At 36.9% G+C, this 115343-nt stretch carries 91 protein-coding genes, 1 tRNA gene, 3 rRNA genes and 21 pseudogenes (2 of these 116 running past the window's edge); 50 read left to right on the top strand and 66 right to left on the bottom strand.

What is annotated here, in order from left to right:
- A pseudogene (gene tviB, locus L3081_RS09025) lies at positions 1 to 1267 on the bottom strand (Vi polysaccharide biosynthesis UDP-N-acetylglucosamine C-6 dehydrogenase TviB) (it extends 13 nt beyond the left edge of the window).
- 24 nt (positions 1268 to 1291) lie between these two features.
- Positions 1292 to 4036: an SLBB domain-containing protein gene (locus L3081_RS09020; RefSeq protein ID WP_242285030.1), complete on the bottom strand. Its 2745-nt coding sequence runs from the start codon at positions 4034 to 4036 to the stop codon at positions 1292 to 1294.
- A gap of 729 nt (positions 4037 to 4765) precedes the next feature.
- On the opposite strand from L3081_RS09020, the pseudogene L3081_RS09015 reads away from it, so the two are divergent.
- Positions 4766 to 6150, top strand: a pseudogene (locus tag L3081_RS09015) (peptide MFS transporter).
- 175 nt (positions 6151 to 6325) lie between these two features.
- Here the strand turns inward: L3081_RS09015 and L3081_RS09010 are convergent.
- From L3081_RS09010 to L3081_RS08990, 5 genes and pseudogenes are all read right to left on the bottom strand, one after another.
- Positions 6326 to 9490: pseudogene (locus L3081_RS09010) on the bottom strand (efflux RND transporter permease subunit).
- A gap of 2 nt (positions 9491 to 9492) precedes the next feature.
- Complete coding sequence (locus L3081_RS09005) at positions 9493 to 11061, bottom strand: efflux RND transporter periplasmic adaptor subunit (protein ID WP_242285028.1); 1569 nt, start codon at positions 11059 to 11061, stop codon at positions 9493 to 9495.
- Positions 11061 to 12548 carry a TolC family protein gene (locus tag L3081_RS09000; protein WP_242285026.1) on the bottom strand — a complete coding sequence of 496 codons (1488 nt, stop codon included), beginning with the start codon at positions 12546 to 12548 and terminating at the stop codon, positions 11061 to 11063. The genes L3081_RS09005 and L3081_RS09000 overlap by 1 nt, the downstream gene beginning before the upstream one ends.
- Positions 12545 to 13066 (bottom strand): DUF411 domain-containing protein, encoded by a 522-nt coding sequence (locus L3081_RS08995; RefSeq protein WP_242285024.1) that lies wholly within the window; start codon positions 13064 to 13066, stop codon positions 12545 to 12547. The genes L3081_RS09000 and L3081_RS08995 overlap by 4 nt, the downstream gene beginning before the upstream one ends.
- A gap of 174 nt (positions 13067 to 13240) precedes the next feature.
- The gene (locus L3081_RS08990; protein WP_242285022.1) at positions 13241 to 13597 is read right to left on the bottom strand and encodes a CopL family metal-binding regulatory protein; all 357 of its coding nucleotides are present in this window, start codon (positions 13595 to 13597) and stop codon (positions 13241 to 13243) included.
- A 419-nt stretch (positions 13598 to 14016) separates the two neighbouring features.
- Here L3081_RS08990 and L3081_RS08985 point away from each other — a divergent pair, with 419 nt between their 5' ends.
- From L3081_RS08985 to serA, 3 genes are all read left to right on the top strand, one after another.
- Positions 14017 to 14595 carry a 5-formyltetrahydrofolate cyclo-ligase gene (locus tag L3081_RS08985; protein ID WP_242285021.1) on the top strand — a complete coding sequence of 193 codons (579 nt, stop codon included), beginning with the start codon at positions 14017 to 14019 and terminating at the stop codon, positions 14593 to 14595.
- A 190-nt stretch (positions 14596 to 14785) separates the two neighbouring features.
- Entirely contained in the window at positions 14786 to 15442 is a 657-nt protein-coding gene (rpiA, locus tag L3081_RS08980) for a ribose-5-phosphate isomerase RpiA (RefSeq protein ID WP_242285020.1), read from the top strand.
- Between the two features lie 229 nt (positions 15443 to 15671).
- Positions 15672 to 16922: a phosphoglycerate dehydrogenase gene (gene serA / locus L3081_RS08975; protein ID WP_242285018.1), complete on the top strand. Its 1251-nt coding sequence runs from the start codon at positions 15672 to 15674 to the stop codon at positions 16920 to 16922.
- Between the two features lie 312 nt (positions 16923 to 17234).
- Here serA and maiA read toward each other — a convergent pair whose 3' ends face one another.
- The 5 genes and pseudogenes from maiA to L3081_RS08950 all read right to left on the bottom strand — a co-directional run bounded on the left by maiA (position 17235) and on the right by L3081_RS08950 (position 22255).
- Positions 17235 to 17873, bottom strand: a complete 639-nt coding sequence (maiA, locus tag L3081_RS08970) for a maleylacetoacetate isomerase (RefSeq protein ID WP_242285017.1) — start codon at positions 17871 to 17873, stop codon at positions 17235 to 17237.
- Between the two features lie 385 nt (positions 17874 to 18258).
- Positions 18259 to 19821: pseudogene (gene tyrR, locus L3081_RS08965) on the bottom strand (transcriptional regulator TyrR).
- Positions 19822 to 19983: 162 nt separating this feature from the next.
- Positions 19984 to 20322 (bottom strand): 4a-hydroxytetrahydrobiopterin dehydratase, encoded by a 339-nt coding sequence (locus L3081_RS08960; protein ID WP_242285015.1) that lies wholly within the window; start codon positions 20320 to 20322, stop codon positions 19984 to 19986.
- A gap of 37 nt (positions 20323 to 20359) precedes the next feature.
- Positions 20360 to 21171 (bottom strand): annotated as a pseudogene (phhA, locus tag L3081_RS08955) (phenylalanine 4-monooxygenase).
- A gap of 229 nt (positions 21172 to 21400) precedes the next feature.
- Positions 21401 to 22255, bottom strand: a complete 855-nt coding sequence (locus L3081_RS08950; protein ID WP_338027288.1) for a YcjF family protein — start codon at positions 22253 to 22255, stop codon at positions 21401 to 21403.
- On the opposite strand from L3081_RS08950, the gene L3081_RS08945 reads away from it, so the two are divergent.
- Entirely contained in the window at positions 22249 to 22425 is a 177-nt protein-coding gene (locus tag L3081_RS08945) for a hypothetical protein (RefSeq protein ID WP_242285012.1), read from the top strand. The genes L3081_RS08950 and L3081_RS08945 overlap by 7 nt on opposite strands.
- 137 nt (positions 22426 to 22562) lie before the next feature.
- Here L3081_RS08945 and L3081_RS08940 read toward each other — a convergent pair whose 3' ends face one another.
- The 4 genes from L3081_RS08940 to L3081_RS28145 all read right to left on the bottom strand — a co-directional run bounded on the left by L3081_RS08940 (position 22563) and on the right by L3081_RS28145 (position 27182).
- Positions 22563 to 24011: a YcjX family GTP-binding protein gene (locus tag L3081_RS08940; RefSeq protein ID WP_338027287.1), complete on the bottom strand. Its 1449-nt coding sequence runs from the start codon at positions 24009 to 24011 to the stop codon at positions 22563 to 22565.
- A 153-nt stretch (positions 24012 to 24164) separates the two neighbouring features.
- Positions 24165 to 24659 carry a hypothetical protein gene (locus L3081_RS28155; RefSeq protein WP_338027203.1) on the bottom strand — a complete coding sequence of 165 codons (495 nt, stop codon included), beginning with the start codon at positions 24657 to 24659 and terminating at the stop codon, positions 24165 to 24167.
- A complete protein-coding gene (locus L3081_RS28150; RefSeq protein ID WP_338027202.1) occupies positions 24659 to 25477 on the bottom strand; it encodes an outer membrane beta-barrel protein in 819 nt (272 codons plus the stop codon). The genes L3081_RS28155 and L3081_RS28150 overlap by 1 nt, the downstream gene beginning before the upstream one ends.
- Positions 25449 to 27182, bottom strand: a complete 1734-nt coding sequence (locus L3081_RS28145) for a TonB-dependent receptor (protein ID WP_338027201.1) — start codon at positions 27180 to 27182, stop codon at positions 25449 to 25451. Before L3081_RS28145 ends, L3081_RS28150 begins: the two co-directional genes overlap by 29 nt.
- Before the next feature lie 658 nt (positions 27183 to 27840).
- On the opposite strand from L3081_RS28145, the gene L3081_RS08930 reads away from it, so the two are divergent.
- The gene (locus L3081_RS08930) at positions 27841 to 28473 is read left to right on the top strand and encodes a primosomal replication protein (RefSeq protein WP_242285008.1); all 633 of its coding nucleotides are present in this window, start codon (positions 27841 to 27843) and stop codon (positions 28471 to 28473) included.
- A 102-nt stretch (positions 28474 to 28575) separates the two neighbouring features.
- On the top strand, positions 28576 to 28848 hold the full coding sequence (locus L3081_RS08925; RefSeq protein WP_242285006.1) for a late competence development ComFB family protein: 273 nt from the start codon (positions 28576 to 28578) through the stop codon (positions 28846 to 28848).
- Between the two features lie 154 nt (positions 28849 to 29002).
- On the opposite strand, the pseudogene rplS reads toward L3081_RS08925, so the two are convergent.
- From rplS to ffh, 5 genes and pseudogenes are all read right to left on the bottom strand, one after another.
- A pseudogene (gene rplS / locus L3081_RS08920) lies at positions 29003 to 29357 on the bottom strand (50S ribosomal protein L19).
- A gap of 26 nt (positions 29358 to 29383) precedes the next feature.
- On the bottom strand, positions 29384 to 30157 hold the full coding sequence (gene trmD / locus L3081_RS08915) for a tRNA (guanosine(37)-N1)-methyltransferase TrmD (RefSeq protein ID WP_242285704.1): 774 nt from the start codon (positions 30155 to 30157) through the stop codon (positions 29384 to 29386).
- A gap of 54 nt (positions 30158 to 30211) precedes the next feature.
- Positions 30212 to 30739 (bottom strand): ribosome maturation factor RimM, encoded by a 528-nt coding sequence (gene rimM, locus L3081_RS08910; protein ID WP_242285005.1) that lies wholly within the window; start codon positions 30737 to 30739, stop codon positions 30212 to 30214.
- A 49-nt stretch (positions 30740 to 30788) separates the two neighbouring features.
- A pseudogene (rpsP, locus tag L3081_RS08905) lies at positions 30789 to 31039 on the bottom strand (30S ribosomal protein S16).
- Between the two features lie 198 nt (positions 31040 to 31237).
- The gene (ffh, locus tag L3081_RS08900) at positions 31238 to 32620 is read right to left on the bottom strand and encodes a signal recognition particle protein (protein ID WP_242285003.1); all 1383 of its coding nucleotides are present in this window, start codon (positions 32618 to 32620) and stop codon (positions 31238 to 31240) included.
- A gap of 328 nt (positions 32621 to 32948) precedes the next feature.
- Between ffh and L3081_RS08895 the strand changes: the two genes are divergently transcribed.
- The 5 genes from L3081_RS08895 (at position 32949) to L3081_RS08875 (ending at position 36327) form a co-directional block, all read left to right on the top strand.
- Positions 32949 to 33818, top strand: coding sequence for a permease (locus tag L3081_RS08895; protein ID WP_242285001.1), 870 nt, complete (start codon positions 32949 to 32951; stop codon positions 33816 to 33818).
- Positions 33815 to 34084 (top strand): hypothetical protein, encoded by a 270-nt coding sequence (locus L3081_RS08890; protein WP_242285000.1) that lies wholly within the window; start codon positions 33815 to 33817, stop codon positions 34082 to 34084. Before L3081_RS08895 ends, L3081_RS08890 begins: the two co-directional genes overlap by 4 nt.
- A gap of 93 nt (positions 34085 to 34177) precedes the next feature.
- Positions 34178 to 34390, top strand: a complete 213-nt coding sequence (locus tag L3081_RS08885) for a hypothetical protein (RefSeq protein WP_242284999.1) — start codon at positions 34178 to 34180, stop codon at positions 34388 to 34390.
- Positions 34391 to 34395: 5 nt separating this feature from the next.
- Entirely contained in the window at positions 34396 to 34983 is a 588-nt protein-coding gene (locus tag L3081_RS08880; protein WP_242284997.1) for a cytochrome C assembly family protein, read from the top strand.
- 39 nt (positions 34984 to 35022) lie between these two features.
- A complete protein-coding gene (locus tag L3081_RS08875) occupies positions 35023 to 36327 on the top strand; it encodes an HlyC/CorC family transporter (RefSeq protein WP_242284995.1) in 1305 nt (434 codons plus the stop codon).
- A gap of 324 nt (positions 36328 to 36651) precedes the next feature.
- Here L3081_RS08875 and L3081_RS08870 read toward each other — a convergent pair.
- The 6 genes and pseudogenes from L3081_RS08870 to L3081_RS26680 form a co-directional block, all read right to left on the bottom strand.
- A pseudogene (locus L3081_RS08870) lies at positions 36652 to 37271 on the bottom strand (transglycosylase SLT domain-containing protein).
- Between the two features lie 382 nt (positions 37272 to 37653).
- Positions 37654 to 39243: a glutamate--cysteine ligase gene (gshA, locus tag L3081_RS08865; RefSeq protein WP_242284987.1), complete on the bottom strand. Its 1590-nt coding sequence runs from the start codon at positions 39241 to 39243 to the stop codon at positions 37654 to 37656.
- Between the two features lie 143 nt (positions 39244 to 39386).
- The gene (locus L3081_RS08860) at positions 39387 to 39575 is read right to left on the bottom strand and encodes a hypothetical protein (RefSeq protein ID WP_242284986.1); all 189 of its coding nucleotides are present in this window, start codon (positions 39573 to 39575) and stop codon (positions 39387 to 39389) included.
- A gap of 20 nt (positions 39576 to 39595) precedes the next feature.
- Positions 39596 to 40687, bottom strand: a complete 1092-nt coding sequence (locus tag L3081_RS08855) for a M16 family metallopeptidase (protein ID WP_242284985.1) — start codon at positions 40685 to 40687, stop codon at positions 39596 to 39598.
- Positions 40639 to 41496: a M16 family metallopeptidase gene (locus tag L3081_RS26685; RefSeq protein WP_274620386.1), complete on the bottom strand. Its 858-nt coding sequence runs from the start codon at positions 41494 to 41496 to the stop codon at positions 40639 to 40641. The genes L3081_RS08855 and L3081_RS26685 overlap by 49 nt, the downstream gene beginning before the upstream one ends.
- Positions 41429 to 42190, bottom strand: coding sequence for a M16 family metallopeptidase (locus tag L3081_RS26680; RefSeq protein WP_274620385.1), 762 nt, complete (start codon positions 42188 to 42190; stop codon positions 41429 to 41431). The genes L3081_RS26685 and L3081_RS26680 overlap by 68 nt, the downstream gene beginning before the upstream one ends.
- A 216-nt stretch (positions 42191 to 42406) precedes the next feature.
- Here L3081_RS26680 and L3081_RS08845 point away from each other — a divergent pair, with 216 nt between their 5' ends.
- A complete protein-coding gene (locus L3081_RS08845; RefSeq protein ID WP_242284983.1) occupies positions 42407 to 43030 on the top strand; it encodes a TIGR01621 family pseudouridine synthase in 624 nt (207 codons plus the stop codon).
- Between the two features lie 30 nt (positions 43031 to 43060).
- On the opposite strand, the pseudogene L3081_RS08840 reads toward L3081_RS08845, so the two are convergent.
- Positions 43061 to 44405: pseudogene (locus L3081_RS08840) on the bottom strand (sodium-dependent transporter).
- 345 nt (positions 44406 to 44750) lie between these two features.
- On the opposite strand from L3081_RS08840, the gene L3081_RS08835 reads away from it, so the two are divergent.
- On the top strand, positions 44751 to 47765 hold the full coding sequence (locus tag L3081_RS08835) for a ligand-binding sensor domain-containing protein (RefSeq protein WP_242284975.1): 3015 nt from the start codon (positions 44751 to 44753) through the stop codon (positions 47763 to 47765).
- Between the two features lie 35 nt (positions 47766 to 47800).
- On the opposite strand, the gene lysS is transcribed toward L3081_RS08835, so the two are convergent.
- From lysS to dsbC, 4 genes and pseudogenes are all read right to left on the bottom strand, one after another.
- The gene (gene lysS / locus L3081_RS08830) at positions 47801 to 49369 is read right to left on the bottom strand and encodes a lysine--tRNA ligase (protein ID WP_242284973.1); all 1569 of its coding nucleotides are present in this window, start codon (positions 49367 to 49369) and stop codon (positions 47801 to 47803) included.
- Positions 49370 to 49417: 48 nt separating this feature from the next.
- Positions 49418 to 50515: a peptide chain release factor 2 gene (gene prfB / locus L3081_RS08825; RefSeq protein ID WP_242284971.1), complete on the bottom strand. Its 1098-nt coding sequence runs from the start codon at positions 50513 to 50515 to the stop codon at positions 49418 to 49420.
- A gap of 124 nt (positions 50516 to 50639) precedes the next feature.
- Positions 50640 to 52390 (bottom strand): annotated as a pseudogene (gene recJ / locus L3081_RS08820) (single-stranded-DNA-specific exonuclease RecJ).
- Between the two features lie 25 nt (positions 52391 to 52415).
- On the bottom strand, positions 52416 to 53207 hold the full coding sequence (gene dsbC, locus L3081_RS08815) for a bifunctional protein-disulfide isomerase/oxidoreductase DsbC (RefSeq protein ID WP_242284969.1): 792 nt from the start codon (positions 53205 to 53207) through the stop codon (positions 52416 to 52418).
- 174 nt (positions 53208 to 53381) lie between these two features.
- Here dsbC and fldB point away from each other — a divergent pair, with 174 nt between their 5' ends.
- On the top strand, positions 53382 to 53897 hold the full coding sequence (gene fldB, locus L3081_RS08810; protein WP_242284961.1) for a flavodoxin FldB: 516 nt from the start codon (positions 53382 to 53384) through the stop codon (positions 53895 to 53897).
- A gap of 109 nt (positions 53898 to 54006) precedes the next feature.
- Positions 54007 to 55246, top strand: a pseudogene (srmB, locus tag L3081_RS08805) (ATP-dependent RNA helicase SrmB).
- 123 nt (positions 55247 to 55369) lie between these two features.
- Here the strand turns inward: srmB and L3081_RS08800 are convergent.
- Positions 55370 to 56595: pseudogene (locus L3081_RS08800) on the bottom strand (DEAD/DEAH box helicase).
- A 532-nt stretch (positions 56596 to 57127) separates the two neighbouring features.
- On the opposite strand from L3081_RS08800, the gene tnpA reads away from it, so the two are divergent.
- The 3 genes and pseudogenes from tnpA to tnpC all read left to right on the top strand — a co-directional run.
- Positions 57128 to 57424 (top strand): IS66 family insertion sequence element accessory protein TnpA, encoded by a 297-nt coding sequence (gene tnpA / locus L3081_RS08795; RefSeq protein ID WP_242284959.1) that lies wholly within the window; start codon positions 57128 to 57130, stop codon positions 57422 to 57424.
- Positions 57421 to 57750 carry an IS66 family insertion sequence element accessory protein TnpB gene (gene tnpB / locus L3081_RS08790; protein ID WP_242284957.1) on the top strand — a complete coding sequence of 110 codons (330 nt, stop codon included), beginning with the start codon at positions 57421 to 57423 and terminating at the stop codon, positions 57748 to 57750. The genes tnpA and tnpB overlap by 4 nt, the downstream gene beginning before the upstream one ends.
- Before the next feature lie 108 nt (positions 57751 to 57858).
- A pseudogene (gene tnpC / locus L3081_RS08785) lies at positions 57859 to 58931 on the top strand (IS66 family transposase); the annotation flags it as partial.
- Between the two features lie 272 nt (positions 58932 to 59203).
- Here tnpC and L3081_RS08780 read toward each other — a convergent pair.
- Both L3081_RS08780 and L3081_RS08775 read right to left on the bottom strand, forming a co-directional pair.
- Entirely contained in the window at positions 59204 to 60262 is a 1059-nt protein-coding gene (locus L3081_RS08780) for an IS91 family transposase (protein ID WP_242284955.1), read from the bottom strand.
- Positions 60259 to 61145: pseudogene (locus L3081_RS08775) on the bottom strand (site-specific integrase). Before L3081_RS08775 ends, L3081_RS08780 begins: the two are co-directional and overlap by 4 nt.
- Before the next feature lie 106 nt (positions 61146 to 61251).
- On the opposite strand from L3081_RS08775, the pseudogene L3081_RS08770 reads away from it, so the two are divergent.
- Positions 61252 to 61656, top strand: a pseudogene (locus L3081_RS08770) (IS66 family transposase); the annotation flags it as partial.
- A 203-nt stretch (positions 61657 to 61859) separates the two neighbouring features.
- Here the strand turns inward: L3081_RS08770 and rrf are convergent.
- The 4 genes from rrf to L3081_RS08750 form a co-directional block, all read right to left on the bottom strand.
- A 5S ribosomal RNA gene (rrf, locus tag L3081_RS08765) occupies positions 61860 to 61974 on the bottom strand.
- Positions 61975 to 62152: 178 nt separating this feature from the next.
- Positions 62153 to 65047 (bottom strand): 23S ribosomal RNA (locus L3081_RS08760).
- A gap of 657 nt (positions 65048 to 65704) precedes the next feature.
- Positions 65705 to 65780: transfer RNA gene (locus L3081_RS08755), tRNA-Ala, on the bottom strand.
- An 86-nt stretch (positions 65781 to 65866) separates the two neighbouring features.
- Positions 65867 to 67404 (bottom strand): 16S ribosomal RNA (locus L3081_RS08750).
- Together the 16S, 23S and 5S rRNA genes with 1 tRNA gene alongside form the textbook arrangement of a ribosomal RNA operon.
- Before the next feature lie 776 nt (positions 67405 to 68180).
- Between L3081_RS08750 and L3081_RS08745 the strand changes: the two genes are divergently transcribed.
- Positions 68181 to 68720, top strand: coding sequence for a hypothetical protein (locus L3081_RS08745; protein WP_242284953.1), 540 nt, complete (start codon positions 68181 to 68183; stop codon positions 68718 to 68720).
- A gap of 231 nt (positions 68721 to 68951) precedes the next feature.
- Here L3081_RS08745 and yaaA read toward each other — a convergent pair.
- Positions 68952 to 69723: pseudogene (gene yaaA, locus L3081_RS08740) on the bottom strand (peroxide stress protein YaaA).
- Positions 69724 to 69923: 200 nt separating this feature from the next.
- On the opposite strand from yaaA, the pseudogene tal reads away from it, so the two are divergent.
- The 4 genes and pseudogenes from tal (at position 69924) to L3081_RS08720 (ending at position 72901) form a co-directional block, all read left to right on the top strand.
- A pseudogene (tal, locus tag L3081_RS08735) lies at positions 69924 to 70892 on the top strand (transaldolase).
- 157 nt (positions 70893 to 71049) lie between these two features.
- Positions 71050 to 71223 carry a DUF3545 family protein gene (locus L3081_RS08730; RefSeq protein ID WP_242284951.1) on the top strand — a complete coding sequence of 58 codons (174 nt, stop codon included), beginning with the start codon at positions 71050 to 71052 and terminating at the stop codon, positions 71221 to 71223.
- A gap of 260 nt (positions 71224 to 71483) precedes the next feature.
- Entirely contained in the window at positions 71484 to 71759 is a 276-nt protein-coding gene (locus tag L3081_RS08725; RefSeq protein ID WP_242285702.1) for an alpha/beta fold hydrolase, read from the top strand.
- 689 nt (positions 71760 to 72448) lie between these two features.
- Entirely contained in the window at positions 72449 to 72901 is a 453-nt protein-coding gene (locus L3081_RS08720; RefSeq protein ID WP_242284949.1) for a hypothetical protein, read from the top strand.
- A gap of 102 nt (positions 72902 to 73003) precedes the next feature.
- Here the strand turns inward: L3081_RS08720 and L3081_RS26670 are convergent, their stop codons facing one another.
- Together L3081_RS26670 and L3081_RS26665 are read right to left on the bottom strand one after the other, a co-directional pair.
- Entirely contained in the window at positions 73004 to 73447 is a 444-nt protein-coding gene (locus L3081_RS26670) for a pseudouridine synthase (protein ID WP_338027286.1), read from the bottom strand.
- A 74-nt stretch (positions 73448 to 73521) separates the two neighbouring features.
- Positions 73522 to 73848, bottom strand: a complete 327-nt coding sequence (locus L3081_RS26665; protein ID WP_274620382.1) for a pseudouridine synthase — start codon at positions 73846 to 73848, stop codon at positions 73522 to 73524.
- A gap of 92 nt (positions 73849 to 73940) precedes the next feature.
- On the opposite strand from L3081_RS26665, the gene L3081_RS08710 reads away from it, so the two are divergent.
- The 3 genes from L3081_RS08710 to L3081_RS08700 all read left to right on the top strand — a co-directional run bounded on the left by L3081_RS08710 (position 73941) and on the right by L3081_RS08700 (position 76567).
- The gene (locus L3081_RS08710) at positions 73941 to 74993 is read left to right on the top strand and encodes a DUF3549 family protein (RefSeq protein WP_242284947.1); all 1053 of its coding nucleotides are present in this window, start codon (positions 73941 to 73943) and stop codon (positions 74991 to 74993) included.
- 57 nt (positions 74994 to 75050) lie between these two features.
- Positions 75051 to 75353, top strand: a complete 303-nt coding sequence (locus L3081_RS08705) for a DUF3301 domain-containing protein (protein WP_242284945.1) — start codon at positions 75051 to 75053, stop codon at positions 75351 to 75353.
- Between the two features lie 662 nt (positions 75354 to 76015).
- The gene (locus L3081_RS08700) at positions 76016 to 76567 is read left to right on the top strand and encodes a hypothetical protein (protein WP_242284943.1); all 552 of its coding nucleotides are present in this window, start codon (positions 76016 to 76018) and stop codon (positions 76565 to 76567) included.
- Positions 76568 to 76655: 88 nt separating this feature from the next.
- On the opposite strand, the gene L3081_RS08695 is transcribed toward L3081_RS08700, so the two are convergent.
- From L3081_RS08695 to L3081_RS08645, 12 genes and pseudogenes are all read right to left on the bottom strand, one after another.
- Complete coding sequence (locus L3081_RS08695; RefSeq protein ID WP_242284941.1) at positions 76656 to 77072, bottom strand: putative zinc-binding protein; 417 nt, start codon at positions 77070 to 77072, stop codon at positions 76656 to 76658.
- 501 nt (positions 77073 to 77573) lie between these two features.
- On the bottom strand, positions 77574 to 77993 hold the full coding sequence (locus L3081_RS28140) for a DUF1456 family protein (protein WP_338027200.1): 420 nt from the start codon (positions 77991 to 77993) through the stop codon (positions 77574 to 77576).
- A gap of 172 nt (positions 77994 to 78165) precedes the next feature.
- On the bottom strand, positions 78166 to 78252 hold the full coding sequence (locus L3081_RS28135) for a hypothetical protein (protein WP_338027285.1): 87 nt from the start codon (positions 78250 to 78252) through the stop codon (positions 78166 to 78168).
- Positions 78253 to 78466: 214 nt separating this feature from the next.
- Positions 78467 to 78877 (bottom strand): HvfA family oxazolone/thioamide-modified RiPP metallophore, encoded by a 411-nt coding sequence (locus L3081_RS08685; protein WP_242284939.1) that lies wholly within the window; start codon positions 78875 to 78877, stop codon positions 78467 to 78469.
- A 216-nt stretch (positions 78878 to 79093) separates the two neighbouring features.
- Positions 79094 to 79249 carry a hypothetical protein gene (locus L3081_RS08680; protein ID WP_242284937.1) on the bottom strand — a complete coding sequence of 52 codons (156 nt, stop codon included), beginning with the start codon at positions 79247 to 79249 and terminating at the stop codon, positions 79094 to 79096.
- Positions 79250 to 79262: 13 nt separating this feature from the next.
- A complete protein-coding gene (locus L3081_RS08675; RefSeq protein WP_242284936.1) occupies positions 79263 to 80381 on the bottom strand; it encodes a tetratricopeptide repeat protein in 1119 nt (372 codons plus the stop codon).
- Between the two features lie 2 nt (positions 80382 to 80383).
- Positions 80384 to 81000: pseudogene (locus L3081_RS08670) on the bottom strand (energy transducer TonB).
- 3 nt (positions 81001 to 81003) lie between these two features.
- A complete protein-coding gene (locus L3081_RS08665) occupies positions 81004 to 81408 on the bottom strand; it encodes an ExbD/TolR family protein (protein ID WP_242284935.1) in 405 nt (134 codons plus the stop codon).
- Between the two features lie 12 nt (positions 81409 to 81420).
- Positions 81421 to 81946: pseudogene (locus tag L3081_RS08660) on the bottom strand (MotA/TolQ/ExbB proton channel family protein).
- Positions 81946 to 83293 (bottom strand): annotated as a pseudogene (locus L3081_RS08655) (MotA/TolQ/ExbB proton channel family protein). The pseudogenes L3081_RS08660 and L3081_RS08655 overlap by 1 nt, the downstream one beginning before the upstream one ends.
- Positions 83293 to 84072 (bottom strand): DUF3450 domain-containing protein, encoded by a 780-nt coding sequence (locus L3081_RS08650; protein WP_242284934.1) that lies wholly within the window; start codon positions 84070 to 84072, stop codon positions 83293 to 83295. The pseudogene L3081_RS08655 and the gene L3081_RS08650 overlap by 1 nt, the downstream one beginning before the upstream one ends.
- A 446-nt stretch (positions 84073 to 84518) precedes the next feature.
- A complete protein-coding gene (locus L3081_RS08645) occupies positions 84519 to 84884 on the bottom strand; it encodes an MGMT family protein (RefSeq protein WP_242284931.1) in 366 nt (121 codons plus the stop codon).
- Positions 84885 to 84981: 97 nt separating this feature from the next.
- On the opposite strand from L3081_RS08645, the gene L3081_RS08640 reads away from it, so the two are divergent.
- Positions 84982 to 85437: a YaiI/YqxD family protein gene (locus tag L3081_RS08640; RefSeq protein WP_242284930.1), complete on the top strand. Its 456-nt coding sequence runs from the start codon at positions 84982 to 84984 to the stop codon at positions 85435 to 85437.
- Between the two features lie 8 nt (positions 85438 to 85445).
- Here the strand turns inward: L3081_RS08640 and L3081_RS08635 are convergent, their stop codons facing one another.
- Both L3081_RS08635 and L3081_RS08630 read right to left on the bottom strand, forming a co-directional pair.
- Positions 85446 to 86225 (bottom strand): ion transporter, encoded by a 780-nt coding sequence (locus L3081_RS08635; protein WP_338027284.1) that lies wholly within the window; start codon positions 86223 to 86225, stop codon positions 85446 to 85448.
- A 42-nt stretch (positions 86226 to 86267) separates the two neighbouring features.
- A complete protein-coding gene (locus tag L3081_RS08630; protein WP_242284926.1) occupies positions 86268 to 86924 on the bottom strand; it encodes an MBL fold metallo-hydrolase in 657 nt (218 codons plus the stop codon).
- A gap of 180 nt (positions 86925 to 87104) precedes the next feature.
- Here L3081_RS08630 and L3081_RS08625 point away from each other — a divergent pair, with 180 nt between their 5' ends.
- Together L3081_RS08625 and L3081_RS08620 are read left to right on the top strand one after the other, a co-directional pair.
- A complete protein-coding gene (locus L3081_RS08625) occupies positions 87105 to 87614 on the top strand; it encodes an SLC5/6 family protein (RefSeq protein WP_242284925.1) in 510 nt (169 codons plus the stop codon).
- Positions 87601 to 88446, top strand: coding sequence for a sodium-dependent transporter (locus L3081_RS08620; protein WP_242284923.1), 846 nt, complete (start codon positions 87601 to 87603; stop codon positions 88444 to 88446). Before L3081_RS08625 ends, L3081_RS08620 begins: the two co-directional genes overlap by 14 nt.
- Positions 88447 to 88489: 43 nt before the next feature.
- Here L3081_RS08620 and L3081_RS08615 read toward each other — a convergent pair whose 3' ends face one another.
- Positions 88490 to 89806, bottom strand: a complete 1317-nt coding sequence (locus L3081_RS08615) for a DNA recombination protein RmuC (protein ID WP_242284921.1) — start codon at positions 89804 to 89806, stop codon at positions 88490 to 88492.
- A 208-nt stretch (positions 89807 to 90014) separates the two neighbouring features.
- On the opposite strand from L3081_RS08615, the gene ybeD reads away from it, so the two are divergent.
- The 5 genes from ybeD to L3081_RS08590 all read left to right on the top strand — a co-directional run bounded on the left by ybeD (position 90015) and on the right by L3081_RS08590 (position 95906).
- On the top strand, positions 90015 to 90278 hold the full coding sequence (ybeD, locus tag L3081_RS08610; RefSeq protein ID WP_242284920.1) for a DUF493 family protein YbeD: 264 nt from the start codon (positions 90015 to 90017) through the stop codon (positions 90276 to 90278).
- Positions 90279 to 90376: 98 nt separating this feature from the next.
- The gene (lipB, locus tag L3081_RS08605; protein ID WP_242285700.1) at positions 90377 to 90997 is read left to right on the top strand and encodes a lipoyl(octanoyl) transferase LipB; all 621 of its coding nucleotides are present in this window, start codon (positions 90377 to 90379) and stop codon (positions 90995 to 90997) included.
- Between the two features lie 79 nt (positions 90998 to 91076).
- Entirely contained in the window at positions 91077 to 92024 is a 948-nt protein-coding gene (lipA, locus tag L3081_RS08600) for a lipoyl synthase (protein WP_242285698.1), read from the top strand.
- A gap of 558 nt (positions 92025 to 92582) precedes the next feature.
- A complete protein-coding gene (locus L3081_RS08595; protein WP_242284918.1) occupies positions 92583 to 95114 on the top strand; it encodes a serine/threonine-protein kinase in 2532 nt (843 codons plus the stop codon).
- Positions 95115 to 95144: 30 nt separating this feature from the next.
- The gene (locus L3081_RS08590; RefSeq protein ID WP_242284916.1) at positions 95145 to 95906 is read left to right on the top strand and encodes a hypothetical protein; all 762 of its coding nucleotides are present in this window, start codon (positions 95145 to 95147) and stop codon (positions 95904 to 95906) included.
- A gap of 116 nt (positions 95907 to 96022) precedes the next feature.
- On the opposite strand, the gene L3081_RS08585 is transcribed toward L3081_RS08590, so the two are convergent.
- The 9 genes from L3081_RS08585 to L3081_RS26660 form a co-directional block, all read right to left on the bottom strand.
- Positions 96023 to 96412: a DUF4280 domain-containing protein gene (locus L3081_RS08585; RefSeq protein ID WP_242284914.1), complete on the bottom strand. Its 390-nt coding sequence runs from the start codon at positions 96410 to 96412 to the stop codon at positions 96023 to 96025.
- Positions 96413 to 96553: 141 nt separating this feature from the next.
- Positions 96554 to 97063 (bottom strand): DUF3592 domain-containing protein, encoded by a 510-nt coding sequence (locus tag L3081_RS08580; protein WP_242284913.1) that lies wholly within the window; start codon positions 97061 to 97063, stop codon positions 96554 to 96556.
- Between the two features lie 7 nt (positions 97064 to 97070).
- The gene (locus L3081_RS08575; protein ID WP_242284911.1) at positions 97071 to 97832 is read right to left on the bottom strand and encodes a hypothetical protein; all 762 of its coding nucleotides are present in this window, start codon (positions 97830 to 97832) and stop codon (positions 97071 to 97073) included.
- Positions 97833 to 97846: 14 nt separating this feature from the next.
- Positions 97847 to 99100 (bottom strand): hypothetical protein, encoded by a 1254-nt coding sequence (locus L3081_RS08570; RefSeq protein WP_242284906.1) that lies wholly within the window; start codon positions 99098 to 99100, stop codon positions 97847 to 97849.
- Positions 99101 to 99118: 18 nt separating this feature from the next.
- Complete coding sequence (locus tag L3081_RS08565; protein ID WP_242284904.1) at positions 99119 to 99457, bottom strand: hypothetical protein; 339 nt, start codon at positions 99455 to 99457, stop codon at positions 99119 to 99121.
- Between the two features lie 14 nt (positions 99458 to 99471).
- Positions 99472 to 99987, bottom strand: a complete 516-nt coding sequence (locus L3081_RS08560) for a DUF4123 domain-containing protein (protein ID WP_242284903.1) — start codon at positions 99985 to 99987, stop codon at positions 99472 to 99474.
- 46 nt (positions 99988 to 100033) lie between these two features.
- Positions 100034 to 100975 carry a type VI secretion system Vgr family protein gene (locus tag L3081_RS08555; protein ID WP_242284901.1) on the bottom strand — a complete coding sequence of 314 codons (942 nt, stop codon included), beginning with the start codon at positions 100973 to 100975 and terminating at the stop codon, positions 100034 to 100036.
- A gap of 351 nt (positions 100976 to 101326) precedes the next feature.
- Positions 101327 to 101956 carry a type VI secretion system tip protein TssI/VgrG gene (gene tssI / locus L3081_RS08550; protein WP_338027283.1) on the bottom strand — a complete coding sequence of 210 codons (630 nt, stop codon included), beginning with the start codon at positions 101954 to 101956 and terminating at the stop codon, positions 101327 to 101329.
- On the bottom strand, positions 101932 to 102231 hold the full coding sequence (locus tag L3081_RS26660; protein WP_274620380.1) for a contractile injection system protein, VgrG/Pvc8 family: 300 nt from the start codon (positions 102229 to 102231) through the stop codon (positions 101932 to 101934). Before L3081_RS26660 ends, tssI begins: the two co-directional genes overlap by 25 nt.
- Before the next feature lie 236 nt (positions 102232 to 102467).
- On the opposite strand from L3081_RS26660, the gene tssA reads away from it, so the two are divergent.
- The 14 genes and pseudogenes from tssA to L3081_RS08480 all read left to right on the top strand — a co-directional run.
- Complete coding sequence (gene tssA, locus L3081_RS08545; RefSeq protein ID WP_242284900.1) at positions 102468 to 103589, top strand: type VI secretion system protein TssA; 1122 nt, start codon at positions 102468 to 102470, stop codon at positions 103587 to 103589.
- Between the two features lie 91 nt (positions 103590 to 103680).
- Positions 103681 to 104190, top strand: a complete 510-nt coding sequence (gene tssB, locus L3081_RS08540) for a type VI secretion system contractile sheath small subunit (RefSeq protein WP_242284899.1) — start codon at positions 103681 to 103683, stop codon at positions 104188 to 104190.
- Between the two features lie 2 nt (positions 104191 to 104192).
- Entirely contained in the window at positions 104193 to 105680 is a 1488-nt protein-coding gene (tssC, locus tag L3081_RS08535; RefSeq protein WP_242284898.1) for a type VI secretion system contractile sheath large subunit, read from the top strand.
- Between the two features lie 51 nt (positions 105681 to 105731).
- On the top strand, positions 105732 to 106217 hold the full coding sequence (locus L3081_RS08530) for an Hcp family type VI secretion system effector (protein ID WP_242284896.1): 486 nt from the start codon (positions 105732 to 105734) through the stop codon (positions 106215 to 106217).
- 91 nt (positions 106218 to 106308) lie between these two features.
- Complete coding sequence (locus L3081_RS08525; RefSeq protein WP_242284894.1) at positions 106309 to 107097, top strand: type VI secretion system accessory protein TagJ; 789 nt, start codon at positions 106309 to 106311, stop codon at positions 107095 to 107097.
- Positions 107097 to 107597, top strand: coding sequence for a type VI secretion system baseplate subunit TssE (gene tssE / locus L3081_RS08520; protein WP_242284892.1), 501 nt, complete (start codon positions 107097 to 107099; stop codon positions 107595 to 107597). Before L3081_RS08525 ends, tssE begins: the two co-directional genes overlap by 1 nt.
- Before the next feature lie 7 nt (positions 107598 to 107604).
- A complete protein-coding gene (gene tssF / locus L3081_RS08515; protein ID WP_274620379.1) occupies positions 107605 to 108951 on the top strand; it encodes a type VI secretion system baseplate subunit TssF in 1347 nt (448 codons plus the stop codon).
- Positions 108915 to 109298 carry a type VI secretion system baseplate subunit TssF gene (locus L3081_RS26655; protein ID WP_338027282.1) on the top strand — a complete coding sequence of 128 codons (384 nt, stop codon included), beginning with the start codon at positions 108915 to 108917 and terminating at the stop codon, positions 109296 to 109298. The genes tssF and L3081_RS26655 overlap by 37 nt, the downstream gene beginning before the upstream one ends.
- Positions 109271 to 109480: a type VI secretion system baseplate subunit TssF gene (locus tag L3081_RS26650; RefSeq protein ID WP_338027280.1), complete on the top strand. Its 210-nt coding sequence runs from the start codon at positions 109271 to 109273 to the stop codon at positions 109478 to 109480. Before L3081_RS26655 ends, L3081_RS26650 begins: the two co-directional genes overlap by 28 nt.
- Positions 109444 to 110460, top strand: coding sequence for a type VI secretion system baseplate subunit TssG (gene tssG, locus L3081_RS08510; protein WP_242284891.1), 1017 nt, complete (start codon positions 109444 to 109446; stop codon positions 110458 to 110460). The genes L3081_RS26650 and tssG overlap by 37 nt, the downstream gene beginning before the upstream one ends.
- A 27-nt stretch (positions 110461 to 110487) precedes the next feature.
- Positions 110488 to 113219: pseudogene (tssH, locus tag L3081_RS29345) on the top strand (type VI secretion system ATPase TssH).
- Between the two features lie 107 nt (positions 113220 to 113326).
- Positions 113327 to 114538 (top strand): phage tail family protein, encoded by a 1212-nt coding sequence (locus L3081_RS08490; protein ID WP_242284882.1) that lies wholly within the window; start codon positions 113327 to 113329, stop codon positions 114536 to 114538.
- Between the two features lie 51 nt (positions 114539 to 114589).
- On the top strand, positions 114590 to 115135 hold the full coding sequence (locus L3081_RS08485) for a transthyretin-like family protein (RefSeq protein ID WP_242284881.1): 546 nt from the start codon (positions 114590 to 114592) through the stop codon (positions 115133 to 115135).
- Positions 115136 to 115150: 15 nt separating this feature from the next.
- Positions 115151 to 115343, top strand: the 5' end (the start) of a protein-coding gene (locus L3081_RS08480) for an alpha/beta hydrolase family protein (RefSeq protein WP_242284873.1). It continues 224 nt past the right edge of the window; only the first 193 of its 417 coding nucleotides appear in the window; the start codon lies at positions 115151 to 115153; the stop codon falls past the right edge of the window.

Below are 115343 nucleotides of genomic sequence, written 5' to 3'. Positions count from 1 at the left end.
TCCGCTAACTGAGGATCAAGCATATATTTTAAATCGTAAATAACGTGTTCAGGGTGCATTAACCCTTTAATATCTTCATTTGACAATGCTTTGAACTGCTTGTGTGCTACAGCAAAAATAACCGCATCATAATGTGCCGTTTTAGGTTCTTCGATCAAATCAACACCGTATTCATGTTTTGCTTCTTTCGGATTAACCCAAGGATCATAAACATCAACATTAGTATTAAACTCAGCAAGCTCAGCTAGAATATCAACAATTTTAGTATTACGTACATCAGGGCAATTTTCTTTAAAGGTCAATCCCATCACTAAAACATTGGCACCATTAACGGCAATATTTCGCTTTATCATGGTTTTAATAAGTTGTGATACGACATAAGCTCCCATGCCGTCGTTAATACGACGACCAGCTAAAATAACTTCTGGGTTGTAACCAATAGATTGTGCTTTGTGCGTTAGATAATAAGGATCAACACCAATACAATGACCCCCTACTAAGCCTGGACGAAACGGTAAAAAGTTCCATTTGGTACCTGCGGCTTTAAGTACTTCTTCGGTATCAATATTGAGTTTATTGAAAATTACAGCTAATTCGTTGATTAAGGCGATATTCAAGTCACGTTGGGTATTTTCAATGACTTTTGCCGCTTCAGCTACTTGTATACTTGAGGCTTTATAAGTGCCGCCTGTAATAATAGAACTATATAGACTATCAATAAACGCCGCTATTTCAGGAGTTGAGCCTGAGGTCACTTTTAAAATATTAGTGACTCTGTGCTCTTTGTCGCCAGGATTAATTCGTTCTGGCGAATAACCGGCAAAAAAGTCTTTGTTAAATACCAAACCAGAGTTTTTTTCAATTTGTGGAATACAAACATCTTCAGTAGCACCTGGGTAAACAGTTGATTCATAGATAACTATATCACCCTTGCTAATCACGTTAGCCAACATCTGGCTAGCTTTGATTAATGGTGTTAAATCAGGCTGTTTGTGTTCATCAATAGGCGTTGGAACAGTGACAATATAGACATTACTGGCTTTTAATGCCTCAACATCACAAGCATATGAAATAAAGGCTGAGTCAGCCAATTCGTCTTTAGATACTTCCGCGTAAAATCGTGTCCTTGCTCTAACTCTTGTACACGTTGGCTATTAATATCAAAGCCTATCGTAGGGTATTTTTTACCAAATTCGACTGCCAGGGGTAAACCAACATAACCCAAACCTATTATTGCTATTTTTACTTCACTTAATGTGTGTGTCATTACACTCTTCCGTTTTAAATTTTATTAGATACCACTAATAGCGGCAACCGCTACAGCAGTGTTATACATAATTGTTGTTGCACTTGTCCATAAACTAATATTGTCCATATACTCGGTATCTAGTGGCACTACAACTGTATCACCCGGTTTTACAACATTATTACCTTCGCTTGAAAACCAATTGCCACCTTCCATAAGCTTAATACTGCCATTGGCGGAGATGATATAAATTCTTTCGTCGTCAGCACGTTTTTTGCTGCCTCCACTTTGAGCTAAATAATCCTCAGCTCGTAAACTACTATCATAAATATGTGATGAAGCAACTTGTACTTGCCCTATTACATTCACTGAGTTTTTCATTGTAGGAACATAAAGTACATCACCATTTTCTAATAGCACATCATAGTTATTCTCTTTCACCACTTTGGGTAGATCTAGAATTAAACGTCCTATTGGTTGTAATTTCGTTATATCTTGCAACATCTTCTGAACTTCAGTGTATGACTGTGAAAAGTTCTTATCTGATAATGATTTTGATGCCATTTCAATTCGTAAATCACCGGCTAACTTAATTAAGTTTTGCTGCTCTAACTCTTTAAGTTTAACACGAGTAAACACAGAACCTTCTTGGTGAGCAAACGAGGTAAAACCGCCTGCTTTATCAATAAGATCAGATAATTTTTCACCTCGGCGAATAGTGTATTTCCCTGGAAAAACAAACTCGCCCCGAAGTTCAACTACATGGTTTTCACTCCACGCAGGAATTTGATGAATATTAATTCTATCTTTACTTTGTAATAATAAATTAGCTTTATTGTCACCATTTAACGCTGCCGACAAATCGATGGAAAGTGACTTTTTCGTTACACCCCGGCTGTTTAATTGGCTTCTCGTTACATCAGCCCTTACCAAATATGCAGATTCATCTAAACCACCTGCTGCGGCAACTAAATCATCAATTCTACCATTGATTGCAAGCGGATACACTCCAGGAAACTTAACCGCTCCATCAACTTCAACTAACTGAATGGGCTGTCCTGCAGCGCCTTGACGTTTTAATTTCTGAATTATGGGGAGTAATAACCGTTGGCGGGAAAAAAGCGCGAGTTCTTTAATATCAACAATTTCTTTTACCTGTCCACCTGACATTTGTTCAATAGATTGATTAATTAATTCTGCAGCATTACTTTCTTCTTCATCAAGCTCTGATAATTTTTCTTGATCGCCGTACTCCAACCAAAACTGCTTCGTTTTAAATTTTTTCTTAGCGAGTTTTTGCTCTTGTATAAATAGCTCTTCTTGAGTAAATGCTAATGCATCAAGGCCAATAGCATTTTCACTTAATTTTTCAACTTGCGAAAAAATTAATACTTTATCATGTGGTTGTAACTGAATATTATCATCTGATTCTGGTGAACTAATCGCTTTTGCTAACGAAAATTGCAGCACTTCTATATTTCGCGCAATATCAATTTCACGGATAACTAAACTATAGTTTAAATCGGCATTAGCTAACAAATGAGAGTTAACCTTGGGGAGTAAGTCCGTAATTTTTTGTGCTTGATGCCATTGATATTTACCCGGGCGAGTAATAGCACCAATAAGTGTGACCGTTTTTGAAAACATATCAGCTGCTTTCATCACACGAATTTCGTCACCACCTTGAACTTTTTGTGCCATTTGTTTTGGGTTGGTGAAATCTAAATTGATAACACTGCGCAGGTTATTTTGGTTATAACGTTCAACAATAGTAGATTTGGCATACGCACTTGGGAGTAATCCCCCTGCCATCGTTGTTACATCGAAGAAATCATCCCCCTCTTTTAATTCATAAATGGTCAAGCGACGTACTTCACCATCAATAGAAACTGTTTTACCTACGGCATTAATAAAAACCACATCACCCGATTGTAGTAACACATCACCACTAGAGTCACCATGAATAAGTAAATCGTATAAGTCGAGTGTTTTTATTGTTTTACCCGCACGTTTTAGTTGAATATTTCGTAAACTACCAATATCACTAATGCCACCTGCGGCAAAAATAGCATGCGTTATGCTTGATAGTGAACTTAACGTGTATTGACCTGGTTTGTAGGCATCACCCAAAACAAATATCCGCATTGATCTTAATGAAGCTATGCCGATAACAACATCCACCCCAATAATTTTTTCTTTAATTTTGGCGCTTAGCAATTGTTTCATTTCACGAAATGATAAGCCTGAAACAGTAAAAGGACCGAGCTTAGGAAAAACTATTTGTCCTTCTCTATTGACTTCTAGCTCTAATTCACTAACTTCTTTACCAAAAATTTGAATTGATATTCGATCCCCTGGCGCCATCGTATAATCATTAGGAATAGCAATATCCATTGTGGGTGCAAAGGTTTGTGGCGCATTTGCAAAAACGTCATAGCCAAACGGAGCTAACTCTTCTACTTCTTCAAAATCATCCTTATCTTCTTGTTCGTCTCTTTCTATCACTTGATTGCCTTGGCTATCAAATTGAGTTCCCCGAGGATAATTTATGCTATTGGTTTGTTGTTCTGGTAGTTCCGAATTGAGACCTGACAATTGCCCCTTAATTTGAGTTATGTCAATTCCCATGCTTTGTGCTAATGCTTGTTGTTGGGCGACAGGTAATTTTTGAAATTGCTCAATTTGAGCCTGGCTTACTTGCGCTGCAATACTTGTAGAAACAGGGGTAATAAAAACAACTGAGACGAAAGCAAATAAGATAAATATACATTTTTTTATGAGGGACATCATTAGTGCAAAGAAATTCCTGTTATGCGTTTAAAACGCTTAAAATAACAACGTGAAAGTTTAACAGTATATATACTGTCTAACAACTTCAAAATAAGCCATTATAAATTAATATTAAACACATAACCCCTTATTTAGAAATGACTTGGGTATCTATTGAATGTTCTCTATGTAAGACTAAAAGCACTGTATAGCATGGAAGTAAATACTTAAAAAACAAACTTCGCTGTGATACTGATGTAGAAATTTTTGAGTTAATAGGAAAGATTTCGCTACACCATACAAACTCATTTACACTTTGTAAGTCGGTGAAACTTGCCTTTGAACAAAGACACAGGTATAAATGCACATTGTATACACTTTATTTGATATACATTTTATTTACCATTTGTTTACTTTTATGTAAATTAACCTGAACTTGGTTTAAGATGTGTTTAATCAGTTGAAATAATGAATAATATGATTTCAACTGATACTCTAGCTTGGGAGTTTTTGTTAATTCAAGGTGAATTTCGCGTCAATGGGTAGCCTATTGCAAGTAGATTTAACGATGAACTAATGAAACATAACAACTAGAAAAACATATATTAAGCCTTACTCAAGTTGAATTAGTGCTGAAATGTTTACTAACGCAAATATCTCTATTTAATATAATAATGAAAATTAGGACAATTTTATGACTCAACCTAATGCTTTGGTACTCTTTTTGGTCACCCAAAAGGACTTTTTCTATTGTTTGGTACTGAAATGTGGGAACGTTTCGGCTATTACGGTATGCGTGCCCTGTTGGTGCTCTATTTGGTGGCTAGTGTACAAGATGGAGGTTTCGGTCGACTCCTGCTGAAGCATTAAGCTTATATGGTACTTTTACAATGGCTGTGTACTTAACCCCTGTTTTAGGTGGTTGGCTTGCAGATAATTACATTGGTCAACGTAAAGCAATTCTCTTTGGCGGGTTAATATTTTCCTTAGGATATTTTACTTTAGGTATTCCCAAATCAATGATTGTTGGTATGGAAGAAACCGTATTCTATATTGGTTTAACGCTAATTATTATTGGTAATGGGTTATTTAAAGCTAACGTTTCCAGTTTAGTTGGTGATCTTTATGAAGAAGGAGATCATCGTCGTGATGGTGCATTTACCATTTTTTATATGGGTATTAATTTAGGTGCCTTTTTAGCTCCAATTTCTGTTGGTGTTATAGGAGAGCAAATTAACTGGCATTATGGATTTATTTTAGCCGGTTGCGGCATGATTATAGGTTTAATCTTACAACTCACCTTAGCAAATAAATATTTGGGCGATATTGGTGTACAGCCTTCAGCTAAACGCACCAAAGGTACTCAACAAGCAAAAGCACCGTTGACTTCTCAAGATATTGATAGAATGAAAGTAATACTAATTATGAGTATGTTTTCTGTTATTTTCTGGGCGGGCTTTGAACAAGCCGGTGGCTTATTTACCATTTATGCCTCTGATTTTACTGACCGCACTATGTTTGGTTTTGAAATTGCGGCTTCTTCATTCCAATCGTTAAATGCCATGTTCATTATATTACTCGCACCTGTTGTTGCATCTGTTTGGGTAAAAATGGGTTCTAATGAACCAACATCACCTAAAAAGTTTGCTTTAGCCATGTTATTTCTCGCCCTAGGCTTTTTTGTAATGCTTTGGGCTACTATGGTTCAAGGTGGTGATGTTACTGTTAAAGTGAGTATGCTGTTTTTAGTGTTTGCTTACCTTTTCCATACATTAGGTGAGTTATGCTTATCTCCTATTGGTTTGTCTATGGTAACTAAATTAGCACCGCTTAAATTTACGTCTGTATTGATGGGTATTTGGTTCTTATTTACAGCGCTTTCAAATAAATTAGCCGGTTTCATTGGCTCATTTGTTGGTGAAGGACAAGAAATGGTAGATAATGCCGCTAATATTTTCATGGGTGTTGGCCTTGCCGCTTTAATTACCAGTGTTATTATTTTCTTATCTGCAGGCAAACTAGTTGCATGGATGCATGGCGCCGAAGGACACCATACAGCCAATATTGAAGAGAGTTTAGAAGAAGAAATTGGTGTTACTGGTGTGCATGAAGGAATTTCTGAAACTCGTAATTAATGTAAGTTGGAATTTATTCTAACAGTATTATCATTATACATTTCACGCATAAAAAGTCGGCAGGTAACTCTTCCGCCTTTTTTAATACTAATTAAAAATTGTGAAAGCCTAAATAAAGCGCTATCACAAAATACATTTTTTCATCATAACGATATTGCTTTTGACTACTTTGTGTTCAACAGCTTTGTATATCTACACCATTTCTTTGGGTATTCTTTATCGATGACGAGCGCCATAAATAAAACAATGAAGGCAATACTAATAACGTCAAAATAACCGCACTTGCCATACCCCCAACCATTGGTGCGGCAATACGACTCATCACTTCAGAGCCCGTGCCTGTGCCATATAAAATAGGTAAAAGACCAACAATGATCGCTGCTGCAGTCATCATCACTGGGCGAACCCGCATACCTGCACCATGCAGTACCGCCTGAAGTACATGGTCTTTTGTGGTGGTGATTTCTTGGGTATTATGATCCTTAAGCATTTCTTGATAGGCTTGATTTAAATAAACCAACATGATTACTCCTATTTCTACCGCTACCCCGGCAAGGGCAATAAAACCGACACCAACAGCAACAGAAAAATTAAAGCCTTGTAGATACATTAGCCAGATACTTCCCACCATCGCCGGCGGTAAAGTGCCCATGATCATGGCCACTTCAATCACATTTCTGAAATTTAAGTAAAGTAAGATAATAATGATAAATAACGTTAATGGTACAACGTAAGTTAACTTAGCTTTTGCTCTCTGCATATATTCATACTGACCTGCCCAAGCAATTGAATAACCAAAGAGGCAATATTAGGTTGTTCTCAACCACTTTTTGCGCGGCTTCAACATAGGTGCCAACATCAACCCCCTCAATATCAACAAATGCCCAACCATTTAAACGGGCATTTTCTGATTTAATCCCCGGAGGACCGTCCTCAATGAAAACATTTGCAACATCACCTAATGAAATACGTTGACCATTAGGTGTCACAATAGGCAATAAGGATAATGTCTCTGGCGAGTCGCGATAATCTTGCGGATAACGCAAACTCACCGGATATCGCTCTAATCCTTCAACCGTTTTAGTAACATTCATGCCACCAATAGCCGTGGCAACAACTTGTTGAATTTCAGAGATATTTAAGCCGTAACGAGCCGCTTTTGCTCGTTGAATATCAACTTTAACATAACGACCACCGACACGTTCAGAGTAGACCGATGCGGTACCGAGCACATCTTTTAGAATAACTTCCAATTGCTTGCCAATATCTTGAATAACCGATAAATCAGCACCTGCAATCTTGATACCTACCGGTGTTTTGATACCGGTTGCTAACATATCGATACGGGTTTTAATTGGCATAACCCAAGCGTTTGTTACGCCCGGCAGTTTCACCAAAGCATCTAGCTCTTTTTTCAAGCTTTCCGTAGTAACGCCTTCTCGCCATTGGTCATGAGGCTTTAATTGAATAAAGGTTTCAATCATCGTTAGCGGCGCAGGATCAGTGGCCGTTTCAGCTCGTCCTACTTTACCAAAGACGGTTTGAACTTCAGGTATTGTCTTGATCAATTTATCAGTTTGTTGCAATAACTGCCTTGCCTTTCCAATTGATATCCCCGGATAAGTGGTTGGCATATACATTATATCGCCTTCATCAAGGGGCGGAATAAACTCACTACCAATTTTATCTAGCGGATAAAGACCAACGGCAAGTACAGCGAGGGCTGCTACTAAAGTCATTTTAGGAAAACGTAAAACTGTCTTCAACGCCGGTAAGTAGATGAAGGTTAAAAATCTATTCACCGGATTTTTATGCTCAGGTAATATTTTACCGCGAATAAAATAGCCCATTAGAACCGGCACTAAGGTAATCGCCAATGCCGCAGAAGCCGCCATAGCATAGGTTTTGGTAAATGCTAACGGCGCGAACATACGCCCTTCTTGCGCTTCTAAAGTAAAGACAGGCACAAAACTAACGGTGATAATCAGTAAACTAAAAAATAATGCCGGACCAACCTCACTGGCAGATTCCACCACAACTTGCCGATTTTCGTTAGTTAAGGTTTTTCCTTGCGAAGTGAGCCGCTCAATGTGCTTGTGCATGTTTTCTATCATGACAATAGCACCATCTATCATGGCGCCAATCGCAATCGCGATACCGCCAAGCGACATGATGTTCGCATTTAACCCCTGCATATGCATAATGATAAAAGCCGTTAAAATCCCCACAGGTAAACTAACAATTGCCACCAAAGACGAGCGCACGTGAAATAGAAAAACAATACACACCGCCACCACACCAAACTCTTCTAACAATTTATAGGCTAAGTTATCTACAGCTCGCTCGATTAACGCAGAACGATCATACACGGGGATAATTTCAACCCCTTCAGGCAAGCCCTTCTTAAGCTGTTCAAGCTTTTCTTTTACGCCATTAATCACTTGTTGGGCATTTTCACCAAAACGCATAACAACGATACCGCCTACCGTTTCCCCCTCGCCATTAAGCTCAGCAACACCTCGTCTCATTTGTGGTCCTGTGCCAATATCTGCGACATCCTTTAACAATAACGGCGTACCATTTTCATTAACCCCTAACGGAATATTTTCCAAATCTTCAACACTTTTTAGGTAACCAGTTGCGCGAACCATATACTCGGCTTCTGCCATTTCAATAACCGAAGCACCAATTTCTTGATTACCTTCTTTAATTGCCATTTGAATATGCGAAAGAGGAATGCCAAAAGCACGTAACTTGTCTGGATTAATGACTACTTGATATTGTTTAACCATGCCACCAAGCACAGAAACTTCAGAAACACCGGGCACGGTTTGCAGTTCATACTTCAAGAACCAATCTTGAATACTGCGCAGTTGGCTTAAGTCATGTTGACCCGTTTTATCAACTATTGCATATAAATATACCCAACCAACCCCAGTGGCATCAGGCCCTAATTGTGGCCTTGCATCGGCCGGGCAAGTTAGGTGCTACTTGGCTTAAATACTCAAGTACACGCGAGCGCGCCCAATACAAGTCAGTATCTTCATCGAAGATGACATAAACGTAGGAATCACCAAAAAAGGAATAACCACGCACGGTAACTGCTCCTGGAACTGACAACATCGCCGTAGTTAAAGGATAAGTAACTTGTTCTTCAACCACTTGGGGTGCTTGACCGGGATAGTCGGGTTTTTATGATCACTTGCACGTCAGACAAGTCTGGCAAGGCATCAATCGGCGTTTTATTAACCGAATATAAACCGACACCTACCAACAAAACGGTTGCCAGTAATACCAAGAACCGGTTACCGACTGACCAACGAATAATAGCGCTAATCATGACTATTCTCCCTCGCCATCAGCTTTATCCATCGCCATAGCACTAACAATAAAATAATTGCCATCACGAATTTCAAAGGTAAACATCACATAAGCACCAACGGAGAATAAGGACATATCAACACTATCGTCAACGATAAAATCAACAGTTTGTGCTTCACGATCCCATTCAACAATTGCCTCTCTATCAATAGTCACCATGCGATGTTCAACCATGACTGACACCACAGTGCCATTAACCCTAGCTGAAGGCACAGTGTCACTCATGTCCATTTTTTCGGTTGATTCAGCTGAATCAACCATGGCTTGAGCGTCACTCATCTCTTCAATGACACTCATACGCTTAAAATCCGACGATTTACTTGATTCTGAATCCAATAAAAATTGCGCAGAGCTCACGATTTTTTCACCTTCGCTTAGTCCTTCAAGTATCTCAACACTTTCACTATCATAACGTCCGACGCTAACGGCCACTGATTTAAAGCTGCCTTCACCTAAAGCCAAAACCACGCGATCTTGATTACCGGTTCTGATCAGGGCTTCTTTAGGGATCAGTAAAGCACTTTCATCACCCGTAGTATGAATAACAATTTGTGCAAACATATTAGGTTTAAAATATCCCTTTTCATTTTTAAAACGCAGTCTTAATTTTACGGTACGGGTTTTTGCATCCAAGGTTGGATAGATATAATCCACTTGTCCTTGCCATGTCTTACCCGGTAAATAGTCAAGGGTCATGGTAACTGGTGTACCGGTTTTTACTTGACCTGCTTGGCGCTCAAAAACTTCTGCTTCAACCCAAACTTCAGATAAATCGCCAATAGACATTATGGTTGAACCGGGCTTAACAAAGAAACCTTCTCTAATTTTTAAATTTTCCACTACCCCGTTTTGCGGTGCATAAAAGGTAATACGCTGTTGCACTTTTCTTGATTGCTTCAGCTCAGTGATAGCTGATTTTGGCAACTGCAAAGCGGTTAGGCGATTTTGCGCAGCAGTGATTAATCGGCTGTTATTTCTATCTAACGCAAGTAAAAACTCTTCCTGTGCGTTCACTAATTCGGGAGAATATATTTCATACAAGGGCTGATCTTTTTTTACTGGATCACCCGTAGCAGTGACATGAAGTTTTTCAATCCAACCTTGAACCCGTGGATGAATATGTACCAACCTATCTTCATCATAAGTGACATAGCCAACAGTATTAATTTCTGTTTGTAGCGATTTAAAGCTAACTGTACTGGTACGTACACCTAAATTATTGACGACATCAGGTGATATTCGAATGGTGCCTGCGCCTTCATCAGGCCCTTTGCCACCATCGTCGTACACGGCAACTAAATCCATGCCCATTGGCGACTTACCGGGTTTATCACTTTTATAGTTGGCATCCATAGGGGCAACCCAATACAAAGGCTGCTTTTCTGCCGGCGCCATGCTTGTAGCTTCTTTACTACCCGTAGGCGTTAACACATTGTAGGCTCCAAAAGTAACAAGGCTCCCAATAACTGCGCCAAGCACTATACCCACGATGATAGGTTTACTATTTTTTCCTGAGTTGTTAGTACTCATTACTTCTCTCCCACAATAGCAATATATTGGCTACTATTGGTGTCATTGTGTTTATCCATTGTTACTGGCTTAAAGCTGCCATTATTGCTGCCTTTGATACTACCTTTCACGCTACCTAGGAAAAGGTAATTTAATTCAAGGTGTAATTTTTGCTCTTCAACGTCGAGCGCCAATTCATCTATTTCGGCATTTAACACCGCGATACGCGCACGTACGACTTCGGCAAAATCACCATCATCATTAGTATAGGCCGTTAGTGATGCTTCAGCTTGATCATGTATTTGCGGTAATAACTTCGCTTTGTACAATGCTTGTCTTGCTTTTAAACGTTGCAATCGTCCCTTAGCACTTGAATACGAGCCGAGCAATTGTCTAAGTAATAATAACTTTTCAGTTTTAACTGCTTCCGTTTGAAAAATGGCAGATTGCACTTCTTGATCTTGTTTATTTTCAGTAAAAAGTGGAAGATCAAAAGTAACGCCAACAGAGAATAAATCAGCTCGACTTCTCCCCATCGGATCATCAGCACGATAGCCATAACTCGCACTTACGCCCCATTCTGGCTGATACTTTTGCTCGGCGAGTTGAATACCGGCTTTTGTGGCACTCACTTTCTTATCAATAGCGAGTACAGATGGATGCTTGCTAAAGTAATGCACTAATTGTTCTGCTTTTAACCAATGTTGGCTATCAATAACCTTAGTAGCGAATAAGCCTATTTGTGGCAGCTGTTGACTTAACACCATGTCATGCAAATAAATATCTTTAAGCAGAATATCTTCGGCTGACTCATCACTTGTGGCAAATTTAGTTAACCATTGCGATAACATGCCTTGATATTGATTTTGTTGTTGAGCTAATTTTTCTAATCTATCTTCTAATCGAGTCAATTCCGCCTGCGCTCTAACAATATCTTGTTGGCGGGTTTTTCCTAATGCTGAGGAATAACTCGCTTGGGCAACATCGGCTAGTTGTTCAAACAGTGATCTGTTTTTTTCAATGAGGGCAATACTCTGTTGTACTCTATAGGCATCTAACCACAAACTACCGACAGTCACCGCAACCTTTGCTTCTCGATTTTTTCGTTGAAAAGGAAAGGCTTCACTTTCAATGCTCAGCTGCCGGCTTTTAATTGCTAAGGTATCGCCACGAGGGAACATTTGTGCGATACCAATCTTAGCTTGTGTCATCCCCTCTTGAGCAAAATCAAAACCATTGGTGGGTAAATTGGCTAGGCTTATAGTCACTTTAGGATCAGGTAAGGTATTAGCCACACTGCTCATCGATTCAATAGCGCTTTGCTGATGAATATTACCCGTAGCCCATGGGTCATTTTTTTGTGCTGACTTTATTGCTTGTTCAAACGATAAAACACGCTCAACACTAGAAAGAGCTTGCTGCGCAGCAAGAGAGGGAGTTAATAAAACGGCTAATATACCTATCCCGCACTTTAGGTGAAATTTACTTTTAATATGATGTTCCATCATTCGAACTGCTCCTGTGATGTTTGAACGCTCGCATAAACCTCATCACTACCATCAGTCTTCAAAGATAACACTTTATAGGGGTGAAACTTATCATCTACTTCCATTCCTAGGCTACCTAAAGACATGGTCAGTACTGACAGCCCAATAACATCGTCACTGTGTTGTTCTTGCAAAAATTGTTGAATAATTTTTGCAAGAACATGACCTTCAAAAGCGTAACCATCGTTAGAAATGGCGGTATGACAAGAACGATAACACGGTTCAATGCCATGCTTTTCTTTAATGATTGAAATGTCATTTTGGTTATGCGCCTTGGATTGAAAGCTATTGTCATCAATATGGCTGTTCCATTCTTTACAACAGCCACACGTAGGACTCTTATACACGTCTAACATTATCGCTTGCGCCTTCGCAGTTGCTTTTTCAGCTATGACTGCTTCATTGTCTGAACAGTCAAGGATCAAGGTAACTAGCGTCACAGTCGCTAGTATTTTTACAAAATATTTAGTTAATAACATAAGCCCCCCAAAGGGATATCAGTAAATTAATTTAGGTATTAATTAGTTGAGTTAATAAGTAAATTGGCAATTTTTTTTATGGTGTTTAAAATGCGCTTCAATAACGCAAGGATCAAAAAGCCTAATACAGAGATTATTTAAATGAACCAAATTTTGGACACATTTATGCTGTATTTAGCTTAGTATTGGAGGTCTATACAGAGATGTAGGTTGTTGACTTTGTCTTAGGGTTATATAAGAGGGTATTTTTGATGATAAATCTATAATTGCTTTACTGCCAAAGTCTTTCGTTAATGTTGCAAGACTAGAACAACCGCCAGTAAAACAGTTACATGTTTTAACACAACAATCTTCTGTAGAGTCTACTGAACTTGAAGAGTCCATCATCATGCTATGATTACTGTGATCCATCATGGGCATATCGTGTGATTGCTCCTGATCATTCATAACTTTCATACTCATCATCTGATAAGGCATAATAATAGACGCCATTGCCTGACCAACAAAGGTCAAACATAGTAGCAATACCATAAATTTTTTAGAAAAGTTAAAAATCACAAGCAATCAACAGAATATCTCAATTACAGAAAATGATGTCATAGAAGTTAGGGACTTTCAATACACTTTTTGATAAGCACAAAAAGAAGGTAGTGTTATTTTCTTTGTTTTACATGCATTCAGGTTCTCCCTCAAAGATTTATTTTATCGAAATCACATTAGATGACCACATAAATGACATACTGAAACAAGAACTTATCTTATGTAAAGATCAAATATCAAGCAGTTAAAATAACTCGTCGATTAATCAATATTAATATACAATGGAATGACACCAAACTCATGTTTGGGGTTTAAAACGCCAAGCCAAAATAACAAAAAGACTAGGGGCAAAAGCTTCTGGCCTTCCAATAAAATCGTAATCTTATGTCAAAACAAGGCAGTCCAATTCTATGAATTCAAGAGCGGCCCTAAGAACCCTGGTCAGAACACGTAGACAAACACTTTCTTTAGAAGAGCAACAACAGGCAAGTGATCGCCTGATTCAACACTTATCAACTCACCCTAAAGTAAACTCTGCACAAACTATTGCGCTATATTTAGCCAATGATGGCGAACTTAATCCCACGCCTTTTATTGAATGGTGTTGGCAACACAATAAACGCGTTTACTTACCTGTTCTACACCCTTTTTGTTCAGGTCATTTACTGTTTCTTTTATTTGAACGTAACACTCCTATGGTAAAAAATATTTATGGTATTGAAGAACCAACCTTGAATGTAACTAAAGTGTGCCCTTTAGCGCAACTTGATGTGTTATGCACACCATTAGTTGCTTTTGATGCCGCAGGTGCAAGATTAGGTATGGGCGGTGGCTTTTATGATAGAACTTTAACAAACTGGCAACAACATCATGTTTATCCAATAGGCATTGCACATGACTGCCAACAAGTAAAAAAAATTCCTGTAGAGCATTGGGATATCCCCTTACCTGAAATTATCACCCCATCACAACGCTATATATTTATGTAGTGAGTTCCCCTTTAGCCCATGATAAATGACGAACAGATTCACTCTCCCTATTTTTTTACCCTTTAATGCAAAAAACTATAGATTTACTGAAGTTCAGTTCTACTTGATAACTCGTTACTTATTCCTATGCACAATGCTATAATCCGCGCCTTATTACCAAGTTGATCTCTTTCTATTAAAAGGCACAGTAATGACTCAAGATGAAATGAAAAAAGCCGCGGCAACAAAAGCCTTAGAATATATTAAAAATGACACCATTGTTGGTGTTGGCACAGGCTCAACCGTAAATTATTTTATCGATGCGCTAGCAACGATAAAACATAATATTGTGGGCGCAGTGTCAAGTTCTGAAGAATCTAGCAAACGACTTAAAGCGCACGGTATTGAAGTATTTGATCTTAATAATGTTGATGTATTAGATGTGTATGTGGATGGTGCCGATGAAATCACCAAACACATGAGCATGATCAAAGGTGGGGGAGCTGCCCTCACCCGTGAAAAAATTGTTGCAGCAGTAGCTAAACAGTTTATTTGTATCGCGGATGATTCGAAACAAGTAGAAATATTAGGTAATTTCCCATTGCCTGTTGAAGTAATTCCTATGGCCAGAAGCTATGTTGCAAGAGAGCTAGTCAAACTTGGCGGTGACCCTGAATATCGACAAGGCGTTATCACCGATAATGGTAACGTTATTCTTGATGTACATAACTTATCTATAATTAATCCTAAAAAATTGGAAGCTGATATTAACGCTATCGTGGGTGTTGTAACCAATGGCTTATTTGCTAATAGAGGTGCCGATATACTGATACTTGTCGGTGAAAATGGTGTAAACGTTAAGCAATAAAGTTTTTCTACACATTACCAAACTTTTATTAATAGATGCATAACGTTCCAAAAAAGCAAATATTTAGCCTTTTATACTAAATATTTGCTTTAGAGTTTATACACTATATGGTATCTTTATCCCGATTATAGATATCTAGCCATCTAAACGTTTTTATTTAGCTGACTTTTATTTAACTTAAATTTTTATTAACAATATAATACCAACTTAAATAAGCGAAGCCATTCACATGACAACAAACAAAAAATCATTAGCAAAAAATAAGATTAAAATTCTTTTACTTGAAGGTGTGCATCAAAGTGCGCTTGATGAACTAAACGCAAAAGGTTACACAAACATTGAGTATATTAAAACATCACTTTCGAACGATGATTTAATTGATAAAATAGCTGATGTACACTTTATTGGTCTTCGTTCGCGTACTCAGTTAACAGAAGAAGTATTAAGCCACGCTAAAAAGTTAGTTGCGATTGGTTGTTTTTGTATTGGTACAAATCAAGTCAATATTAAAGCTGCTCAAAAGCTTGGTATTCCGGTATTTAATGCTCCTTTTTCTAACACTCGTTCAGTAGCTGAGTTAGTCTTGGGTGAAACATTATTGTTATTACGCGGTATTCCAGAAAGAAGCGCGAAGGCACACCGAGGTGAATGGTTAAAGTCAGCAACAGGATCGTTTGAAGCACGTGGAAAAACGTTAGGAATTATTGGCTATGGTCATATTGGCACTCAACTTGGTATTTTAGCCGAAACCTTGGGTATGCGTGTTCGCTTTTATGATATAGAAACTAAATTGCCTCTAGGGAATGCAAGTCAAGCCCCTTCGTTAGATGCTTTGTTAGCTGAATCTGATGTGGTTAGTTTACATGTTCCTGAAACACCACAAACAAAAGACATGTTTGGTGCCCCACAATTTGCAGCAATGAAAACGGGTTCTATTTTTATTAATGCTTCTCGTGGTACTGTGGTTGATATTGATGCTCTTGCACAGGCCTTATCAGATAAAAAAGTAGGCGGTGCGGCAATTGATGTATTCCCTGTTGAACCTAAAGGCAATCAGGAAGAATTTGTATCGCCATTACGTGAATTTGATAATGTTATTTTGACTCCACATATTGGTGGTAGTACAAAAGAAGCACAAGAAAATATTGGTTTAGAAGTAGCAAGTAAATTGGCTAAATATTCAGATAATGGTTCAAGTTTATCTGCTGTTAATTTCCCAGAAGTTTCATTACCTGAGCATAGATTGCCAGGAGAAACAGGTACTAGTCGATTATTACATATTCACCGTAACCAACCTGGTGTCCTAACAAGCATCAACCAAGCTTTTGCCAAGAACAACATCAATATTGCAGCACAGTATTTACAAACTGATACCCAAATTGGTTATGTAGTTATTGATATTGAATCTTCTGATAGTGCTCAAGCATTAAAAGCATTAAAAGCGATTGAAGGAACAATTAAAGCGAGAGTATTGCATTAATTTTCTTTGATTCACGTGAAGCGAGTAACGAAATCAATTAGCTAAAAGTTAATTTTTTGGAACTCGCCTTTTTTATCCACTTATCAGCCTAGTTAACCTCAACTCGGGTTAAGAAGTTTTTAACTCATTGAAAATTAGTATTTAATTTTCCTCTTATCACTATAATGAGATAGTTTTGCTACTTTAATCCGCAAAATAAGCAAGGCAAATTTACGCGTCAATAGGCGGTCTATTGCAAGTGAATTTAACGAAGAAGTTAGTAAAAATAGCCATTATAGAAAGATTTATTAAGCCGAGCTGAGGTTAGTTACTCTATTGCGCATCAAGTTGATTTTCAGGTAAAGCTAACTGAAAAGCTTCAAGTTTATTGCAATTATCGACTACACGATTTATGTAGGGGTAACCGCTCATATCTACATTAAATCGATTAGCATTATAGACTTGGGCTACTAAACAAATATCCGCAACGGTTATTTGGTCTTCGTAACAATAACAGCCGGCTGTTAGCGCTAATTGTTTTTCTATTGCATTAAAACCTATTTGCATCCAATGATTTATCCATTGAGATTTTGCTTCGTTCGTTATAGATAATTCAGTCGCTAAGTATTGTTGAACACGTAAATTATTTAAAGGATGGATTTCACAGGAAATATCTAGCGCCAATGCTTGAACTTGCGCTTTTGCTTTAATGCAATCTGGGTATAAAGACAAGCCTGACTGTGATGCTTCAATATAATCAATAATAGCTAACGATTGATGTAAAACAAAATCACCATCAATTAAAGTGGGTACTAATTGATTAGGGTTGATAGCGGCATAATTGTCGTAATGCTGTTCACCACCATTTTTCACTAAATGTACGGGAATCGACTCAAACCTAATCCCCTTTAAATGCAATGCTATTCGTACTCGATACGCTGCAGTAGATCGCCAATAACCATAAAGTTTCATAGTATTCCTTAATTCATTACCCAAGATATTTACGCTTTATATTCTACAGCTGTGTAGACTAGCTAATTTCAAGAAAGTCTTCTCGTGAAAACAAGACTAAATTAATGTTAATTCTACGAGTATTTATCTAAAAGCAACAAGTAAACATAAAATAGAGTTAAGTAAGGGATGGCAAAAATTCTTTACATGAATTTTTCCACTTTGTTATAACCAATGATTGTAAAATATTCTCAAAGAACTTATATGGTGCAACTGATTGATAAAAATAAATTTACACACGGTGGTTTATATTTTAAATAAGCGATCATCCCGCCTATTTTGATTCATGCTATTAAGGCGGAATTTTAATTTTTCATTGATTTGTTTAGCGCTACACTGACACTTATTATATTTTTACTGTTTTCTTATTAATATCATATTCCCGTAATTTATTGGCGATGGCGGTATGACTTAACCCGAGTTTTTTTGCTAACTGTCTTGTGCTTGGATATGCAGGATATAGCTTGCGTAATAAATCAGCTTCAAAGTTTTTTACAGCAGCATCAAGCGTACCTTCAAATTCTTCTTCTAAATAACCATGTTCACGTGTATAAGCAGGTAATTGTAAGTGACTGACTTCTATTTCTTTTCCTTCAAGTAATGAAGTTGCTCTCGTGAGTACATTTTCTAATTGTCTTACATTGCCAGGCCATGGGTAGTGCTCAATAAAATCACGACATTCCTCTGTTAGCCTCAAATTCACACGACCAATACGTTGGCCACATGTGCGATAAAAGATTCAGTTAACGGTAAAATATCACTGCGACGCTCCCTTAAAGGAGGGATATTTAGACCAAAAACATTTAAACGGTAATAAAGATCTTCTCTAAATTCGCCTATTGATACTAAGTGAAGTAAATCCTTGTTAGTTGAACTAATAATACGTACATTTACTGTCACTTCTTGCTCAGAATTTACCCTTCTAAAACTACCATTTTGAATAACACGCAATAATTTGCTTTGAAGTTTAGTGGACATTTCACCAACTTCATCAAGAAAAACACTACCACCATCGGCAAGTTCAAAAATACCACGTTTGCTTTTTTCTTGAGCTTTTTCACCTACGCCAAATAATTCTGATTCAGCGACATCATCAGGTAAAGCAGCACAATTGAGTGTCATAAAAGGTTGTTCTGCTCGTTCACTTGCTGCATGACAAGCCCTTGCTAATAACTCTTTGCCTGTACCCGTTTCGCCAATAATTAAAATAGACGAATCAAGTTGAGACATTCGTTTGGCTTCACGAATAACCTTTCTCATCTTTGGTACTACTTGCTTGAATACCTGAAAACGTATTTTCATTAGGTTGCTTAAAGGCATTAATTTGTTGCCCTAAACGTGCTTCTGATTTTAGGATTAGTACAGCGCCCGCTAAAATTTTCTTGTTGCTGTCAGTACTTCCTTCATTAGCCACATGAATTGGCATAATATCAGCTACAAAATCTTCACTTTGAAATTTTAAACGGCGCGTCTGAGCCAATACATCATTACTATCTAACCAACGGGTAAAATTAAAGCCTTTTAGCCATTGGCTGATAGGTTGTCCTTTAATACTTTCGTCGTCAGTTTTCATTATACTGGCAGCAATATTGTTTACAATTCGGATGTTGCCCTTAGCATCAAGAGAAATAAAAGGATCGGGAAAGGTTTTAATTAAAGTGATTAGTTCATTTTGTTCTCGTTCTGAAGGCATATACGGTGCAGTTCGAACATCACCAACGCCTTCTAACAAGCGAAGTTGAGGCATAAACGTTTGTAAGTCTGCGAAACTAAGTTCTGGAATATTGATAAATATTCGACCCTGTTCTTTTAATTCAATACCACGAACATTGATACCATGCTCAACAAAAATACCTAATACTTTTTGTCCCATACCAACACGGTCATGACACGTAATTTCCAAACGCATGTAAACAACCCTTTAAAAGCTCAAAGAAAAACATTGTAAACTATTTTTTACAATAAAAAAGCCTTAACATTCGAAATTGTTAAGGCTTTTGTTAAATTGTCTATAAACATGATTACTTCGTCAAAAGCTATTACACCTACTTTGATGATTATTAAAGATAAATTATACTAACCGATCCGTTTTTGCAGCACAGATAAAGTCATTTTTATGTAAACCACCAATAGAGTGTGTCCACCATGTTACGGTAACTTTACCCCATTCAAGTAAAATTGAAGGGTGATGAAATTCAGCTTCTGCAAGCTCACTAACCTTATTAGCAAATGCCCATGCTAACTTATAGTTTTTAAATATGTACTCACGTTCTAACATCATTACGTCATTACGTACCTGGGGTACCCAATCCGGAATTTGCCCTATCAGCTGTTTTAATTCATCATCGCTTACTTTTGGAGCATCTACATGACACGCTTCGCATTGCTGTGTTGATAGTTCTCTACTCATTATAATTCCTTATTTTTTTGTGTTAACTCATACTGAGTTAAACTTTATCTTTAGGTGAAAATTTAGCATCAAATAAACCAAGTGCTCTTGCTTCTTCAATCAGCACCATAATATCTTCTACGGATAACTCTCTAATACTGTCTAAATCACTGACTTTATTTAGCATAAAGTAAACAGGTTGCATTATATCAATTCGATATGGGGTTCTAAGCACGTCAATAACATTAGCTTTATTTAATGGTCTACGCTCTACACTTTCATCGGTTAATGCGTATTCAGTTTCACTTGGTGAAGATAAGATACCACCACCATAAATCCTTAGTCCTTTAGGTGTATTAAGTAAGCCAAACTCAATTGTAAACCAGTATAGACGAGCTAAAAAAACCCGTTGTTCTTTAGTAGCATTCAATCCCATCTTTCCATACGCTTGCGTATAATTAGCGAAAGAAGCGTTGGTTAATAGTGGGCAATGACCAAATATTTCATGAAATATATCAGGCTCTTGCAGATAATCTAATTCTTCTTGGCTACGAATAAATGTTGCCACGGGGAATTTTTTTCTGACAACAATTTAAAAAACTCACCAAAGCCAATAAGGGCAGGCACAGGGTAACATTGCCACCCTGTTGTAGCTTGCAATACTTTTGAAACCTCACCGAGTTGTGGAATTCTGTCAGTGGGTAATTGTAATAGTGCTAATCCTTCAAAATATTCATCACAAGCTTTATTATCTATATGAGAAAGCTGACGTGAGATCAGCGTATTCCATGTTTTATTTTCTTGCTCTGACCAGTGAATAATACCGTTTTCATCAGCATGTTTAGAAACATACTTGGTGCCTTTTGACATGGCTGTAACCTACTTTTTATTATGAGGGGCTCCCCTTTAGTTACATTTATCTTAAGGTTGGTGTTGAAAAAAAGAAAGCATTTGACTTCCAACGAAAAAACAACAAAAAATCATATCGTAAAATAAGCGTTACAAGTAATGCACGGTTAATATTCCACTTGCACTAACGCGCTTCACAACCGTTCATGTTTACGCTGTAAAATTATTCGTTTAATAGAACAAAGCTAGCTTAAACTTTACGGCTAAGTAAGTTTTTAATGGTTGTCAGCATTTCTTTGCGAACATGACCTAGTTTAGGCTTGTCTTCGAAGGGGATAGGGCGACATAGTTGCATTGTTTTAACGCCCAGACGTGCCGTTAACATACCTGCGCCTAGTCCTTGCGCTAGACGTCCTGAAAGTTTTCCAAGTAAATCCGCACCTATCATATCCGCCCCAAAATCAGCAATCAATTCACTGGCTCCCGCATAAACCATATTAACAAAAACTTGCCTTATTAATTTTATACGACTCCAATAACCTAACTTTAACCCGTACAAACCGACCACTTTATTTATCATTCGTAAATTACGCCATAATATAATCAACATATCAATAATAGCGACAGGACTCAAAGACACTAAAACGACGGCTTCGGTTGAAAACTTGGCTATTTCTGCCATAGCTTTTTCATCCACTTTAGATAACACTAAGCGTGAATAAAGCTGAAGTAATTCTTGGTTAGTATGTGGGCTACTTAATGCATCTTCCCAGACATTCCCTTGTTCCCCTTCTTTTTCAAAACCAAGATCACAAGGCAAATTATCTGTTATTTTTTGACAAAACGTCGCTACATCTAAGTTACCTTCGTGGTGGCTTGTCGGTGCAATACTATCAAATAGTAGGTGATTTGCTTGCTGTTTGAGTTTTTCTCTGCGCTTAAATTGCCTTAATGTTGTCCATTCACTGAACAAACTTGAACAGGCAAGCATAGTTAAACAAGCTAAAATAATGGCATAAATACTGGTAATAATAGGCGACTGAGCAAAGCCAGTTACAAAAAAGTCAAACGTTTCTATCCCAATAAGCACGGTCAATAATGTCAGCGCTATACGCCATAGCCGGCGTGGACGACGTTTGTTACTTTCAACTATACCATCACCTTGGGTTTGCTCATGAAGTACCGGGCAGCTCTGTTTGCTCTTCTATTGGTGGTAATCTTTATTATCAAAGATCACCTGCTTACCTTCATTACTTACTTCAGACGTTTGGGTAAGTTGATTACTCAACAATTCGTTTTCTGAAAACAACACTTGTTGTTGATGCTCTTTTACATCACTTGTATTTTTTTTGAGGTCATATGTTTGAGTTAAGATCCTTTGAATTCATTTTGTTTGAGTCACTTTTGGAGCTTTATAGCATCTTATCTGCTAACAAAAATTGTAATACCTGATCCATACGAATATGAGGTAAGGCTTCATGCTTTGTCATACCACTCATCGGTGAAAAATTGATAAAGTTAAATGCACTTTCTTGCCAAAACTCTTTTTGAGGGAGTTTTTCTGGTACAGATCCAGGAAATAAAGTGATTTTCTCTACAGTCTCTTTGTCTAACGTGTTCTTCAACCTATGTCCTTGAATTACCGACACTTGTTGACCGTTATGAAAGCTCTTTCCTGAATTGGTACTTTTTACTGACGCTATCGCGAGGGTTTTCATTTCAATAGCTTCAAAGTTAATATTATGTTTACTTTGATAAATCAATTGATTTAATAATGAAACCATGGGGGCATGTTGTTCTGCGGTTACATGGTCAGCCTTTGTTGCGGCAAAAAGCAACTTATCAATTTTTGGAGAAAACAAACGCGAAAACAAACCCGATTTCCCATAGCTGTAACTTTCTAAAATCATGTCTATTGCTAACTGCAGATCATCAAAACTTTCAGGACCACTATTTTCAGAACACGCATTCAATGGTGTTAAACAATCAGCTAAAACAATTTGTCTATCAAAACGCATGAAATGTTGATGATAAAACTTTTTAACAACTTCCTCTTTGTATTCTATAAAACGTGCTCTTAACATACCAATAAAACTATCATCTCTGGCATTTTGATACTCATTACCATCAATCTTAGTTAAATTTGGAAAAGGGAAAAACTCTAGGATAGGGGCGCCGACTAATTCAGCCGGTAATATAAAACGCCCTGGTTGGATAACACTAAGACCTAATTGATAACGAAAGGTATGTAATAACTCGGTATACTCTTGGGATAATTGCGCTAATATTTCTTCATCAGCCACGTCGAATGGGTCTAAATTACCAATTTTTTCTAAAAAATCATGAGAATATTTATTACGGGGTGATGAAGTTAACAACGCTTGTGTTTGCTCAGACCATTGCTCATAAGTTTGTTTTAGCATCGGTAAATCTAGCAACCATTCACCGGGATAATCAGTGATATCGAGGGTTAACGTAGCCATATCAGCTGCATACTTTAATATAGATTTTTGCGGTTGATAACGAATAGCCAAACGCAGTTCACTTATACCATGCGTAGGCTCTGGCCATGATGGTGGCTCGGCGGTTAATGAAGTAATTGCTTTGTCATAATCAAAACGGGGAATTGATAAATTTTGTTGAGGCACTCTTTTTGCTGCAATAAAATTACCATTATGAACGGGATCAAAAAAACTTAACTTACTACCATTACCTTCAGTAATTAATTGATTCACTAATGAGGTGATAAAAGCGGTTTTTCCACTTCGACTTAGGCCAGTAACCGCTAAGTTGATATGTTGATCAAGCGTACGATTGAGTATTTCACTGGCTTTATTTTTTAATTTATCTAATCGCTTGATAAAGCTGCTCCGAACATTTATAAGCTGTGGTCACAGTTTTCAACCATGAAAGAGTAACAATAATAATAGGTTTTCATTTATGGGTAAATAACTATTACATAAAAAAAAGCCTCAATTAAGAGGCTTTTGATATTCGTTTAAAGTTAACTAATTTTAGAAGCGAGCTTCAAATCCAATACGTACATAACGTGGAGTTTGGAAGCCATATGCAGCACCATACCATTGGTTTTCAACACCTTCAGATGCTTCATAATGTTCATTCATTGATATAGCTTCTTGTGTATTTAATACGTTAAATACATTGATAGAAGCTTTCATGTCAATATCTGAAATAGTAAAGTTATAAGCTGCAGATAAATCGATGTTAAATGTCCATGGAGTACGACCTGCTGAACCGCGTGAATGACGAGTATAAGTACCTGTTAACTCACCGCTTGAATCTGTATCAGCAAGATAGAATAAATCACCCCAACCACCATTTAAGTTCGGATCATCAGAAGGATAACCCTGACCAAATAAGCTTAAAGGACGCCCGCTAGACAATGTAGCATTCCAACCGACTAGTAAATCTTCCATAGGTTCCCAACTTCCGAAGAATTTGAAAACGTGGCGACGATCGTTTGGTTGATAACCATCAGAACCATCCATTAATGCAGGGAAATCGAAATCTTGTGTAATACCGGATCAGCTTGACCAATATCAGATTTAACAGCCCCTTCAAAGTTACCTATACTACGAGACCAAGTATACGTTAGTGTATAACGGAAGTTGTCTTCGTTATATTTAATCATAGTTTCTAAAGCTGTGTACTCATTCTTAGCTTTAGGTAAGCCCATAGTTTCAGCACTATAAGTTGTTAATGAACCTTCATCTGGAACACCATCATCATCAAAAGCTGAATCGCCCCAATCACTACCGTTCCAGTAGTAACCATCACTGTACCGACTAGAATCAAAACCAGGGTTAACCATTACACAGTATGGGTATGCATAACGTCCACAGTAATCATCTAATGCTGTAGCTACTTCACGGAAAGTACCTTTTAAACCTAGGGTATAGTTTTCGTTAAGTATTTGTTCATAACCAACGATATATTCATCTTTAGAGAATGGGTCAGCTTCTTGAGCTTGGAAAATATCTTTCTCAGGAACAACTGGTGTACCACTTATTTGTTGAGAATCAGCTAATGTTCCACCTTCTAGAGTTTCTGCCAAAGGAGTTAAACCTGTAGGAGCACCTGTAGTACCATCTACTCCAGTAAAAGTATAAGCAGTGGTAATATCACTTACCCCAGAAGCTGCACGGAAAATAGTGTTATTAGCAACAGGCAAGTAGTATCGACCATATGTAGCATAAACTTTTGACTCACCATTACCTACAGGATCCCATGTCAAGCCTAAACGTGGAGCAATATCTGTTTTAAAACTTGTAAGTAACTTACCTGTAGTTCCCACTATCAAATTCATCAACCCGTAAACCTATATCTAATACTAGGTTATCATTAACTTGCCACTTATCTTCAATGTAATAAGCTGTTAATTCAGAATTGAAACTACCACCACCATCAAAAATACGATCTTCAACAATGTCCATTGCGGCACCGGTTGTATTTTCTAGTGCGCCATTGTCTGCTTGAAAATCACCACCGGCGGCTAGTGTTTTATAGTCATAACTATGGCCACCAATTGGACGACTTACTCTTACTGAATCACGCTCTTGATAATCAATACCACCAACGATAGTGTGATCACCAATGGTGTATTCAAGATCTAAACGATATTGAGTATTAGAATCATTATTGGCACCAAAACTACCACCTGCACCACAACCTGTAACAGGATTGTCTGTATTACGAGAATCAGTTACTGTAGGACAAACTAGATTAGCTGATTGTGTTTCATATTCAGTTTCAATTTTACCAATTAAAGCTGTTACAATGAAGTCATCAGTCATGTAACCTGTATAGCTTAAGCTTTGCGCTTCGCCACCACGTTTACGTAAATTTGAGTCGATCTTATCGCGTACAATACCATTTTCAGTTGCGTTAGGATCATAATTATATACGGTTTCTTCTGTATCACTTCGGTTAGAGTAGCCGAATAAGCTTAAACGGTGATCTTCGTTAATATCCCAATCTAACTTACCACCCCAAAATAAATTATCACTCGGTGATGAATCTCGTTCACGGTATTCATTATTAGGTGAGAACTCATCTCCCCCCCATGTATATGAAGATTCAACATCTCTTGGGTTAAGTAAACCGTAGAAAAATAAAGTATCCTCGATAATTGCGCCGCCCGCTGAGATAGTGAAATCAACTTTATTATCTGAGTCACGACGTTCATCTCTGAAAACTTTACCTGAACCACCTTTACCGCGAGAGAAATTTCCTTCTTCTTGCAAACCTTCAGGTTGGTATTGAAGTATAGCCGCAAATTCCCAATCGTTTGTACCACTCTTAGTAATAGAGTTCATAGTACCACCAGTAGCTCGGCCATATTTAGCTGAGTAACCACCTGTTTTAATTTGGAATTCTTTATAGAATTCAAAAGGTACTTCACCACAACCTAAACCTTGTCGTGTATTTGTTACTTCAAGACCATTAATGTAACAAGCATTTTCAGCAACAGAAGAGCCACCGAAAGAGGCTGTGTTACCAAAAGCAGAATCACCTTTAACAGTACCTGGAGCAAGCATTGCCACAGAGGTTATGTTTTGTGCAATAGGCATACGAGCAATATCAACATCACCAATAATAAGACCTGAATCTGACGAACCTAAATCAATAGTTGATACTGATGAACCTACAACTTGAATAACTTCAACATCATCAGAAGGAGCTACAACTTCAAAGTTTGTGATTGCATTTCTACCAAGTGAAACTTGTACTGATTCTTTAGCAAGTACAGTATTACCTTTTGTTACAGTTACTTCATATTGACCTGACGGAAGCTTTGCTAAACGATAAGAACCATCTGCATCAAGCTCCACTGTACGGGTTGTTCCCGTTGCCTTGTTAACAGCCTTAACTGTTAAACCATTTGTATTACCATCAGTTACGGCAATAGTACCTTTAATATCTTCAGCTGACGCTGAGGTCATTCCTAGAACAGTTGATACAGCAATCGCTGCTACTGATCTTTTAAAGGTTTTTGAAAAGTTGTTATACATGTTTACTCCCTGGATCACATTCGTGATTGGTTGTTATTTGTTTGTTTTTAGCCGCTTCGAGACTATATTGCCTCGTAAACTTTTTTGAACGGGTCATATGACCTGATCTGTCCCTTACGATATTAAACGGGATCAACGCACAGCGTCAACACCATTCATAACCAATAGACAAAATTTTTAACATTTATACATATTAAATAACATTCAAACATGGCATAAAAAAGGCAACAAAAACACAAAACAACATTTAAAACAAGTAGTTAACAAGTTAAAAGCATGATTTTTAATTAAATAGAAAACTTTCTCAAAAAAGATCAAAATTTATATTTTTTCACAAAAAAAAAGTACTACAGAAACACTTTAACGTTAAATAACAGTTAGTTAAGATAATTTTATTTATTTTTTGTTTTTATGTTACTTGTAAGTGCACTATAAAAATAAATAAATAACACAATATATTCAAACACTTAACAAAACACACCGTCGAAATGTAAATATAATGTGACAAAAATGAGTTTTTTAACAATTAGCAATTTATGCTTTTTGGCCATATACCAATATATATAATCGTAAAAACTAAATGTGTGAGTATAAAAGTAACGAAAATGTTATAGTTATCATTCAACTTTACCTATTAACTAAAGCACCAGGTTAAATAATGAACTCTATTGAGCGTTTATCTTTACTACTAAAAACACTTGATGCTAAAGCTAAAGAAATAGACAAACAAAACATGCAGCATAAAGCGCATCGTTTAATTGAGAATAACAATTTATTTTCCTCAACCCTTTTTGCTAGCCAAAGTGACCAATTCGGTCCATATATAAAGGAAGTTTCTCGACGAATTGCTGAATTTTCTCGTTTAGCAAAAGCGAATAAGATTGATCTTTCTAAAATTCTTTTACAACAAATTGAGCAACAACTATCGGCTATTTCAAATGCTTTATTGTCAAATTCAGTGATGCATCAAGCAGCCAAACTAAGCTTTGATGCCAATAATAAAGTACGCATAAAAAAAGCCAAAATAAAACAAACAAATAAGTACAGTGATATGACTAAAAGTATCATGCTTAGCAGTCACCAATTATATACAAAATTAGCTGAACATCATGAATTTGAACGTCGTCTAATGGATATGGTGGCTGAACGCGAAATCACTCGATTACAATGTAAACAACATGAGTCTGAAAAAGTATCCTCTGAGGTACTCGCTTTACATCAACGTTTAGGTCGTTGTCGTAAAGCTATTTCTGCAATTGAACGAGACATTGAACTGGCGGAAAAACGTTAATTTTACGCCAATTGCAACATTGGCTGAGGAAGAATTAAATTAGCATTTTTGCAAATCACAGGTTAACCTTAATTCAAGAAAATAAATTTTAGGAAATATACAATGAAAATATCTGATGATATTCATAATTATTATGAAAAACTTGTAATGCAATACTTTACTTTATCTAAGTTTAATGAAAAATATGATGAAGATTTTATCGCAGATCTGATCTGTATTGTACTTAATCAGTTACCCACTCGTTATATCCGTCATGAGGTGGATATGGCATTTTATTTACCGACTTCTGAACGTTTTGAGATGGAAACAAAAGTGAAAAGTGCTGTTGATAAAGCCATTGAATTTTTGAAAATACATCGAGCAGAAAATAACTAACTTTTACAACAATACCGTTTTCATGAGGCTGTAAATTATGTTTCTGTGAGAGGTAAATATTTTATAACAAAAAAGGGTGAATAACTTAATATTCACCCTTTTTTTATCATCTTTATTTATCAAAAAAGTAGCAAGTAGTTTTCTTTTTAGAAAATTACTTTTTAGCCAATTTTTCTTTAATACGCGCAGATTTACCTGAACGTTCACGAAGATAGTAAAGTTTCGCTTGACGAACATCACCGCGACGTTTAACAGCAATTGAGTCAACAATTGGGCTATGTGTCTGGAATACACGTTCTACACCAACACCGTTCGAAATTTTACGAACAGTGAACGCTGAATGTAAGCCACGGTTTTTAACAGAGATAACGACACCTTCAAATGCTTGAAGACGTGATTTATCACCTTCAGTAACTTTTACTTGAACTACTACAGTATCGCCTGGCGCGTATGTTTGGTAGGTCTTTTTTTAATTGCTCTTGTTCGAGCATTTCAATAATTTTACTCATAATACCTTCTTCCTAGTATTCACAGTCTAAGTGGATTTTGTTTGCTTTTTAATTAAAGCTAACGTTTTTTCCTGCTCATCTGTCAGAGCTAGGTTAATTAATAATTCTGGTCTTCTGGTCCATGTTCTCAATAGAGACTGCTTTTGGCGCCATATGCGTATATGTTCGTGATTACCACTTAACAAAATTTTCGGTACTGACATTTCATCCCCTGTTGAGGTAGTCAATACTTCTGGCCTTGTGTAATGTGGACAATCTAATAAGCCATGTAAGCCTTCAGAGAAAGAATCTTGAATTGCTGATTCTTTATGTCCTAATACACCCGGCACTAATCGTGCTACTGCATCTATTACATTCATCGGTAGTTCCCCACCACTTAAAATGTAATCACCAACCGACCATTCTTCGTCAATATCTGACGCGATTAGTCGCTCGTCAATGCCTTCATAACGACCTGCTATAAATATCAGGCAGTCATCTTGCGCTAATTCACAAACGCCTGCTTGGTCCAATTTCCGTCCCTGCGGCGACAAATAAATGACCTTCGCTTTTCTACCATTTTCTTCTGCAGCATTTCGCGCAGCAGTAATGGCATCCCTTAGTGGTTGCACCATCATCAACATACCTGGACCACCGCCATAAGGACGATCGTCAACAGTGCGATGTCGATCATGAGTAAAGTCTCTTGGGTTCCATTTATGAAACTCAATTAACCCACCACGGATCGCTCGGCCTGTCACCCCATACTCGGTAATAGCGTTAAACATTTCGGGAAAAAGGCTTATCACCCCTATCCACATTTTGCTCTTTTCTTTCTTTGCAGTATTAGTACAAGAATCAACACTAATCACAAGTTAGAAACCTGGGTCCCAGTCAACACAAATTTGTTTATTTTCAATGCTAACCGACTCAACAACGTCTTCAAAAAGATATGGGATTAGCCGCTCTTTTTTACCAAAACCGTCATTTAGGTTCGCCTTTACAACCAGTACATCGTTAGCGCCAGTTTCCATCATATCGGAAACCACCCCAAGGTCGTAACCTTTAGTGGTAACAACATTCATGCCGATCAAATCACGCCAGTAAAATTCACCTTGCGGTAAATCTGGCAATGAACTTTCACTGGTTAATATTTCAGAGCCAACCAATGCTTGCGCTTGATCTCTATCATCAATATTTCCCACTTTCACAATCAACCCTTTGTTGTGCTTACGCCAATCAGTAATTTCAACTGTTTGTGTTTTATTTCCTAATTTTAATGACCAAGGAAAATAGTCAAGTATGGCATCAATTTCATCAGTGAATGAATGAATTTTCAACCAACCTTTGATACCGTAAACAGCGCCTACTTTACCTAAGATAATTTGATTTTCGTTATTCATAACAACTCACTACAAAATTAAACCCTACTACTTTGTACTTACTAAGCAATTAAGCCGCAACTTGTGCGTCTTTTACTAACTTAGCCACACGATCAGACACACCAAGACACCTTGACCAACCCAATGGTTGATACGATCTAGGTCTAAGCGTAATTTCTCAGCTTGACCTTGTGCTGTTGGGTTGAAGAAACCAACTTTCTCGATGAAACGACCATCGCGAGAGTTACGGCTATCTGCAACAACAACCTGATAGAATGGACGCTTTTTAGCGCCACCACGAGCTAAACGAATGGTAACCATATCGCCCTCTTTAATTTTAGTGTTAAAACGGATTTTTCCAGACACTTCCTGTCAATAGGCGACAGAAAAGCTCGCGTATTCTACGCTTTTGAAGATAAAAAGCAAGGATTGTTTTTAGCAAACAGTACCATTATAAAAACAAAAACCTAAACAAATCATGTTTAGGTTTAAAAGTACAATGGCTTAAAATAACTGAGATTAACGGCCAAACATTCCCCCACCGCCCATTCCTCCGGGTGGCATCATGCCTTGCATTCCTCGCATCATTTTTTTCATACCACCTTTACCTGACATTTTTTTCATCATTTTTTGCATTTGAGAAAACTGTTTAAGCAACTTATTTACATCTTGAATTTGAGTACCTGAACCCGCCGCAATACGACGTTTACGTGAGCCTTTTATTATATCAGGATGTTCACGCTCACCAGGTGTCATAGAATTAATAATGGCTTCCATTCTAATGGTTAACTTATCATCCATCTGATCTTTAATTTTATCAGACATATTACCCATGCCTGGTAGTTTATCCATCAAGCCCATCATTCCACCCATGCTTTTCATTTGCACAAGCTGATCACGAAAATCTTCTAAACTAAAACCTTTACCACTTTTTACTTTTTTAGCTAGTTGTTCCGCTTTTTTTCTATCTACTTTTTGTTCAACTTCTTCTATCAGCGATAACACATCACCCATACCTAAGATACGTGAGGCTATTCTGTCAGGATGAAACGGCTCTAATGCTTCTATTTTCTCGCCAACACCCATGAATTTTATCGGTTTACCGGTAATGTGACGAATTGATAATGCTGCACCACCACGAGCATCACCATCAGTTTTCGTTAAAATCACACCGGTTAAAGGCAAAGCATCATTAAAGGCTTTCGCTGTATTTGCAGCATCTTGACCTGTCATAGCATCAACAGTAAAGAGGGTTTCAATTGGATTAATTGCGGCGTGTAATGCTTTAATTTCATCCATCATGCTTTCGTCTACATGTAAACGACCGGCAGTATCGACAATAACAACATCAAAAAAGTTTTTCTTTGCATGATCAATGGCGGCATTTGCAATATCAATAGGTTTTTGTTTTATATCACTCGGAAAAAAACCAACATTAATTTCAGCGGCTAAGGTTTCTAATTGTTTTATAGCTGCAGGACGATAAACGTCCGCACTAACAACAAGCACCTTTTTCTTTTCACGCTCAGTTAAAAACTTCGCTAGCTTTGCAACTGACGTTGTTTTACCTGCACCTTGTAAACCTGCCATCAAGACGATTGCCGGAGGTGTGGCTTTTAAATCAAGGGTTTCATTGACTCCCCCCATCGCAAGCTCAAGTTCCTTTTGAACAATTTTCACGAACACTTGCCCTGGCGTTAAGCTTTTAGAAACATCTACGCCTATAGCTTGTTCTTTTACTTTACTTACAAATTCTCTAATGACGGGTAAGGCAACATCCGCTTCAAGTAGTGCCATACGCACTTCACGTAAAGTTTCCTTGATATTGTCTTCGGTTAAGCGACCACGGCCACTAATATTTTTAAGGGTTTTACCTAATCGTTCGGAAAGATTTTCAAACATGAATAACTCTGATAGCGCTTTAAATAGCGAAAGTGGTGAAAATTAATAAGACTATTATACCTGTGATAAAGTCATTGTCGAGATCAGCGTTATGTGATCCGTAAATGTTGACTACTTAAATCACTTTTAAGTATTTACAGCCAACATTTACGCTTGAAAACTTCTTCCTAGATAAAATCATGTTATAATCAAACTTGTTGATTTATTCTAACTTTTCTTCTTATGGCTGCAATTATGGAATATATTTTTTTATTGATTGATAACTTCATCGACCTTAGCGCAGAGGCGAGTCCTTGGTTGTTATTAGGCTTACTCATTCTTTGGGTTGATGAAAGCTTGGATACCAACTAATACCTTAAGCAAACATTTAGGTAAAGGAAAGTCCGCCATTATAAAAGCAGCACTAATTGGTGCACCACTGCCTTTATGTTCTTGTGGTGTAATTCCTGTTGCAACAGAATTAAGACGAAGTGGTGCATCAGCGCCGGCAACTGCATCTTTTTTAGTTGCCACACCTGAAACAGGTATTGATTCTGTGTCAGTATCTTACGCACTACTTGGCCCTGTGTTTGCTATTTACCGCCCTTTTGCTGCCATAATGTCAGCAATAATCACGGGGTTACTTGTTGCTACCATTAAAGAGACGTCTATAAAAAGCCCCGTAACAGCGACTAAAGAAGGTACAACTAACTGTTGTTCAAGCAAAACAACAGTAGAGCCTTTACCTAAAGTAGAAAACAAAAATACGTGTTGCAATTCACAACCAATAAAAAAAGTTGATACACCCGTACAAAGCAGTTGCTGCTCAAGCTCCTCCATTGAAAATTCGCCCCCCGAACTTGCAACCCAAAGCAGCTGTTGTTCTAGTAGTGCAACATCATCCATTGCTGATGTATCATTAATAGAAAAGTCTTTCATATCAGATTTTATTGAAAAAACCAAAGCAGGTGTGTATTACGCTTCTACACAATTAATTGATGACATTATTATTTGGTTAGCTATTGGCCTTATTTTTGCTGCGATTGTACGAACATTTTTACCTGCAGAGTTTTTATTAAGTTATGGAAGTGGCTTAGCTGCGATGTTGATGATGATTGTTATATCCATTCCTATGTATATTTGCGCAACCGCTTCAACACCAATTGCTGCCGGTTTTATTATGGTGGACTATCTCCGGGTACTGCACTTGTGTTTATGATGGCAGGACCTGCAAGTAATATTTCTACCTTAGGCGTTATTAAAAATGAAATGGGTAGTGCTGTTTTGGTACGATATTTATTAGGTGTGTCTTTAAGTGCAATAGGTTTTGCTACTTTACTTGATTTTGGTTTAGCTTTTTTTGCTATCGATATCACGGAACAAATGTCGCATTCCCATGAAATGTTGCCACAATGGTTTGGTTTAGCCTGCGCCGGCTTAATTACATTTTTGGCAATTAAACCGTTAAGAAAGTTAGTGCTTTAATCTATATCAAGCAAAGTAATATTTGACATGTTAGTTAATATTTTATCTGATAGAATCAATGATATTGAGTTTACCATTTAGGAGTTTAGGTTAGTGGAGTTTTTAGTTATTGGTTCAAGCATGGCGTTTATTGCTTACATGCTCGCCACTATAGTAATTGTATCTCGCTTATTTCACCCTAACGGCCCTAACCTTGATCGCGTGTTAATAATAGCAACAACCGCTATTGCTATTCACTTATTCAACGATGCACAATTATTCTTCAACCCTATGGTAAGGGGATTAATTTCAGCCTTCCGAACGTAATATCGTTGGTCAGCCTAATTATTACTATCGCTATATCAATTGTCGCTTTGCGTGTAAAGGTTAATTTATTATTACCTGTAATCTACGGTTTTGCGGGTATTTGGCAATTAGCACGAATTTTCATTCCTGCAACAGAATCTATTCCTTTAGTTGCTGAAAAAATTATACTTATTAGCCATATCAGCATAGCGCTAATTGCTTACTGCATTCTCATCATTGCAACGTTATATGCTTTTCAAGTGACGTACATAAATTTAAAATTAAAGAGCAAAAATTTAACTGCCGTGGTACATTTACCACCATTAATGCAGGTAGAAAAACAGTTATTTCTTATATTAACAATAGGTACATTAGCTTTATTTGTTAGTGAATTAATCGGTTTAGCATTTTTAGATGGTTATTTTGCTAAAGCTAACATACATAAAACTGTATTATCACTCATCGCAATGCTCATTTATATTGTGATATTACTTGGTCATTATTTACAAGGATGGCGAGGTCATCGAGTATTAGTGTTAACAATGACAGCTAGTACGCTATTAACCCTATCCTATTTTGGTAGTCGATTCGTTAAAGAGTTTCTGCTATCTTAAGTTTTTTATTATTTTTTAATTATATAAGGTACTTCCTTTTTGGATAACATATCAATTCAGATGCTTTTTATTATTCTTGGCATACTGATACTCATCTCAGCTTACTTCTCAGGCTCAGAAACGGGCATGATGTCACTAAATCGCTACAAATTAAGGCATCTTGAAAAAGAAAAACATAAAGGTGCTAAGCGGGTCAGCAAGCTTTTAAAACGCCCAGACAGACTAATCGGCCTTATTTTAATTGGTAATAATTTAGTTAATATTGCTGCATCTGCCATCGCTACAATCATTGCATTAAGATTATCACGTGAGTTGGGGATATCTGATGATTTAGCCGTACTAACTGCAACCATAATACTGACTTTAGTCGTGTTGATTTTTGCTGAAGTTACCCCAAAAACACTTGCCGCTTTGTATCCTGAAAAAATAGCTTTCCCTAGTTCTATTTTCTTAATGATGTTATTAAAAGTATTGTTACCGTTTGTGATGGCAGTGAACTGGATAACAAATGGCATTCTAATGTTACTAGGCATTAGTTCAGAACAACGAGAACAACACAGTTTAAGTAGCGAAGAATTGCGCTCTGTTGTCAATGAGTCAAGCGCTTTATTACATGCACAAGATCATAGTATGTTAATGAGCATACTGGATTTAGAAAAAGTCACTGTAGATGACATTATGATCCCGCGGAGTGAATTGATTGGTATTGATGTTAATGACGATTGGAAAAAGATTCAAAAGCAACTTACACAAGCTAATCATACTCGTGTACTACTATATAGAGATAATATTGACGACGTTGTAGGTTATATTCATGCCCGTGATGCGTTGAAATTATTATCGAAAAACCAATTTACTAAAGCCACATTGTTACGTGCGGTTCGTGAACTTTATTATATTCCGGAAGGTACCCCGCTCAATATTCAATTACTCAAATTTCAACACGCTAAAGAGCGATTAGGTTTAGTCGTTGATGAATACGGTGATATTCAAGGTTTAGTTACCTTAGAAGATATTCTTGAAGAAATTGTAGGTGACTTTACTACGACACAAACGCCAACACCAAGTGATGCCGTAACTTTACAGCCTGATGGTAGTTATCTAGTGGACGGCAGTGCTAGCATCCGTGACGTAAATAAAGAAATGTCATGGAAATTACCAACTGATGGCCCTAAAACACTGAACGGTTTAATAATAGAACACCTAGAGGATATTCCACAAAATAATCTTAGTGTGCGTATAGCAGGTTACCCAGTAGAAATTGTAGAAGCGTCTGAAAATAGAATTGAAACAGTACGTGTTATGCCGGAATTCTTTGTTAGCGAAGATGAAGAAGAAAAGTAAACATTCTGATTCATTGTAAAAAGAAAGTTAATCACAATGTTATCCACAAGCGAGAAGGAAGAAATAGCTTTCCACAATTTCTGTGGATAACAATGTCTAAGCCCAATTAGAACAGCTTTTAACTATTACAACCGTTTTTTAATAAAATCTTTATCTTTTTTTTTGCAAATACTACGATAAATTTTCAAGTGCCTTCCTCCTTTAATTAGTCCTTTTAAATTCGTAAAAAACAATATAATGAAACCTCGGTTCTTAACCATAAAGCTATATAAACTCCCCCATCAACAGAAAAGCCATTGTAATTATCCTAGTAACAAACTTTACCTAACTAAAGAAAAGACGCCATAACCAACCATGATTTAAACTTTCTTCACAACTTCTTAATTGTGAGGAATAACGACGAGCGCGATTATCTACCTTTCTAGCAACACTCACTAACCATGCTTTATGCTTATAGGTTTTACGCTTAAATCCCCCCGACCTTCATGATAATTTAGATACTGATTGTAAGCATCCCACTTTGAAATACCATTTACCTTTTGAGTTTTAAAAACAAACCATCCCATAAAATCAATAGCATCATCAAAATCATCGCGATCAGCACCGCTATTCCCGGTTTCTTTAATATAGTCTTCCCATGTCAAAGTTTTGGCCTGCGAATAACCATAAGCGCTACTTACCCTACCCCAAGGAATAAAGCCAAACAAATAGTCACGAGGAGGAAGCGCATCCTGTTTAAATGAGCTTTCTTGATACATCATACTCATAGGCACATGAACTGGTACTCCCCAACGATTCTGAGCATCTTTGGCAGCAAAATACCGGCTTCTATGCTCGCGAAAAATTTCACATATATTTTCAGGGTTAGTTGGCGGTGGAGTTGCACAGCTTGATAACAGGAAAATACTGCTCAATACTGCACAAGATATTTTGCTAATTGACATAAACATACTTGAGCGTATACATGGTGAAAGTAGCGTTAATAGTGCCATAATTTTAATGACTTAACATTATCAACAATATTTTTTTACTTATTTTTACTTTTTTTAAAAATGAATTGAACTAAATACTAAAAACACACTCTTACTTAATAGTTATGTTTTTCCCTTAGTGTTTCATGTTTTATGCATCTATTTTTATAGATGCATTTTTTTATGTTTTCTGAGTAAACAATATTGAATTAAAGAACAATAAGATCTGGTGTGAATTATTTTTAATAATAAGTTGAACTAAATGCTAAAAACACACTCTTACTTAATAGTTATGTTTTTCCCTTAGTGTTTCATGTTTTATGCATCTATTTTTATAGATGCATTTTTTTGCTTATTATTTAAAATAATTTATCAAAAAATCATCAAAGTTTAATGTATCGTTTTCTTCAATACTTCGTTGAGTTTGTTGCGATTTTTCAGCTGCATTAACAAAATATTCCTGTGTATAATATTGATAATCGCGCGCGAGCGTTTCATCACGATACTTAGATGCTAGCCCTAGCGAATATTGAGAAAGGCTCTGTTCTTGATCTAGCAAAATAGATAATATTTCAGCAGAAGGAGTTAAGCGAGGGTTATTAATTTTCGCACGTTCTCTTTTGATGGAATCTGTATATTTTTTGGTTTGATAGGCCTTGTCTAATAGTAAAGCGACCTTTGCCATATCATCAAATAATTCATTGCCCCACGTCATCACTGATTTGAAATTGACTTCACCTTGACAATCAGCATCTGCGAGTAATAAGTCTGGATCTCTTCCTCGTAAGACGACTTCATTCATATTTTTTTCAAATGATTTTTGAGAGTCACAATCAAACTTTTTATTTTCCACAAAAGCACAATAAGTAATAAAAATATCTAAAAAATGAATTTGCTCTAAGCTAATACCTGTATCAACAAACGGGTTTACATCAAGTGCTCTTACTTCAATGTATTCTACGCCCCTATCTCTTAACGCTTGTGAAGGTTTTTCACCTGACTTCATTACTTGTTTAGGGCGAATAGGTGCATATAGTTCATTTTCAATTTGTAAAACATTAGCATTTAGCTGTCTATACTCACCATTAACTTTTACCCCAATTTTATCAAATTTATCAGATTTCAAGCGAATAGCATGTTGTACGCCATCTACATAATCATGCAAATTGTTATAGCAAATCTTCAAACTTGACTGCTCACTACTGGTATAACCTAAATCACTCATGCGTAAAGAGGTTGCATATTGTAAATACAATGCTCCACTAGGCGATTTTTTAAAAGGTAACTGAGGTGTTTTACCTTGCAAAAAAGAACTGCATAATGCCGGTGAAGCACCATACAAATAAGGGATAAGCCAACAATAACGTTTATAATTTCTTAAAATAGAAAAGTATTGCTCCGAGATAAAATCATTGAATGGCTGCCTAACCTTTTGAGGTTGTAAACTTTGGATAACTTGCCAAAACTCTTGAGAGAAAGAAAAGTTAAAATGAATCCCCGCAATAACTTGCATCATCGAACCATAACGGTTTTTTAGGCCTTGTCGATAAACGGTTTTCATTTTGCCAATATTAGAATCACCATATTGTGCCAACGGTACTTTATTAGCATCATCAACAAAACAAGGCATACTCATTGGCCACAATAACTCACCATTTATCTTAGAGAAAGTAAATTTTTGAATGTCTTGTAGTTGTGCAATAGCCTCCTCAGGAGAGTGACTAACAGGCGTAATAAATTCTAATAATGTTTCAGAGTAATCCGTGGTAATTTCACCATGTGTTAGTGCTGAACCTAGCTCTCTGTAATGACCATGTTCAGAGAGTTTACCTTCAGGTAATACCCTTAACCCTTCACGTTCAATTCCACGGCCAATACCGGCAAGTGTTTTAAAGTTTTCATTTTGATTGAAAGCGTCAATAAAATGATTTAATGATAATGTCAAAATAATTCCTAACGGTGGGGAATAATCGCCCTATTTATTCGCTATAAATAAGGCCTTTTTATTCATTTTCAAGTGAATATTAATTTGCAGAGGATAATAATACTAAGCAGATATAGGCAACTATATTGAATAGTTGACCATTTTTACTTAGCTAACTGCAATTCTATAATGTCTAAATTCATTTTTTCTAATTGAGATCTTACTACTTGACCGTCTCCTACTACAATCCATTGCATAGGTTGGCTTAATTCTTTCATCGCGATGTCACTTAATTCTTTCTGAGTAATGGTAGTGATAATACTATTTTGCTGTTCGGCATAGTCTTCGGGCAAATTAAACTGCAACAACTGTCTTAAAAAACCGCTTTTTTTGCGGGTGTTTCATAACTTAACGCTTCATTTTGCGAAATAGCTTGACGCATAAAGTCAACTTCTTCTTGAGTTATACCATTAGTTTGATAGTTTTTCAGTTCTTTTTCTATCTCAATCATCGCATCAAAGGTATGCTCTTTTTTAACACTAGCCCCTGCAATAAAACGCCCTAATGTTTTCCCCGCCGAGAAGTAACTTGACGCTCCATAAGTATAACCTTTATCTTCGCGTAAATTTAAATTTATACGGCTATTGAACGCACTACCTAAAGGGTAATTCATGAGTGTTGCTTTAAAATATTCACCTGTTGCATCATACGCCATTGAACGACGGCTATAGCTAATGACTGACTGGCTAGCATTAGGTAAGTCAACAAAATAGAGTTTATCCGAAGATACTTTTGGAAAATCTTGATAAGTAGGAAGAGAATACGCTTCTCCTTGCCATGATTTTAAATAGCTAAGCTTAGGCAATAATTCATTTTTGCTAATATCACCAACAATAACTAAGCTAGCATGTTGTGGTGAAAAATAGGTTTTGTAAAATTGCTTAACATCTTCTAACGTAATTTTGGAAACCGTTTTTATAGTCCCTTCATCCGCTAAACCAATACGGCTATTTTCCCCGTAAGCAACTTGTTTTTGAGCTCTTTTAGCCAGTGTTCTAGCATCTTTATTACCTTGTTTTAACCCTTGAATCAATTGGTTTTTTACACGATTAAAATCACCTTTTTCAAAGGCAGGATTTAACATCATGTCTAGCATTAACATCAATGTAGCATCAAGATTTTTGACTAAAGAGTTAACACGTATTGTGGTATTTCTTCCGCCGGCATTTATTGAAATGTCACTCCCCAATTTGGCTAGTTCATTGGATAATTCTTCTTTAATATAGTTTGTGGTTCCTTCATTCATCAAACTGGCCGTAAGTGAAGCTACCCCTGCTTTATCGATAGGATCAAGTAAAGGTCCCCCTTCAATACTTAACAGTAAGCTGACTGTGGGTGTTTCACTATTTTTAGTGCCTATAATTTGTAAACCATTTTGAAAGCTGCCACGCCATAAAGTTGGCACTTCCACCTGTGGGTTTGCCCGGTAGGCGTAGAAGATCGATCGAAAGTGCTTACATTTTTCATTATAGGAGTATGAAGTTGTGCAAGCTGAGGAGGAGTATTTACATCAGGTAATGTAAAATTATCTACTTTGGCAATATATTGTTTTTGCCCGTTAGGATAAATTGACAAAATTGCTGCGCCTTTGCCCTTAATATACTTTTGATACACTCGCATTACATCAGCCTTAGTCACTTTCTTATAACGTCCAACTTGCTGCGAAGTGTAATCTGCATTTCCTAAAACGGTTTCATAGTGTGCTAGTGTTGACACTTTACCTGATACACTTTGTAAACCGTAAATAGTATCCGTTTCAATACTCACTTTTGTTTTAAGTAAATCATCATCATTAACGCCTCGTGCTTCAAATTCAAGCAAGGTGTCATTGATTACCTGCTCAATTTTAGCTAACGCCATACCTTGTTGTGGATTTGGTAAAGCAAAGAAACTCATTTGACACGCTAACTCCTTACAAGGATGGCTTGCCCCCGCTTGTACAGCAACACCTGACTTAACCAAATTTTTATAAAGCAATGACGTAGGACCATTACCTATGACATTTGAAAATACATCTAACGCGGCTTCATCCTCATGCATACCGTAAACAGTAGGATAGCTAATATAAAGTAGTGGTAAAGAAACATTATCACTAAACGAATAATAACGATTCTCAGTTAAACTTGTTAACGATTTAGGGATAGGGCTAACTGCTTGGGCCTGATTGTAAACCACCAAAATATTTATTAACCCAGGATAATGTTTGCACTTCATCGATATCACCACCAATTGTCAATACGGCATTATTAGGACCATACCAACGACTAAAAAACTCTTTTAAATCAGTAACAGTACCTCTATCTAAATCTGACATATAACCTATAACTGGCCATGAATAAGGATGCTCTCGTGGGTAAATCATTTGATTGATTGTTTCATTCAATCTGCCATAAGGACGGTTATCCACATTTTGTCCTCGTTCATTTTTTACCGTTGCCCGCTGAATTTCAAATTTTTCCTCTGTGATAGTTTCTAATAAAAAGCCCATTCTGTCAGATTCAAGCCACAGCATTTTTTCTAATTGGTTTTTGGGTACGGTTTCATAGTAATTTGTTCGATCGGTATTAGTAGTGCCATTTAAATTACCACCACTTTGGGTCACGATTTTAAAATGCTGCTCATCTGCAACATTTTTAGAACCTTGAAACATCATGTGTTCAAAAAAATGGGCAAAGCCTGACTTCCCTAACTGCTCTCTTGCTGAGCCAACATGGTAAGTAACATCAACATGAACTAAAGGGTCTGAGTTATCTTGATGTAAAATAACAGTCAGCCCATTAGCTAACTTATATTTTTTAAATGGGATACTTATACGCTCAGCACTTGCTTCAACATTTTCAATTAAGCTAATCCCTGCGGGCAACGTTTCATTTTCATGTGTTCTCGATGTGTTTTTGGGGCGGTACAAGCAAACAATAACGTGCTTACTAAAAGAATGCTCCCTAGCTTTGAGGGATAATTAAAGGCGTTTTTCAAAATAACATCCGGTTTGGCGAGTAAAAATAGGTTGATTGAATTATGATAGCAAATAATCGTAACAAGTAGACTTATTAAATGTTTAAAATTATTACACAAACAGATGATTTTGTTGTCCTCTCTAAAAATACTGATGTGAATTTTCACGATGAAGGAGAATTGGGTCTTTGGATTATTCTCACAAGTAAAAAGCTATTTGCTAAAGAACACTTCTATTACAGCGCTTTATCCAGTTCATCGATTAGATAAAATAACTTCTGGGTTACTCATTTTTGCGACAAATAATGACAGTGCTAAATTATTTGGTGATTTATTTAACGCGCATACCATTGAAAAATATTACCTAGCTATTAGCGACAAAAAGCCAACCAAAAAACAAGGGTTAATCAAAGGTGATATGGCAAAAAGCCGGCGAGGTATGTACAAACTTATGCGCACTATGAATAACCCGGCCATTACACAGTTTTTCTCTTATAGTCTGGGTAACAAACAACGGCTATATTTGTTGAAACCCCATTCAGGTAAAACTCATCAGCTTCGAGTTGGACTTAGTAGTATTGGGGCCCCAATATTGGGCGATCCTTTATACTCTTCTCATTCATTAGCTGATAGAGGATATTTACATGCTTATGCTTTACGATTTACATTTTTAGGAGAAGAATTTAAATTTATTTCCCCTCCTTACGAAGGGGAGTTGTTTCTATCTAACCATTTCAAGCAAAAATTAAGTGAAATAAGCCAACCTTGGTTATTAGATTGGCCTAAAGTTTAAAATTAAGGTCTACTTACTTTAATTGATGAATCACAACGTATGCCAAAACACGATTCCGATAGCACTTGGACAAACAAATTTAATATACCAAGGCCAAATTTTCCAAAAAAACTATGCTCAACATCTTCATGGCCTTGCTTTAGCTCCGTTAATATTTCATTTCTGTGCCATATCCGATAACGAAAACACAACAGAGCATTGCAATAATGGGTTGTCCATATTGGGTCGCTAAAATTGCAACAAAATCTAACATGAAACTGATGTTAACAATAATAATTACACTTAACAAAAATATACCAATACCAATAAATGTGGTCGCTTTTTCTCGCTCAATTTTGTGACGTTCAACAACAAAAGATACAGGACCTTCAAGCATGGAAATACTCGACGTTAGGGCAGCAATAGTCATTAATACAAAGAAACCAAAGCCAACAAATAAACCAACCGTGCCCATACCTGAAAACAGGGAAGGTAAAACAGTAAAAACCAAATTAGAGCCTGAAATTAAACTTCCATCTTCTGCAAAAATGGGAACACCTTGAGCTTGCGCAACATACATTGCAGGAATGATTAATAACCCGACAAGAAAGGCAATAGAAACGTCGATCAAGGTAACTTGTGCCCCTAATGTTACTAAGTTTTCTTTCTTCGCTATGTATGAACCATAAATAACCATAACACTGGTACCAAGCGATAAAGAAAAGAATGCTTGGCCAAGTGCACTAATTAGTAAACCCGGTTCTAATACCCGAGAAATATCAGGATTTAAATAGGCAACAAAACCTTCTTTAGAGCCATCAAGCGTGAAAACATAAACAATTAATAGAATTAATAAGCCTATTAACATAGGCATTAAACGTTTAGACCACTTTTCAATTCCTTGCTCAACACCACGCCTTATAATGGTTATAGTTAAGAGCATAAATAAAATAGTAAACATTAAATTTCGTATTAACGATTGATTTATTAACCAATCAGCTACTTGTGCTAAACCAACAAGACGCGCTATTGGCTCAAGCGCATATGACATCATCCATCCTGCGATGATGCCATAAAAACTCAAAATTAACGCAGCACAAATAATTCCACCAAAACCAACAATAAATGCAAAACGCTTTTGCCCCGTATTTCGTGACATTTTTTGCATTGATGTAACGGCATTTGCTTGACCATATCGACCAATTAATAGCTCAGCCATAAATGCAGGGTAAGCTAAAAAAAAGGCTAGAATCAAATACACTAATACAAATGCAGCTCCACCATTACTTGCAGTTTGTGTTGGAAATCCCCAAATATTCCCCAACCCTACTGCCGAACCGGCAGCAGCCATAATAAAACCAATACGCGAACTAAAACCACCTCTTGCTTTATCCATTAGTAAATCTCATTTATTTTTATGATTGTCATTTATTGTTCTCATTCTTGTTATATATATTATTAACCAAAGATAAATTGTTTTGCGCGCTTTACTATTTTCGCCTAACACCTACATAGTTTCATAATCTACTTAAAACTTAACAAAAAAAACAGTTTTAAAACGAATATTTTTTTTATCCGCGTAACGTAAATGTTCCAGTTTCATTATTGGTTTACACCTAAACAGTTAAAATACTCACCTCAACTAATATTTTCTGACCTAAATGGATAAAAAAATCCCACTAAATTCTCATAACATTGCTAAAATATAAAATAGAGAAGTTACTGTTAGGAATCATTAATCTTGAAATATTCATCAATTCCATCTTGGTTATCATTGTTTTGTGTTTTTCTCTATTGCTTTTCAGCCAACGCTTTCAACATATCACCGCAGGATCAATCACTCCCCATTTCTGACTACTTTACTCAAACATGGACTACTCATGATGGGCTGCCTCATAATGGAATTAATACCATATCGCAAACCACTGATGGCTACCTTTGGATTGGCACATGGGAAGGATTAGCTCGCTTTAATGGCAGAGATTTTAAAATTTTCACCCGTGGTTCGAAAATAGGACTGCCCGACTCAGCTATTAAGAGTTTAACATCCACAACATCAGGAGATGTTTTAGTTGCCGGCGCGCGCGGAGGCTTGTCAGAACGTAAAGATAATCAATGGTATCCCAAGCCCCCTGCTTCTACTATGATTAATCACGCTATTTACGATCGCGATAATAACTTATGGTTAGCATTAGAGGGCAAAGGCTTAGTTTATCGAAATAAAGAAAATCAACAAGATACTACTATTATTAATAATCTTAGAGCCTATCAAATAGTACAAGATAACGAAAACACCATATGGGTTGCGACAAATAAAGGTTTATATTCAGTCAAGAATAAAACACTCGTTCGTCATATAGATGAATCTTTTGGTCTACCTAACCTACCAGTTCAAACGCTCTTATTAACTCAAAAAAAACAACTTATTGTTGGCACGCAACAAGGCGCATATAAATTAAATGATGATATATTCCAACCTTTACACTCACAACTTGCGAATGAAAGGATCACGAGCTTATTGCAAGATAATGTTCAAAACCTTTGGATAGGAACCGATAGCCATGGAATTTTCAGACTAAATATTGCTCAAAATCATTTAGAACAATTAGATGATACGAATGGACTGCCCAATAACAAGATATCTTCTCTATATCAAGATTTTGAACAAAGTATTTGGGTGGGTACCAACAGTGGTTTATTTCGTCTAAGAGAAGCCCCGTTTATTACATTAACCACAAAACAAGGATTAGCCGATGATTATATTCGTAGTGTTTTGTCACACTCAGACGGCAGCATGTGGATTGGTAGTAGTAAAGGTTTGAACCGGATTAAAAAGGGGAAAATCACTACAATTAGCCCTACTCATGAAACGGATCAACTTTCAGTTTTGAGCTTGGCTGAAACACCAGAAAAGCAAGTTTTAGTAGGTACTTACAATCAAGGTTTATATCTTGTTATTAATAATAAACTACACAAGATCATGTCGACAGACAACGGTTTACCCAAGAATGAGATTAGAACTATCTTAGTCGATAAAAATAAAAATCTATGGTTAGGCACAGCTACGGGTTTAGTTAAAGTATCTCCTGATAAAACAATGGAGTTATTTAATAAACAAAGTGGTTTACCTGCTAGCTTTATAATGGCACTGATTGAAGACGAATCAGGAAGAATATGGATTGGTACCGGTGATGGGATCGCCTCTTATGATAATGGCACAATTCAAACTTATCGCCTTAATGAAAAATTTGATGCCGAGTATGCCTTTGGTTTTTATATTGAGCGAAATTCACTCTGGATGGCCACAGATAGAGGTTTAATTGCAATTAATTTGACCACAAATGAAATGAGTGCAATAACCAAAGAAAATGGTCTACCTGTCGACAAAATATTTCAAATAATTATCGACAATGATAATACCTTCTGGCTAACGAGTAATCGTGGCATCATCAGTATCAGTAGAGAGCAAGTCAATAAGGTAATTCAAGGTAAGAATAATCAAATTGACTATAGATTATTTGCTGAAGGTGTTGGCTTATTAAGTTCTCAAGCAAATGGTGGTTCTACACCTGCGGCCACACTTCACGATGACGGTAGCGTATGGATTGCTACAGCAAAAGGTGTTAGTCATGTCAATCATGAAAGATTACAACGAACGGCTGAAACAATTATTCCAGTAACAATTGAACAACTCAATGTTGATGGTATATCCTACCCTATCTCGTCTTCTATAAAGTTACCAGAAGGTGCGTCTCGCATTACAATTCATTATGCCGGTTTAGGGTATTTAATGGCTAAACATATTGAATACCAAACCCAGTTAATTGGTTTTGATCAACAATGGCGAAATAAAAACAATCAAACGTTTACTGAATTCACCAACCTATCGCCAGGTCAATATACTTTTAATATGCGAGCCAAGTACCCTAATGGTCAATGGCAAAATAATGTTGCCTCTATTACCTTTACCATCACACCATATTACTGGCAAACAACCTCATTCAAATTATTTATATTTTTTAGTTTCTGCTTTATTTTATATGCTTTATACCACTATCGAATGTTAAGTATCGAACAAAGTCAAATAAAATTGAAAGAACTTGTTGCTCAACAAACCATTGAATTACAAAAACAAGCTGAGTTATTTTCTTATCAAGCAAACCATGATCAACTTACTGGTTTATTCAACCGCCGCGCTTTTGACACCTGGTGCAATAATGATTTTGCAAAAGCTAAAGTAGATGAACAACCCCTTACAATCATTATTCTCGACATAGATCACTTTAAGAAAGTTAATGATGAATATTCACACTTGGTTGGTGACCAGGTCATTAAAACTATTGCTAATATTTTACTTAAACTAATTAAAGACAATACACCTCAAACAAAATTAGCTCGATGGGGAGGAGAAGAGTTCACTATTTTAATGAATACTGATGAAAATAAAGCTTATGATTTTTGTGAACTCATTAGAATAACAGTTAAAAACTATGACTTTTCATCGATAGTTAACAATCTCAATATGACTATAAGCATAGGTTTAACCGATAATAGTGATGTAACAGAATACGACAAGATGATCAGCCGTGCTGATCAAGCGCTATATTTCGCTAAAAATCATGGACGAAACCAAGTCAGAATCTACCAACATGATGACAATTTACAAAATAAAAAAGTTGATGAACGAATTAGCCAAGTAACTCGAGCTAAATCTAGACTGAATGATGAGTCAAATGAAACGACGAGTATTAAATAGCATTAATGCCCGTCGTTTTGCAAGGAAAGGTGATCTTAGTCTACTTCTGGACGCATATGAGGGAACAAAATAACATCTTTTATAGTAGGAGAGTCACTAAACAACATAACTAATCGATCAATACCAATACCTTCGCCTGCTGTAGGTGGTAAACCATACTCTAGTGCACGAATATAGTCATCATCAAAATGCATCGCTTCATCATCGCCTGCATCTTTTTCTTCTACTTGCTTTTTAAAACGAGCAGCTTGATCTTCAGCATCATTTAACTCAGAGAAACCATTCGCTAATTCACGACCACCAACGAAGAATTCAAAGCGATCAGTAATAAATGGATTTGCATCATTTCGACGAGCTAATGGTGAAACTTCCCAAGGGTATTCTGTAATAAACGTGGGTTGATCTAATAAATGCTCTGCTACTTCTTCAAAAATTTCACAAATGTATTTACCTGGACCCCAAACCTTAGCTGCATCGCCTTCTTTAACACCAACAGTTTTTGCCATCACTTTAATCGCATCAAAATTATTTTCAGGGTCACGCAATGCCGTTTCATTTATTTGATGTCTTTCTTCAGCATATTTAATAATAGCGTCAACCATAGACAAGCGTTGAAATGAACTACCAAAATCATAGAATTTTTCTTCAACTACTTCTCCATCGGCATTTTTAACTGTATTACGAACCATCGTTGTACCTAAAACATCTTGGGCGATAGTACGTAACATTTCTTCTGTCAAATTCATTAAATCATTGTAATCTGCATAGGCTTGATAGAATTCAATCATAGTGAATTCAGGATTATGCCGTGTTGATAAACCTTCATTACGGAAGTTACGGTTTATTTCAAACACACGTTCAAACCCACCCACAACTAAACGTTTTAAGTAAAGCTCTGGCGCTATTCTTAAATACATATCGATATCAAGCGCATTATGGTACGTCTGAAAAGGCTTAGCCGTTGCACCACCAGGAATAACTTGCAACATGGGTGTTTCAACTTCCATAAAGTCACGAGCGACTAGGAAACTTCGTATACCATCAATGATTTTTGAGCGCATTTTAAAGGTATTGCGTGTGCCTTCATTGATAATTAAATCAACATACCGTTGACGGTATTTCATTTCTTGATCTGACAATCCGTGAAATTTTTCAGGTAATGGGCGCAATGATTTAGTTAACAACTGATAATTATCCATATTTACGTAAAGATCGCCTTTACCTGACTTATGTAAAATACCTTTAACGCCAACAATATCCCCAATATCTAAACTACCTGATTTTTCTCTGATTTCTTTTTGTACTGTTTTTTCAGCATAAGCTTGAATACGTCCAGACATATCTTGTAATACCAAGAATGGACCTCGCTTAGCCATCACTCGGCCAACAATTGCATAAGTGAGTTGTAATGATTCAAGTTCTTCCTTAGTTTTATCACCATGCTCAGCTTGAATATCAGCAGCTAAATGTTCACGGTTAAAATCATTTGGAAAACCATTTGCGTTACAATTAGAACGGATTTTCTCTAATTTTGTACGACGCTCAGCAATTAATTTGTTTTCATCTTGAGCGGGAGCTTGGTTATTTTTTGCTTTGTCTGTCATTATATTTCTCATTACGTATATGTAAATTAATCTTAATCTGTATTTTTATTACAAACCAGACTTCAAACTGGCTTCTAAAAACTTATCTAGATCACCATCTAAAACAGCTTGGGTATTGCGGTTTTCAACACCTGTTCTTAAATCTTTGATACGGCTGTCATCTAAAACGTAAGAGCGAATTTGACTACCCCACCCTATATCAGATTTACCGTCTTCAAGTTCTTGTTTACCTTCATTTTGCTTTTGAATTTCCATTTCATACAATTTTGCTTTTAACAATTTCATCGCGGTTGCACGGTTTTTATGTTGTGACCTATCCGCTTGACAAGCAACAACGGCACCCGAAGGAATATGCGTTAAACGAATAGCTGAATCAGTTTTATTAACATGCTGACCACCTGCACCAGACGCACGGTAAGTATCTATTCTTAAATCAGCGGGGTTAATATCTATTTCAATATTGTCATCTATTTCAGGGTAGATAAAGGCAGAAGCAAAAGACGTATGACGACGACCACTTGAATCAAACGGTGACTTTCTAACTAATCTGTGAACACCTGTTTCTGTGCGCAACCAACCATAGGCATATTCACCCGTATACTTAATAGTACACCCTTTGATTCCTGCGACATCACCACCAGTCACCTCAACTGCTTCGGTTTTGAAGCCATGTGCTTCGCCCCAACGTAAGTACATGCGCATGAGCATTTCAGCCCAATCTTGAGCTTCTGTGCCGCCCGAGCCTGACTGAATATCAAGATAACAGTTATTAGCATCTTGTGAACCGCTAAACATACGACGAAATTCAAGTTTTGCTAATATGGCATCTAACGCATTAGCTTCATTTTTGGCATCATCAAAGGTTTCTTGATCTTCTTCTTCAAGGGCAAGTTCAAGCAAGCCTTCAATATCTTCACACCCTGTTTCTAATTCAACAATGGTGTTAACAACCTCTTCAAGCGAGCTACGCTCTTTTCCTAACGCTTGTGCTCGCTCAGGATCATTCCAAATATCAGGTAACTCTAATTCTCGAGAAACTTCAACTAAACGCTCAGCTTTAACGTCGTAGTCAAAGGTACCCCGAAGTAAATCGGCGCGTTCACGAATCTCTTTTAATTTATTTATTATTGGGTTAACTTCAAACATAAGCTTTCGAACAATATCCTTCAAACATAAGTTTTCTAAAATATCGTTTTAAATGAACATTATTTACGACGATAATTAAAAAATAGGCGCGCATTGTAGCGTAAAAAGGTTAGTAAATAAACGACTAAGCAACAGTGATATTTTCAACCATTAATTGCACTGTTCGTTTTCCACGAAATTCATTAACATCTAGACGATAAGCTATATGAATTTGTTTAGCATGTTCATTTGGCCATGATTGAATATCGACATTGAAGGCAATACCATCAAAGACTTCACCATGTTTTTCTACTACCAACTTAAGATGTTTTTCACCAACAATTCGTTGTTGCACTAAGGTAAACACATCGTCAAATATTGGTTCAGGAAAGTTTTGTCCCCAAGGGCCTGCAGCACTTAGCTGCTCAGCAAAAGATAAGGTTAAATACCTAGCATCTAATTCGCCATCAGATAAAATGATGCTTCGTAAATCTTCTTCTTTCAGCCAACTACCGCTCTAGCTTATTGAATACTGTTTGAAATTGTTCAAAGTTATCTTCTTTAATTGATAAACCTGCAGCCATAGCATGGCCACCAAATTTTATGATTAAACCAGGATACTGGCTATCAATATGCTCTAATAAATCACGAATATGTAATCCAGAAATAGACCGCGCAGAGCCCTTAATTTCTTTATTACCTTCTATATCACTCCCCTTAGCAAAAACAATACAAGGTCGATGAAACTTCTCTTTTAGACGCCCTGCGACAATCCCTATAACACCTTGATGCCAATCTTGTTGGTAAAGTGATATGGCATTGGGTAAATGGTTTTCATCGAAATTCAAAGTTTTGAGTATGTGTTCAGCTTCGTGTTGCATTCCCTGTTCTATTTCACGCCGTGATTTATTTAAATCATCTAAATCACGAGCTATAGACCTTGCGCTAGCTAAATCAGGCGCAAGTAAGCAATTAATACCATAAGACATATCATCTAATCTGCCTGCTGCATTGATTCTTGGACCTAAAGCAAAGCCAAAATCAGATGCGACTAACTTTTGCTGATTTTTATTAGCAACTTCTATTAATGCTTGAATACCTGGACGTGTTTGACCTGCACGAATGCGTTTTAACCCTTGTTCTACTAAAATGCGATTATTACTATCAAGTGACACCACATCAGCAACGGTACCTAAAGCAACTAAATCGAGTAGCTGAGCAATATTAGGTTCACTAATATGTTGATCTGTAAAATAACCATTTTCTCGAAGATAACTACGCAAGGCAAGCATTACATAAAAAGCAACGCCAACACCTGCAAGCGATTTACTGGGGAATGGGCAACCTGCTTGGTTTGGATTAACAATGGCATCAGCATTGGGTAGTTCATGACCAGGTAAGTGATGATCGGTAACAATCACTTGTAACCCAAGTGATTTAGCATGATTTACACCAAGAACACAACTAATGCCATTATCAACGGTTACTAGCATTTCAGCACCTTGACTAGCGGCGATATCAACTATTTCAGGGGTTAAACCATAGCCATACTCAAAGCGATTAGGCACTAAAAAGGAATGGTTAGTACTGCCCATCAAATTTAACGCAACCATCATCAAGGCAGTACTAGTTGCTCCATCTGCATCAAAATCTCCTACAATAACAATATTCGTTTTGTTGAGCAGTGCTTGGTATAGCAACGCACACGCATCATCTAATCCTTTTAGTGATTGCTCATTGTCATTTGCAACACTTAACCCTTGTAGATTAGCAACTCTAAGATCAAGTTGTTGTGCCGACGTTACTCCTCGACCGATAAACTTGCTTTATTATTGGATCCAAATCATTAGGCAAATGCGTATCGTTAACTTGTTCACGGCGAACTATGCTTTTCATTAAATAATGCCCAATTGACGATGGCTTATAAGTTTTTTAATAACTGTTCTAATTGTTCTGGTGGTTGATAGCCAGGTACCATCATACCATTAGAGAGAACCAAAGCAGGAGTTCCATTAACACCGACTTGACGGCCAAAATTAAATTGTCCTTCTATTGGTTTATCGCAAACGCGGTAAGCTACATTTTGGCTATTTTTTGCCTTAGTCAATGCGGTTGCCGGATCCTCGCTACACCATACAGAACGCAAATCTTTAAAGCCTTGACTGAAATTACCCGCCTGATCTTTTATACCTGAACGAGGGTAAGCTAAATAACGAAACGTAATACCTCGGCTATTATAATCGTCCATTTGTTTATGCATTTTACGACAGTACCCACAAGTAATATCAGTAAACGCAGTAACAACATATTTTTCATCTTTTGCTTTGTACTCGATCATATCATCTTTGAACACTTCCAAGCCTTCTAAGCGCATATTAGATAAACTTTGTTCTGCTAAATCCGTAACCTCAGATACTAAACTATAAACCTTGCCTTGAATGAAATAATCACCATTATAACTAGAATAAAACAGTCCTTGATTAGTTATAAGTAAAGCAATCCCCGGTACAGGGGTCGTTTCAACTTTCCTTACCGTTAACCCAAGCTTTGCTTTTATTTTTTCTTTTAATAAATCTGAATTTAATTGTGTAGGATCTGACTCTAGCTTGTGTGATGTTGAAGCGCTATTTGCCACAGCAACCTCATTCATTGAGAAAAACACACCGGTAGCCGAAAGTGCAACTGCACCAACAATGATTATTTTTTTTAACATACTTAATTCCCTAAATTTTTTCACTCAAGAGTAACATGAATAATACAGACCGTTATTTGACAAGCGAAATTACAGACGATGTGATAACTTTGCAACAATAAATTGAATTGTACTAAATGCTTTTGTTAAAATCATGGCTATTTACTTTTATTAACACTTTTTAGGCGAACTAACATGCGAATAGGCTTATTCTATGGTTCAAGTACTTGCTACACCGAAATAGCAGCTGAAAAAATTCAAGAAACTATAGGTGCTGAATTCGTTGAATTACATAATATTAAAGATACACCTTTGATCAACTGCCTTGATTACGATTTTATTATTTTTGGTATCTCAACTTGGGATTATGGCGAACTTCAAGAAGATTGGGAATCTATTTGGTTAGACATCAACGATCTTGACCTAAATAGCAAAGTTGTCGCTTTATATGGCATGGGTGATCAAATCGGATATACTGAGTGGTTTCAAGATGCTTTAGGTATGTTACATGAACAGGTTAATGCACAAGGTGCGCATATCATCGGTTTTTGGCCGAATAAAGGTTATGAATTCGCAGCGTCAAAAGGATTAACACCTGATAGTAAGCACTTTGTTGGCTTATCATTAGATGAAGACAATCAATACGAACTCAGTGAGGATCGTATTCATCAATGGTGCGAGCAAATTTTAGAAGAGTACAGTGAAATATAGAAGGTTAGCTAACTAATTTTAGTAACGAGATAAATTAGTTACAGCCATCACGAAAGCTACTATAATGCAGATATAGTTATATCCACCTGAAATTAGTGAACGCCCCTATATGTTTGAGCAATTTGATCTCGACTCTGAATTATTAGCCAATGTTAAAGAACTTGGCTACAAAAAACCTACCTCTATTCAAGAATTGGTTATCCCAAAAGCAATGATTGGCAAGGACATCCTTGCCTCTGCACCCACAGGAACAGGAAAAACAGCGGCTTTTTTATTGCCTATTGCCCAACACCTGCTTGACTATCCACGGACAAAACCAGGTTTTCCACGTGTTCTCATTTTAACGCCGACACGCGAATTAGCGATTCAAATAGGTGAAGACAGTGAAAACCTGACAAAATTAACTAAAATAAAAACAGGTGTCGTTACTGGAGGCGTCAATTATGGCAGTCATAGTGACATACTGAACAGTACAACCGATATATTAGTTGCGACACCAGGACGTCTACTAGAATACATAGAAAATGAACAATTTGATGCTCGCGAAATTGAAATACTAGTTCTTGATGAAGCAGATCGCATGTTAGATATGGGATTTCGTGAAACGATCAATCGTATAGTGGCAGAAGCTCGATGGCGAAAACAAACAATGCTTTTCTCTGCAACATTAGAAGGTGCTTGGTGTGATTCGTTTTGCTAAAGATGTACTAAACGAACCTGAATTTTTAGAATCGACCCCTTCACGTAAAGAAAAAGCAAAAATACATCAATGGATACACCTCGCTGATAACGCACCACATAAATTGAACCTATTAGTTAATACCTTAAAACAAGAAGGTGTTGATAGAGCCGTTGTATTTGCTAATAAGAGAGAAACAGTACAGTACTTATCAGGTAAACTTTACGCAGAAGAATTACCCTGTGTTTGGCTTGAAGGAAAAATGCCACAAGACAAACGCAATAAAGCGATTGAACGCTTTAAAAGTGGTGAAATCAAAGTACTCGTTGCTACCGATGTCGCAGCTCGTGGTTTGGATATTGATGATATAACCCACGTCATAAATTTTGATATGCCACGTAAAGTCGATGTTTATATACATCGTATAGGTCGTACAGGACGTCTTGGTTCTAAAGGTACAGCAATTTCGTTAGTTGAAGCACACGATATGGCAGTTGTGGGTAAAATTGAACGGTATCAAGAAGAACGCCTCCAACGAAGAATAATTGAAGAACTGAGACCTAAAAACAAAGAAGCAAAGGTGGCTAATAAAAAAGCAAAGTTGAAGCTAACTACGGCACAGAAAAAAGCAAAAGCTAAAAAACAATCAAAGAAAAAGTTAAAAAAATAAATAACCAAACTCTTACCTCCGATTATAAATCAATTAAGGTAAACATTTTCTGACCTTGCGTTAACTTTTTAAATACAGTTAACGCAGTTTCAGTAATTCAGTTACATCTTTTGATAGTTATCACTACCTGCTTTTGCGTTTATGTTTTGAATTTTTTAACGCCTTATTTCTTGCATTTTTCTTATTTTCAGATCTTTTAGGTTGATTAACCTTAGTCAAATCAGGTTCATAACCAGGTAACCATTGTTGTAATAATAAACGTGTATCGATCACTTTCTCAATAGCTACCAATAACCATTCTTCATCAGGCGATACTAACGAAAGTGCTAAACCACTTTTACCACCCTTCCCGTTCGGCCTATTCTATGAACGTAATCTTCAGCTACATAGGGTAATTCGTAATTGACAACATAAAGTAAATCAACAATATCAATACCACGAGCAGCAACATCCGTTGCCACCAATGCCCTAATCTTTCCTTGTTTGAAATCTAGTAACGCTTTATCTCTAGCTCCTTGAGATTTATCTCCATGTAGCGATTGTGCTTTAATACCATCCTTTGTCATTTCTTTAGCAAGTGCATCAGCTACATTTTTTGTTCTCGTGAAGATAAGAACTTGTTGCCAATTTTTAGAACCGATTAAATAAGAAAGTAACTCACGTTTCCTATCTGCATCCACGGTATATATCAGCTGTTCAACAGAGTCTGCTATTTCAGTTTTATCATCAATAGTAATTACCTGAGGATCATTCAATAATTGTTGACTAAATTTGTAAACTGAATCGTCAAAGGTTGCAGAAAATAGCAAGGTTTGCCTATGTTGTGGTGTTTGACGCATGATTTGATCGATTTCAGCTTTAAAACCAAGATCTAACAAACGATCTGCTTCATCAAAAACTAACATAGATAAGTCTTTCAAACTTATATCTTGTTAAACAATAAATCGAGTAGACGACCAGGAGTGGCAATAAGAATATCGACCCCATTCATTATATTATTGATTTGAGGATTAATACTTACACCACCGAAAACAGCAATAGAGCGTATATCAGTATTGTTACCATATTTTACAAAACTTGCCTGTATTTGTTTGGGCGAGCTCTCGAGTTGGGGCAAGAACTAAAACGGACAGTGTCCTGACTCTATTCTTATCTGTAAGTAACTTATGTAATATCGGTAATGCAAAAGCGGCTGTTTTACCTGTACCAGTTTTTGCGCGAGCCATCACATCTTGATTGGATAAAATGATAGGAATAGCATTCTGCTGAATTTCAGTTGCTTGAACATACCCAAGCGTTTTAAGGTTTTCTTGTAATTGAGGTGTTAGTGAGAGACTAGAAAATTTCATATTAGTTATATTCGCAAGATGATAAATATAGTTTATCAGTATTCTGGTTGTGTTATTAATAATTAAATAAAATATAATCTGAGATATTTTGAATTTTACTTTTAAATTACCACACAGCAAAAATCACGTCTCTTTCGAATCGGGCTTCTCGCTTATAGTTTTAATAAAAGAAGTTTAGCAATGTCCTACGCTCACCTAAAGAGAAGAACACCCACACGCTTTGCACCATCCGGCGCTACTGCGTTTCACTTCTGGGCGCCGCGGCAGTATGTGCGAATGGAGTCAGGTGGTGCCACTGCGCTATTATTGCTGCTGTGCAATTGTCGTTAATTTTATTTTAAATTCCCACACAGCAAAAAGCCCGACTCTTTCGAATCGGGCTTCTCTTAATAGAAGTTTAGCAATGTCCGGCTACGCTCTCACATGGGCTTTACTGTAACATAAGTCACACTACCGTAAGCGTCTGCTGAACCACACCTAGCAGATCATTTTGATTTGTTTAATTATACCCTCTGATTTTTCAGGAGGTATTATGAAGCTAAGAAGAACACTAGAAGATTGGCAACGTTTAATTGAGCAGCAAAAGACGAGCGGATTATCCATAGTTGGGTTCTGCAAACAAAATAAATTGCCCACATCAAACTTTTATAAATATCGCAACAGATTACAGGCAAGTGAACAAGCACCTACGTTAGTTAAAGTAAAAAGCCAAGCTTTCACGTCAGTTAAAAGCTCAATAACCTTAACGCATGGCAACACCCAGTTAAGCTTACCTTCTCGTTGCGAGCCTCAATGGTTGGCTTATTTAATTAGGGCGTTGAACACATGAAAATGTTTGTCGATGTGCCTGAAGTATATCTTTATAGTCAGTTTGTAGATTTTCGAAAGTCTATCAATGGCTTAACTGCCATTGTCGAAGCAGAGCTTGAATTGTCCGTGTTATCGGGTACTGTCTTTGTCTTTTGCAATAAAGGCCGTGACAAACTCAAAGTGCTTTACTGGGATAAAACAGGCTTTGCTCTGTGGTACAAACGATTAGAAAAAGATAAATTCAAATGGCCAACAAAACTCAATAAACCATCGTTGAGTTTATCAGAGCAGCAATTACACTGGCTATTTGATGGCTTTGATGTCTTTGGGACATCAAGCCATTAGTTATGAGTCTGTCGCCTTATAACCTGTGATCATAAGTAGGCTTTATTGATCACCAAACAATCTAAGTTTTACCAACAACTTAGCCTTTATTTTTGATAAAATAACAGCATGATTGATGATGTTAATTCACTACCGGACGATCCGGTTTTATTAAAACAATTGCTTGCTAAGCAAACGGCTCGACTGATGTTTTTAGAAGAGCAGTTTCGCCTTGCCCAACAGCAACGTTTTGGCGCAAGTAGTGAGGCACATCCTGCGCAAGGTGACTTATTTAATGAAGCCGAAGCTGAGCTTGATGTTGAGCCCGAAGTTGCAGAAAGTGTAACTGTCACGGTTAAGAAAAAGCCCGCTCGTAAAAAACTACCCGCAGACTTACCTCGTGAAACCATTGTTCATGATATCGAAGATAAAACCTGTACTTGTTGTGGTAATGAATTGCATCACATGGGTGATGAGCGCAGCGAAAAACTCGAATTTATTCCTGCTCAGGTGAAAGTGATTGAACATGTCCGCTTAAAGTACAGCTGCCGTACGTGTGAAAAAGAAGGCACGTCAACTTCGGTAAAAATAGCGTCCGTACCACCCAGTCCAATCCCTAAAGGGTTTGCAACAGCCACACTATTGAGTCAAATCATCACCAAGAAATACCAATACGCACTACCGTTGTATCGCCAAGAAAGCCTGTTAAGCAATATGGCATTGAATTAAATCGTAAAACCATGGCGGATTGGATGATGAAAAGTGCGGAGTTGTTCACACCACTTTATGCCAGGTTGCAGGAAATACTATTGCAACAAGGGGTTATTCAAGCGGATGAAACGACGCTAAAAGTCATTAATGAAGATAAAATAAAAAGTTATATGTGGTTGTATTGTACGGGCACCGACTCACCAAGCAAAAATCCCATCCCCAATATTGTCCTCTACGACTATCACTCAGGTAGGGCCGGCCAGTGCGCGGTGGATTACCTTGACGGTTTTACAGGCTATTTGCAAGTTGATGGTTATGCGGGATATGAAAAAACCTCAGCAACCTTGGTCGGTTGTTGGGCACATGCGCGTCGAAAATTTATTGAAGCGCAAACGGCTCAGCCCAAAGGCAAAACAGGCAAAGCCGATATGGCGTTAAACATGATACAAAAACTGTATAGGATAGAAATAAGACTGAAAGGTAAAAGTGCACAACAAATAAGAATAGGTGTCGCGTCAGCCGACACCTTATTCGGGTGTTGAACAAGCCCGAAGCGCTACTTATAGTGTAAATAGTGATTTTTTTGTTGAAGGGTTCACAAGCAATTACTTGATCGCAAGGCGCACGAAATTAAGACGTAAAATAAAGGCTATTCTTCGTCTGTTTTCACTGAATTTTTCTTTATTGTCTCATAGGGACTTTCTTCTTTTCCTCGTTTTTGTTTTTCATTTTAGCCATTGTCCTTATTGTATTCGCCTTTCGGCTACCTCGTTCGCGTGATACCAATACAATGCATTTTATGTTGGCAGCAAGGGCATATTCTAGTGGCGCGGGTTATTACCTCATTATTTGGTGTCAGCCAATTGTGGTTAGGCATTAACAGTAATTGAATAAGCAATCGCAGTTTTTTAGCCCCTGACGACAACAACCCGTAATCGCGCACACGCTGTAATCTTTTGGGCAGTACATGTTGCAATATCAGCAGTAAAAACTTAAGTACGGGCAAGGTGCGTTGTGCTGTTTTGTTCGTAGTACTGTTTTTATATCGAAAAGTTACCGACTGTTCGTCATACGCAATAATGTCTTTGTCGGGCAACACTCCACGATATAAATACCGAGACAAGTACTTTAATGCAGGTAAACCCTGGCCAACTTTTTTACAATCAACCACCCATGTCTCAGGCATTTTATTCAGGTTATCCAAAGACAGGGTTGGGTGTTGCTTAATCGCCTCAAGCACACGCGCACGCCAGACTTTAGCCAGTGCAATTTTGTTAAACAAATAGCCTTTTTTGCCTTTACGCCATTGTTTTCGTCTTCCCGGGTTGTAACCCCCATTAGGAACAACAATATGTAAGTGGGGATGTAATTCACGTCTTCTGCTATGCGTGTGAAGCACCGAAGTAAACCCGATATTCCCCAACCCTTGACGTGTTGCAAAGTCTTTCAACACAGATGAGGTAACACGAAACATCAGTTGATATAAAGCCTTGGGTTGCTGCCTTGCCAACACGCGCAGTTCAAAAGGCAAGGTAAAGGTCACCATAAAATAGTCAACAGGTAAGCGCTTTGCTTTTTGCCTAGTTAACCACTGTGATGTTGTGTTTTGTTGGCACTGCGGGCAGTTTCGATGCCCACAAGACAGCGGCGTTTGGTCATGATGCGAGCAATGGTCACACGCCCACAGTGATTGACGTTGCTGCGCCATTTTACACATCAACATCGCATAAATGGCCCTGCGCATGTCATTTGATAATTCACTGCTATACTCAAGCTCAAGGGCTTGATGATGTTGTCGTAGTAAATCAATAAAGGTACTCATGTTACAGACCAAGTAATATTAAGTTTATCTGTTAATGTATTTACCGCACGTGACATATCACGTTGTTTCACTTTAGTGAGTTGAGTGTAGCGCGCAGTGGTGTTGAGACTGGCGTGTCCAAGTAATTGCTGCAAAGAGCGCAAATCAAGCCCTTGCTCAAGTAGATGCGTGGCATAACAATGGCGAAGCGAATGTGGACTAATGAGTTTTTTAATCTGACAATCTTCAAGCACACGTTTTAAGGCTTTTTGAGCACAGCCTTTATCCATCGGTGTATTTGTTTTTGTCTGCACCCCGGAAATAATAAACGCGGGTGGCGATGGTTTTTCCAATAATGTCTCAGTGCTAATAGGGTGACTTCAGGCAAAGGTACCATGCGGTCTTTACCGCCTTTACCATCGCGAACATGCACTAACATAGTGGATTTATCAATATCGTGTATGGTTAAATTAAGCCCTTCACTTAAGCGTAATCCCATCGAGTAGAGCGTCATAAAAAACACTTGATAACGGAGTTGCTTGGTTTGATTAATGAGGTGACTGATTTGTGAGGGGGTTAAAATATCAGGAATGCGTTTTATTTGCGGCGGTTTGACGATAGAAAGCCACTCCCATTGCTTATCCGGCGTATAACGGTAAAAGAATTGTAAACCGTTACGGTCAAGTTTAATGGTACTCCAAGAATGGGTTTGGATGAGGTTATTAAAATACTGTTTTAAATGAGCGGTAGTTAAGGTGTCAGGTGCTTGGTCAAAATACTGTGTAATACGGCGGACTGCACGAGCATAAGCATCGATAGTGGATGGTCGTTTACCTTGTAAAGAAAGATTGATAAGATGTTGTTCATAAAGGTAATGATAGCGTTGCGCTTGTAATTTATTCATGGGGTATACTCCAATAAAGAACATCGCCACCATGACGATGTTATTATTGAGTATGGACGGTTAGTAAAATACTACTCTGCCGCGTAGCGGCTTCGTTCAACAAGCATATCAACTGCGTCAGGAAAAAGCTAAACCACTGCTTGAACAGTTTTATAAGTGGCTAGAAAAGGCCAATGTACCACCAAAAAGTGCGCTAGGAAAAGCCATTCAATATTGTAAAAATCAATGGCACAAACTCATTCGTTATATTGAAGATGGCGACCTTGCTATCGACAATAATCGTGCAGAGCGCGCGATAAAACCTTTTGTGATTGGTCGAAAAAATTGGTTGTTCTCAAATACCGCTAATGGAGCAAAAGCCAGTGCCATGCTTTACTCGATAATTGAAACTGCAAAGGCTAATGGTTTAACGCCATTTGATTATATTACTCATTGCCTTGAACAACTTAGCTATAATGAGGTTGATGTGGAAAAGTTACTACCTTGGAATGTAAAACTGCAACTTAACTAGGTGTGGTTCAGCAGACGCTTACACACTACCATCGGCGCTACTGCGTTTCACTTCTGGGCGCTGCGGCAGTATGTGCGAATGGAGTCAGGTGGTGCCACTGCGCTAGTGTCGCTGTGACTTCAATTAACCTGTTTTAAATTTCACACAGCAAAAAGCCCGCAACAATGTTGCGGGCTTCTCGGTGTACCTAAGTACGAATAGAAGTTTAGCAATGTCCTACTCTCACATGGGAACTCCCACACTACCATCGGCGCTACTGCGTTTCACTTCTGAGTTCGGAATGGAGTCAGGTGGTACCACAGCGCTATTGTCGCTAAACAAAAACTTTTTAATCACTCAACTTACGTTGGTAATTAGCAATCTTGGAAAACACTTAAGCAAGAATATTCTCACCTACGATATAAATACATTTATTCATTCAAGTCTCACGTGCGTGATGTTGCTATTCTCATAGCCTTTATTTGTCAGTCTTCACACAAAACCACTTGGGTGTTGTATGGTTAAGCCTCACGGGTAATTAGTATCAGTTAGCTCAAGGCCTTACAACCCTTACACACCTGACCTATCAACGTTGTAGTCTCCAACGACCCTTTAGGGAGCTTAAAGCTCCAGTGAGAACTCATCTCAAAGCCTGCTTCCCGCTTAGATGCTTTCAGCGGTTATCAGTTCCGAACGTAGCTACCGGGCAATGCCATTGGCATGACAACCCGAACACCAGTGGTTCGTCCACTCCGGTCCTCTCGTACTAGGAGCAGCCCTCTTCAATTCTCAAACGCCCACGGCAGATAGGGACCGAACTGTCTCACGACGTTCTAAACCCGACTCGCGTACCACTTTAAATGGCGAACAGCCATACCCTTGGGACCGACTTCAGCCCCAGGATGTGATGAGCCGACATCGAGGTGCCAAACACCGCCGTCGATATGAACTCTTGGGCGGTATCAGCCTGTTATCCCCGGAGTACCTTTTATCCGTTGAGCGATGGCCCTTCCATACAGAACCACCGGATCACTATGACCTACTTTCGTACCTGCTCGACGTGTCTGTCTCGCAGTTAAGTCGGCTTATGCCATTGCACTAACCGTATGATGTCCGACCATACTTAGCCAACCTTCGTGCTCCTCCGTTACTCTTTGGGAGGAGACCGCCCCAGTCAAACTACCCACCAGACAGTGTCCCCAAGCCCGATCAGGGCCCTAGGTTAGAACATCACGCATACAAGGGTGGTATTTCAAGGTTGACTCCACTCCATCTGGCGACGAAGTTTCAAAGTCTCCCACCTATCCTACACATGTAGGAGCAATGTTCACTGTCAAGCTATAGTAAAGGTTCACGGGGTCTTTCCGTCTAGCCGCGGGTATACGGCATCTTAACCGCAAATTCAATTTCACTGAGTCTCGGGTGGAGACAGTGTGGCCATGATTACGCCATTCGTGCAGGTCGGAACTTACCCGACAAGGAATTTCGCTACCTTAGGACCGTTATAGTTACGGCCGCCGTTTACCGGGGCTTCGATCATGAGCTTCGTCCGAAAACTAACCCAATCAATTAACCTTCCGGCACCGGGCAGGCGTCACACCGTATACGTCATCTTTCGATTTTGCACAGTGCTGTGTTTTTAATAAACAGTTCCGGCCACCTGGTTACTTCGACCCTCCATCGCTTAGGAAGTAAATTCCATCACCATTGAGGGCGTACCTTCTCCCGAAGTTACGGTACTATTTTGCCTAGTTCCTTCACCCGAGTTCTCTCAAGCGCCTTAGTATTCTCTACCTAACCACCTGTGTCGGTTTGGGGTACGGTTCCTATATATCTGAAGCTTAGAAGCTTTTCCTGGAAGTATGGCATCAATGACTTCAACTCCTTGGAGTCTCGTCTCGTGTCTCAGCCTTAAGGGAGTCCGGATTTACCTAAACTCCCGCCTACGCACTTTCACACAGATTACCAACACTGTGCTCACCTAGCCTGCTCCGTCCCTCCTTCGCAATATATAGAAGTACAGAAATATTAATCTGTTTCCCATCGACTACGCGTTTCCGCCTCGCCTTAGGGGCCGACTTACCCTGCCCTGATTAACATGGGACAGGAAACCTTGGTCTTTCGGCGGGGGAGTTTTTCACTCCCCTTATCGTTACTCATGTCAGCATTCGCACTTGTGATACCTCCAAAGAAACTTCTCAATTCACCTTCAACGGCTTACACAACGCTCCCCTACCACTCATAATAAATTATGAATCCGCAGCTTCGGTGACTAGTTTAGCCCCGTTACATCTTCCGCGCAGACCGACTCGACTAGTGAGCTATTACGCTTTCTTTAAAGGGTGGCTGCTTCTAAGCCAACCTCCTAGCTGTCTATGCCTTTCCACATCGTTTCCCACTTAACTAGTACTTTGGGACCTTAGGCGGCGGTCTGGGTTGTTTCCCTCTTCACAACGGACGTTAGCACCCGCAGTGTGTCTCCCGGATATCACTCACTGGTATTCGGAGTTTGCAAAGGGTTGGTAAGTCGGGATGACCCCCTAGCCTTAACAGTGCTCTACCCCCAGTGGTGTCCATCCGAGGCTCTACCTAAATAGATTTCGGGGAGAACCCGACTATCTCCCGGCTTGATTAGCCTTTCACTCCGACCCACAAGTCATCACCGCATTTTTCAACATACGTGTGTTCGGTCCTCCAGTTGATGTTACTCAACCTTCAACCTGCCCATGGGTAGATCGCCGGGTTTCGGGTCTATACCCTGCAACTAAACGCGCAGTTAACACTCGCTTTCGCTACGGCTCCCCTAATCGGTTAACCTTGCTACAGAATATAAGTCGCTGACCCATTATACAAAAGGTACGCAGTCACCAAACTAAATTTGGCTCCCACTGCTTGTACGTATGCGGTTTCAGGTTCTATTTCACTCCCCTCACAGGGGTTCTTTTCGCCTTTCCCTCACGGTACTGGTTCACTATCGGTCAGTTAGTAGTATTTAGCCTTGGAGGATGGTCCCCCCATATTCAGACAAAGTTTCACGTGCTCCGTCCTACTCGATTTCACTTAAAGGTTGCTTTAGTGTACGGGACTATCACCCTGTATCGTGGTCCTTTCCAGAACCTTCCACTAGCGCCCAATAAGCTTAAGGGCTGATTCGCGTTCGCTCGCCGCTACTAACGAAATCTCGGTTGATTTCTTTTCCTCGGGGTACTTAGATGTTTCAGTTCTCCCGGTTCGCCTCATTAAGCTATGTATTCACTTAATGATACCTGCCTTATGACAGGTGGGTTTCCCCATTCGGAAATCGTTGGCTATAATGGTTTTTATCACCTTACCAACGCTTATCGCAGATTAACACGTCCTTCATCGCCTCTAACTGCCAAGGCATCCACCACATACGCTTAGTCACTTAACCATACAACCCCAAATTGTTTCATTGTCTTTTGATTGTTATACTGTGTTGCTTACGTGTTTGCGTAGAAGAAACTACACGTCACAAATAAGCGTCTTGTCTAACAAGCAAAAATCCTGCGAAAAATCATTTTTCTTATAATAAGAGAAAAGACATTTCAAACATTTTAGACTACTCGGTGACTAAACCGAGTTAATTGTAAAGTCTGACATTTTCACGCACTTCACTTCATTTATTGCTAAATAAAAGTGATGAGTTACTTGAATAAGAGCTCATAACATTTGTTTAAAAACAAACGTTAAAAACAATTTGATAAGACATTCGAGGAGAACGCCTTATCACCATTACTTACCCACGATATTGGATAAATAACAGCTTGATATTTATAGTTATGCGAGCAACAGCGCGACACCGTGCTTGCCCTATAAATATCGGTATTTATATCAGCTTTCCAGATTGTTAAAGAACTCATCTCTTAGTCGCATTCGCTAAGAAATTTGGTTTAAAAAACCAAATTTAATTTATCAAAAAGATAATTTAAATTTGGCTTCTTTGTTCAATTAAAGAAGATCAGATGGTGATTTTGTTTTTTACAGGCTTTTGGATACGACGCATAGTGTTTCTTATGCGAGTATTCAAGTAACGCCGTAAAAATCAAAATGGTGGAGCTAAGCAGGATCGAACTGCTGACCTCCTGCGTGCAAGGCAGGCGCTCTCCCGCCTGAGCTATAGCCCCATCAGGGTTTCTTCTAATTTGTTATCATGTAATTTGTGTGAATACTCGTGAATCCGAGGATTCCATTAATCGTTTTTACTTCAAGATAAGGAGGTGATCCAACCCCAGGTTCCCCTAGGGTTACCTTGTTACGACTTCACCCCAGTCATGAAACACAAAGTGGTGACCGTCCTCCCGAAGGTTAAACTAGCCACTTCTTTTGCATCCCACTCCCATGGTGTGACGGGCGGTGTGTACAAGGCCCGGGAACGTATTCACCGTAGCATTCTGATCTACGATTACTAGCGATTCCGACTTCATGGAGTCGAGTTGCAGACTCCAATCCGGACTACGACAAGCTTTGTGGGATTCGCTCCACCTCGCGGTATTGCTGCCCTCTGTACCTGCCATTGTAGCACGTGTGTAGCCCATCCCGTAAGGGCCATGATGACTTGACGTCGTCCCCACCTTCCTCCGGTTTATCACCGGCAGTCTCCTTAGAGTTCCCGACATAACTCGGCAAATAAGGATAGGGGTTGCGCTCGTTGCGGGACTTAACCCAACATTTCACAACACGAGCTGACGACAGCCATGCAGCACCTGTCACAGAGTTCCCGAAGGCACAAGTCTATCTCTAGTCTCTTCTCTGGATGTCAAGGGATGGTAAGGTTCTTCGCGTTGCATCGAATTAAACCACATGCTCCACCGCTTGTGCGGGCCCCCGTCAATTCATTTGAGTTTTAACCTTGCGGCCGTACTCCCCAGGCGGTCAACTTAGTGCGTTAGCTGCGCCACTCACGGTTCAAGACCACAAACGGCTAGTTGACATCGTTTACGGCGTGGACTACCAGGGTATCTAATCCTGTTCGCTCCCCACGCTTTCGTTCCTCAGCGTCAGTATCTGTCCAGGTGGCCGCCTTCGCCACTGATGTTCCTTCCAATCTCTACGCATTTCACCGCTACACTGGAAATTCCACCACCCTCTACAGTACTCTAGTTGACCAGTTCAAAATGCAGTTCCAAGGTTGAGCCCTGGGCTTTCACATCTTGCTTAATCAACCGCCTACGAACGCTTTACGCCCAGTAATTCCGATTAACGCTTGCACCCCTCGTATTACCGCGGCTGCCGGCACGAAGTTAGCCGGTGCTTCTTCTGTAAGTAACGTCACAGAATGCAGTTATTAACTACATCCCTTTCCTCCTTACTGAAAGTGCTTTACAACCCGAAGGCCTTCTTCACACACGCGGCATGGCTGCATCAGGCTTTCGCCCATTGTGCAATATTCCCCACTGCTGCCTCCCGTAGGAGTCTGGGCCGTGTCTCAGTCCCAGTGTGGCTGATCATCCTCTCAAACCGCCTAGAGATCGTCGCCTTGGTGAGCCATTACCTCACCAACTAGCTAATCTCACTTGGGCTAATCAAATGGCGAGAGGTCCGAAGATCCCCCCTTTGGTCCGTAGACGTTATGCGGTATTAGCAGTCGTTTCCAACTGTTGTCCCCCACCATAAGGCATATTCCCAAGCATTACTCACCCGTCCGCCGCTCGTCATCTTCTAGCAAGCTAGAAATGTTACCGCTCGACTTGCATGTGTTAAGCCTGCCGCCGGCTGTTCAATCTGAGCCATGATCAAACTCTTCAATTAAAAATCGTTTGTGTAACCTCACCCTTTTTACCGAAGTAATAATGATGTGTTACTGCTCAATGAATTCTGTCGTGATACTTACTTAGCTTATAAAAGCCAAAGTAAATATCGCATTACATATATAAGTATTACCTTTCCGAAGAAAAGTATTCATTTATGTGAACATCATTCATTAAAGCGTTTTTTTGTTCTCGCTAATAAAAGCTAAAGAACTATGTAAAAACAAGTTAATGTGAGTATCCACACAAATTGCATGATAACTAATTGTTAAAGAACATCTTCTTAAGAAGATAAGTAAGAATCGCATTCGTTCGTTACTTTGGAATTAACCTTTGCTTCGTTGCTGTTGCCCCGAAGCAGGATGCGTATCATACGCTTCCGAGTTTTGATGTCAACGTTTTTTTGAATTTATTTAAAAGTTTTTTTAAACTTCCAAGCTTTTCATTTTAAAACGTTAAGTTAACTTATCTACTTAAATAAGTAGCGAGATAACCTATCAAAACATCCAGTTGGTTAAGCTTTTTGGCTGAACCCCTTGGAACTGGAGCGCATTGTAGAGAACTTTCAGAAAGGATCAAGCATTATTTTAATGTTTTTATTTGTTCGCATATTAATTGAACTAACTGTAGGTTTTATCATCTAACGTATGTATGTAATAGGTACATGCTTGCTTTTGTAGCACCATAAATCATACTTATTACATTCTGATAGCTCTATTTATTATTGATATTTAATCAGTATGTAGTAGAGATTTGATTAAATAACTGGAAGTAGCAATGAAATATATATGTTTTTTATTATTAATCTGTTTAGTGAGTTCATTTCCTGTTTATAGTATCTCAGGTAACAAAGTAAAATTGCGCCAAACAGAAGTACTTTCTAATTTACTGGAACAGCAACTAAAACATCAAATAAATCCAAATAATGCCATAGAAAAAAGTATTAGCGCCTTACTTAAAAGTTATCCTGAACAAATTGACTCTGTTTTATCGATAGCATTACTTAAATACCCCCAAGAATACAAACAAATTATGTGTGGTGCTTTACGTGCGGAACCGGCATTAATGACTGATGTTATTGATATTGTGTTGAAGTCTAATGTAGCAAGCAGTGATGATATAATTAGTTTTGCCTTCAGTGAAGAACCGGCCTACGCTAAAGAAATAGTTAGCGCAGCTATATTACATGACCCATTAGAGATAGAAAACATTGTCAGAGTAGCAATTCTTGCGGAGCCACTCATGGCAAAGCATGTTGTTGATGCTACGATGAAAAGTCACCCAGAAAAATCCTTGATATTCTCGTTGTTGCTATAAAAGCACTGCCTAATCAAGTACTGAGTATTGTTAGAGATACCTTAAGAATTTCTCCAGATAACACAGACGTTGTCAGTATTGCTATTAACTCATCTAACAGTAGTAAGGCACGGGAAATTATATCTACTGCAATTAAGTCTGGTATATCCGAAGCATCAGCAACTGAAGCGGCTTTAGCCGGGGTGCTTTACATGCCGATATAGTTAAGATGAAAAATTAAGTTACTTAACTTTACTCTTGTCTTCTTGTAAAGACTAAGTCATTACCTTTTGTTAGCGCTTCATTATATTGATAACCTGCGACATCAAAGCTTTTTAATTTTTCAACGTTAGTTAATTGGTTTTGAATAATATAGCGAGCCATTAATCCTCGTGCTTTTTTCGCAAAAAAGCTAATCATTTTATATTGACCATTTTTCCAATCTTTAAATTGTGGCGTAATGATTGTGGCTTTGAGTAGCTTTTTATTAACAACTTTAAAGTATTCGTTTGAAGCCAAATTAATTAATACATCATCCCCTTGTTCAGCTAACGTCTTGTTTAGCTCATGAGTGATAATATCTCCCCAGAATTGATACAAATTACTACCGCGGACATTATCAAGCTTAGTGCCCATCTCTAATCGATAAGCTTGCATTAAATCTAATGGTTTTAATAGACCGTACAAACCGGATAGAATTCGAAAATGCTGTTGAGCAAAATTGAAGTCATCTACATTAAATGACGCAGCATCAAGACCTGTATATACATCCCCATTAAAAGCCAATATAGCTTGACGTGCATTTTCAACAGTAAAGGGCAGAGACCACTCACCAAAACGAGCTGCATTCAACCCCGCCAATTTATCACTTAACTTCATTAATGTAGAAATTTGAGCAGGTGAAAGCTTAACACAGCGTTCTATTAATACCTTACTGTGCTCAAGTAAGTTCGATTGACTGGTTAGCGTTGTTGCTAATGGTGACTCAAAGTCTAATTTTTTTTGGAGAAACAACAAGTAACATAATATATTCCGTCTCAATTTCATTATAAGTTCGATATAAGAAACTATACCATAGCTTAAAATCAAGTGAGAATAACAATTAGAAGTAAATAGTATTTTAATAAGACACATATAAAGAGGTACATTTATGAGATTAATGTAGTAACATTTCAAAATATAAATTCATCAATTATTCTTTTGTACAAATATATAGGTTTTATTATGACAAACACGTCTTCTCAACTCGAACAATTAAAACAAATGACCACAGTTGTTGCCGATACTGGTGATATAGAGGCTATTGCTAAATTTCAGCCTCAAGACGCAACGACTAACCCATCATTATTATTAAAAGCTGCAGAGCTCTCTTTATACCAAAGATTTACTAAGTGACTCGGTATTATGGGCAAAAAAACAATCAAATGACACAAACCGGCAAGTGATTGATGCAGCAGATAGATTATCAGTACTTATTGGCTTAGAAATTTTAAAAACTGTTCCGGGTCGTATTTCAACAGAAGTTGATGCACGCTTATCATTTGATACAAAGGCCTCGATCGCTAAAGCACATAAATTAATTGCTATGTATAACGATGCAGGCATTAATAATGATCGAATTCTAATTAAACTAGCCTCTACATGGGAAGGTATCAAAGCTGCTGAACAACTTGAGAAAGAGGGTATTAATTGTAATTTAACTTTACTCTTTAGTTTTGCTCAAGCAAGAGCCTGTGCAGAAGCAGGGGTTTATCTAATTTCTCCTTTTGTAGGACGCATACTGGATTGGTATAAAAAAGATACTGGTCGTACTGAATATCCAAACGATGAAGACCCAGGTGTTGTTTCTGTTACTAAAATATATAATTACTATAAAAGTAAAAACTTCAACACAGTTGTAATGGGAGCTAGCTTCAGAAATATTGGTGAAATATTATCACTAGTGGCTGTGACCGATTAACTATCAGCCCGCAATTAATGGATGAATTAGCCAACAGTAATTCGCCAGTTGTTCAGAAACTTAGCGCGAATAATGACAATAAAACGGCATCCGTTGAGCCTGCTCTTACTGAAGCTCAGTGGCGTTGGCAAATGAATGACGATGCTATGGCAACTGAAAAACTCAGTGAAGGTATTCGTAATTTTGCTATTGACCAAGTTAAACTTGAAAAACAATTAGCACAAATGTTTTAAGCGATAAACACTGATTAAAACTAAATTTAAATGATTATTTTAAAAGCACATTTTTGATTAAAATGTGCTTTTTTTATTTGCATCAATCTAAAAATATGGTATTTAAAAGGGGCAGTGATTTATATGTTTTTACAGAAAATCTATTAGGGGTACTTTTATGGATAATTTAGACCAAGTGTTAAAGTCAGTTAGTCAACCCGCAAAAGAGAAAAACACGTCAAATAAACAACGAAAGTGGCGTGAAATTGAACTGTTAAGGGATAAATTCCAACTCGAAAAAGAATTAAAAATATATGAAAACTCATTAGAGTATATGTTGGAGGAATTCTAATTTATTTATAGTAAACAGTTAATCATCAAAACCCGACTCTCTTTGCCGGGTTTTATTTAAAAATCCCTCTTATCTAAAAATGAATATTCAAATGCATGTTGACAAATTTCAAACAAGTGTTTAACTTCTTAGCCAAAGTAATTTTAATTGTTATTATTCTTATATGTCACAAACACTTATTAATTTTGTTCACGCTAATGGCTTTCCGGTAGGGCAGTTACCAAACACTCTTTGACTATTTCCCAGAAAAATATCAAGTTATAGCCCATGAAAAATATGGCCATGATGAACGTTATCCTGTTGAAAACAATTGGCAACCGTTAGTGGATGAACTAATCGACTTTGTAAAACAGCAGTTAGATGTTCATCAGCAAAAACAAGTTATTAATGTTGGACATTCCTTTGGAGGTGTTATTTCCTTTATTGCTGCTTGTCAGCAACCTGAGTTATTCAGCGGTTTAATTATGTTGGATCCCCCCGTTATTACCGGCAGTACAGCATTCATGATGAAATTTTTAAAAAAACACGATTCATAGATAAATTTAGTCCTTCGGGTAAAGCTATAGTAAGAAGAACAGCTTGGCCATTAGGCACAGACGTAGCAAAACTATTCTCTAAACGCTCACTATTTAAAAACTTTGATGAACGATGTTTAGCTGACTATGTAAGCCATGGCATTATCCAAAAAGATGAACAATTAGTATTAGCTTTTTCCGCACAAGTTGAAGCTGATATTTTCAGAAACCTAGCCGAAAACCTCTCTAGTTATAAGAATAAACTAACATTACCCGCTGCTCTAATATATGCAGAACAAACTGATGTTTGTCCACATAGTTTCTTTAGAAAGTTCGCAAAACTAAATAAAAAAATCCAGTTAACAACCACTACTGGTGGCCATATGTTCCCACTTGAACAACCCGAAAAGGCTGCGACACTGATCACTAATATTATCGAAAGATTTTAAGCTGAAAATATAACACTTCTAAAGACTTTTATTTTGGCAAACAACAAAAAATTGACGGTTATGTGGTATGTATATCTTAACTTTATATTTGGTGTGTTCTTTGACTTCCCATTATAAATTTAATTTACGATCCTTGTTATTTAATATTAATTTACAGTAAGTTAAAGAATTAAGCAATCGTTCTACACATGTCAACAATCTTGTTGGCATAGCATTTGCTTTTCATGGTTATGGAAATTATTTTTGCTGTGAAGGTTGATTATGTATTCTTTAAATATCCGAGATTTACATTCGGTTGCTATTAAAAGTAGCCTATGTTTATTATTCTGTACTTTTTTATTTGCTTGCAGTTCTACTAAACAGGTTAATACGAAAAGCTTTTCAGAAAATAGCTATTTCCATACATATGGGTTTACGAATGACAAACTGGATGACGTACAATTAAACGCTGTAAATGAAGAGGTTTTTCAAAAAACACCACGTACGGATCATCAATTAATGATGGCTCTTTTAAATAGGCCTGTAAGCCCTGATCAAGCGATGATGCTCGCTTTTGAACAAGAAAGAGTAAATTACAGCCACTATTCTTCATATTATGGCGTTTCAGTTAAAGGTGATAAAGGCACTGATGAAATAAATTATAGGACCAGTAACGCTTATAGCAACCTTATTGCTCAAGATATAAATGCAGTAATAATAACTGCACCAAATTAAAGTCACTGTGATGGCTAATATGGTGTGGAATTTTGGTCGTTCGATACTCATATCCAAGACATATAATGTTCTAAATTTACACGTTCGTTAATCAGCTTATATTTAATCAAATGACCATTTGAGCACATTGAAAACCTGGTGCCAATGCTTATCAAACTCTGCATTAATAGTTATTTTTTCATGGGTTACTGGATGACTAAAAGAAAGGGATTTAGCAATAAGCATTAAACGTTTAAAACCGAAATTTTCAACAAAAAATGGGTTTTGTTTATTATCCCCATAGTTTATATCGCCTATGACGGGATGACGTAAATGTGCTAAATGCCGGCGAATTTGATGACGTCGACCGGTTACAGGCTCCAACCTTACTAATGAATATCGAACACTATCAAATTTTCCTAGTGGGATATTAAGAGTTGCCTGTTTGAGCACCTTATAATAGGTTTGAGCTAATTGCGGCGCTTTATCACGGTTTACATTCCTATCACCTAGTTTGTCCAGTTTTTCTTTAATTGCATGATCTATCAAAGTGTTTTGCTCACTTATCGATAAATGACCACGTACTAACGCATAATAAATTTTGCTTAACTGACTTTTATGACTTATTTCATCATCACATGTTACTTCTGAACCTGCCCCCTTTGCATACTAGTGTTTACTTCATTAGACTTATCAGCAAATGCCGCATTCATTTTTTGAGCAACCTCTTTTGTTAACGCAAATAACAGTACTCCAGATGTTGGTCTATCTAACCTATGTACGGGGTATACATACTTGCCAATTTGATCTCGAACTAATTGTAATGCGAAATATGTTTCATCTTTGTCCATAAAACTACGGTGTACAAATAGCCCTGGAGGCTTATCAACAGCCACCAAATAATCATCCTGATATAGAATAGTGAGTATGGGTTTGTTAGGAATATGAGAATAAAGTTGGGTAGACATAAGAATATTTATTATTTTGCTAGATAAGAACATTATCTCTATAATGACGCACAGACTCAATCCTTCTTTACTTTGGTTTACTATTTCTAGTTATGAATACTATCGACACCATCTCTCAGTTACTTCACTCGTCAAATTCACAGTTTAATTTTTATGATGTAGGTCGAAAAATAGAAAAAATACCCAAAACACAATTCGATAAAATAGAATCAAACAAAATCCCCTACCCCACACCATCTCAAGGTCATGCTTGTTTTGCGATAACTTTTTGGCAAAAAAAATCAACTCAACCATATTTGTGGTTATTAAAACTACCTCTTGATGAACGAGGTTTATTAAATCAAGGTGCAAGAAATCACTTTATCGCGATTATTATTGAGGCACTTGGAAGTGATTTAACTCAAGATGCAAATGAACAACAAACAGAGCTACTTAAAAATAACCCTTATTTATTTACACCCGCACAATACAAATTAGCCTCATTAAATAGTAAAATAAAATATGCATTAAAACAGATGCCTAGCGAGCACTTTACGCCCTTTGTGGAATATATTTGTGGCATGACTAACTGGGATAAATGGCAGGAAATTGGTGTACAGGGGATTACTGATTTTGCTGTGCGAATTAATGACAAAAATAACAGTCAAACATTGATAAGCGCACTTCCTCACATTCCAAACGAAGTCTTATTTCCATTGTGTAGTGCATTAGAAAATGAATCATTTTCAGTAGACCTGGTTAACGCTATATTGAGTTTACTTCTACACAACGTACAAGCAGCTAATAGTAGTCCAAAGCAAAGTGAATCGCTTATAAACACACAACAGCATTTAATTCGCAGTTTAGCTAGTAATTGTCATCATATGCATGTAAAACAATTTATTCATCAACTATTAGCACAACAAAGTGTCGCACCAGAATTACTCATTACACTTTCAAGCAGATGTTGGCCCGCACTTTCTGAGCCGAAAACAATAAGTATCTTTTTTGAACATTTACTTACCAGTGGAGACGCTACATTGTTTACTAGTATTTTTAAAGATTTAGTCGCAATCCCTACTATACGCCCTATTATTCTTGAGTGTATCCGTTCACCCTCTCGTAGTGGTAAATTATCACATGCGATAGGTCAATTATTTAATTAGCTTCACTTTACAGATATTATGCTAAACCTATAAACCAACCAAGGTAACTTAAAAACCATGGAAAACATTTATTACTTATTACTAATTTTTTTACTTTGTTGGTATTTTATTTATTTGCGAAAAATATCAGAGATAGCGTTATTTCATGCTAATCAATATTGCGAACAAAACCACATACAATTTATTGCCATAGCCAGGCGTTCTAGCCGGTTACATTTTAGTAAAAAGCATGGGGCGGTTTGGTTTAGCATATTCGATGTAGAATTTAGTGGTGACGGTGAATCAAGCAATAATGCAACATTGAGTTTATACGGGCTAAAATTAGACAATGTTGAAATTCCACCTTATCGCGTACATTGATAAGAAACTTAAAGCCTGATTAAGTATTTTATATGAATTATTTTCAAATCACTTTTCTAAAAATAAGGAGATATAGTGCAGTTCTTTAGATCACTTTTTTGCTTTCGCGGTTATGATAATAGATCACGATTTTTTGCGATAAGCAACGTTATATACATTCTGTGCATCTTATTAACGCCTGTATTTAAAGGCAACACTTTTATATTTGTTTTATTTTTAATATTATTCACTTCAGTGCTCAGCTTAACTACGCTAAGGCGACTACATGATGCTAGACTGAATAGAAACTTAACAATAGTACCAAGTCTAACTTTTGTGCTAGTAGCAACAATCACAATGTTTGCTGAGCAGTCTACAACTTATTATTTATTTATAATCCCCATCCTCTGCTCCACTCTATTTTTGACCTACCCAAGCAATAAGAAACTCAATTTTACCCTGGGTTATTATGGGCCTATCAACATGCAAGAGTACCAACCAGAATCAACACAAAGAAAGCACCAAAAACAACGTATAGAACCTACATTCATTCAGAACCAACCATTAAACATTGGCAATAATTCGATTTGTACAACATTATCGGCCGATGAAAACAATAATTTTCGAATCAAAAATCGTCTAATAACCAAGGGGATTGGGGTGAAAATATTCGTTTAAAAATATTGAACAATATATCTCCCCCTTTATTTTTTTCTGCGGCTCTGGGCTTAATATTTATTGCATTAACTACTTATTGGTTGTTAGATTTTTTTAACACACCAGAAAACCCATTGGATGAAATCAATCCAAGTCAAAAAGTAACCAATAATAAGCTGTCCCTTACTAGAAACCATCCATTATCAATGCCTGACAACTATACTTTATATTTATCTGAATATAGAGGTATCAGCATTAACTGGCAAGCTGACGAGGTGAGTAATACTGTTTTATGGTCACAAACAACAGCACTAGGAGATGACAGCTGTAAAGTAATCACTTTTGATAAAGGCGAAACACTAAGGACATTATCAGTACAAATAGAAAGTACGGCTAGTGATAGCGCCAAAAAACAGAATAGCTACTTTGCGTATTTTTCACCACTAGATAGCAAAGCACTTGTTCAAGCACTTGCATTTCGTAGTAACTTTACCTTATGCGGCTATCATTTTTCATTAAAAGGGAGTCAAGCAGCATTAGCGGGCAATGAACAATATGCACAATGGGTTAGTTATTAATATATATAAAATAGATCGCTTATAAACTTAAAATTTTCTAATGCATCAGTAAGTTTACCATTCACCTACTTACTACGGGTTTTAGCACTTAATTTTTTGGATTGATGAAACCAATACCTTCGGCAAATAATTGTTCATAAATACGTTTCATTGCAATTGTATTTTCTGTTAATGAGTCATCCCATTTACTTCGTTTTTCAAAACCAAAGTCACTGATTTGAAAATAATAATCAGGGGTTATACTGGCAACGTTTAAACAAGATTTTGTACAAGACAATCCACAACCATCAATAGCGATAATAGGTCGTCCGGAATGAGCCAAATCTAGAAGGGGTTCCACTTGACCAATCACACCGGAAACACAAGACATTTCAGCTATTCCATCACCATCAAGATTTAATGAAATATTATGTGCCATTTGAGCTAAATTAGAACAACCAGAGCAAGAATACACTATCGGTTTTTCTTGTGAATCTATTTGTACGTTCTGTTTAATATCTGACACAGTGTTTATCTCTCTTGGCTTAAAGTAGTTTCGTTCAATGGTTGTTATGATTAAACAACCAATAAGAATCCCCAACCATCTAATTCTAGCAAGCCATACTATGTCAGTTTTGATTTACATCAAGCTTTCGATTAATCTCTGAATAATTTAAACGGTACATATGAATATAAATAACCTTTATACATATATCGAAAACTATTGAATTTAAAAAGTAAAACACATTAATTAAACGGCACTATTATTTTTTATTTTTCATCTTCATTCCAAGCCTGTAAGCATCAATACCACTTATCAGCAATGACTTATCCTCGACTAACTTTTTATAGTGCTGCTTGTACGTTAGAAATGGTATATTTCAATAGCAATGATAAACTGATAAAAGTTCAATAAAACAAAAATAAACGCATAGGAATATTTTTTCAGGAATAAATGACCAACACTGGGGAAGCTAAGCAGTGATTATGGGCTTTAAGTGGTTTATTCATAACACATAAATTAAGTTTATTTACCAGATTGTTTATAAATATCTTCCGGTTTAAGCTTTAATACTTTCCGTGCAGGTTGTACTTTATTACTCACACTTTTTGGATTAGTATACAGGGCACTAACATTAGGTCTTGCACCATCAACATATTGCTCAGTTACTTTAGTTTTACCTTTAGCTTTATCGGTTGCTTTGTATTTATCCCCATGACTATTCGAAGGAGGCACTTTTTCCTCAAACTTAGATGTTCTAGCTACGTGATACTTTTTATCAATTGCTTGTAGTAAATTACGTAATACTTGATCTTTGCATTCACGGTAATGCTTGTGGCCCACCTTTCTCGTAAATGCACTAAGCTCTGCCTTATTTAAACAAAAACCAACGCTATTAAGCAGCTCAATGAGCTCTTCTGCTTTTAAATTCAGTGCTATTTTCAACTTAGTCAGTACTATATTATTAGTTAAGCGTTTTTCAAGTAGTGGCTGCTTCCCTTCCTTTTTCCCTCTTTTCTCATCAATAAATCCATTTAAAAAAGCGGCTAGGTCAAAATCTTGACAACTAACAAAGTCAACATCATTATCTTTTTTTAACCATTGGCTGACTTGCTCTCTAGTAACTGTTACGCCGGACCGATAAAAACAAAGCTATCATCTTTTTATCGTTGTAATTAAAAGTATAACGTAATCGACGCAGCACATCATTATTGTTCAAATTTATTCCTATTGGGCAAAGTTAAATTATAAAAGTTGGTTTATTTATTTTAACAGCTTTAGTCTATTATTAAAATCTAGGATTTATGATGAATAATTATCAGTGTTTTAGCCACTGTGCTTTCTTCACAAAAAAACGAGCGTATGCTCGTTTTTTAAATAAAATAAGATCGGTATAGTAACTTAGCCAATTTTATAAATTAACTTTCACCACATTTGGTTTTAGCTTTAGCTTTGTTTTCACCACATTTGCCTTCACCACACTTCATTTTGGCTTTAGCTTTGCTTTCACCACATTTGCCTTCACCACACTTAGTTTTGGCTTTAGCTTTGCTCTCACCACATTTGCCTTCACCGCACTTAGTTTTGGCTTTAGCTTTGCTCTCACCACATTTGCCTTCACCACACTTAGTTTTGGCTTTAGCTTTAGCTTTGCTCTCACCACACTTACCTTCACCACATTTTGCATCAGTAGATTCTTCTGCAACAATTGTGACTAAATTTTGTGAAGTAAAGGGGTTGGTTTCTGCTTTTACTGCATTACTAGCAACAAAAGCAAAGGCCAATAGCCCCATAATTGCAGTTAAACGTGATGTTTTAAATAAACTCATGATATGTTTCCTTATTATTAATTATAAATACTCGAACGGTATAAATTGTTTACCTGTTCAAATAGACCTTTGAACTAGTATTAAAATTTCAATTTTATTGAATTTTATTTATTTTATTTATTTTATTTATTTTATTTATTTTATTTTATAAAAAAGCCAGTATCCCCTTTAAAAGAATAGGCGGCTTTATAAAAAATAAGCATGAACCTTATTTAACTATATTGATACGTTTTTACGTCTCGCAGTATCCGCAATGAAACCTTTCCAACCTTTTGCCGCTTTACGTGACTTAGGATCATCCATTGCCTTATTGATAGCTGTATAAGCTTCTTTATATTTTCCAAGGTAAAAATAAGATTCTGCAATACTCATGTATAGACGTCCCTCATTTTTTATCCCTAATTCTAATGCTTTGTTCAACAGCTGGAATTGCTTTTGCAAATTGTTCGTCTTGCTTCAACAACATTCCTTGCTTGCTATAATGTTTAGCTTCACCAGTCATCTTGGCTAACTCACCATAATACTTAGCAGCTGTACTAACATGTTGTGCTGCATGCCATGCATTAGCTAACGTTGAGATATTCTTGTCATCTCGTTTGACCAAACCTGAAGCAATATGTTTTTCTAATAACGTAGCTGCTTTATAAGGCGACTCATTAGAAGAATATAAATTTGCTAACGTTTTAATCTGAGATTCTTTTTCAAGAAAACCCTGTTTATATGCTAGGTCAAGAGTTTGCAATGCTTTAGGATAATTTTCAACAAGCAAATAAAACATTGATAACTGTGTCCACCACGTTTTATTTTCAGGGAAAATTAATATAACCGTTTCCAATACATCAATTGCTTCTTTATATTTTTTGCGTTCATAATAAGAAGTTAATTTTAATATATATGGATTTTGGTTTGGTTTATCAGCATAAGCAGCAATAGCTTTATCAGCAGGAACAATCATTTTATCTAATTGTTTCAACTCATAATTTGCTTGCGCTATTTTAACCCAAGTGCCACCATCATTTTTACCTGTAAAGTCCATCCAAGCATAATAATTAGCTAAAGCATTTTTATAGTCTTTCGTTTGCATTTGCAAATCAGCCAATAACTTTAAAGCTTCGCCTTGGTCACCTTCATTTAAAATATCAGGTGCTAATGCTTGATTAAGATAATTTATAGCTTCTTTTTCATGGTCACCTTTTGTAGCGTACATTACCGCTATAAAACGTGATACATAAGCTTTATCATAATCCTTACTAGCATCAATATCCTTTAAGATTACTAAAGCACCATCAATATCATCTTCTTGGTAAGATTCAAAAGCTTTTTGTACTTTCTTACCAACAGATGGACCAACAAGCTGCGTAGGACGTTTTTTCTTTTCTTCTTGAGCAGCAGCCATTGCATTGTCAGCAACAACTAACTGTCCCATTAAAAGCGAAGCGATAACAACTAACGAAGTCGATGCTTTTATAAAAGAAAAGTTCTTAAGGTTAAATTGTTTAAACATAACTACTTCCCTCCGTCCATTTTAAAGTCAAGTTGAACTGTTAAACCTGGTTGTCTCATCGGTTTACCTTCAACAACTTTAGGCTTATATTTCCACTTTCTAAGTGCACGTTTAGCTTCTTTGTCGAACACGCGCTTAGGTTGAGCTTCAATTACTTCAACATCTTCAACACCACCAATTTCATTGATCGTAAAAGAAAGTTTAACCCAACCTTCTTTACCATCACGTGCGGCTTGAATAGGGTACTTAGGCTCTATTCGAACAATTGGTGTTGCATCACCGTCGCGACCGAAACCACCCCCGGTGCAGATAACCCTGTTGATGCCCCTGATAATTGCACTCCCGGCATATTAAATTGCAACCCACTTGTGTCGTTACTTGCTTCAGGCTCTGGAGTCTGTTGCTTTGGCGGCGCTTTGGGTGGCGGCGGTGGCGGTGGCGGAACACGTCGACGTGTTTCTGCAGAAGACTTTGGCGGCGTAGTATTTACTTCTACGATTATATTCTCTTGTGCCTCTTCTTTGCTTCTATCACCGCTAGAAACAAGGAAAGCCATAAAAGCAAATAAACCAAAGGTAACCACAGCGCCTAGTAGTATTGATACTAAAAAGCGTCCCATACTCTACCCCTTCGCTGCAGCAATGGATATTCTAAGACCACTTCCTGCTTCTTTAATTGCATCCATAACTTTAACAACAACACCGTGCTTAGCGTCTTTATCAGCTTGGATAATTACAACATCAGTTGGTTGCTCAGCAAGTAGTTTTTCAATCCTTGCGCCAACACGTTCGATGTCAACACGACCTTTATCTAACCATATTTCACCATTATCTTTGACTGCAATAAAAATATTAGCGTTTTTCTGTTTAGTTTGTTGTGCTGCTTTAGGTTTATTTACTTCAATACCGGCTTCTTTAACAAAAGAAGTGGTTACGATGAAGAAGATCAGCATGATAAATACAATGTCAAGCATTGGTGTCATATCAATTGCCGCTTCTTCGTCCTCACGAATTTTTTTACGTGCCATGAAAATATCTCTCTAGTGATGAGGTAAACTGTCAACCAGTTTAGCCTTTGCTAGTTTAACTTGAGCGTCTAGTCTTGAACTAAAAAACACGCCAGATAGTGCTGCTACCATACCCGCCATTGTCGGGATAGTTGCCTGCGAAATACCTGCGGCCATTAATCGCGGATTGCCCGTACCTTGTTGTGCCATTGTTTCAAACACCCCAATCATACCGGTTACTGTTCCCAACAAACCAATTAATGGACACATTGCCACTAAAGTTCTGATGGTAACCATACGCTGTTCAAGCAGTTCGTTTGCTTCGGAAATCCAAGTCTCTCTAATACGATGTGCATACCAAGACGTTGTGTCTGAGCGTGCATCCCAACGAGAAACAATATCGTTTTTCATTCTTTGGGTAGACTGCTGATAAGAACCAATAACGTTCTATCATCATTATCCACATCAATAAGAGTGCAAAGGCAACAACGTAAAGTACGTTCCCGCCAGTTGCAATAAAACCCCTGACAGATTCCCAAAGCTCTATCAGGAATAACATTATTTAGACTCCTTCTCAGCAATCGCAGCAATTAAGCCTGCACTTTGCTCGTCTAGTTTTTGTAAAACGCCTTTCGCTTTACCGGCAACAATTGAATGGATAAGAATAAGTGGCAATGCACAAATCAAACCTAATGCAGTAGTAACTAACGCTAGTGAGATATTACCGACCATAATTTTCGGGTCACCTGTACCAAACAATGTAATAGTTTGGAACGTCATAATCATACCGATTACTGTACCTAATAGACCCATTAATGGAGCAATAGCAGCAAACATTTTGATTAAGTTAACACCACGATCTACTTTTGGTGTTTCACGTAATATACCTTCATCAAGTTTAAGCTCTAATGTTTCAGCATCAACAGCTTTGTTGTCATGATAAATTTGTAATAAACGACCTAGAGGGTTGTTAGAGTTAGGCGTATCAAGATTTTTCTCTTGCGCTTTAATTTTAGAGCTCATGCTACCTAATACAATAATGCGTTCAAGTGCAATTAAACAACCAATAATTAAAAGAACAGTGATTGCATAACCAACTTCTTTACCTTCATGGAAGAATTCTTCTAAAGTTTTCTTACGTGTTTCTAGTGATAAAATACCACCACGTGAAGGATCCACGTAAACACCTGTATAACCTGATGTTGAATTGAAGAAGGTAGTTGCCGTGTTTGCAATATAACCAAGCAGGTTGTTTAGGTAATGGTTGAACTTGACCAACTTCATCATTATAGGTTAAGTAACCATTGTCAGATACTAAATTGAAAGTACCTAATCGTGTTACTGTTTCCGTAGATTTAGAGCCATCTAAGTTAGTTACTTCAGTTGTGAATTTTGAAATTTTACCAGATTGGGTCATTTCAGTTTGTAAAGAAAACCATAATTCTTCAAGATCTTCCAACGCAGGAATTTCTTTAGCGTTAGCAATACGATTTAACGCTTCACCACGACCTGGGAATTCAGCACTTACGATTGACGTTGCTATTTGACCGTATGCTCCCGCAGCAGCTGCACGAGAAACACCAAACATTTCACCTAATGTACCCGTGGCATTATCTAACTCAACTTCTTTTTGAGCTAAAGTAATTTCGTTTGCCGCGTATTCTTTACTTAAACGTTTGTTACGAGCGTTTTGATCCGCTAATTCTTTTTTCGCTTTATTTAACAGTGCTTGTTTATCAGCACGTGCTGAAATAAATTCTGCTTCACGCTTTTTATCAAGTTTTGCTTCAGAAACACGATCTGATTTAACTTGTTTTAATAAATCATCTAATTGATTTGCTTGTGATGATGCAACTAAACCGGTCATTATTGCTGCTAGCGTTACAAAATTAATAACTTTCTTCATTATTCTGCTCCTGCTGCAAATACTGGTAATTTAGTTAAATCCATTGGAAGTTGTTTACGTGCCATAGCGATAGCATCTTTAACTGGTTTTAAGTATTCGTCACTTAATTCTTCCCATGCACGACTTTGGTTATTCCATAACCAAGAGCGTTTACCATCAAGAGACTGTGCTACAAAAGCAATACGTCCCATATGAACAAAATCCGCGGTTAGTGTAGTGCCGTTAAAATCCATTTCTGCTTGGTAAGCATCAAAAATAGTGCCGTAACCGGCTTCAATTTCATACGCTTCAAGTACTAAACGGAATTGTTCAGACGTAGTAACGTTCGAGTTAGTCATTACATCACGTAAGTTCTCAACACGCTCTTTACGACGTTCAATATTCATTGGAACATCTAGGTCAATAAATTTTTCTAAGGTGTCGATCATTTTGTACATTAGTGGTACAACACCTTGTTTTATCTTATCAATACCATTAATTTGCTTTTGTAATGATGCGATATTTGCTTTTTGATCATCAATCATTCGTTGAACGTGATCGTTATAGCCGCTTAGTACCTCAGCTTCATCAACCGTATTACGATACTCAGCAAGAAGTTCTTGCGTTTGTTCGTAAAGCGTATTGATTTTCGCTTGTGATTTAGCTGATTGCTTAAATATATTAGCTTCAGCGTTTTGAAGGTCTGATAATGCATCAGCAGCAGCGATATTACTACCTGTTAATGCTAGTGCGCCTACCATCGCCGTGGCGATAAGGCTTTTCTTACTTACTTTGGACATAGTTCCCAACCATTGCTATTTAAATTTTGATAACAAAGATTTTTGTTACCGCAAATATAAAAATCTGTCGTTTTGTTATGTGTAACTTTTATGAATACAACCTATCGATAATCCCAAATGACAATCAAACTGTCAAGATAGGAATTCTAAAGTTATCTATTTTTTTCTAGTAATAAATAAAAAATATCACACAAATAAAATGAAATATTTATGTAAATAAATCATTTCAAGTTTCAAGTATGGTCTTTTTTGATTATTACTTAAGCAAAATAGCCTAAAATCAGGCACAAATAAATTGCTTTGCATGTTTTACTAATTCTTTCGTAGCAAGTCAACTTTATTTGTACCATTTGCCTATTTAAAATACAGTGCTTGAACTACATTGTGGCGATAAAATGCGTTATATTCTAGTTCACCTAGCGTAAAAAACGCGAATACCCGCTAGGTCAATATTTTAAAGTGAACAATAGTTCTGTCATATTAGGTTGCCATTGAAACTCAACTAGATTTATTTTTCCTGCAATAACAGCTACTTGTTCATCTTGTAAAAATTGTGTCTGTTTTTTAAAATGACTATTATCAAACGAAAATGAAATTTTGCCCTGCGCGTTTATTACACGATACCAAGGCACTGCTTTTTTTTGCCAACCTGATTTAGGTACTTTACCAAGTGCCTTACCTACAAGTCTAGCCTTACCAGGCAGACCGGCTAAATCAGCAATTTGTCCATAACAAGCTACTTTTCCTTCAGGAATTTTTTGTACTGTCTCCCAGATTTGTATGTATTTAGGATTAATTTCTTGAGATGTCATTTAAAAAAAGTGTCTTATCGAAATAAATGATGCATTATCATATCAGTGTAAAATATTTATTAATACTCACATTGATTGCAGAGGTTTTATTATATTTATGAAAATTTGGGTTGACGCGGATGCGTGTCCGGTAGTGATAAAAGACATCTTATTTAAAGCAGCTGAGCGAACAAAAATTCATACAACATTAATCGCTAATCATCACTTAAGGATACCTCCCTCAAGTGTGATTCACTTTATACAAGTTAGTTCAGGTTTTGATATTGCTGACGATGAAATTGTTAAAAAAGTAGTAAAAAACGATCTAGTGATCACCGCAGACATACCTTTAGCGGATGAAATTATAAGCAAGTCGGCTATAGTTTTGAGTCCAAGAGGCGAGCTTTTAACCAAAGAAAATATAAAATCTCGCTTAAATATTCGTGACTTTATGGATACGATGAGAGCAAGCGGTATACAAACAGGCGGACCTGCTGCCATGAGTCAAAGTGATCGCCAAACTTTTGCCAATCACTTAGACCGAATTTTGATGCGTTATCAAAAATCCAAATAAAATCTACATTACTTATTTAACAATAGCCGCTTAATTTCAGCTAACTCGATCTCAAGTTTTTCAATTTGAGCTCGACTGGCAGGCTCACCACCATCACCTGTTTCTCCGTGCTGCTCCGCACGATAGTTTTCATGCTCTTGGCTCATCACTTCAAGTACGGTACCCACCATCATATTTAAGAAAACAAATGCAGTTAAAAAGATAAAACTTAAATAATAAATCCAACTGAGGGGATATATTTCCATAGTTTCATACATCACATCTGTCCAATCTTCAAAAGTAGCAACCCGAAACAACGTCAACATGGAAATGGAGACATTTCCCCATAACACTTCATTTATTTGATGGAAAAACATACTTCCCATTGCCGCATAAATATAAAAAATTACAAACATTAACAACGCGATATACCCCATTCGAGGAATAGCTTTTAGTAATGCATTAATCAATAAGCGTAACTCAGGAACCATAGAAACAAGACGTAATACTCTAAACACTCTCAGTAAGCGAGCCAGTAAAACGCCGGAACCACCAACAGGTATCAAGCTACCAATAACAATAACAGTGTCAAAAATATTCCATCCGCTGCGAAAGAATTGTTTTTTATCTGGGTAGGCTAAAAAACGGATAGTTATTTCAATCACAAAAAAAATAGTCACGCAAAAATCTAGCAAAGTAAGTATTGCGATTGTGTTTTCAGACAAGTTATGTGTTTTAACGCCAATTAATAATGCCGAAACTAAAATCACGGCAATAACTATTCCTTGAAATAACTTGCTCGAATCAATTTTTTTAAACGCTTTTGCGTGCGAAAAATAAAGTTTGCCATATTATCGATTTATACCTACTGCTTGATCGCTAACATAAGGATTAGTAAGACGTTCAATACCAAAAGTACTCATTGGACCATGTCCGGGAATAAAGCGAACATCATCACCTAATTTGAACAGGTTATTTCGAATAGAATGAATTAATGTTCTATGGTCGCCTTTAGGAAAATCGGTCCTACCAATAGAGCCCTGAAATAGAACATCCCCCACCTGAGCAAGCTTTGACTCTCGGTGAAAAAATATGACATGACCTGGCGTGTGCCCAGGGCAAAAATAAACCTCTAAAGTGATATTACCGAAGCTTACCGTATTCCCTTGTTCTAAAAAGCGATTTGGAGTAAATGATTCTGCATAAGAAAACCCAAAACGTTGCTTTTGTTCTTCAATTAAATCTATCCAAAACTGATCTTCTTTATGAGGACCTTCTATAACCACATTATACTGTTTGGATAATGCCTTAGTAGCCCCAACATGATCAATATGGGCATGAGTTAATAGTACCTTTTCTAAAGTTAATTCATGGTTTTCAATAGCCGCTATAATTTTTTCAAGGTCTCCGCCAGGATCAACTACAGCGGCCTTTTTAGTTTCATCACACCAAAATAATGTACAATTTTGCTGAAAAGGGGTTACAGGGATTATTTCGTACTTAAGCATGGTTACTCTATCTGTATAGCTTATTCTAAAATTTGCCAAATAATAGCATAACTTTTTATTGGAAAGCTGCAGAAAAAGCATTCATTTGTTGTGTACAATAGTCATTAAGACTTCCCCTTACCTCTTTTACTAGGTAAGCTCCCTTTTTAATCTATATTCTTACTCTATAATTGTAACTTTATGTCATCATCAAGCACATCTCGCGATTCTTTTCATTCTCGTATTGGTTTTGTATTAGCAGCTGCCGGCTCTGCCATTGGGTTAGGTAATATCTGGGGCTTTCCAACACAAGCAGCCAATAATGGCGGCGGTGCATTTTTATTTGTCTATCTTATTGTTACACTTTTATTAGCGCTTCCTGCGTTGTATGCAGAAGTATATATAGGTAATCAAGCACAAAAAAATCCTGTTGGCGCATTAGCACAGGCTTGTGGCGACCGGTTTAAAAAGATTGGTCACTGTGCGGGTATTATTGGCCTGGTTGGCGCTATTATGATGTTAAGTTTCTATACAATAGTTGTCGGCCGGATGTTAGCTCATGCATTGAGCGCACTTTTAGAACTCTTTGGTTACATTGATATTGCTACCTGGTTATCAACATCAAGCACACTTCGTAATATTATTTTCACACCTATTTTCATTGTGCTAGGAGCAGGGATAATCCATCAAGGTGTTCATGCTTGGTATTGAACGATGGTCTGGTCGGTTAATGCCTATTTTACTGCTCATGTTGATTAGTCTTATTATTTATATTTTACAACAAGATGGGGCAATAGAAGGCCTCACTTTATATCTCATACCTGACTTTTCGCAAGTAACCAACCCTAAATTAATCATTTCTGCCATGGGCCAGGCATTTTTCTCATTGTCAATTGGAGTTGGCGGTATGATGGTTTACGGCTCTTATATGAAAAGAGATCAAGACATTGGCAAGTTAGTTATCTCTATCGCAGCTCTTGATACGGTCATTGCTTTTTTAGGTTTTACTCATTATACCCGCTTTATTTGTAGCACAACATGCTTTGGTCAAGAAGTGTTTTCTGGCGGTCACCTTATTGGAGAAGGTCAATTAATTTTCCAAATTTTGCCAACACTATTTAGGTCTATGGGGTCTATTGGATTAATCGTTGCTTTTGTTTTCTTTACGTTGTTGTCTATAGCCGCGCTCACCTCCACAATTTCAACAACAGAAGTACCTGTTTCCTATTTAGTTGAAGATAAAAAACTTAACCGTAACCGTGCAACTTGGTTAGTATCAGGTATCGTCTTATTAGCCAACTTAACTCTTATCTCATTTTTTGATGTTCTATTTGGCTTAGTAGTCCAGTTATTAACAACGATACTACAGCCACTGATGTCATTATTCTATTTCATTGTTATCGGTTGGATTTGGCAACGAGGTAACAGACTCACTAATATAGCTACATTACAAAATGATGTAAAATTAAAAGCTTTCGGATTCTATTTACGCTTTGTTTGCCCTATTTTGCTATTGATCGTTTTTATTAATGTCGCCTTTTAGCTATCATATAAACAGGGTTCATTAGGAGCACAAAGTAAACGACTTATTCTATTTGGTATAAGTCTTCTTTTTCCTCTTCAAGTAGATCTACTTTTTCAATTTTTTCAAAACGGTTAGAAATTTTATCTGCTGATGTATGAATTTGTTTTACATCAACAGCAGCTTGATCTATATGTTTGGCCAAATTGGCAAATCGACTTTTAAAACGGTCAAAATCTTGTCCCAACTCAGATAGATGTGCTTGAATAATATGTATTTGTTTTCGTGTAGCCTCATCTTTTAACACAGATCTTGCTGTTGTAAGTATAGCCATTAGGGTAGTGGGAGAAACTAACCAAACCCGCTTTTTATTAGCATAATCAACTAAATCACTTTGATGTCCATGAATTTCAGCAAAAACCGCCTCCGCCGGAATAAACATTATTGCTCCATCAGCGGTTTCCTTATCAATCAAATATTTTCCGCTAATATCATTAATATGTTTTTTAATATCAATTTTAAATTGTCGTTGCGCTAACTTTCTATCTGATTCAGCCAATTCAAAATCCATCATTTTACGGTAGCTTTCTAACGGGAATTTTGCATCAACGACTACATTACCAGTAGGGTCAGGTAAAAATAATACACAGTCCGCAATTTTTCCATTCGATAAAGTATGTTGTAGTTTAAAGCTTTGCTCTGGTAAAACATTACGAATTAAGCCACTAAGTTGTACTTCGCCAAAAGCACCTCGTGAGCGTTTATCATTCAAAACTTCTTGCAAACTGACCACGTTGGTTGACAATTCAGTAATCTTTTTCTGGGCATCATCAATCAACGCTAATCGCTGTAGAATATCGCTAAACGTTTTAGTCGTTTTTTCAAAGCCTTCACTAAGTCGCTTTTCTACCTGACCACTAATATCTTGTAAGCGTTTATCCGTGGCATTTGTTAAGACATCAATACGTTTGGCCATTTGCTCACTACTTTGTATTAAAGACTTACTTAACTCTTCACGGTTTGCTTTAGTCGTTGTATTTAAGTGCGTAATTAACTGCTCGAGTGTTTGATTTTGGTTTTGCCCCAACGTTTGATTCAATTGTTCTTTATGACTACTTAACTCTCTTAAAAGCTTAAGGCGAAGATCTGCCATTTGTTGCTCAAACGTACTGGATAACTGCAATTGCTGTTTATCGAAAAACTGTATTAGCATACTATTTTGAGAAGATAATGATTGTTCCACCATGACAGTTAACAAATTGATTTTCTTGTTGTGTGCTGCATTTTGTCTATAAATGAACAAAAGAACTAACAACAATACAACAACCGCAGCATTAACAACAAAAGCAATAAATTCAGTTTGTTGCATGATAAATGACATATAAAAAACCTTAAGCACTGTAAATAACAACAGTTATTTAATCATACCTTCTACTGTGCTACTAGTTTTTTAAATCAATTTTTATATGGCTAATAGCCTTTTCACCTAAATTAATGATAAAATAATCCCATGAATTTTTTCAGAGTAACGTAACTGTGGGTATCCATGTGGTTACTTATTGATCGTCCTGACTTTTGTAGAGAAGAACATGAAAACCCATTTTGACGAATTATTAGATTTTCCAACAGTACTTCACTTTAAAGTGATGGGCGTTGCTTGTGATGAATTGCCTGACTTAATTATTGAAGAATTACAAAAGCATACACCTGGCGATTATACGACTAAAATAACGCCTAGCTCTAAAGGCAATTATCACTCGGTTTCAATTCCTGTAACCGTTACTAGTAAATATCATATAGAAACAATTTACAAAACCTTGAATGCTATAGAACAAGTACGTTACGTTTTATAACTTGTTTTATATAATTTTCAGCAGCTGTGAGATTTTTTGTGTCTAACCCTATCACAAGCCAGAACAAACATAATTTAGTCGTTCGCCAGTTAAATACCATGGATTACAGTAAAGTTTGGCATGCTATGCAAAGCTTTACTGATGAGCGTGGTGAGCAAACAATCGATGAATTATGGTTAGTTGAGCACCCCCCTGTTTTTACACAAGGACAAGCAGGTAAAGATGAGCATTTATTAATGCCAGGCGATATCGAAGTAGTTAAAGTTGATCGCGGTGGTCAAGTAACCTATCACGGCCCTGGACAGCAAGTTATTTATTTTATGATCAATTTACGCCGACGAAAAATGGGCGTAAGACAATTGGTCACATTAATTGAAAATGCAATTGTCGCATCCCTTAATGATTTTGGTATTACAGCTTATCCAAAACCCGACGCCCCTGGCGTTTACGTTAATGATAAAAAGATTGCCTCACTCGGACTGAGAGTGAGAAAAGGCTGCTCTTTTCATGGTTTGGCACTCAACGTCAACATGGATTTATCCCCTTTTTTACGCATAAACCCATGCGGGTATGCCGGACTTGAAATGATTCAAACGTGTGATATAAACGGCCCACAAAACATAACTGATGCAAGTAATGCTTTGGTTAAACATTTAGTTACTTTGTTAATAACAGACGAAGTAATATACCAAACAGGATTACCGAGTAATGAAGAGTAACAACATGCCAACTAATGATATGCAAGCCAACGATTGTAAAACATCCAGTACTAGCACAAAGCTAAATAGATCTGTAAAGATGGCTCCTGGCACTAAACTACGCGATGCCGATAAGTTGGCACATATCCCTATTAAAGTTGTGAGCTCTACCAAAGAAAGCATGTTGCGTAAACCTAGTTGGTTAAGAATAAAGCTACCACGTTCAAGTGATCGTATTGACAGTATTAAAGCAAATTTACGTAAGCATAATTTACACTCTGTATGTGAGGAAGCCTCTTGCCCTAACCTATCAGAATGCTTTAATCATGGTACTGCTACTTTTATGATTTTGGGTGATATTTGTACGCGTCGTTGTCCATTTTGTGATGTTGGTCATGGTAGACCGTTAGCAGTTGACACTGAAGAGCCGAAGAAATTAGCCTTAAGTTTGAAGGATATGGCATTAAAATATGTTGTAATTACATCTGTTGATCGCGATGATTTACGTGATGGCGGTGCACAACAATTTGCTGATTGTGTTAAAGAAATTCATGAACAAGCGCCTAACACTAAAATTGAACTTTTAGTGCCTGATTTCCGCGGGCGCATGGACAGAGCATTAGAAATACTTAATCAACACCCTCCCCATGTTTTTAATCACAATTTAGAAACAGCACCCCGCCTATACACAAAAGCCCGCCCTGGAGCCAATTACCAATGGTCTTTAGATTTATTAAAGAAATTTGGTGAGGCAAATCCAACAGTTAACACAAAATCAGGCTTAATGGTTGGTTTAGGTGAAACAAACGAAGAAATTCTGCAAGTGATGCGTGATTTACGAAGCCATGGTGTAACCATGTTAACAATTGGCCAATATTTACAACCCAGTAAAGATCATCTACCTGTTGAGCGTTATGTTCACCCAGATGAATTCAATATGTTTCAAGAAGAAGCGGTAAAAATGGGGTTTGAACATGCAGCTTGTGGACCGCTTGTCCGTTCTTCATACCATGCAGATAAACAAGCTGCAGGTGAAGAAGTTAAATAAACCAATAACTAAACACTTTGCAAAACACCTATAATTACATAACGTCATTGCTCAAGATAAAAGCTAGAATTAACTACTAGCTTTTATCTTAGAATAATTCCAATATCACTAACTACGTGATCATTTCTACTTACTAAACTCACCAACTACTTCGTTATTTATTTAATAATTTTAACAACTAGTTATTAAAATAAATGCCTTGTATTTGGCAATTTTTTCTACGTATAAAATAGATCACTTAATTAATGAAACTAATCATATAAACACAAATCAATTCTTTACCTACATATCTAATACATACACTCAAACTATGTTTAGTTGTTTATTTAAGACTTTATATTCAAAAAAATTTGTATAGATAAAACTTCTGTGCAATGTTAGTACGAAAAAGTCTGAAAATAATTCAACCCGTTATTAATAATCATTAAATAATCAATAAATTAATTTACTTAGGTGTATACTTTAATTAAATTAATGAAGTTACACGCTATATTCATAGTAATTAACGTCAAAAATAATAATTAATATATTTAACTTTGCGAGTAAAAAAGTATCAGCATGGATTGTAATTCAATAAAAATTAATGGCTATCAAATAAAAGAAGTGCTTGGTCACGGAGGTATGGCAACAGTATATTTAGCTATACAAGAAAGTTTTGATAGAAAAGTTGCCATTAAAATAATGGCGGAACAACTTTCCTCTGACGCCAGTTTTAAAGACCGTTTTTTACAAGAAGCTAAAATCGTTAGTCGATTAATTCATCCAAATATTGTTACCGTTTATGATGTCAGCGTAGTTAATAATCATCATTACTTATCAATGGAGTACATTGAAGGTGTAGATTTAAAAGAAAAACTTCACACCATTTCATTATTTCATTTAATTAAAGTTATCAAAGAAGTTGCTCTCGCTTTAGATTATGCAGGCAGAAAAGGTTATGTTCACCGAGATATAAAGCCCGAAAACATTATGATAAATAATGAAGATGGTCGTGCTGTTTTGATGGATTTTGGCATTGCAAAAGCGTTTGACAGTATAAGTGAGATGACTCAAACAGGTACTGCTATCGGCACACCTTATTATATGAGTCCTGAACAAGCTAAAGGGAAAGAAGTCGATTGGCGGTCAGATATTTACAGCTTAGGCGTCGTATTTTTTCAAGTATTAACGGGACAGCTTCCTTATCAAGGTGATTCCGCAGTGTCTGTCGGTATTATGCACCTAACCGATCCAATTCCCCCTCTTCCTGAGTATCTCCAAGATGTTTTTCAACCTATAATTGAAAAGCTCATGGCAAAATCACCTGAAGACAGATATCAAAATGGTGAAGATATCATCAAGGCACTCAATAATATTTCTGATGATGATTTAAATAAGATTAACGAACAATATACTCAAGATGGACATAGGGATAGCGGAGAACATGTCAATTATAATGTTTCTACACCTATATCAAATTCCGGTACTACCTCTGTTCGTAACTATACAAACACAAGAAACGAACAAGATGATGAAACCAAGATAGTCAACATTGCCCCTCAAGCGACTAAAAAGAAACCTACGGCTATAATATGGGCTATCGCTATTGCCGCTGTAGTTGTTGTAGGCATAGCAGCCTTCACTTATTTTAGCCCAAAAAATGACGAAAAGCTCAATGCATTAATTGAGAGTACAAAACTTATCGAACAACAATTAATAGATGCTAAAAAGAAAGAGGCTGATAATTTACTTGCCAAAAAAGCGCAAGAAACAAAAGAGGCCCAAGAGGCTAAAGCTGCTGAGGAAGCACAAGCAAACCAGATTCAGGAAAGATTACAAGGATTATTAAAGAAGGCAGATATTCAAGAACAACAGCTATCTAATAATCCAGATACTATTGATGAATTATATCAGACCTACCAACTCATTTCCTTGCTAGAAAATGAGCATCCTAAAGTGGTGAATGGTTATAAAACGATTCAAAATACTTATCTTGATCTGATTGAAGAACACATACTCAATAATGAATTAAAGCTTGCAACGAATAAATTAAATAAAATGCTACGTTCTTTTCCTGACATTGAAAATGACACGCAAATAGTATCAATTAAAGACAAAATTGCTACTATTTCTAACATTAGTCTTTTACTAGAGCAAGCCGGTAATCATTTGGCTAATAATACCCTATCAGGAACAAATGAAGTAAATGCTCATTCTTTATACAAAAAAGTGCTTGCTATATCTCCAAATAATAAGGAGGCTAAAGAGGGAATAATTAATATTAGTGATAAATATTATCAAAATATCAATCAATTAATAAAAGAAAAACGCTATAAGGAAGCATTGTCATCTGTTGATATTGCAGAAAACATTCATGCTGAATCTTCAAGTAAATTTACAGCATTGCGAAAAAAAATAGAAAGTCACCTTGATGAAAATGCACAAGTTCAAAAGAAACTTGAAGAAATAAAACAATTATTATTAGCCGCTAGCATTCAAAAAGAAAATGGGAACTTAGTCACTCCTAAAGGAGATAACGCATTATCTATTTATCAGCAAGTATTGCAAATAGATTCGAGCAATCAAGAAGCAGTGTTAGAAATAGCAGAATTAGAAAATCTACTTTTACGCAATGTTTCTGCACATATTACTGCTAAAAACTTCAGTAAAGCACAAGAGGAAATTGATTTTACAATTCAATACTTCCCAACAAGCGCAGAGGCACTTAATCAACAATTAGCACTAAACACCGCCATAAAAAAACTTGCAGATGCTCAAAAACCTAAAATAACTAAAGTTATAGTAAAAGGTACAGAATTTGCGGATATGTCTACAAGTGCTATACCTAAATTAAAAGCAGAAAGAACCATATACATTGGTTTTGAGTTTAGTACGTTTGGTGATAAAACTAACGTATTACAAGCTATACTTTATGCCGGTAGTATCAGTGATAAACTAAGCACAACAGCTGTTATTTTGTCACAAGATAAAGGCGTTAAGTATTTTAAAATATCCAGACCTGTTGCAGGCTTTTCCGAAGGAGGATATTTTATTGATTTTATGTTAAAAAATGAAAAAGTATCAAGTTATAAATTTTCAATAGAAAACTAAACATTACAATAAACATATATGGAGAATACTATGCGTTTAATCATTACTATTGTAGCGGTTACATCTTTATTAGTAGGATGTGGCTCTACAGGCAAAAATAACCCTCAAAGCGTCATAACAAATTTAGAAAATAAACTCGCACAAGAAAAGACAACCAACAATCAACTTTTTAATGAAAATCGCGTACTTAAATTAGATATTGAAAAACTAAATGGTGTGGTTTCAGTACTAGATACGGAAAAAGAGTCTAGAGTAAAAGAATCATCTGTATTAAGAAATCAAGTACGAAAATTTGTTCAAAATCAAATAAGTACTTTAAAAGAGTTTCTTGTTGAAGGTGATTTACTAGATTATATTGGCGGTGAACTTGTTCAACGCAACAATATTGAAAAAAACCCAATGACACTTGTTGACCTAAACAATAGAATTAATAGTTCAGGTGTGCTGACTGGGTTAGGCGCCTATGTGAATGCCCCATCAGATGTAAAAGTAAAAGTATTGCGTTATATTGAAAGTAATTTAGTCGTTGTTTGGGAAAGTAATCCAATAAAATTATACAAATTAGGTTTAACAAAACATCAATTTGTAAATTCTGTCAGTGTTGAAAAAGGCGATGTTATTGCTTATGAATTTAAACGTAATGTTGGTGTTGGTTACTCAGAAGGAACGGCTGATACTCGATATTCTTTAAACCCATTAACTTTGGGTGAAAGTATTCACGTTAATACGCTTACTGGCTCTAACAACAAACGAGCATTCTCTATTGGTGTTTATGGATTATTAAACCAATAAATAATAGCCAATTCGAATAACCTTAGCTAACTATTATCAATGGTTTAGCTAAGGTGTTCCTCTATATTCATACTAAAATTCAAGATTTTCTCCCCTTTACTCCCCCTCAAAAATTATCATGGAATCATCTCTTTAGTACACCCTGGATTAGTAATAGAAATAGTACCGGCAAACGCACACATGCATTTACTTGTGTTATTTAAAGCAGGGAAATTAGCAATCATCACGGTTGATGAACCTGGCGCCCAAGGTGCGGGAGTAACGGGTGTACAGGGCATAGGGGTTAATACGCCTAGAGCAGCGGCAGTTGCAGCCGCAACAGCCGGGTTTGCGGGTGATTTACACATTCCAAAGGGCATGATATTCACAAACGGTTTGTGATCCATAATATTGGCAGCGGGCTTATTTTCGGTAATAACTCTATTGATGGGCAAAACTATTAACGAGCTCGGTGAAAGCCCCATCGTACACATTAAACTAGCCCCCATATTAACTTGTATTGCCATATCCGCCCCAAAAACCTTTAATTATAAAGAAAGCTTAGGATTAACCATAGCTTAGTTAGAAATAAATGTACTCAATCCAAATGTTTTTTTCTAAAACACACTAAAAATAGCCATGCAGATAGGTATTAACGATCATTCATATTAATTCCCTTTAATAGCGAAAAAAATCAGGTATCCACCAAGTAAGCAAAATGATAATCCTGTAATTAAAACCCAAATTAATCCTGTTTTATATTCATACTTTAAAAAGCTATCTTTAGGATTATTTGGATTATAATAAACTTCAACTATTTTATGTATACCAAACATAGATTCAATATTAGTTGCTAATTCTGTGGGAATTTCTTCTGATTTCCTTTCCACAGAAAACATCCCTTCATTAGAGTATTCTGTTCCAACATACTCATGACCATCAATATTATATTTATATCTTAAATCTAACTTCCAGATAGGTGAAGATAAACCTCTAGAAGTTGGTCCGCCAGTTTTACTTTCATAAAACCCCTCTTTTAGTATAGCAGAAACGATCGTTGCATTGGATTTGGACCATTCTTTTTTGATATTCAAATTTGTGTAATTAACAAAATATAAATAACAACATAAACATCCTAAGACTAAAATTATGATCCCTGTAATTAATATTTTTATCATTATTCACCTAACAATAGTCCAACGACCAAAGAACTTTGCTAATAATCAGATCTAACATGTATTTTTTATTTGGTGTCTCAATTTGGATAATTGAACCTTTTTCATAAGTTTTAATAGAATATAATCGATTATTAGATAATGGCGTAATCAATAAATTTTCCCAATTAACCGTTAAGATTTTCCATTCAGGATCTGACCAAATATTTTTAAGATGCATAGCCAAACCTTGCTCAATTTGAGATTGAGTGATCCCCATAGCACTCGCTATTTCTCTGTGTTTAATTTGTAGGAATTTCATTATATTTGGGATATCAGTCGATTTAAAAAGTAAATATATCAACTTGAGCAATTTTACTATTTCGATTTTATCTGAATGAGATATTTCAGCAGTATTAGCTGATAACCACAACCAGTCTGTTGGCAAACCAATGACTTCAAACTCAAAAGATTTTACAATAGAATTTGTTATAGAAATGGGACTAATTTGTTCGTCCCAAGAATAATCAAGTAAAACGCCTTCTGTCCCAGGCTCTTTTCCTAACTCACCTTTAAGTAGCGTTACTTTAAAGTCTGATGTCACTATTTTACTTTCATCAGTTAATTTGTATAATTCCACATCTACTCTATTAGAGCCATTAATAAGCCACTGTGATATTTTAGATTGCTGCACAGAACGGCTTCCATCATCCCCTTCACTAACGGGAACACCATTAATATAAACTTTATAGCCTAATCCTATACATTGTGACTCTAATACATACTGTACCATTTAAAATTCCTAAATTAATTTGATAACACTGTGGACAGATCTAGTTTTAACGGTGATTTGTTTAGTGTTTGAGGGTCTACAATATTAAATTCTCTCTTAAACTCAATAATTCCCCAAGCAACTTCTATTGTTGCTTCACCTTTAATGCCCTCCCATAAAATATCAGCAACAATGGCAGGTTTATCTCCTTCACTATCAGCTTGTGCAACAATACTAATCCCTGTACCACCAGATGCTTCTACTTTCAATACAGAGTCATTTACTAAAAACAAACTAGCTCCAATCTTGCCCTCAATACTACCTTTAGCATCAATATAAGCGTCTGATTTATCTGGACTAACTTTAGCCCAGTGCCCATTTATTGACACTCCCCCACTAAATTCAGCAAATAAATAAAAATCACCATATTCCTTCATCCAATTAGGTAATGCAGCAGTGGGACCAAAAGGAATTCGAATTTTAGCCCCTAATAAAGGATTAAACCCAACACTAGCATCATACTTATAAAACGCCCTATTATCTTTAGGGTATTCCTCCCGACCGACAGTTAAATTTAATGTCCCTTCTAAAAATTGAAATTTTGGCTCCTTTAAATATTGCCCCAAAACATTATCAATAATATATTCAACTTTATCCTTGGCTGTTCGCCAAGCTTTACCGTCTATTTTGACACTAATTTTATCAGAAGGATATGCTCGTACGATCGTTGTTTTTCCTCCTGAACAAGATGTCGCTTTAATTGTATATTCATGAGGTACTATACTTGCGAGCCAAGTAGGTTTTCCTACTCGCCAAGACATCGCATTAAACTTTGCTGAACTACTCTTATATGTAGAAGATGTATAACCAGATACCCCCCAACGAGGGTGTTTTCCACAAGCATTACGGTATTTTGAATTAAGTGAGATTAAATCCCCTGTTTCTGAAGGTACAACTTCTAGCATGTTATGAATTGCCTTCCGACCATGCGAACATTGTACTGTGGAGTTGACAAGTTTGCATTGCTCACAGGGTAAAACGGCTCCTTTTACTGCCTTGTTAGAAACCGGTTTTTTTTTGGGTTTTGGTGTCGTCTGAGTTTTTTTTGCTGTGGGAACAGGTTCAACATTTGAATTATTTGCTGATTCATAGTGCTTTTTCCATTCTTGTCTATATTCTTCATGTTCTAGTGATGTAGCGTCAATCGGAATTTTTTTACCATTTTGGACCATCTCAGGATGATTTTTATAAAACTCTTTATTTGCTATAGAAACGGAGCCACTATTCAATTTTTTAACCTTCCATAATTAAGCTTCGATTATAAATGTTATATAATCATTAAGCTGTTCTATTTTCTCAGTACCGTCAATATCAGTATGATTCAAAATTTTTAAAGCCCAATCAAAAGTATTTGAGTTAGGAAAATCATCACCAAAACGGAGCCTTAAATATACAAACTGTTCAACATCTCTTTCGTTTAAAATTTCATATTCTTCACAATCATAAATACAGCAAATAATAAATGGTTTAAGTTTATCTTTGCTTTTCACTTCAAGTTCACTTAGCTCCAAAAACAAACTATCAATAAATTTGTTTTCATTAATTGAGCCAAAATGTTTAATTTGCTCATTTGTTATCGAGAACATATTCACACCTTTAGTTAAATTGAAAAATAATTAGATTCATTATTTGGATATAAGCTGCATATGCTGACACTATTGTCACAATATATAAACTTACATACTCCCTCAAACAATAGAAGCATTTGTTCAGGTGTGATAATTTTATAAAACTCTTTTATCACTCTTGGATCATAAAACCTAAAAACCATATTCTGGCCTTCAGGCGATTTCACCAAAAGTAGCTTTCTAATCTGTTTTCTAAACGCTTTAAAATCTAATTCTGAAGTAGCAAATATATTCCAGTTCTTATCCCAACCTTGTGTGATAAGCCAATCAGTAAAAGTAGAGTCGCGATCGAGCAACACCAAATAAGGGGCGACTTCTTGTAAATCAGGGGCTAACTCTCCACTCCACAAACATGCACTTTGCGGTTCCCAATCATAAATTTTAAACCGTAATTCAGGGCATGCTGCACCATCAATAATTGCATAAATATTCAGCTCATCTGAAAACAAGTATGTTTTAATTTTTTCAATAGCTTTTTTATCTAGCATGAAATATCCTTTTAGCTTTTTCTGTAATAATACATTATAACTAGATTCACTTTTTAGCAGCTTCGCATTGCTCACAAAATGGCGTACCACTTTCCGCAGCTTTCTGCATGACTTTAGCACGAGGACTATATTCTGTGGCCTTAACAGGCTTAATTTTTATTTTTTCGCCTTTAGCTTGTTTTGCTTTTGGTAAATCAGCTTTGCCCGGCGCACTAGCATTATCTGCGGCTAGTGCCTTTTCAGCTTCATCAGGCGAAGCAGGAGAACTCGGCTTTCCTGGACTAGCAGAACTAGCAGAGCCACCACTATTAATTTTGACCATGGGTCCACTAATATCAATCCCGCCGGGGCCTATAGCGATAAAACTTGAGCCTGCTTTTATACTGATACTCATGCCGGCTTCAAGGTTGATATTCATACCGCCTTTAATATCAATATTTTGACCTGCTTTAGCACCGTAATTTGAACCTGCATCTAACTTAATATCTGATCCTGCTTTTAAACTTTCACTTCCACCAATATCTTGGTTTCTATCCCCACCAATAGTGTAATTCTCATCTGCAGCAGTTTGTTGAATTATATTCGCTGCATATTGATTATGCACATCTCCCGTAACTCCCGTTAAAGAGTCTCCTTCAACAAGATAGTTATCATTTTCTTTAATAAATTCAAAACGGTTTTTTTCAACATTAATGTGTAATTCATTTCCTATCCATTCATATTGGCTATTTTTCACTCTAATATCTTGATTGCGCTCAGCATGAATAAATATTTGTTCTTCACCTTTTTTATCTTCTACACGGAACTCGTTAAATCCGCCGCCTCCTTTGCTTGTTCTAGTTTTCACACCAGAACGTGTTGCGTTTCTTGGTAATTTATAAGGCGGCATTGCTGAACCATTATAAACACTGCCAATAATAATGGGTTTATCTGGATCGCCATGTAAAAAATCAACCAGAACTTCTTGGCCTATCCGTGGTATTTGCATAGAACCCCGACCTTTACCGGCCAGGTTTGAGAAACACGAATCCAACATGAACTTTTTTCATCCGCTTCACCATACCTATCCCAATGAAAGAGTACTTTTACTCGACCATATTTATCAGTCCAAATTTCTTCTCCGACTTACCAACCACCATTGCTGTTTGGGGACCTGTTATTTTGGGCTTTACCGCTAATATTTGAGGTCGGTAAACAACGTTGGCAGGTATTGCAGTGTATATACAAGTGAATAGCTCTGTTTCATCTGTTGACGTCGCAATAAAATGATCAGATCTTAACGTACATGAAAAAGTTGTAATTAAGTATTTACTATTTTGATCTTCTCTATGATGATCTATTAAATCAAACTGTCCCCCACAAATAAACTACGATGATTACCCGCACCCGTTTTTACATCATATAAAGCATTTTCTTTTTCCATTAATATTTTAGTGTAATCAGTCCCTTTTGCTTTTTCAGAATATTTACCAGGGTATTTAAACTTTTTAAGTGCAGATAATGAAGATGTTTTAGGATCGGATGTAATTGAATCAAGGTTTTTCGATGGCGTGGTAAAATCATAATCGGTCAAACTAACGCCACCTGTACGAAGTTGTCTGTAATTTTTCCACTCGCTTATGCCTTCTAATTCGTTATGATAACTTGTCTCTTCTTTATCGAAATAGGGTATTTCACCGCACTCAGGTAACACGGAACTGTCATCTACTAAAACTAATATATGTTTCCCATTGGTATGACTAAAATAAAAATATATGCCTTCTTGCTCCATTATTCTTGAAACAAAATTAAAATCACTTTCATTATATTGAACAACATAATCCTGTGGGCTATAACTACTCGTCAGTTTATTTTCATAATCAGAAAAACCAAGCTCATCAAAAACCGCTTTAATAATATCAGGATAACTCATATCTTGAAAAATACGACAGTTTTCACTTAAGGTTAATAACCAAAACCAAGGTCGTATAATTGCGCCATAACAAGCGTTTCTATCAATATTTTCTTTTGAAAAAATTCAGTGACTATGCCATTAAAAAACCGACTCTCGTCTTGAGTTTCAAGCCGAACGGTAACATTTTGACCTAACAAATCATCTAATGCGATATCTTCATTATCACTCAATAATTCAACATCTATGGAGAAAGGTTTGCCGAGCTCCTCGAGTATTTCAGCTTTACGTAATATTAATACATCATCACCTAAAGGCGTTGAAATGGCAACTAAACGCTCTTGTTCTAGCATTTTCTATATCCTTTACATTACCTAATGGAATATTTGTTCAAAAATAAAATAGCTACACTGCCATTTTATTAACTTTTCAATATATATAAATACATTCTATAATAGACCCAAACGCTTTATCTTGTAGAATAAATTAAATTTACCTTCTTTTTTAAAATATTTTTTGCTTTAATTTTTTTTGTATTAAATTCATTATGCATAACTATTATAATTAAAAGCAAAGGATTTTTTTAACGATGAATTATGACGAACTAATTAGTTCCGAAGTTTCAGTCAATGATGTTTGTGGAGTCAACCTTGAGGATGATTCAAGTTTTCAAAATTTCTTTTTTGAATCAGAAGGTACTCCAGAAAGATTTGACGGACAAACAACAACTCCTGCAGAACCGCCAGATTGGCGTTCAGTCAAAAAAAACGCACTTGCTTTTCTAGAACAAACACACGATCTAAAACTAATTTCTATCTTTTCCCAAGCGGTACTCAATACCGAAGGCATCATTAAATTTGAAGAATGTCTTAGTGGCCTCGCTACATTAATTTCAAATCATTGGAAAGAACTCTACCCTCCTCTAGATGAAGACGATGGTGACCCAATGGAACGTATTTCAGCGTTAGGGCACTTAACAGACAAAGCTTTCATTATAAATATTATTAAAAACACCCCTATTATCAAATCAAAAGTTCTAGGTAACATCTCATTACAGCTGATAGATAGAGCGACAGATCCCTCAACTAAAAAAACGGATGCTGATTTAGAAATCACACAAGTGAAGGGGGGATTCAAAGACAGTGATAGTGACGAATTACTTGCTACCTATACAGCAACTATGCAGTGTATTTCACACCTAAATTCTATAGATCAAGCATTTATAGAAAATGCCAGTAATGAGTACAATGTTAATTTTGATGCCACTACTGAAGTGTTAACACACTTAGCTGCAACCATTAAAAAATACGGAAATCTTAACACAGACATCGTTGAGCCTCATGAAGAAATTTCAGATTCAACAGATTCTGATGTAAACAGTGAGATTCCCCTAGCCAATCAAAATGTAGCAAGTGAGCCAAAAATGAATGGTCCGTCTTTTGACAGTAGTAATATGAGATTATCTTCTCGTCAAGATGTTGAGCGTTGTTTTGATCTAATATGTGCTTATTATGAAGAGTTCGAACCTTCAAGTCCTATTCCTATCTTAATAAAACGTTCACAAAAATTAGTTAATCTAGATTTTCTTGAGATCGTTAAAGACATCTTTCCTGATGCATTAGACCAAGTATATAAATTAGGTGGAATTTCAGAAAGTGATACTGAAATAGTTAATGAATCAAGTTCGAGTTCATCTCAAAGTTCGTGGTAAAAAGTAGTAGGAATATAAGACAAACCTTAATTCAGTACCTATACTGAATAATTATCAATTAGATTAATAATAAAATAGCAGGAGAACTAACGTGGCAAGTGGTCAAAAATTTATCGGGCGCAATAGAGCGCCACGTGTACAAATCGATTACGATGTAGAACTATATGGTGCAGAGAAAAAAGTTCAAATTCCTTTTGTTATGGGTGTTATGGCTGATTTAAGTGGTAATCCAGAAGAACCTTTAGCACCAATTTCTGAGCGAAAGATATTAGAAATTGATGTTGATAACTTTGATGACCGTTTAAAAGCATCAAAACCTAGAATACAAATGAGTGTCCCAAACACTTTAACCGGTGAAGGAAACTTAGCGGTAGAAATGAACTTTGAAAGTATGGATGACTTTTCTCCTGAAGCTATAGCTAAAAAAACAGATGGTCTAAAACAATTATTAGAAGCCCGAACGCAATTAGCAAACCTAGTAACTTATATGGACGGTAAAGAAGGGGCTGAAGAATTGATCGCAAAAGCATTAGCTGATCCTTCTTTATTGGCAACGTTAAGTGCCTCGGCTAAACCACAAGATGAAGACAGCGGAGAATAACAATGGCTGAACAAGAAGCAAGTCAACAAGAAACAGCTTGGGAAGATTTAGATAGCAATAGCTTTGCCTCCCTACTTCAAAAAGAATTCAAACCAAAATCAGATCATGCAAAAAGTGAAGTAGAAAATGCAGTTCATACTTTAGCAGGCTACGCACTGGAAGATGCAAATATTATTTCAGATGATACTGTTCATTCAATTGAAGCCATCATCGCTGAAATTGATAAAAAGTTGACTTCTCAAGTAAATGAAATATTGCATCATGAAGATTATCAAAAGCTTGAAGGTACGTGGCGTGGTTTACATTATCTTGTAAACAATACAGAAACTGATGAATATTTAAAAGTTCGTGTTTTTAATATCTCTAAAAAAGAATTAGGAAAAAACCTGAAAAAATTTGCAGGTACTGCTTGGGATCAAAGCCCTATTTTCAAAAAATTCTATGAAGAAGAGTATGGACAATTTGGGGGGGAACCCTTTGGAGCAATTGTCGGTGATTACTATTTTGATAATAGCCCTGCCGATGTAAATTTATTGACAAATATGTCGAAAGTTTGTGCCGCGTCACACTCCCCATTTATTACAGCCGCATCCCCAGGATTACTTCAACTGGATAACTGGAGTGAACTTAGCAATCCTCGTGATTTAACTAAAGTATTTTCAACACCTGATTTCGCGTCTTTTAGATCATTACGTGAAACAGAAGATGCTAAATATATTTCTTTGACCATGCCTAGAGTTCTTTCTCGCTTACCTTACGGTGATAAAACTGATCCTGTAGAAGCATTTGACTTTGAAGAAGATGTTACAGGTCCCGATTCATCTAAATATGCCTGGACCAACGCGGCTTACTCTATGGCGGTTAATATTAATCGTTCATTTAAAGAATATGGTTGGTGTTCTCGAATTCGCGGTATTGAATCTGGCGGCGATGTACAAGGTTTGCCAGTTCATACATTTCCAAGTGATGATGGCGGCGTCGACATGAAATGTCCTACTGAAGTTGCTATTAGTGATCGCCGAGAAGCCGAATTATCCGCATGTGGCATGATGCCTCTTATACATCGTAAAAATAGTGATATGGCCGCTTTCATTGGTGCTCAATCATTACAAAAACCGGCTGAGTATGATGATCCAGATGCCACAGCAAACGCAGCATTAGCCGCTAGATTACCCTACCTATTTGCAACCTGTCGTTTTGCACATTATCTAAAATGTATAGTGCGTGACAAAGTAGGCTCATTCAAGGAACGTGACGAAATGGAACGTTGGTTACAGAGTCGGGTAAATAATTATGTTGATGGCGCTCCTGCAACGTCAACAGAAGAGACCAAAGCAAGAAAACCTTTGGCCGCCGCAGAAGTAGTAGTAGAAGAAGTAGAAGGAAGCCCTGGATATTACAGCGCTAAATTCTTCCTAAGACCACATTATCAACTAGAAGGTTTAACTGCATCATTACGTTTGGTGTCTAAACTTCCTTCAGAGAAATAATGTTGGCGATAAATTTAACTTAACTTATATGTAATATAAAGGAGAATACCGATGGCTGTTGATATGTTCTTAAAATTAACTGACATAGAGGGTGAAGCACAAGATAATACCCATGGAAAAGAAATTGACGTACTAGCATGGTCTTGGGGAATGTCACAAAGTGGTACCTTCCACGCAGGTGGTGGTGGTGGTTCAGGTAAAGCCAACTTTCAAGATATCAGTATAACTAAATATGTAGATAAAGCATCTATGACCCTTATGGGTAAAGTTGCTACGGGTGAACATATTGCTGAAGCAACTTTGATCGTTCGCAAGGCCGGTGGCAAAGATCCTCTAGAATACATAAAAATTGATATGAAAAAAGTTATGGTAACTTCTGTTTCAACAGGTGGTTCAGGTGGTGAAGATAGATTAACTGAAAATATCACTTTGAATTTTGCAGAAGTGGCAACACACTACAAACCTCAAACTGAAAAAGGCGCAGATGAACCGGCAATTGATTTTGAATGGAACATTGCTAAAAACGCGACTAAGTAAATAAACAAGTCACCCATTCAGTATTTTTATTTGATGGGTGACTTTTTACTCCATTTAGTTACCAATACCATAAATAACAAGAAGTATAATAATGGATGCTGCAAGCCTATTAAAAGAAGGTAATTTAGCTGACTGTAAAACGCAGTTATTTAATGAGATAAAAAAAGATCCAAGCAACGTCGAATTACGCATTTTCTTATTTCAACTATCTTGTATCAACCGAGATTGGTCCCGTGCAAAAACTCAACTAGACGTTTTAAAAGATTTATCTGATTCAACGTTAGCTATGGTCAATACTTACCAACAGTTAATTGAATGCGAACAAAAACGCGAAATAGTCTTATCGGGTGAAAAAGAACCTATTTGTTTTGGCGAGCCTTCAAATTGGCTAGTTTATTATGTAAAAGCTTACCAACAATACAGTTTAAATAATATTAAAGAGGCAAATCAACTATTACAAGAAGGAGCAGAATTAGCACCTGCTATTTCAGGCTCAGTAAATGGCGTACCTTTTGAATGGTTAAGTGATGGCGATGTCCGTTTTGGTCCTTCTATCGAAGTTATGCTTAATGGGGGATATTATTGGTTGCCATTAGAATATGTTGCTGAAATAAACTTTGAACCCGTAGAAGATTTACGTGACTTAGTGTGGCGACCTGCAAATTTAACCCTGAAAAATAAAGGACAGCTTATTGCTTTCATTCCTGTTCGTTATCCCGTCAATGCTAATACAACTGACTTACAGCTATTAGCAAGAACATGTGACTGGCAAGAGCCCAATGAAAACTTTTATATCGGTAACGGTCAACGTGTGTTGGTAACAGACCAAAATGAATACCCTATACTCGATATAGACTCAATCAAATTTAACCATGTCTGATGCCTGAACTTTCTCAAAAAGAGCGCTTACAACTTTCTTTACTAGATCGGTTATCTGATGATGAGCCCAACAAAAAAAATGAATCACGAGATAAACGAGTTATTTCTGTTTCAAGATTAAAGTCCTTGGTACAACGTGACTTAGCATGGCTACTTAATAGTGTTGCTGCATCAGCCAATATGGACTTGAGCGAATATCCTGAAGTTGCGAAGTCAACCTTAAATTATGGCATTATCGATCTTTCCGGGGATAGTAGCATTGTCTATAGCCCCAAATATATTGAAAGAGAGCTTGTAAAATGCATAAAACATTACGAGCCTCGTATTATCCCCAAATCGCTTAAAATAAAAATAACAGTCGATGACAAAGAAATGAACAGTAATACTTTATCCTTTGAAATTTCCGGTGATTTATGGGCTCAACCTTTACCTTTACAATTATTCCTAAAAACTGAAGTGGATATTGAAAATGGTAGTGTCAAACTCAATAATTGGAATTAAATAGATAATGGATGCAAAATTCTTAGACTTTTATAATCAAGAATTAAAATTCATTCGGGAAACCGGAGCTGAATTTGCCAAAGAGTACCCCAAAATTGGCGGCCGAATTGGCTTAGATGGTTTTGATTGTTCAGATCCTTATGTTGAAAGGCTTCTAGAAGGATTTGCTTTTCTTTCAGCTCGTATTCATTTGAAATTAGACGCCTCATTTCCCAAATTTACTCAACATTTAATGGAACAATTGTTTCCAAGTTTTTTACAGCCAACACCATCCATGTTAATAGCACAATTCAACCCAGATTTTGATGAAGGCAGCTTAGTGGAAGGTGTGAAAATACCAAGGCAAACAGCTTTACATAGCCTTTTAGGAAAGGGTGAACAAACTGCATGTGAATACAGAACTTCACATGACATCACCCTTTGGCCAATCAAGCTATCGAAGGCCGAATTTATCAATGCTCAAGAACTTTCCACCTATACAACCAATACATCATTAGGCTTTACTCCAAAAACAGCAATCATGCTAACCCTTGAGACAGCCCCTGGGATTAAATTTTCAGAGATAGCGCTAGATTCACTGATGTTACATATCCGTGGTACTGAATCTTTTCCATTATACTTATTTGAAGCCCTGTTTAAAGGCTACCAAGGCTGCCTTTATAAAAGCAGTAGCATGAAATGGCGTAAACAAGAAGCTCAAACAAATATAACCGCTCATGGCTTTAGTAAAGAAGAGGCATTAACACCCTATTGTAATCGTCAATTTGATGGTTTTCGCTTAATCAAAGAATATTTTGCCTTTTCTAAACGTTATTTATTTTTATCTTTAAATAACTTACAAAGCACATTAAAACAGTGCCATGAAGAAAAAATTCAATTATTACTGATGCTTGATCATAATGATACGCGACTTGAAAACCTAATCTCGGCAGACAATTTTGCGCTTCATTGTTCACCTGCCATAAATCTATTTCCTAAACGTGCCGAGCGTATAAATGTTTCTCGTTTGAACAATGATTTTCATGTTGTACCCGATAAATTAAGACCACTTGATTTTGAAGTTTGTTCTATAAACAACATAAAAGGCTTTAGCTCGAACCTTGATGCTACCACTGAATTCTTACCTTTATATGGTGGTGATGAAGCCAATAGTGCTCACCAGAATGCTTTTTATACGACGAGTAGAGATACACGTAATTTAAACGTAAATCAGCGTAAATTCGGGCATCGTTCCGGCCTATATAGGCACCGAAGTTTACCTTTCGTCAAGTTGATCCAAAAAATGCACCTTATGCGAATAGTTTACGCCAATTATCTATTGATACATTATGCTGTAATCGAGATTTACCGTTAATGATGCCTTTAGGTAAAAGTAAAACTGATTTTACCATTGAAACCGGTGCACCATGTGAATCTGTGCGTTGTGTAGGTGAGCCAACAAGACCTACATCGCCACTATCAGAAGGAAATGTGGCATGGGATCTGATCAACCAATTATCAATTAATTTTTTGGGCATAAATGATGACGAATCAACCTCTGCCCTATCGAAACTAAAAACATTGCTTGGGTTAATGATGAATAAAAAAGATCATGCTCAAAGTAAACAGATTGACGGGATTATCGACTTAAAAACACATCAAATAACCGACCGTCTACCTTTTGCTTTGGTCCAATATGTTTTGGCAGAGGTATTGCAATAGAATTAACAGTAGATGAACTGGCTTACGAAGGTAATAGTGTTTTCATGTTAGGCATGATATTAGATCAATTTTTCGCCCAATATGTCAGCATCAATTCATTTACACAACTTATTTTGATCTCATCAGATCGCGGAGAAATATATCGATGGCCAATTCGAATCGGCTTGCGAAGCGCTATTTAGAAGATTTATCAAAAAATCCTGACGAGCTCTACCAACAAGGGTTTGCTCCGCTTTTAAGGTATCTTGATGCTAATGCGCCATTAGCATCTCGTATTGGCTATTCAATTTCACCCAAGCAAGATTTTGTTCGTTTTGGACAAACGCCTTTATTGCATTTTCATTCATCTGCTTTTACCAACGTTAAGTTAAATAGTACCACTGGGGATTATAAATTAAAAAATAGTTATTGGGGCATGTTAGGTATCAATGGTCCATTACCTTCTCACTTAACTGAATATGCTATTGAAAGAAATTATCGACTCAAAGATACTACATTTACCGAATTTCTAGATATATTTAATCATCGTTTTATTTCTTTATTCTATCGCGCATGGGCGGATGCAGAACCAACGGTCAGTCATGATAGATCTGAGCAAGATAACTTTAAAAAACGACTTGGGGCAATTTCTGGTGAATCTTCAGCTGTTCCAGATAGTTTTAATCAAAATAAAAATATTCATCAATACCTTGTTGGCTTATATAGTCAAAAAAATCGCAGCGCTAAAACACTTTGCCAAATATTATCTGAATATTTAAAACTTGATGTATCGATCGACGAATATCAAGGGTGTTGGTACGAATTACAAGAAAGTGAGCAAACAAAATTAGGTTGTCTTAATGCCACATTGGGTGTTGATAGTATTATTGGTTCAAAAACATTTCAACGAAGTTTTAACTTTGCGATCAATGTCGGTCCCGTCGATTATAAAGACTATATCCGGCTACTTAATAACGAACATCAATTAAAAACAATAATTGAATTAACCCAAAAGAGTGTTGGGCAAGAATACGAATTTACAATCAATTTTATATTAAAGCCACAACAAACAAAAGCTTGCCAATTAGGCTCGGCAAAGCTTGGTATAAATTCATGGAGTCAAGATAAGTTTAGCCACTTAACGCAGTTGAATCCCATTTTAACCTATAAAAAAGCATGTTAAATAATAAATGATTTAGGGAGTAAAAATATGGCTGAAATAAGTCGAGTTAACCTTTTTGGAAAGTTAAATCCTATTGCATATAAAGCAATTGAAAGTGCAACCGTTTATTGTAAACTACGCGGAAATCCTTATGTAGAGCTTGTACATTGGTTTCAACAAATCCTGCAATTACAGGACTCCGATCTACATAAAATAATTCAACACTTTGACATAAACCCATCAATCCTTGCTAAAGACATGACGAATGCTTTAGATGCTTTACCGCGTGGCGCTACTTCTATATCTGATCTATCAAGTAAAATAGAAGACTCTATTGAGCGTGCTTGGGTATATGGCAGTTTAGTTTACGGTGACTCAAAAGTACGCATGGGTTACATCATTTTAGGTATGCTAAAAACGCGTGATTTAAAAAATAGTTTATTAGCAATGTCTGGTGAATTTGCCAAAATCAAAGTAGAAAAATTTGGTGATGATTTTAACGAAATAGTATCGGGATCGTGCGAAGATAATACACAAGCTACCGATGGCTCTTCGCTTGGTGGACATGAACCCGGTACGGCCGATGCTATGTCGCCTGCCACCATGGGAAAACAAGAAGCTCTTAACCAGTTCACCACGAATCTAACTGAACAAGCAGCCAACGGCGAATTAGATCCTATTATAGGTCGAGACGAAGAAATCCGTCAGCTTATTGATATTTTGATGCGACGCCGCCAAAACAACCCAATACTAACAGGTGAAGGCGGGTGTTGGTAAAACTGCCGTGGTGGAAGGCTTTGCCCATCGCATAAATAAAGGCGATGTTCCTCCGGCATTAAAAGATGTAAAACTACTCTGTTTAGATATTGGCTTGCTTCAAGTCGGTGCGAGTATGAAAGGCGAGTTTGAGAATCGCCTAAAACAAGTAATAGAAGAAGTAAAAGCATCTCCAACGCCTATTATCATGTTTATAGATGAAACTCATACTTTGGTTGGTGCAGGTGGCGCGGCAGGAACAGGTGATGCCGCTAACTTATTAAAACCAAACATTAGCTCGTGGTGAATTACGCACTATTGGGGCAACAACCTGGGCAGAGTATAAAAAACATATTGAAAAAGATCCTGCATTGACTCGTCGTTTCCAAGTGGTCAAAGTGGAAGAGCCTGATGAAGAAAAAGCGATATTAATGCTACGTAATATTCTTGGTATGCTTGAAAAACATCATCATGTTGAAATGCTTGATAAGGCCATTGAAGCTGCAGTCAAACTTTCTCATCGTTATATTCCTGCGCGTCAATTACCTGATAAAGCGGTTAGTTTACTCGATACAGCAGCAGCAAGAGTCGCGGTTAGTCAATTTGCCACCCCGACTGAATTAGAAGATTGTAAACAACGTATTGAAAATTTAACGGTTGAACAAAATATTCTTGAAAAAGAAGCAGCTATTGGCGTAGTCAATCAAAAACGTATGGACGATATCGTCGAGTGTCTTTTATTTGAAAAAAATAAAGAGCAAGCACTTAATGAAAAATGGCAACAAGAAAAAGAAGTAGTTGATGCTGTTTTAGCATCTAGACGAAAATTGCGTGACTTGCTTACCGAACAAAAAGCATCCGTATTACAAGTTGCCGAGAATGCGCTAAATGATGACGGAACACCTATTGAAGTTATTGATAATTCACAAGCTATTTCAGAAGCCCAAAAAGAACTTGATGAACAACATAATAAGTTAAAAGAACTACAGGGTGAATCACCTTTAATCCTCCCTGCTTGTGACGAACAAGCTGTCGCCTCAGTGGTAGCTGACTGGACAGGTGTTCCTGTTGGCAAAATGGTTAATGATGAAATTAACACCGTGCTTAATTTAGGCGGCATCATGAAAAAACGTGTTATCGGTCAAGATCATGGTATGGAGATGATCGCAAAACGTATTCAAACCTCACGTCTTGGCTTAGATAATCCGAATAAACCCATTGGTGTCTTTATGTTATGTGGTCCTTCTGGTACGGGTAAAACAGAAACCGCGCTAGCGTTAGCAGAGTCCTTATACGGTGGAGAGCAAAATGTTATTACCATTAACATGAGTGAATTCCAAGAAGCACATACCGTATCGACCTTAAAAGGCGCTCCTCCAGGTTACGTTGGTTATGGTGAAGGCGGTATTTTAACTGAAGCTGTTCGTCGCAAACCTTATTCTGTTGTTCTTTTGGATGAAGTTGAAAAAGCCCATTCAGACGTACATGAAATTTTCTTCCAAGTATTTGATAAAGGTGTGATGGAAGATGGTGAAGGTCGAATGATTGACTTTAAAAATACGTTAATTCTGCTAACCTCAAATGTAGGCAGCGATTTAATCATGAATATGTGTAAAGATCCTGAGCTAATGCCAGAACCTGATGGCATAGCTAAAGCATTACGAGAGCCTCAATTAGGCGTATTCCCTGCTGCTTTATTAGGACGAATAGTAACAATTCCATATTATCCACTGTCTGATGACATGATCAAAGCCATCACAACACTTCAACTCGATAGAATTAAAGACCGGGTTGAAACAGGACAAGGAATTGAGTTTAACTATGATGATGCTGTTGTTGATCTTGTCGTTAGTCGTTGTACTGAATTAGAGAGTGGTGGACGAATGATCGACTCTATTTTAACCAATACACTTTTACCTGAAATTAGTAATAAATTCTTAACGCATATGTTAGAAGGTTCGCCAATTAGCAAAGTAAGTGTAAGTGCTAAAGACGGTGAGTTTATTTATACATTGGCACATTAATAAATAGGTAATGAGTTAATAGAATAATCAATTAATCCCTCTGTATTAATTGATTATTCAGCTCTTAATTCATTCATATTAAAAATAATATTTAAAAGGACAGGAAGATGACCACTAATCATGCAGTAAACGCTAGTTTTATCCCCCCAAAAACATCTAGTATTATATTGACCACTAAAGAAAAAGAAATGTTGCAAGACGCTCAACAAGAAGGATTGAAGCGAGGCATAACATTACTTTCTACCTTAACTTATGATTGGGAAGCCCTTGCTTGGCAAGCGGTAGGGTCAGCTGTGAATATTGCAAATTCACAGGCATTTGCTTCAGATTCACCTGAGAGCACTTCAGCTAAAGAACGTGCATCTACAAGTGGAGACGAGATTGCCTTTTCCGCGATCCAGACATTATTATCAAAAGTATGGTCTAAAGTAGAAGCAAAAATCAACAGCGACCCTTATATTCAAAGGTTAGTTAAAGTTCTTAAATTGGGGTTGAGTTCCGTTGTTGCTTGGATAAAAAAAATAATTTTATCCAAAGAACTTATCGGAAATCTAGTCCCTGGTTTTGCTGCAGTTAAAGGCCTGATTGATGGCGCTATTGGAGTCATAGAGACTCATGGCCATAGAACAGCTTGGGAATCATTAAAAGAAGCAAGCCCAAGTATTCTTGGTGGTTTTCCTAAAGTAGCGCTAGATGCTTTTGGAAAGTATGTTCAAGTAGAGGGGGTTCGTTCAGGATTAAAAACAACTTATACCTTTGCAAAAACGCTAACCAGTTTATTATTGCAAATTTTTACTATGGGCGCTTCTTCAGTTTTTGATTTTGTTACTAGTATAGTAGAAGCTGTATCATCTTTTGCTTACAGCACATTTCAAGCGATTACCTTCGGTAAAGCAACCGACTTGTGTAGAGAATGTGTAAAAGAACGCAAACTAATGTCTGTGAGCGATTTTCAAGTTATTTGTGCTTCATCCGCTTTTGTCGGATGTGTATTTTTCGGCGCAGCTAATTATATTGGTCACTTTAACCTCACCTCTGTGCTTTCTAATGATGCTAGTGCTATTGCAAGTTCCTCATTATTGGCCTCTGTTGCGAAAGTTGGAGAGGTTCAAAAACTTGCATCAAAATATGTGGTCGGTGTTAATTTTGAAATGAAATTCAGAACAAAAGAAGAAGAGTCTGAATACGGTTGGACCATAAAAATGATGAAAGGTTATGCGAGTGATGCACCTAAAAGTGAGTTTTTAACAGCCAATGCGTCCAATATGACTAAATTTAAACATGGTGTGAAAAAGTTATTTTACAAGCTTAAATCCTAATATTTATTCTAGACTACATAGAAAATTGGCTCCCTGTTTAGGTTTTAATTTATGTTATTAAAAATTTATACTGTTAATTTGTTATGGTTATTTTCTATGCGTATAAAAAACAAAGTACACGTAAGCCACATGGCAATGGTGCTATGTATTGTTGCCATGTTTATATGCCAATCTGAGGTAAATGCAATGTCATTTTTTGGGAAAAAGATCTGTGTTTTTTCAGCTGTAGAGGGCACAGTTATTCACAATGGTGAGCCTGTTAAAGGTGCGACGATAAAAAGAACTTACACTTGGGATAGTAAAGATATTACGGATGAAATTAAAACAGACGAAAACGGTTCATTTTCACTTCCTGCCAAGTATGAAAGTTCTGTTTGGGCATTTTTTCCCCATAATCCATCCATCATCCAGTTTATTAAGATACAGGTAGAAAAGAATGAATACCAAGCTTGGGGATTTCAAAAAGGGAATTACGACACGAATGGGGAACTTGACGGAAAGCCAATGAAACTACTCTGTAATTTAAATTCTCCAAAAGAAACACATAAAGTAAATGAATACAAAAATTACGTTGGAATTTGCGAACTTAAACTATAAACGGAGTATATGACTATGGCAGATGAAACATCCATTACCCCAAAGCAAGCAGCAATTTTGGCTGATGCTGTTTATGCTTTAAAAGATAAATCAATTGCAGCCGCAAGTGATCTTGGTGTTGACTTGACCGGTGGAAGTGCGGCAACAAATAATGTCAATACTCGAGTAATTGGTACTTCAGGTCTTTTTAAATATAAAGCAAGCTCTG

Origin of the sequence: Colwellia maritima, assembly GCF_022669015.1 — a bacterium.
GTDB lineage: Bacteria > Pseudomonadota > Gammaproteobacteria > Enterobacterales > Alteromonadaceae > Colwellia > Colwellia maritima.
This window is presented reverse-complemented; position numbering and strand designations above follow the sequence as displayed.

Bases quoted from the DNA above. Each gene is read 5' to 3' on its own strand.
- L3081_RS09020 (WP_242285030.1), bottom strand. From the start codon at position 4,036: ATGATGTCCCTCATAAAAAAATGTATATTTATCTTATTTGCTTTCGTC.
- L3081_RS09005 (WP_242285028.1), bottom strand. From the start codon at position 11,061: ATGAGTACTAACAACTCAGGAAAAAATAGTAAACCTATCATCGTGGGT.
- L3081_RS09000 (WP_242285026.1), bottom strand. From the start codon at position 12,548: ATGATGGAACATCATATTAAAAGTAAATTTCACCTAAAGTGCGGGATA.
- L3081_RS08995 (WP_242285024.1), bottom strand. From the start codon at position 13,066: ATGTTATTAACTAAATATTTTGTAAAAATACTAGCGACTGTGACGCTA.
- L3081_RS08990 (WP_242285022.1), bottom strand. From the start codon at position 13,597: ATGGTATTGCTACTATGTTTGACCTTTGTTGGTCAGGCAATGGCGTCT.
- L3081_RS08985 (WP_242285021.1), top strand. From the start codon at position 14,017: ATGAATTCAAGAGCGGCCCTAAGAACCCTGGTCAGAACACGTAGACAA.
- rpiA (WP_242285020.1), top strand. From the start codon at position 14,786: ATGACTCAAGATGAAATGAAAAAAGCCGCGGCAACAAAAGCCTTAGAA.
- serA (WP_242285018.1), top strand. From the start codon at position 15,672: ATGACAACAAACAAAAAATCATTAGCAAAAAATAAGATTAAAATTCTT.
- maiA (WP_242285017.1), bottom strand. From the start codon at position 17,873: ATGAAACTTTATGGTTATTGGCGATCTACTGCAGCGTATCGAGTACGA.
- L3081_RS08960 (WP_242285015.1), bottom strand. From the start codon at position 20,322: ATGAGTAGAGAACTATCAACACAGCAATGCGAAGCGTGTCATGTAGAT.
- L3081_RS08945 (WP_242285012.1), top strand. From the start codon at position 22,249: ATGTCAGCGCTATACGCCATAGCCGGCGTGGACGACGTTTGTTACTTT.
- L3081_RS28155 (WP_338027203.1), bottom strand. From the start codon at position 24,659: ATGGATGGTTCTGATGGTTATCAACCAAACGATCGTCGCCACGTTTTC.
- L3081_RS28150 (WP_338027202.1), bottom strand. From the start codon at position 25,477: ATGAATTTGATAGTGGGAACTACAGGTAAGTTACTTACAAGTTTTAAA.
- L3081_RS28145 (WP_338027201.1), bottom strand. From the start codon at position 27,182: ATGTATAACAACTTTTCAAAAACCTTTAAAAGATCAGTAGCAGCGATT.
- L3081_RS08930 (WP_242285008.1), top strand. From the start codon at position 27,841: ATGAACTCTATTGAGCGTTTATCTTTACTACTAAAAACACTTGATGCT.
- L3081_RS08925 (WP_242285006.1), top strand. From the start codon at position 28,576: ATGAAAATATCTGATGATATTCATAATTATTATGAAAAACTTGTAATG.
- trmD (WP_242285704.1), bottom strand. From the start codon at position 30,157: ATGTGGATAGGGGTGATAAGCCTTTTTCCCGAAATGTTTAACGCTATT.
- rimM (WP_242285005.1), bottom strand. From the start codon at position 30,739: ATGAATAACGAAAATCAAATTATCTTAGGTAAAGTAGGCGCTGTTTAC.
- ffh (WP_242285003.1), bottom strand. From the start codon at position 32,620: ATGTTTGAAAATCTTTCCGAACGATTAGGTAAAACCCTTAAAAATATT.
- L3081_RS08895 (WP_242285001.1), top strand. From the start codon at position 32,949: ATGAAAGCTTGGATACCAACTAATACCTTAAGCAAACATTTAGGTAAA.
- L3081_RS08890 (WP_242285000.1), top strand. From the start codon at position 33,815: ATGATGGCAGGACCTGCAAGTAATATTTCTACCTTAGGCGTTATTAAA.
- L3081_RS26685 (WP_274620386.1), bottom strand. From the start codon at position 41,496: ATGAAGTGCAAACATTATCCTGGGTTAATAAATATTTTGGTGGTTTAC.
- L3081_RS08845 (WP_242284983.1), top strand. From the start codon at position 42,407: ATGAAGGAGAATTGGGTCTTTGGATTATTCTCACAAGTAAAAAGCTAT.
- lysS (WP_242284973.1), bottom strand. From the start codon at position 49,369: ATGACAGACAAAGCAAAAAATAACCAAGCTCCCGCTCAAGATGAAAAC.
- prfB (WP_242284971.1), bottom strand. From the start codon at position 50,515: ATGTTTGAAGTTAACCCAATAATAAATAAATTAAAAGAGATTCGTGAA.
- dsbC (WP_242284969.1), bottom strand. From the start codon at position 53,207: ATGTTAAAAAAAATAATCATTGTTGGTGCAGTTGCACTTTCGGCTACC.
- fldB (WP_242284961.1), top strand. From the start codon at position 53,382: ATGCGAATAGGCTTATTCTATGGTTCAAGTACTTGCTACACCGAAATA.
- tnpA (WP_242284959.1), top strand. From the start codon at position 57,128: ATGAAGCTAAGAAGAACACTAGAAGATTGGCAACGTTTAATTGAGCAG.
- tnpB (WP_242284957.1), top strand. From the start codon at position 57,421: ATGAAAATGTTTGTCGATGTGCCTGAAGTATATCTTTATAGTCAGTTT.
- L3081_RS08780 (WP_242284955.1), bottom strand. From the start codon at position 60,262: ATGAGTACCTTTATTGATTTACTACGACAACATCATCAAGCCCTTGAG.
- L3081_RS08745 (WP_242284953.1), top strand. From the start codon at position 68,181: ATGAAATATATATGTTTTTTATTATTAATCTGTTTAGTGAGTTCATTT.
- L3081_RS08730 (WP_242284951.1), top strand. From the start codon at position 71,050: ATGGATAATTTAGACCAAGTGTTAAAGTCAGTTAGTCAACCCGCAAAA.
- L3081_RS08720 (WP_242284949.1), top strand. From the start codon at position 72,449: ATGTATTCTTTAAATATCCGAGATTTACATTCGGTTGCTATTAAAAGT.
- L3081_RS26665 (WP_274620382.1), bottom strand. From the start codon at position 73,848: ATGTCTACCCAACTTTATTCTCATATTCCTAACAAACCCATACTCACT.
- L3081_RS08710 (WP_242284947.1), top strand. From the start codon at position 73,941: ATGAATACTATCGACACCATCTCTCAGTTACTTCACTCGTCAAATTCA.
- L3081_RS08705 (WP_242284945.1), top strand. From the start codon at position 75,051: ATGGAAAACATTTATTACTTATTACTAATTTTTTTACTTTGTTGGTAT.
- L3081_RS08685 (WP_242284939.1), bottom strand. From the start codon at position 78,877: ATGAGTTTATTTAAAACATCACGTTTAACTGCAATTATGGGGCTATTG.
- L3081_RS08680 (WP_242284937.1), bottom strand. From the start codon at position 79,249: ATGAGTATTGCAGAATCTTATTTTTACCTTGGAAAATATAAAGAAGCT.
- L3081_RS08675 (WP_242284936.1), bottom strand. From the start codon at position 80,381: ATGTTTAAACAATTTAACCTTAAGAACTTTTCTTTTATAAAAGCATCG.
- L3081_RS08665 (WP_242284935.1), bottom strand. From the start codon at position 81,408: ATGGCACGTAAAAAAATTCGTGAGGACGAAGAAGCGGCAATTGATATG.
- L3081_RS08650 (WP_242284934.1), bottom strand. From the start codon at position 84,072: ATGTCCAAAGTAAGTAAGAAAAGCCTTATCGCCACGGCGATGGTAGGC.
- L3081_RS08645 (WP_242284931.1), bottom strand. From the start codon at position 84,884: ATGACATCTCAAGAAATTAATCCTAAATACATACAAATCTGGGAGACA.
- L3081_RS08640 (WP_242284930.1), top strand. From the start codon at position 84,982: ATGAAAATTTGGGTTGACGCGGATGCGTGTCCGGTAGTGATAAAAGAC.
- L3081_RS08630 (WP_242284926.1), bottom strand. From the start codon at position 86,924: ATGCTTAAGTACGAAATAATCCCTGTAACCCCTTTTCAGCAAAATTGT.
- L3081_RS08625 (WP_242284925.1), top strand. From the start codon at position 87,105: ATGTCATCATCAAGCACATCTCGCGATTCTTTTCATTCTCGTATTGGT.
- L3081_RS08620 (WP_242284923.1), top strand. From the start codon at position 87,601: ATGCTTGGTATTGAACGATGGTCTGGTCGGTTAATGCCTATTTTACTG.
- L3081_RS08615 (WP_242284921.1), bottom strand. From the start codon at position 89,806: ATGTCATTTATCATGCAACAAACTGAATTTATTGCTTTTGTTGTTAAT.
- ybeD (WP_242284920.1), top strand. From the start codon at position 90,015: ATGAAAACCCATTTTGACGAATTATTAGATTTTCCAACAGTACTTCAC.
- lipB (WP_242285700.1), top strand. From the start codon at position 90,377: ATGGATTACAGTAAAGTTTGGCATGCTATGCAAAGCTTTACTGATGAG.
- lipA (WP_242285698.1), top strand. From the start codon at position 91,077: ATGGCTCCTGGCACTAAACTACGCGATGCCGATAAGTTGGCACATATC.
- L3081_RS08595 (WP_242284918.1), top strand. From the start codon at position 92,583: ATGGATTGTAATTCAATAAAAATTAATGGCTATCAAATAAAAGAAGTG.
- L3081_RS08590 (WP_242284916.1), top strand. From the start codon at position 95,145: ATGCGTTTAATCATTACTATTGTAGCGGTTACATCTTTATTAGTAGGA.
- L3081_RS08585 (WP_242284914.1), bottom strand. From the start codon at position 96,412: ATGGCAATACAAGTTAATATGGGGGCTAGTTTAATGTGTACGATGGGG.
- L3081_RS08580 (WP_242284913.1), bottom strand. From the start codon at position 97,063: ATGATAAAAATATTAATTACAGGGATCATAATTTTAGTCTTAGGATGT.
- L3081_RS08575 (WP_242284911.1), bottom strand. From the start codon at position 97,832: ATGGTACAGTATGTATTAGAGTCACAATGTATAGGATTAGGCTATAAA.
- L3081_RS08565 (WP_242284904.1), bottom strand. From the start codon at position 99,457: ATGTTCTCGATAACAAATGAGCAAATTAAACATTTTGGCTCAATTAAT.
- L3081_RS08560 (WP_242284903.1), bottom strand. From the start codon at position 99,987: ATGCTAGATAAAAAAGCTATTGAAAAAATTAAAACATACTTGTTTTCA.
- L3081_RS08555 (WP_242284901.1), bottom strand. From the start codon at position 100,975: ATGCAAATACCACGGATAGGCCAAGAAGTTCTGGTTGATTTTTTACAT.
- L3081_RS26660 (WP_274620380.1), bottom strand. From the start codon at position 102,231: ATGCTAGAACAAGAGCGTTTAGTTGCCATTTCAACGCCTTTAGGTGAT.
- tssA (WP_242284900.1), top strand. From the start codon at position 102,468: ATGAATTATGACGAACTAATTAGTTCCGAAGTTTCAGTCAATGATGTT.
- tssC (WP_242284898.1), top strand. From the start codon at position 104,193: ATGGCTGAACAAGAAGCAAGTCAACAAGAAACAGCTTGGGAAGATTTA.
- L3081_RS08530 (WP_242284896.1), top strand. From the start codon at position 105,732: ATGGCTGTTGATATGTTCTTAAAATTAACTGACATAGAGGGTGAAGCA.
- L3081_RS08525 (WP_242284894.1), top strand. From the start codon at position 106,309: ATGGATGCTGCAAGCCTATTAAAAGAAGGTAATTTAGCTGACTGTAAA.
- tssE (WP_242284892.1), top strand. From the start codon at position 107,097: ATGCCTGAACTTTCTCAAAAAGAGCGCTTACAACTTTCTTTACTAGAT.
- tssF (WP_274620379.1), top strand. From the start codon at position 107,605: ATGGATGCAAAATTCTTAGACTTTTATAATCAAGAATTAAAATTCATT.
- tssG (WP_242284891.1), top strand. From the start codon at position 109,444: ATGGCCAATTCGAATCGGCTTGCGAAGCGCTATTTAGAAGATTTATCA.
- L3081_RS08490 (WP_242284882.1), top strand. From the start codon at position 113,327: ATGACCACTAATCATGCAGTAAACGCTAGTTTTATCCCCCCAAAAACA.
- L3081_RS08485 (WP_242284881.1), top strand. From the start codon at position 114,590: ATGTTATTAAAAATTTATACTGTTAATTTGTTATGGTTATTTTCTATG.